Consider the following 98552-nt stretch of genomic DNA (forward strand, 5'->3'; position numbering starts at 1 on the left):
TCCCTCCCTATTCTTGAACCGCCATGAAAACTTCTGGCGCACCAAGCAAGGGGCACTGCGGCTGATTGACTGGACCAATACCGCCTTAATCGGTGCCAACGGTGAGGCAGAGTTTCTCATGAGCACTGGCATCGACATCACCGACCGCAAGCTGGCAGAGCTGGCCCTCAAAGAAAGCGAAGAGCGCTACCGGGATCTCTTTGAAAATGCCACTGACCTCATCCAAAGCGTGGATGCCGAAGGGCGCTTTTTGTATGTCAACCGCGCCTGGAAAGAAACCCTGGGCTACGACGAAACTCAAATCCAGCAAATGAGGGTTTTCGACATCATCCACCCCGACTATCGGCAACACTGCCAGATGCTTTTTCAAAGGCTCATGGCAGGAGAGCTATTGGAAAACGTCGAGGCGGCCTTTGTAACTGCTAACGGGGAAACGGTCTGGGTGGAGGGCAATGTCAACTGCCGCTTTGAAGATGGGGTGATGGTCGCCACGCGGGGCATCTTCCGCAACATCACCGAGCGCAAAAAAGCTGCCGAAGAGCTGGAGCGCCAGAGCCGGCGGGCTCAACTCCTGGCCGATCTTAGCTTAAAGATCCGCCAATCTTTGGATATTGCCGAGATCCTGGAAACGGCAGTGACGGAGATCCAAGCCCTGCTCAAGGCAGATCGCGTTTTGGTCTATCACTTCCAGCCGGATGGATCCGGGATCATCTCCAACGAGAAAACTCAGCCGGGGATCCCCTCCTTGATGGGAGAGGTGATCGAGGATCCCTGTTTTCAGGAAAAGTACGCCCAGCTCTACAGCCAGGGCCGGGTTTGCGCCGTCAGCAACGTGGAGACCGAAGGGCTGGAGCCCTGTTACCTGGAGCTGCTGCGAAAAATGCAGGTCAAGGCCAACCTGGTGGTGCCCCTATTGATGGAGCAGCGGCTGTGGGGGCTGTTGCTGGCTCACCAGTGCTCGGCACCCCGCCAGTGGCAGCCGTTTGAGATTGAGCTGCTATCGCAACTGGCTAACCAAATTGGCATTGCCCTCACCCAGGCAGCCCTTTTGGAACGAGAGAGAAAGCGCAGCCTCGAGCTAGAACAAGCCCGCAAAGCGGCAGAGCAAGCTGCCCAGGCCAAAAGCAGCTTCTTGGCCACCATGAGCCACGAGATCCGTACCCCCATGAACGCGGTGTTGGGGATGACGGGCCTGCTGCTGGAGACCCCCCTCAATGCAGAACAGCGGGACTTTGTAGAGACCATCCGCGTCAGCGGCGATGCGCTGCTGACTCTCATCAACGACATCCTGGACTTCTCCAAATTGGAGGCCGGGGAAATGGAGCTGGAGATCCTGGATTTTGATCTCCGCTCGTGTCTAGAAGAGGTGGCGGATCTGTTTGCTTCCACTGCCCACGCCAAGGGCCTGGAGCTGGCAGTGCTCATGCCACCGGAAGTGCCGCGCTATCTGCGGGGGGATGCGTCGCGCCTGCGGCAAATCCTCAACAATTTGGTAAGCAATGCCATTAAGTTTACCCATCAAGGGGAGGTGGTCATCCAGGCCGAGCTGATGCAGGAAACAACCACCCACGTCCAGCTCCGGCTTTCGGTAAGGGATACAGGGATCGGGATCCCCAAGGAGGCCCAAGCCAAGCTGTTTCAGCCCTTTACCCAAGTGGATGCCTCCACCACCCGCAAGTACGGGGGCACAGGACTTGGCCTGGCCATTTGCAAGCAACTGACAGAGCTGATGGGGGGCAAGATCTTCCTAGAGAGCGAGGAGGGCCGCGGCAGCACCTTCAGCGTCGAGCTCACCCTGGAAAGACAACCCTACGGCCAACAGATCTCCCAGAACCCTACCCGCATCCCTGTCGATCTGCAGGGCAAGCGGCTGTTGGTGGTGGACGACAATGCCACCAATCGCAAGATCCTGCGCTGCCAGGCCACGGCTTGGGGAATGGTGGTGGAAGAGGCCGAAAATGCCCATCAGGCTATGGACAAACTGCGCCAAGCCGTTCGGGAAGGCAGACCCTTCCCCCTGGCCGTCTTGGACATGCAGATGCCGGAGGTGGATGGGGAGACCTTGGGCCGTTGGATCAAAGCCGATCCGGAACTGTCCCAGACGCAACTGGTGATGATGACTTCACTGGGACTGGGGGAGCACTCCCGCCGCGCTGCCGAGATTGGCTTTGCCGCCTACTTGGTTAAGCCGGTAAAACAAAGCCGCCTGCAGGAAGCGTTGGTCATGGCGCTGGGCAAATCCTCTGGCCTGGCCACTTCGCTGCTATCCATGAGCACTGCCGCTTCCCAAAGTGCGCCCTCACCCAGCCGTCCCCAGCAATCCCTGCGCATCCTGCTAGCAGAAGACAACCCCGTCAACCAGAAGGTGGCCCTGCGCCAGCTCCAGAGCTTGGGCTACTTGGCGGATGCGGTGGCCAACGGCCAAGAAGTATTGGATCTGCTGGAGCAAGTCAAGTACGACCTCATTTTCATGGATTGCCAAATGCCAGTAATGGACGGCTACGAGGCCACCCGCCGTCTGCGCCAGCGGGAGCAGGGATCTGGCCACCACACCGTGGTGATTGCCATCACGGCCAACGCTATGCACGAGGATCGGGAGCGCTGCCTGCAAGCAGGGATGGACGACTATCTCAGTAAGCCGGTGCTAAAGGAGGATTTGGAGAGAGTGATCAACTACTGGAGCCGCCAGATCGCCTCCTCCGCACTAGGAGCAGCCAATGGGCCTACCTCCGAGGTGGCTTCGCCCGCTCCGCCTTCTCCTAAGGGTGCCAGCGGCAACTCTGATCCCACGCTGCCCTATCCCATCGACTCGGCTTGCTTGGAGCGGGTTACGGGCGGCGACAGCCAGTTTCAGCGGGAGCTGCTGCAGGTGTTCGTCCAGGATTGCCAGAACCAGTTGCCGCGGCTGCGCCAAGCCGTTGCAGCGGGTAATGCTGAAGACTTGAGGAAAATTGCCCACCGCCTCAAGGGAGCCAGCGCCAACGTGGGGGCCCATGCCTTTTCTCAAGCAGCCCGCGAGCTCGAGCACCTGGGGGTGCAACTGGCCCAGCAGGGATCCCTGGACAGTGCTGCACCAGAATGGGCCAGGGCTTCCCAGGGCCTAGAGGAGCTGGAGCGCATCCTAGCCGACATTTGCCAGTACTTGCAGAATTTGTAGGGGGTAGAGCCTTAGCAAAGCAAAAGCTCGGCTGCCAGCCGAGCAGAAAGGGTCTGTGCCAGGGCTTGGGATTACATCAGGCCGATTTGAGAGAGGATCCCTTGGCCCGTGAGCAGCTCGGTCAAAACGCCGATTACAAAGCCCAGCATCGCCAGACGGCCATTCCATTTTTCGGCAAAGGGCGTAAAGCCAAACTTAGCTTCTTGGTTTTCCATGGCTGCAACTCCATCAGTAGGTGACATTCCCAATGTGGCTCAGATATTAAAAAGTGTCAAGTTTTGTGTCGAGAGCTAACAAGCCGCAGGCAGTGGATCCCTAGCTGCTTTTGACGGCAGTCCAGACAGCGTCAACCAGACGTAGCTGCTCCTGCGACAGCACTTTGAGGTACTTTAGCCTGGCAAAGGTCGTCTCATCGGGGTATATGGCTGGGTTTTGGCGATCCCGGGGGTTGATCCTGGGTAGGGCAGCAGCGTTGGGGGTAGCAAAGCGGTTGTAGTTGCTCAGTTGAGCGCCAATTTCTGGCTCCAGAATGAAGTTGATGAAGCGGTTGGCCAGCTCCGGGTTAGGAGCTTTGGCAGGGATGGCCATCACGTCAAGCCAAATGTGGGCGCCCTCGCGGGGGACAAAGTAGCCAATGTTGGGATTTTCTTCGGCAGCTTGCAGGGCATCGCCGCTGTAGACAACCGCCACATTGGCTGTTCCGGAGACCAGTTGATTTTTGCCGCCCACCCCGCCAATGAGACCGGCGCTGCGGCGTTTGGCTTGAATCAACAGCTCCTGAATCTGCTGCAGCTCTGCGGGAACGGTAGTACTGGGGTCAAAGCCCAGGTAGAAGGCGGCAGCCGCAAGCATAGAGCGCATCTCGTCGATCATCACAAAGGGGCCGTACTGCTGCTTAGGATCAAAGATCAGCCCCCAGGAACGCTCAAAGTTTTCCGGCAGGCGGTCTTTGCGGTAGCCAATGCCGGTGGTGCCCCACTGGTAGGGAACGGTGTAGGTGTTTTCTGGGTCAAAGGGCAAGCCGACAAACTTCTCGTCCAGGTTGCGGAGATTGGGAATGAGGTTTTTGTTGAGAGGCTGCAGCAGGCCCAGCTCCACCATGTTGGGCACAACGTAGTCGGTGGGCACGACAATGTCGTACTGGCTGACGCCGCCCCCCCGCAGCTTGGCAATCATGTCCTCGTTGGACTCGTACACACTCACCACTACGCGGCTGTTAGTGGCTTTCTCAAAGGCCGTGAGAATGGCTGGGTCAATGTATTCCGACCAGATGTAGAGTTGGAGGGTTGGTTTTCGGGCAGCAGTTCCTAAGCGCCAAAAGAAAAGCAGGGCCAGTAGACAGCAGAGCAAAGCAACGGCCGTGGCAATTCTCTTTTTCATGGGCATTTTCAAACCTAGTGGAGCTGGACGTCGCCCTTACACTTAGCCATGGATCTGGAGCGATCCTGTCCAGCCAATCGCGGTTCAAATCCCTGCTCTAGCCTACCACCTGGACTTCCCCGTTGCTGCTCTCCCCAGCCAAGAAGAGCAACTGATATAGCCGCTGCTGCTCGGCAGGGTTGCAGTAACGCTGTTGCTGCGCGGGCCAATCTTGGAGAGCCAGCTTCTGTTGTTCCTGCAGCCAGTTCTGCAAGCTTGAGTCGACAGGTAGCTGGGCCTGGAGAACTTGCAAGTCATTAAAGCGGCCCAACTGTTCCTGCAGACGCTTGAGGGCCTTCACCCAGCTTTGGAGGGTCTCTCCGTAGAAAGGTGCAAAAAACTCTAGCTGGTAGCGCAGGCGTTTGGTGGCTTTGCGCAGGTCATGCAGTTGTTCAGCCTGAGCTTCGGTTTCGGGGAAGGCCGGGATCCGCCAGCCCGGCTGCAGGAACCACGCCGCCACTAGCGGCGCCAAAAGATGGGGCAAGCTCTCCTGCACAGGAAGCTGGGCCGCAGGCCGGTAGCGAGGAGAAACCAGCCACTCTTCGCAAGCAGCCTGGAACTTCAGGAAGTCCTCCTCTGCCAGAATGCGGCGGGAGTGTTTCTCGGCTTGAGCTTGGCGCCGCTGCAGCTTTTCCTTCAGCTCCTCTAGCTCCGCCTGCTGGTCTGCCGGGATCCCTTGCCAACAGGGTTCGTGGAGGATTTCTAGCAACACGTCCAGATCCCGCTGCTGGCCTAGCGTCTTGATCAACTTTCGCAAACGTTTGGGCCTGAGCGGCTTGGGCAGGCGCAGGGATCCCTGAAACACTTCCGCCCAGGTGCCGATGCGGCGCAAGCTCACCCGGATCTGATGAAGGGATTCTGCCGCCTCCGGGTGGTGCTTGAGCACTCTCCCCACATGCTTCTGCAGCCGCTGCCATTGCTGGCTCAGCAGTTGGTGGGCCAAAGCAGCTAGCGGGGGCAAGCTTGAAGACGAGAGCAAGAGTGACTCCGAGGACTCCGTCTTGCCGAGGCTCTCAGTTTTCGATTCAGCAGCAATGATGTCCACCGCAAGTCTCCTCTACCCACGACAACACCTCCAAAGAGCGGCAAAACCCCCTTGCCCTAGGCAGGCTAGCTTGAGCCGCCCCCTGCTCCCCCCTTTTTAACCAAATCTTAACCTTTCGTCTAGGGCCTTGGGACTGCTGTCAGCAGGCGAGGCTTGACCACCGACCAGATGCGGGCAGCCACCTCCAAGGGGGATCCCTCGGCGTCAATGCGGACAATCCGCTGCGGCTCGGCGGCAGCCAGCGTCTGGAAGCCCTGGTGGACGCGGCGGTGAAACTCCAGGCGCTCCTGTTCGAGCCTGTCGGCAAGCCCGGTTCGCGCCAGCGGGCCGGAGGCCTTTCTCGCTAGCCCCACCTCTGGCGGGAGATCCAGCCATAGGGTGAGATGCGGCTGCAGACCGCCAGTGGCCAAGTGGTTAAGCTGGCGAACCTGCTGCAAATCCAGCCCCCGTCCGTAGCCCTGGTAGGCCAGGGTGGAATCGGTGAAGCGGTCGCAAACCACCACCTGGCCGGCTGCCAAAGCGGGAAGGATACACTTTTGCACATGCTCAGCCCGGTCTGCCGCGTACAGAAACAACTCAGCCAGCGGCGTCAGGGGATCCCCATGCAACAAGATCTCCCGCAGCGCCCGGCCCAGCGCCGTCCCTCCCGGCTCGCGGGTACACAGACAGGGATAGCCCGCCTGGCGAAGCTGCAGCGCAAGCAGGGCTTGCTGGGTAGTTTTACCTACCCCCTCCCCACCTTCTAGAGTGATGAACACTTCCCCATCCCTGGCCGAAGGACTAGCGCAGCTCAAGCTGTGGCTGCAAGTCAAAGGAGTGGCCTGGCACCATCACGTACACATCGGGGATGTTGGTGGGCTGCAGGTTTTGCAGGGCCAGCCCTTCGAGGTTGGAACGCAAGGCGTTGTTGATAGTGGTTTCCAGTTGGGACAAAACCTGCGCCTCGTCGCCTTGGGCAGCCAAGCCGGGAAACTGGCTGTAGAGGGCGCGGGCCAAGCTGCTGGCCAAGGGAAGCTGGATGAGGGTGAGGTTGGATCCCCCCAGTTGGGGGCCTAGAGTGTTCGCCCGTCCGCGGATGCCCAAGGCCTGCAGGGCATTGGCCGTTTGGCTGACGGGAATGGTGCAGGTATCCACTTTGTAGATGGGCACCGAGGCCACGGTGAGGGCAGAGACACTGGTGAGTTGGACCACGGTAAAGGAGGCGGTGCCGTTGTAGGCAAAGCAAAAATCCCGAAAAGCCGCCGGCACATTGGCAGCGCGAATGGGGCGCTCATCGTCAAAGCCGCCCGACTCGGCAAAGATGTTGCGGATGGCAAACCCTCCGAAAAAAGCCAGCAGGGCCACCACCAGCAAAGCCGTCAGATCCGAGGAGGAGATCCCCCCTGAAGATCTGCCGCTGCGGCCTCCCCCTCCATATCCTCCTCTTCCCCCGTAGCTGGAGGTGGAGCCATCGTCACCCCTGTAGGAGCCGGCATAGGCGGAAGAGCGGGCGGATCCCTCAAAGCCCCGGTTGCTAGAGACAAGGCGCCGGGGAACCAAGGCTTGTCCAGCAGGGCCGGGCCGAGAGGACGCCGTCCCCCTAATGCGATCAGCAGCCCGCGAAGATCCAGCAGCAGCTTCTCGGCCTGGGGTGGCCCTCTCTTTAGCCTCCTCCGCTGGCAGCGCGCGCCTGGCAAGAGGAGCGGCGGACGCCTTCCCGTCGTTCTGGGCCTCTTCATCCTCCAGCCAGTCTTCCGCACTTTCCTCAGAGGGGCCAGGACCTTCCTCCGGCAGGGGAGGTGGGGAACGCCGGCCTTGGGACTCCGAGCTGCTGGGAGCGGAGGCATTCCCCTGGCCGCTAGCAGCCGTTGCGTCTGGAAAACGGTCTGGATCGCGCTCCTCAGAGAAGGTCATTCTTCAGGCTCCCAACGCAAGACTGGCACTCCCATCTTCCTAGACCGAGTTGGACTTGCAGCTCTTTCTCCAAGCTAGCCTAGACGGCGCTCCAGGATAAGCAACTGCTCCTTGAGAGCCCTCAAGGCCTGGCCGCGGTGGCTGACGGCTTCTTTTTGCGTTGGGCTCATCTCAGCAAAAGTCAGCCCCACCTCTGGCACCCAGAAGAGCGGGTCGTAGCCAAACCCCCCCTCTCCCCGGGGCTGGGTCAAGATTTCCCCGTGGCAGAGACCCTCTACCAATGCCTGCACCTGGCCCTGGGGATCCACTACAGCGATGGCGCAGTGGAAGGTAGCTTGGCGGTTGGAGATCCCTTCCATCTCCCGCAGCAGTCGCTGAATGCGGGCGGCATCGTCAGGGGCATAGCGGGCCGAATGAACCCCAGGGGCACCCCCCAGGGCTGCCACCGCCAGGCCAGAGTCATCGGCAATGGCCCACTCCCCCAGAGCCGTTGCTACGGCCTTGGCTTTGAGAAGGGCATTTTCGACAAACGTGCTGCCGCTTTCCTCCACTTCTATCGCTGCCGGCAGGGGACGCAACTCCCACCGGGGAGCATGGGCCTGGAAAAAGGCGTGGAACTCCCGCCATTTACCGGGGTTGCTGCTGGCCAGAACTAGGGAACGGGGCATGGGGAGTGAAACTCATCTGGCTCCGCTATCTTAGCCGAGCGCTTGGCTGCAATCTGCAGGGCTACCCTCTCTGGCCGTTAAGCCCGCGCTCTCTGCTTCTCAGTGGATCTCCAAAAGCATGTTGTGCAAGGCTGTGTTGATGACGAGGGTAGATCCCCACCGTTCTACCTTTCCCCCATCCCAGTGCATGTGGCCGCAGATGTAGTAGCGCGGCTGGAGCAGATCCAAAAGGGGACGCAGAGTGGGCATGCGGCGGTGGTACCACTTGCCCCCTTCGTCCAACAAGCCCCGCGGCGGCGCGTGGCTAAGCAGCAGGTCAATGCGATGCGGCAGTTGGCTGTAAAGGGCAAGTAGCTCTTGCAGGTGACTGCGGGTAAGCGTCCAGCTCCAGCCGCAGGGAGGCGTCCAGGGCACTGCCAGCACCTGCAGCCCTAGCCACTCAAAGCAACAGGACTGGGTAATGGCCTGTCCCCAATTGCCGGCCAGGGCCTCCAACACTGTGGCGGCTGGGTCGTGGTTGCCGGGCAGAAAGAGCCAGGGCTTGCCTAGCCCATCCACTGCCGCCAGAAAAGACTGCAGCTGGGCTACCTCGGCTGGGGCTGCCGGATGAAAGCCTTGGGTGGCGTTGCGGGAGGGCTTGCCGGCCTTGGAGCAGAAATCGCCGCAGTTGATGTAGCCATCCACCTGCGGCAGATAGGCCAGGGCCTGCCGGATCAGCCGGTCGTTGCCGTGGTAGTCAGAGCCAAGCAGCAGTTTAAGCCCCATAGCGCAGCAGCGGCGTTGGGGATCCCTGAAGCAGAGCGGCCACTTGCTCCCAGGAGCTGCGGTACCAGGCCCGTTGGGCCTCCAGCTCTTCTTCCAGGGATCCCGTTGGACCAAACTCAGGGCAAGCATGCCCCAACGAACGCAGGCCCGCCACCAGGAGCGCTGGCGACAGCCACCACTGCTGGCCTAGGCGCAACAGATCCACCTGCGGATAGGTTTGCAGGTAGTGGCGCAGTTGCCGTTGTAGGGTGGCCGCGGAGGGTAGGGGCACGGTCTGCTGATGCACGGCAATGAGCGGCGCTTCGCCAGAAAGGCAGTGGAGCAGCCACTTGAGGTGCTCCAAAGAGGGGGGCCAGCTCCACAGCCACAATTGGTCGTAGCGGCGGCCCGCCTGGGGGCGGTCGTAGTCAAGAGTCAGCGGAGAGCGCCGCTCAGGTGCCAGAACCAAGGTGGGACGGCGAAAGCCGTAGAAGAGGATGGTTCCCTGCGCCTGGGGCAGGAGGTCAGAAAAGCGATCCACAACCTGCCACCGCAGCGGTCGGATGAGAGGCGGAGCAGGGCGGTAGAGAAGAAGGGGGGAGAGATCCCTTCTCTGTTGGGAGGGGGAGGATTTTCCGGGACTAGCCGCTTGGGCAGGCCGGATCCCGAGAATTTCCAGCTCTAGTTGGGTCTCGTCTTCCCACCGCTTGGCTTTGAGGGTGTAGGCAACATCAATCCGCTCGGGCAGGGGATAGGCTGCGGCCCCTCGCCAGACAGTGGCCCAGAGGGGACGGCGGCGGGCCCTGGCTCCCAGGGGAGAGCGGCAGGACTCAGGGGGATCCTGCAGCAGCAGCTTCAAGTGACTGGGGGCATTCTCGGCTGAGGAAACACCGCACCCAGGGCCAGGTCGGGGGCCAAATCGCTGCTGCTGCAGCACCTGCAGGTTGCGGCTACAGAAGACCGGCTCCGGGTTGCCGATACCGCAGGGCTGGAGGCGCTGCAACTCTCGATAGAGATCAAGGGTGAGGTCAGCTAACGCCACCTCCAGGTCAATCTGCACCAGGGGCCGGATTTGTTCTGGCTGCAGGCGCTGTTGGGCCAATTGCCGCAGCCGCTTTTCCAAAAGGGGCCAGTTCTCTGCTTTTAGGCTAAAGCCGCCGGCGGCTGGGTGGCCGCCATGCTTAGTAAACAGATCTTTGCAGAACTCCAGGGCCTGGAACACGTCGAACTCCGGGATCCCCTGCCGCGCCGAGCCAGTAATCTCCCCCTGGCGCGACTGGCTGCCGATAAATACTGGACAGCCAAAGCGCTCCGCCAGCCGCGCGGCCACCAGGCCAATGACCCCTTTGTGCCAGCGCTGCTGGGGGGTTCCCAAAAGGATTAACACCCGCTCCTGCGGCAGATCCCACCCTCGCTGGGCAATCTGCTCCAAAGCCTCGGCCTCGATGCGGCTGCACATCTCCTGCCGCACCTGGTTGAGGCGTTCACAGCGGCGGGCAAGTTTCTCCGCCTGCTGGGGATCGTCGGTGGTCAGCAGTTGAATCCCCATTGCCGGTCGGCCAATTCGCCCAATGGCGTTGATGCGGGGCCCCAAGCCAAACCCTACCCACTCTGGCCGCAGCTCCTCCGGGGATCCCGTCATTCCCATCACCGCCAAGAGGGCGCGGATCCCGGCCACCTGGGAAGTGGGCAAAAGGGCTAGCCCCTGCTGCACCCAGAGGCGGTTTACCCCTGTCAGAGGGGCCAAATCGGCAATGGTGCCCACTGTACACAGCTCCAGCGCCACTCGCCCTAGCCGTTCATCGCCGCGGCGCTCCGCCAAGGCCTGGGCCAGTAGGTAGGCCACCCCCACCCCGGCCATTCCCCGGTAGGGAGACGACTCTGGGAGCTGCTTGGGGTTGAGGATGGCGTCGGCAGGGGGCAATTGGGAGGGCAGATCGTGGTGATCGGTCACGATCACCGCCAGCCCCAGCTCTTTGGCTAAACGGATGGGCTCGTGGGCAGCGATGCCGTTGTCTACGGTGAGGATAAGGCGCACCCCTTCGCGGTGCAGCTCCTGCACCATGCGGCTGTTAAGGCCATAGCCCTCCGTAAGGCGGCTGGGAATGCGGTAAACCACCGGCGTGCCCCGCAGCGCCCGCAGCAGCAGGGCTGTGCTGGTCATGCCGTCGGCATCGTAGTCGCCGCAGATGGCGATGGGCTCCTGCTGGCGCAGGGCTTTCTCCAACAGCTCTACCGCCAGGGGCAGGTCGGCGAAGTCCCGGCTGGGCGGCGGCAAGCAGGAGGGATCCGGCTGCAGGTAGTGGCGAACCTCGGCAGGGCTGCGGAGGCCGCGGTTGAGCAGGATCTGAGCCAGCAGAGGCGAAATCCCCACCGCCTCCGCCAACTGGCGCGCCCTTGGCTGGTCCTCAGGCTGGAGTAGCCAGCGCTGCTCGAGGATTGCCGCCATCGCCAGAGTTAGATAGCCAAATGGCAGTGCTACAGTGAGCCTAGAGATCCTTTTTGAGCTTACTTCAAAACGCTCCTCCGCTGGCTGGCTGCCGATGTACTCTCTCCTACTTACCTACAGCCTCAACCCCCTGAGGGGACTGAAGCTGCTGGTCCGAGCCTCTGAGCAGGCGTCCCTGGGGAGTTTGGCGCGTCAGCTCTGGAGATCCCGGCAAGGGGGGCCGCGTCTTCAGATTGCGCTAGGCCGCCTGGTGCCCGAGCAAACCAAGCCCCTTTCCCCCTGGGAGGTGCTGCTGCGCTCGCAGTTTTTCATCGCCCTCGAAGCTGCTTGGCCAGATTCCTCTCTGCCAGCTCTTCCCTCTGGCCAGGGATCCGCCATTCAGCTTGCCCGCTACACGGAAGGCTCCCAACCCTACAAGACTGAGATCATTCGCTTTTCCCTGGGAGGATCCCCTGCCCCTGCTGTCCCGCGTCGCTACAGCTACCGTCGCCGTCGCTTCTAGGGAGTGCAGGCAGCAAGCGTTGCCAAATCCTCCTCACTATACTGGAGGTAGACCTCATTGCGCTTCTCCTGTGAACGCTGGGCTGCGCCACTGCCGCCAAAGGAGAGACCGACAGTGGGCTAGGTGGGGGGGAGAGACTAGTCTCTTGCCTAGCAGGGCTTGGCCAAGGCTGACAATGGCGGCTTGGTGGGGCAGCTCCCTGGTGGCTAGTCTCCTTGCCCTGCCGCCTGCCTTTGCCCTAATCCGTTACCAAGTCCATGTCCTGGCTGAGCGACCAGAAGCCTTAGCTCAGGTGCGCAGGCAGGTGCCGGATGCCTATTTTGTGCAGGGGGATGGCCAGGTCTTCATTCTGGCGGGAACGTTTGTCAACCGCAGCCACGCCCAACGCCGCCAGGCCGAGTTGGAACAGCTAGGGCTGCCCGTGCGGGTGGTGAGCCGCCAAGACAGGGATCCACCCCTGCCGCCAGCCTTTCTTGCCCCGCCAACGGCTCCCCCTTTCGACCCGCAGCGGCCTTTTGCCACCCAAGTGCCCAACCCCAGCAGAGATCCACGGCTGGAGGAGCGGGTACGCCGCTTCTTTCCCCAGGCTATAGAGGTGCGTTACCGCGGCCAGCCTGCCCTACAGACGGGGACTTTCTCTCGCCTATCACTGGCGCAGGAACAGGCCCGTTGGCTGACTGCTCAGGGCTTGCCGGCAGTGGTCGTGTCGCTGGCAGAAGAGAATGCCGCTTCACCACCTGAGGAGCCTGCCCAAGGGGAACGCTATTGGGTGTTGGTGGCCGATCCCAGCGGCGAGAAATTGGCTGCTTTGGAGCACCTGCTGCCGGGATCCCTGCCCCTAATCTACGACAGCCGGCGGGTTGTGCGCACCGGCGGCTTTGCCGATCTGGCAACGGCCAGCGAGCAAGTGCGTTACCTAGCTAGCCACGGCTACGAGGCAGGGATCTTTCCCGCTGACCTGCGCCGCTCCCAACCTATCCTAGTTCGGGATTCTCCTCCATCCTTGCCTGCGGCTAGCTCGGCCGGGTTTTGGGTGGTGGTTCAGGCTGGCGAAGAGGCGCTGCCCAAGGTGCGGCAGTTTGCGCCCGATGCCTTTGTGCGCGGCTCAGTGATTCAGGTGGGCACCTACCGGCAGCGGGCCAATGCCGAACGAGCGCGGCGCAGCCTAGCCGAGGCGGGGTTTGATGCCCGCATTTTGCCGGTGAAGTAAATGCTCCCCCTTCAGGCCTGCCGTGCCGTGAGAGGGAGACAGGGGTGGAGTCCTAGCGAGCCTGCTTGGCCTGTTGCAGCGTCTGCTCAAACACTTCCAAAGGCTGAGCCCCCGAGAAGGCAATGCCGTTCAAGATGAAATGGGGGGTACCGCTGATGCCCAGTTGAGAGGCCAGATCCATGTCTCGCTGTACAGCCCGCTCTGCCGCCCGGCTGCGCCGATCCCGATTGAACTTCTCCACGTTCAAGCCCAGCTTTTGGGCTGTAGCTACGTAAAACTCCTCCCCTAGCTGGGACTGGTTGGCAAACAGCTCGTCGTGGAACTCCCAAAACTTGCCCTGGCGGTGAGCAGCCCAAGCGGCGCGCGCTGCCGCCATCGCCTCAGGGTGAATGCTGGTCAAGGGCAGGTGCTTGTACACCAAGGTTACCTCGTCCCCATGTCTAGCCATGAACTCCTTCAGAGTCTGATGGGCACGGGCACAGAAGGGACACTGAAAGTCGGAAAACTCCACCAAAACTAGCCGCAAGGACTCGGAGCCGGTTCTGGGGGAATCGCCAATGACAGCGCGGGGGTTCTGCCGCAACTGCCGGCCAAACTCTTCTGCTAGCTTCTGCTGTTGCCGCTGCTGCTCTTCATACTGCCGCTGCTGGTACTCCTGCACGGCCTCCAGGATCACCTGCGGATTCTTGCGGATGATCTCCAGCACCTGCTTCTCCAGGTCTGCCGGAGCTGCAAAGACAACAGGTGCCGTGCCGCTCATTCCCAGCCAAACTAGGAGCATGCCGAGCAGGCCGAGCTTGGCCAGCCCTTGTCCCCACCTGCCAAAAGCCCTCGCCAGACTTCCCATCCCAACTCCCCCTCGAGTACAAGCTTTTATTAGGCTAAGCCCAGGCAGCAGCCCTGTCTACCACCCCTTTGGGGGGTTAGGAGTGGGTGGCTTGCAAAAGCTGCTCCTTGATCCGCTGCAACTGGCTGGCCCAGCGGGGATCCGGCTCAACAGCCTCTTTTGCCTCAGGGCCCGCCTTGACACGCTGGCGCTGCTTCTTGCCTGAAGTAGACTTCTCCCCTGCCGTTTTGGAACCTTTGGCCGGTTCCCGGGCGGAGTCCTTGGCGGGGGAAGGGGAGACTGCTGCTTTGGCTTCGGCACCTTCCCGTTTCTCGCGCGGCTGGGCAAGTTCAATGCGCAAGTTGACGTCGCCAAAGCTGTGGCCGTTGAATTTCTCGATATACTGCTGCGCCTGTTCCTCAGTGCTTACCGTAACAAAACCAAAGCCGCGGCACTTGCCGGTCTTCCGATCCCGAATGACCTTGGTGGAAATGACCTCACCTGCAGATCTGAAGAGCTTCTCCAGGGCCTCGCGATCTACCTCTGCCGGCAGATTTCCAACGTACAGACGAACGGGCATAAAACCGTGAAGCTCCTTAGCGAGAGGACAGAAGTCCAGCCTGCACAGGGCCAATCCAGAAGCGCCGCATAAGGCCACCTTTTAAAAATTTACCTCAACTTTTAGCCAAAAAAGTTAAGACAACCCAGCTGGTCAAGGGGATCCCTTCTAGGCTAAGCCGGTAACGTTTAAGCGATCCCGATGCAGGAAGGGACGGGCCTGAGGGCCGGTATAGTCAGCTACAAGATGGCCTCGCCCCCGCAGTTGGTAGCGGTAGGTTACTAGGCCTTCCAAGCCTACCGGGCCCCGGGGTGGCAGCTTTTGGGTGCTAATGCCCACTTCTGCCCCAAAGCCGTAGCGAAAGCCATCGGCAAAGCGGGTGGAGGCGTTGTGAAAGACCCCTGCTGCGTCCACTTCGTCGAGAAAGCGCTGGGCAGCGACGGCATCTTCGGTCACGATGGCCTCGGTGTGCCGGGATCCGTACCGTTGAATGTGGGCAATGGCCTCGTCGAGGGAATCCACCATTTTAATGGCTAGAATCAAGTCGGCGTACTCAGTGCTCCAGTCAGCTTCAGTGGCCGGGATCAGATCGGGCACCAGCTCGCGGCAGCGGGGATCCCCGCGCAACTCTACCCCTTTCTCGCGCAGCGCTTGCACGGCCAGAGGCAAAAACCGGGGAGCAATCTCTGCATGGACTAATAGGGTCTCGATGGCGTTGCAGGCGGCAGGGTACTGGGTTTTGCTATCTAGGGTTAGCCTCACCGCCATGTCCACATCAGCAGCCCGATCCACGTACAGGTGGCACAGCCCATCCGCATGGCCCAGAACCGGGATGCGGGTATTCTCCATAATGTAGCGGACAAAGCTGCTGGAGCCGCGGGGAATGATTAGGTCCACCAGACCTTCCAGTTGCAGCAGCTCTTTAATCTCCTCGCGACGGGTGAGCAACTGCAAAGATCCCCTAGGAAAGTCGGGAACTTGCCGCAGCCCCGCCTGCAGCGCGGCCATCAACGCTTGGCAGGAGCAGAGCGCCTCCGATCCGCCTTTGAGCAGGACGCTGTTGCCCGTCTTTACCGCTAGGGCGGCAATTTGCACCAGGGCGTCGGGCCGCGACTCAAAGATGACGCCTAGCACTCCCAGGGGATAGGTGCGCCGCTCCAGCACCAGCCCCTCGTCCAGCTCGCGGATGAGGAGGGATCGCCCTACCGGGTCGGGCAGCCGCCTCACCTGCTGGACTCCAGCTACCATCTCCGCCAACTTGTGGGCATCCAACTTTAGGCGGGCATAGGCCGCAGCCGACAACTCCCCCCTTTTAACCTGCTCCGCTGCCCGCTCCAGATCTTCCCGATTGGCCGCTAGGATGGCCTCTTGCTGTTCCAGTAAAGCTGTGGCCATGGCCTCGAGAGCCGCATCCCGAACCTCAGTGGGCAAGGTGGCTGTGCGCTGGGCGGCAGCTCGAGCCGTCTGCACCTGAACTAGCAGGGAGGAGTTGGCAGTTCTTGCAGGAGCTCCAGGAGACATGGGCAGAGAGGCAACAAAACCCAACCCAAGAGACTACAAAAAGTTGCAATCTAATGGGATCCTGGGAGCAGCCTTGCCAGAATCCCTATGCTAGCTTGGGCAAAACTGGGCAGCACTCTCAGCAGCCTATCAGAATTTGGACGCTGCTAGCTGCCCCTAGAGGAGCCTAGTCTGGCAAAACCCAGCCCATCTTCAACCAGTACCGTGTTTTCCAGGAGAGCCGATGAGAAAACGTGGGTTTGTGGTGAGTGCAACGGCTGCCGTGGTTACAGCCGTGTCGTTGGTTGGCGTGCAGCTATCCATGCCAGGTTGGGCGGGGTTTCGCCGGGATCCCAAAGAAGTGGTGGACGAAGTTTGGCAGATCGTCAATCGGGAGTACGTCGATCCTTCCTTTAACTCCGTCGACTGGGAAGCGGTGCGCCGCGAGCTGCTCAGCAGAGAATATGCCACCCGCGAGGAGGCCTACAAGGCCATTCGCGAGGCCCTTAAGAAGCTCAACGATCCCTACACCCGCTTCTTGGATCCGGAGCAGTTTGCCAGCATGCAGATCGACACCTCGGGGGAGCTGACCGGCGTGGGGATCACGCTGGGTGTGGATCAGGAGACCAATGAGCTGGTTGTGATCTCGCCAATTGAGGGATCCCCTGCCGATCGCGCTGGGATCAAGTCCAAGGACGTTATCGTGCGTATCGACGACCGATCCACCGAGGGCATGGACACCAATACTGCCGTCAGCCTCATTCGCGGTGAGCCAGGCACCCGGGTGCGGCTAACCATTCGCCGCGAGGGAGAAGGGCTGAAGGTGTTTGACTTGGTGCGGGAGAGAATTGAGCTAGCTACAGTACGCCACGAGGCTCGCAAAGAAAATGGCCTGCTCATTGGCTATATCCGCATCACCCAATTTTCCGGCAACGCCGCCGAAAAGGTGCGCCAGGCCATTCGCGACCTGGAAAAACAAGGGGTGGCTGGCTACGTGCTGGATCTACGGGCCAATCCTGGGGGGCTGCTCCACGCCAGTGCCGAAATTGCGCGCCTGTGGATCAATCGGGGGAGCATTGTCTCGACGGTGAATCGGCAAGGGGAGCAGGATCGCCTTGTGGCCAACAACAGCGCCCTCACCGACAAGCCTTTGGCCGTCTTGGTGGATGGGGGTTCTGCCAGCGCCAGCGAGATCCTCTCCGGCGCCTTGCAAGATAACCGGCGCGCTGTGATTGTTGGCACGCCAACCTTTGGCAAGGGCCTGGTGCAGTCGGTGCATCCCCTCTCCGACGGGTCGGGGTTGGCAGTCACCATTGCCCGCTACCGCACTCCCAAGGGCACCGAGATTGACCAAAAGGGTATCACCCCCGACATTGTGGTGGAGCTGTCGGAGGCAGATCTGAAGCGCCTCAGCAAGAACCGCGAACTGGTAGCCACTGCCGCTGATCCGCAGTATGCGGCTGCCATTCGCGCCCTCCAGGCCCAAATTGCGGCCCGCCGGCAACAGGCTTCCAGCGTCGTTCGTTCCTCTTCTCGGTAGGCGGTGCTAACCCTAGGTGGGAAAGGCTTTATCGTCGGCAGGCAGGGTAGGCGAGGATGGCAGGATCCATGAATTTGAACTTGGCCGGACGGGATCTGCTCAAACTCAGCGACCTGAGCCCGGCGGAGCTGGCGGCCTTGCTGGCCCAAGCGGCGGAGCTGAAGCGGGATCCCTACCGGGCAGACCTGCGGGGTCGAGTGCTGGGACTGCTATTTCAGAAGGCTTCCACCCGTACCCGGGTTAGCTTTACCGTTGCCATGGCCCAGTGCGGGGGCAGCACCCTGGACTTGGTGCCATCGGCAATGCAAATAAGCCGCGGCGAGCCCCTGTCGGATACAGCCCGCGTCCTCTCCCGCTACCTGGACGCCATTGCCATTCGCACCTACGACCAGCGGGAGCTGGAGCTCTTTGCCGAGTATGCCGAGATCCCCGTGATCAACGCCCTCACGGATCAGTTTCACCCCTGCCAAGTTTTGGCCGATCTGCTCACCATTCAGGAGAACTTCGGGCAACTGGCAGGCCTGACCTTGGCCTATTGTGGCGACGGCAACAATGTTGCCCATTCCCTCCTGCTGGGCTGTGCTCTAAGCGGGATCCACATCCGCGTTGCCACACCCCCTGGCTACGAGCCGGATGCGGCAGTGGTGGCAGAAGCGCAAGCCTTGGCCCAGGGATCGCAGGTGCTGGTTGTGCGGGATCCCTACGAAGCCGTTGCGGGAGCCCAGGTGGTCTATACCGACGTCTGGGCCAGCATGGGCCAAGAGGATCAGACGGCAGCCCGCAAAGCCCACTTCCTGCCCTACCAGGTCAATGCCGAGCTCATGAAACACGCAGATCCGGAGGCGATTGTGCTCCACTGCCTGCCCGCCCACCGGGAGGAGGAGATTACTGCCGAGGTTTTGGAGGGATCCCAGTCCCGCGTTTGGGATCAGGCGGAAAATCGCCTTCACGTGCAAAAGGCGCTGCTAATCCAACTGCTGGGAGCAGGGTGAGGATCCTCACCTCCGGCTCGAAGAGAGGGTCAGCGGTTGTTGGGGCGGCGGGCAGCAATCGCCAGGCTGACGTTGGGCAGCCGCTGCAGAGCATCCATGACCTCCACCACCTTGCCGTGGGAGAGGGCCAAGTCAGCGTTGATGACCACTAAGCGCCGCCCTTCAGCCGGCTTCTCGGCCAGAATACGTTCCACCGCGGGGATCAGGGCACCAAGATTGGCAATTTTCTGCCGGTTGACAGCAATTTGGCCTTCGGCCGTGATGCTCACGGTAACGTCTGGCTGACGGCGGGCTTCGGCTGTGGAGGCCTCTGGCAAGTTGACATCGAGCGCCTCTGAGCGGGTAAGCACTAGGCTGGCGATGACGAAAAACACCAAGATCGAGAAGATGACATCGATTAAGGGCACGATGTTGATCTCGGCGGGCCTGAAGTTCTCCTCTGGGATGCGCATAGGCTAGGAGGGCTCAAGCGGGGAGTAGGGAGGAAGAGTGGAGCTGGGGCCGGGCTTGGCGTAGGAATACTGGGGAAGCTGCTGGGCTTGCATCTCTAGCCGCTGCCGATGCAGCAACTCCAGCTCGCCGCCGTACTCCTGGATCTTGGAGAGTTGCCGCAGGTACAGAGAGCGAAAGACATTGGAGATCAGCAAGGTGGGAATAGCCACGATCAACCCGAAAGCCGTCGAGTAGAGGGCTTCGGCGATGCCTTGTCCCACCCCCTGCGTATTGGTGCCGCCAATATCCCCCAGTTGGATGGAGCTGAGGATTTGGATGATGCCGGTAACCGTGCCCAAGAGGCCCAGGAAGGGAGCAACGGTAATCACCGTGTCAAAGAGAGTGCTGAAGCGCTTTAATAGCGGCACCTCTGCAGCCAGGGCTGTCTCAAGGGCCAGTTTAAAATCCTCAGGGCTGGCTTCGTTGAGCTCCAGGGCAGCCAAAAAGATGCGCGCAATGGGCAGGTCGGCATTTTGCTCCAGCAGGTACTGGGCGGCCCTGGGGTTGCGGCGGTACTGGCTGAGGGCTTGCCGCACCACCTCCTCCTGCCGATGGGTAACCTTCCACCAGAACAAGGCCCGCTCGAGGCAACAAGCCACCGAGAGAACTGAGAAGGCCAACAGGGGGATGGAGTAGTACCAACCCTGGATCAGAAGCTGCAGGACTCTCGCCATAGGATCCGGATGACCCCCTCCCAGCAGCACCTCACGCTCATCCTGTCATAGCACTTTCCCGCCGGAGCTGGGATCCCCTTTTGCTCACTTGGGGTTGCTTTCTTTCCCAGGGCAAGCTGCTGATTTTCCAGCAAGGGCGCTATCCTATGGCGTGGAATCCAGAGGCTGCCGGCGTATCTAGCGACAACCTATGCCTACTCAGCCCTTCCCCCCTTTGGCCCTCCTCAGTGTCTCTGATAAAACTGGCCTTGTCCCCCTGGCTAAGGCACTTGTCCAGGAGCACGGCTTTCAACTCCTCAGCAGCGGCGGTACGGCCAAGGTGCTCTCTGAAGCTGGGATCCCGGTTACCCCCATCTCGGCCCACACCGGTGCGCGGGAGATTCTGGGGGGACGGGTGAAAACGCTGCACCCCCGCATCTACGGCGGCATTTTGGCTCGCCTGGAGCGCCGCGAAGACCGGGCAGACTTGGAGGCGCTGGGGATCCCGCCCATCCAACTGGTGGTGGTCAACTTCTACCCTTTCGAGCAGACGGTGGCTCAACCCGGAGTGGCTCTGGAGGAGGCTTTGGAGCAGATTGACATCGGCGGGCCGACGTTAGTGCGGGCAGCGGCCAAAAATTATCCCTATGTTACGGTGCTCACGGATCCCAGCCAGTACCCTCAGTATTTGCAACTGCTCTCTAGCTCCTCCAGCGAGGCGGAACGGCTGGCCTTTCGCTTCCAGTGTGCCCGCCGCGCCTTTGAGCGGGTCTTAGCTTACGACCGCGCCATCGTCAACTACCTGGCCCGCTCAGAGCTGTCCCAACCCTCTCAACCTCCAGCTTCTGCAGGCGCTGCTGAACAGGTTTTTCACCTGCAAGGGATCCCGTGGCAACGCCTGCGCTACGGGGAAAACCCCCACCAGGCTGCCACCTGGTATGTGGTGGATGCGGCTGCCCCTGGCTGGCATCGAGCCAAGCAGTTACAGGGGAAAGAGCTAAGCTACAACAACCTGCTGGATCTGGAAGCGGCCCGCGCCCTGGCGGCAGAACTGAGCATAGGACTTGCCAACGGCTCTAAGCCAGCGGTAGCGGTGGTTGTCAAGCACAACAACCCCTGTGGGGTAGCCGTTCGCCCAACCCTAGCTGCCGCTCTGGAGGCTGCTTTGGCTGCCGATCCCGTTTCCGCCTTCGGGGGCATCGTTGCCCTCAACCAAACCTTGGATGCGGAGACCGCCCGGCGGCTGGCGGAGCCTTTTTTGGAGTGCGTGGTCGTCCCGGGCTGCACGCCTGAGGCAGCTGAGCAGCTGGCGGCCAAAAAGAACTTGCGGCTTTTGGTTCTGCCGGACTTTGAGGTGGGGCCAGCCCAAACCGTTCGTACCTTGGCCGGCGGCTTTCTGGTGCAAGAGGCCGACCGGCTGCAGGGATCCGTTCGCCAACCCTCCTGGCAGGTGGTGACCGAGCGCCAGCCTACCCCCGAGGAGTGGGCGGATCTGGAGTTTGCCTGGATAGTCTGCAAACACGTGAAATCCAACGCCATCGTCGTTGCTCGCCAGGGGCAAACCCTCGGCATTGGAGCAGGCCAGATGAACCGGGTGGGGGCCGTCGAGCTTGCCCTTCGCCAGGCCGGTCCACGGGCCGCGGGAGCGGTTTTGGCCAGCGACGGCTTTTTCCCCTTTGCCGACAGTGTCGAGGCGGCAGCCCGCGCTGGGATCCGCGCCATTATTCAGCCGGGAGGCAGCATCCGCGATGCCGACTCCATTGCCGCCGCCAATGCTGCGGGTATCGCCATGGTCTGCACTGGCATTCGTCACTTTTGGCACTGAGGGCAGGAGCTTAGGGCAGACCCCAGGCTCTGGCCCGCTCTGCCAGCCAGCCCTCGGCACGCAGGTTTTCTAGCTCGCGGCGCACCCGCAGCCGCAATTCAGCGTGCTCCAGCCCTTTGGGCATGGCAATCCCCAGCCCCACCGCCCCCAGGGGGGATCCCAAGAACTGAAACTGGGGGTGCTCCGCCAGCCACCCGGCCAGCACCGACCGGTCTGCTGTCCAGGCCTGCACCGATCCTTTCAAGAGCAACTCCGCCCCTTCCTGATAGGAATCCACCGGCACCAACTCGACCCCTGGAAGGTAGCGATTGAGGTGAGGAATAGCGGCAGATCCGCGCAGGACGGCAACGCGAGCGCCGCGTAGCTCCGACCAGCTTGTCCAGTTCTGGGAGCGGGCCACCACCAAGCTGGGGCCATCCTGATAGTAGGCAGAGGTAAACTCCACCTGGCGGGCCCGATCCGGCGTGATGCCAATCTGGGCAATGGCCAGGTCCACCTCCCCCGCGGCCACTGCCTGCAGCCGCTCCACGTTGGCCACCGGCACCAGCTCCACCGCCTCTCTTGACCCCAGGAGCCGGGATCCCAGCTCGCGGGCTAGCTCAATCTCAAACCCCTGCAGCTTGCCCTCGGGATCGCGAAAGCCCAGCGGCCTCAAGTTGTCTTTGACTGCAACTCGCAACTGTCCCGAACGGACAATCTCCGGCCAAGGGCGGGCGGCGGCAGGGCTCCCCATCCCCGAGCAAGCTAGAGCCAGGCTGGCCGCTAAGCAAGACTTTTGGATCGCCAAGGCCAACGGAGACCAGGATCCCATTCCCCCTAGGAAGCGCGGGACTGGCGGGCTGCTTCCACCACCCGGGTAAAGGCCTCGGGATCCAGGAAAGCCAGGCGGGCCAGCATTTTGCGGTTGAGCTGGATATTGGCTTTTTTGAGGCCGTCGATGAACTCGCTGTAGCGCAGGCCCTGGGCGCGGGTGGCCGCATTGATGCGGGCAATCCAGAGGCGGCGGAAATCCCGCTTCTTGCGGCGGCGATCCCGGTAGGCGCTGCGCAGGGCTTTCATCACCTGCTGGTTAGCCGTGCGGAACAGCTTGGAGCCAGCTCCGCGGAAGCCTTTGGCCAGCTTGAGGATCTTCTTGCGACGCTTGCGAGCAACGTTGCCGCGTTTAACTCTCATAGCAGTAACCCAATACCGGCAAGTACACCTTGCAATTGACAAGCCCAAAGACTTTTGGCTGGGCCGCAACCGGTGGGGACCTAGTGGGCGTTGGGCAGCATCAGGCGCACGTTGGCCAGATCCTGTTTGCTCACCAGGGCCACGCCAGCCAACTTGCGTTTGCGGTTGCTGGTTTTGTGCTCGAGCAAGTGGTTGTGCCCCGCCCGGCGGCGCATAAACTTGCCGTTGCCGGTGAGGCGAAAGCGTTTTGCAGCGGCTTTGCGAGTTTTGATTTTGGGCATGGGAGTGAGCTGGAGCAAAGTCACAGCCTTCCAGCATAGGGTAGAAAGGCCTGGGGGGGCAAGTTTTCTCCGCGACTAAGTGGCGAGGGCGCTCAAAAACCGTTCTCTTGGGGCTCCAACAGCAGCACTTGCCAGCGCAGCAACTGCTGTAGCTGCGACCAGCTTAGGGGAGAGGCTAGGCTCTCTTGAATGGCTTGGACGGTGCGGATCCCGTCTACCTGCTGCAGGAAGGCAAAGGCCTCCTCGCTTAGGGAAATGGCCTCGTAGGCGTAGTTGAAAATGCTCCGCCCCGGCCACAGGCCCAGGCAGGGACTGAGGTGGGCCACAGCCGAGGCCACAGCTTCTGGACTGGTCCATTCCCAGCGGGGGAGGGGGGGCCTGCCAAGAAACAGCTCGTAGTGGGCCACCACCGGGTCCAGCAGCTCAATCAAGCGGTAGCGCTCCAGCTCCGGCAGTTGAGCCGCCTGGGCCAGGAGGGCCTCGTCCTGCCCCAACACCCGTTCCAGCCGCCAGAACTCGGGGTTGGAAAAGCGCAGAAACTGCAGCCCTGAAGCCCGAATGAGCTCAAACAGGGTCTCAATGTTGTAGTCCACCTCCTGCGGGTGCAGGTACATGTCAGCAAAGCATTCGTCGTCCACGTTCTCGAGGGCCCAGCGGGCCTGTTCCTGCTGCTGGATGCGGTTGCTTGCTGGCAGGATCTCGAAAAGGCGGCGACCTACCTGGAGGCCCTTTTGCAGTTGCTCGGGGGAGGCGAGAGGTTGGTGTTCGGAGCCGGTGACCAAGAGGCGAATGGCCTTCTGCATCAGGCGAATCTCATGGCGGCCCAGCTCGCCGTAGACAAACAAATGCAGGATCCCGCCAGGAGCTAGTTTGCTCGCCAAAGCCTGCAGCCCCGCCACCGGGTCCGGCAAGTGGTGGAGCATGCCCACGCAGTTGATGAAGTCGAACTGCCCTGGCAGCCGGTCGATGTCGTAAACGTTGAGCTGGCAAAACTGCACTGGCGGCGCCTGGGAAGCCCGACAGCGAGCCTTGGCAATTTCAAGGGCGCGGCTACTTAGGTCAAAAGCCCAAATTTCGGCGTCGGGATTCTGGTGGGCGATATACTCCGTCCCTACTCCGGAGCCGCAGCCGGCATCCAAGATGCGCACCTTGCGCCGGCCCGGATGGGATCCCGTGCAAAAGGCATAGGCCTGGGGCCAACTCCAGCGCCAGTTCCACCCCGGCGGGGGAACAGTGCCGATGGGCTGCGGTGGGAAAGGGTAGAGCTCGTAGAGCTGCCGCACTTGCTGGAGGATCTCTTCTGCACTGCGGGAGGAGGGCTGCATAGGCGCTGTCGGGTTAAGCTGGACCTCAAGACTCCAGAGACGATATCCCCCTGCAGTTTAAATGGTTGTCCGCTCCTCTCACCTTTTGCAAACCGGCCTGACTTTCGATTGGATCAAGCTGACGGCTGAGCTGAAAAAGGTTTTGGATCCCAAGCGGGTGATTAGCAAGCCGGAGGAGCTGCTGGTCTACGAATGCGACGGGCTGACCAGCTACCGGCAAAGGCCGGCTCTGGTGGTATTGCCGCGCACAACAGAAGAGGTGGCCCAGGTGGTAAAGCTGTGCAGCCGCTACGGGGTGCCCTTTGTGGCGCGGGGATCCGGCACTGGGCTATCGGGGGGAGCGCTGCCTGTGGAAAACAGCGTCGTCATCGCTACCACCCTGATGAAGCAAATCCTGGAAATCGACTTGGAGAACCGCTGCATGGTGGTGCAGCCGGGGGTGATTAACGCCTGGATTACCCAGGCAGTGGCTGCCCAAGGCTATTTCTATGCCCCGGATCCCTCTAGCCAGTCAGTTTGCTCCATCGGCGGCAATGTGGCGGAAAACTCCGGCGGCGTCCACTGCCTCAAATACGGTGTAACAGCCAATCACATTCTCGGCCTGACGGTGGTGCTGCCGGATGGGGAGGTGGTGCGCTGGGGGGGCAAGATCCCGGAGATGCCCGGCTACGACTGGGTGGGCCTGTTTGTCGGCTCCGAGGGCACCCTGGGGATTGCTACCGAGATTACCCTGCGCTTGCTCAAGGCGCCGGCCCAGGTGCAGGTTTTGCTGGCGGATTTTAACAGTGTCGAGGCAGCAGGAGCTGCCGTTTCCGACATCATCGCCGCCGGGATCATCCCTGCTGGCCTGGAGATCATGGACAACTTCAGCATCAACGCCGTTGAGGATGTGGTGCAGTCGGGCTGCTACCCACGGGATGCGGCGGCCATCTTGCTGGTGGAGGTGGACGGCCTGGAGCTGGAGGTGGAGGAAGCCAGCCAGCAGGTAAAGGCCCTGTGCCTAAAAAACGGGGCGCGCCAGGTGCAAGTTGCCTCCAGCCCAGAAGAGCGGGCGCGTCTGTGGAAGGGGCGCAAGGCAGCCTTTGCCGCCATGGGCAAGCTCAGCCCCAACTACTACGTCCAAGATGGGGTGATCCCCCGCAGCCAGCTAGCCTATGTCCTGAAGGAAATCGAGCGCCTCAGCCGCGAGTACGGCTACCCGGTGGCCAACGTGTTTCATGCCGGCGACGGCAATCTGCACCCCTTAATCCTCTACGACGAGTCGGTGCCGGGATCCCTAGAGCAGGTGGAAAAATTGGGGGGCGAGATCCTCAAGCTCTGCGTGCGTCTAGGGGGCAGCATTTCTGGCGAGCACGGCATCGGTGCCGACAAGCGCTGCTACATGCTGGAGATGTTTACGCCCACAGACTTGGAGAGCATGCAGTGGGTGCGGCAGGTGTTCGACCCGCAGCGCCTCGCTAACCCTGACAAGATCTTTCCCACTCCCCGCACCTGCGGCGAGGCAGCCCACGCCCACCGGCAACCGGAATGGCAAGGGATCCCCGTTTTCTAGCTAACCTGTCGCTGCTGCTGCAGCTCGGCAAAGGCCTGGGCAAAGTCTTCCTGGCGGATGACCAGAGCCTTGGGATCCACCTCCTCAGAGGTGGCCCGGTGGCGGCGGATGGCAGCGATGGCGGCGCGGTTGCTCAATAGAGCAAGATCGGCCCCACTCCAGCCTTCCGTGCGCTCGGCCCACACCTCCAGATCCACATCTGGCCCTAGGGGCCGCCTGCGGTTGTGCACGGCCAGGATTTCCCGCCGTGCGGCGCGGTCCGGCAGTTCCACGCTTAGGTGCAGCTCCAGCCGGCCAGCGCGGGTGAGGGCGGGATCCAAACTGGCTTTGCGATTGGTGGCAGCCACCACCAAGACTCCCTGGCTGGGGCGGATCCCATCCAGTTCGGCCAGCAGTTGGCCCAGGACGCGGTCGCTGACGCCGCTATCTCCGGAGTAACTGCCCCGCGCCGGCGCCAGGGTGTCGATCTCGTCGATGAAAATCACGCAAGGAGCGCACTGGCGGGCACGGGCAAAGAGTTCCCGCACCGCCTGCTCGGAGGATCCCACCCACTTGCTCAAGAGCTCTGGGCCGGAGACGGCAATGAAGTTGGCCTTGGCCTGGGAGGCAATGGCCTTGGCCAAGAGGGTTTTACCCGTGCCGGGCGGCCCGCTGAGGAGGATCCCTTTGGGCGCATGGGCCTGGGCCTGCTCGTAGAGCTCTGGGTGCAGCAGGGATCCCTCAATGGCCTCCTGCAGCACCTGCTTGGCCTGCTCCAGGCCGCCAATTTGATCCCAGCTCACCTGGGGCGACTCGACTTCCACTGAGCGCAACACCGCCGGCTTCACCTGTTGCAGAGCTTCCTGAAAGTCCGCTGCCGTTACTTTCAGGGATTCTGGGATAGGGGATTCCAGATCCGGCACCTGGCGCCGTAAGGCCGCATAGGCCGCCGCCTGGCACAGGCCGCGCAGATCTGCCCCCACAAAGCCCAGCGTTTGCTCTGCCAGGCTATCTAAATCCACATCCTCTGCTAGGGGCATGCTGCGAGTGTGAATGGCGAGAATTTCCCGCCGCCCCTCCCGATCCGGCACCTTGAAGACGATCTCGCGGTCAAAGCGCCCCGGTCGCCGCAGGGCCGGATCCAGGGCTTCGGGTCGGTTGGTAGCCGCTAGCACAACAATGCCTTTTTGGGCCACAAACCCGTCCATTAGCCCCAGCAGCTGGGCCACCAGGCGTTTCTCCACCTCCCCCTCAACGGTGCTGCGGTTGGGCACAAGGGCGTCAATTTCGTCGATAAACACCAGGCAAGGGGCAGACTTAGCCGCTCTCTCAAACAGCTGCCGCAGGCGTGCCTCCGCCTCGCCGTAGTACTTGCCCATTAGCTCCGGGCCAACCACGGCAATGTAGTTCACCCCCAGACTCTCGGCCAGGGCGCGGGCCGTCAGGGTCTTGCCAGTGCCAGGGGGGCCAACCAACAACACCCCCCGCGGCGGCTCTAGCCCCAACTTGGCCAGTAGCTCGGGCCGCTTGAGGGGGATCTCCACCAGCTCCCGCAAGGCTTGGAGTTGCTCCTTGAGTCCCCCCACGTCCTTGAGGCGCAGCCCCGACCTCGACTCTGGGCGCTCAGCGGAGATTGGCCCACTAGCCTCGGGGGCTTCCTGGAAGCAGGTTGCAGCCATCCCCTGGAGCTTGCTGCTCCAGCCGGGATCCCCTGTCTGGAAGTGGCGGGGGATAGAACCAGAGCGAGGGATGGAGGTCGATAGAGGCCGGGTCTGGAGGCGGACCTCAGTTCGCAGTTCTCCACTTTGTTTTTTCTCCTCCAGCTTTTGGGCCAGCTCGATCAGCTGCTCTATGCCCTGGATAAAGTTGCTGAGATCCACCATAGCCGGGCTTTCCCCACCAGTTGACCTGCCAATGGAATCCTCCCCAGCCTTCCAGCCAACTCCCAAGAGGGGGAAGCTGGCGCCTAAGCCGCCGCTGGGCTGGGAGAGAGGCTGGGCGGGAGTTTGCGCACCTCAGAGCAGAAGGAAGCCATGCTAAAGCCGCCGAAGCGCTTGACAAGGCTGGTCCGCAGGCGCAGGTTGGGGCTGGCAAACCAAATGCGCTCCTCCGACTCAGTCATCTCGTACTCGGTGTAGAGGGTGAGGGCGCCATCGGCTCCCATCACGTAGGTGCCGGCCACCGGCACTTTCTCGGCATAGCCTTGATCCCGCAACAGTTGCCCGCGCATGGGGTTGTCAGGATCGGGAATTGGGACCAGCACCACCTCGCCCTTGTACTCTTCGTTGTCCCAGTCCTGCTCCCCATTCCACTGGACTCGCGCCGCCCCCACGGCTCGCCGTGGATCTACCTTGAACAGTTCGCAAACCCGAATGACTTCCGGATCGGTTGCTGCCAGGGTAACAATTTGCAGCTGCGACCTTCCCCCTTCAGAGCGGCGAAAGGCCAGGTGATGGCTGGTGCGCTGACACATCCACTCGCCAGCGCTGAGGGCAAAAAACTCCATTACGGTCATCATGGCCGACGCGGATCCTCATCGATAGCAACCGGGATTTGCCGATTCTAGCTTGGGCTGTAGCTAGCGGTTTGTTCTTGCCGAGTTTGCTGTTGCCGCCAGAACTGCTCTGCAAAGGCCACGGTCGGATGGAGGGGAGCTCGCGGCTTACTGCGCAGGACCATCCCCGCCTCTTCGGGGGTGCGGTCGCCCTTGCGCTGGTTGCAGCGCTCGCAGGCAGTCACCACATTGTCCCAGGTGTGGGAACCACCGCGGGAAAGAGGGATAACGTGGTCTAGGGTCAGGTTATGGGTGCTGCCACAGTACTGGCAGGTGTAGTGATCCCGCCGCAGAACCTCGCGCCGAGTAACAGGAGGCACCCGCCAGGGCCGCTCTTTGCCCTTGATGGTGAGGCGAATGTGCTCAGGCACCTCGATGACCCGGCTGGGGGAGCGCACCTGCCACACCCGCACATCCATCATCCTCAGCGGCTCTGCTTTGCCTGTTAGCAGCAGGACAATCGCCCGCTTAATATTGACCCGGCTGATGGGCAAATAGTTTTGGGAGAAGACGACAATCGACTGTTCTAGAACGTTGGTGGCAGCAGTCATGGCCTGGCTTTTCCATCTGCCGCCATTGTCTTGGGAAATTGGGCCAATGGCAAGTTGGTTCCCTAGAGACCTGGACAGATGGGCTACTATCCGGGTGATGGTTGGAGCCCGTGCCTCCCATGACCCACCCCCTGTATGTTGCCCTGGTTTGGCACCAACACCAGCCCCTCTACAAAAGTCCGCTGGCAGGCAAATATCGCTTGCCCTGGGTGCGCCTGCACGGGATCAAAGACTACTTGGACTTGGTTTTGCTGCTGGAGCGCTATCCCCGCTTGCACCAAACGGTTAACCTAGTGCCTTCCCTGATTGTGCAAATTGAAGACTACGTGGCCGGCTCGGCCTTCGATCCCTACTTGGAACTGACCCTCTCCCCCGTTGAAAAGCTTACCCTGGAGCAGCGGCGCTTTATTGTCGAGCGCTTCTTCGACAGCCACTACCCCACCATGATTGAGCCCTACCCCCGCTATCGCCAACTCTACGAACAGCGGGAATCCCAAGGGATCAACTGGTGCCTACAGTACTGGACACCGCAAGACTTCAGCGACCTCCTGGCCTGGCACAATCTGTCCTGGTTTGATCCCCTCTTCCACGAAGATCCCGAGATCGAGGGCTGGATCAAGATGGGATCTGGCTTTACCCTTTCGGATCGGCAGCGGATCTACGCCAAGCAGCAGCAGATCCTGGCCGCCATCCTGCCCCAGCACGCCAAGTTGCAAAGTAGCGGCCAACTGGAGCTGACCACCAGCCCCTACACTCATCCCATCTTGCCTCTATTGGTGAGCGAGCGCTCGGCGCGGGTGGCTCGGCCTGGCCTGCCCCTGCCCCGCTACCCCTTCCACTGGGAGCAGGATGTCCACAGCCAGCTGGAGCGGGCCAAGCAGATCTACCGGGAGCGCTTTGGCCGCGAGCCGCGGGGGTTGTGGCCTTCCGAACAGGCGGTCAGCCCCGCTATCGTGCCTATCGTGCGCAAGCAGGGCTTTGAGTGGATCATCTCTGACGAGGGAGTGCTGGGCTGGAGCCTGGGCCAGCCCTTTCACCGCGACGGGCAGGGCCATGTCCTCGAGCCGGAAAAGCTCTACCGCCCCTACCGTCTGGAGAGCGAGGCAGGGGATCTGGCCATTGTCTTTCGGGATCACCGCCTTTCCGATCTTATTGGCTTTAGCTACAGCGCCATGCCTGCCGACGCTGCCGCCAAGGATCTCATTGGACACTTGGAGAACATCCGCAACCGCCTGCCTCCCGAACAGCCTTGGCTGGTCACCATTGCTCTGGATGGGGAAAATTGCTGGGAGTACTACCCCCAAGATGGCCGGCCCTTCTTGGAAAACCTCTACGCCCGCCTCAGCCAGCACCCCGCGCTGCGCCTAGTGACGGTCTCGGAGTTTTTGGAGCAGTTTCCCCCCACCGAGTTTCTGCCCGCAGAACAACTGCACAGCGGCTCCTGGATTGAGGCCGACTTGACCACCTGGATCGGGGATCCCGTCAAAAACCGCGCCTGGGAGCTCTTAGCCCAGGCCCGTCAGGTGATTCAAGATCACCCCCGCGCCAACCCCCAAGCCTGGGAAGCTCTGTGGGCCGCCGAGGGATCCGATTGGTTCTGGTGGTTTGGGGCAGGGCACTCTTCCGCCCACGACGCCGTTTTCGACCAGCTGTTTCGGGAACACCTGCAGGCAATCTACATCGCCCTGGGGGAGGCGGTGCCGGCGGTGCTGCAGTTTCCCCTCGAGGATCACGACGGCCTAGGGGATCGGCTGCCGCAGGGGTTTATCCATCCCGCCATCAACGGCCGTCCCAGCGAACGGGAGTGGAGCCAGGCTGGACGGGTGGAGATTAGCGCCGCCAGGGGTACCATGCACCGCAACAGCGCCGTCCGCCGCCTCTGGTATGGCTTCGATCACTTCCACCTCTATCTGCGGCTGGATTTTAACTCGGTGGTGCAGCGGCCCAAGCAATTGCTGGTGCTCTGGTTTTATCCCAACTGCATTACCCTTAACAGCCCCATCCCTCTGCAGGGACTACCCGCAGAAGCCCCTCTCAACTACCTCTACCGCCACCTGTTGAGGCTGTCGCTGCCGCCCCCTAGTCAACGCCCGGCGGAGGTAGAGGCTCAACTTCTCCAAGCAGGGGAGTACCACACCTGGCACTCCCTCAGCCATCAGGTCAAGGCCGTGGTAGATACCTCCCTGGAGGTGGCCATTCCCTGGAGCAATTTGGGCGCCCAGCCAGGGCAGGAGCTGCAGTTTGCCATTGTGGCTGCTGACGGCGAAACCTTTCTGGAAGGGATCCCCCCCAAGGCCACCATTGCCCTGCGTAGACCCTAGCAAGTATCCCGCCTATGCAGCGCGACCTCTATCCTCCCATCGAGCCCTACGACCAGGGCTTTCTGCCCGTCTCTTCCCTGCACACCCTCTACTACGAGCAGTGCGGCAACCCAGAGGGCAAGCCAGTGGTGTTTCTGCACGGGGGCCCAGGGGGCGGGATCGAGCCTCTCTACCGCCGGTACTTTGACCCCCGCCGCTGGCGAGTGGTGCTGTTTGATCAACGCGGCTGCGGCCGGAGCCGCCCCTACGCCGAGCTGCGGGAGAACACCACCTGGGATTTGGTAGCCGATATTGAGAAGCTGCGCCAGCACTTGGGCATTGAGCGCTGGTTTGTCTTCGGAGGGAGCTGGGGCAGCGCCCTCGCCTTGGCCTATGGCCAGACCCACCCCAACTCCTGCCTGGGCTTTATCCTGCGCGGTATTTTCCTGCTGCGCTCCTTCGAAATTCGCTGGTTTTACCAGGAGGGGGCCAGCTACCTTTTCCCCGATGCCTGGCAACACTACCTCGAGCCCATTCCCCCAGAGGAACGGGGTGACCTGCTGGCAGCCTACTACCGCCGCCTTAACGACCCCAATCCGCAGGTGCGCCTGAAGGCAGCCCGTGCCTGGGCCATCTGGGAGGCCAGCACCAGCAAGCTTATCCCTAGCCCTGAACTCATCGAGCGCTTTGGCCAGGAGAGCTTTGCTGAGGCCCTCGCCCGCCTCGAGTGCCATTACTTCATCCACCGCGGTTTTTTGGAGACAGAGGATCAACTCCTCAAGGGGGTAGAGCGCCTGCGCCACCTGCCAGCCGTCATCGTCCAGGGGCGCTACGACGTCGTCTGCCCTCCTCTTTCCGCCTGGGAGTTACATCAGGCCTGGCCGGAGGCAGAGTTTCACCTGATCCCCGACGCTGGCCATTCCATTACCGAGCCTGGGATCCGCACCGCCCTCCTGGCGGCCACCGATCGCTTTGCCCAGCTCTAAGAACGGCTGCAAAGAGGGCCTGCCGTTGCCTAGCAGCAAGCCTCAGCCTGACTCAAACTGAAGGGCTTCAGGATCTACGTAGTAGCAGCGGGCATTGTCCGCACAAATGAGCGCCCAGCCGTTGCAGTTAGCCTCGACTAGGATGTACTCCGATTGCGGGATAAAATGACCCTGGTGGTTGCGCGTCTCCTCCTTGATCCAGACCGTCTGATAGTTCATCCCAGCGTCCCTCCAACTCCTCCTCAAAAAGACTTAAGAACAGGACTTAACCTTGCTGCAAGCAGTGGCAAAGCTAGGCAAAAACTAGAGGCAACAAACTCAACCCCTTCTCGAGGTTCAGTAACCGAGCGCTCGGGTTTAGGTCAGCTAGGCAATACCTTTAACTGGGTAAGAGAAGTCTAGCACTGCCTCTATGAGAAGAGCGTTAAGAGTTACAGACTAAGGCAAAAAGCTCTGGATTTTCGTAAACTCTTGTTGCAAAATTGGCTCGAGCCCGCTTAGGCTTCTTCAAATGACCCGTGGTGAATCCTGCAACCCATTGAGGCGGCGATTCCCTCCCTCCGTCAAGTTGGATTTGACGCCAGCAATCTGCTACCAGCGTGCCCCTGTTTTTTTCAGTTCCAGCGCCGCCAAGGTCAAGTCTACCCCGGGTTTTAGCTCAGCGCGGAGCTACGGGCACAGAGCTGCTCTTGCCTGCTCGCTCATCTGCTGAAGTGCACCGAGGTCGGGGAGAGGGATCCCTTCCCCTTCAGCAAGCCATAGCCAGTACTCGATGTTGCCGGCAGGGCCAGTGATAGGCGACCACGTATAGCCCTGCACCCGCCAACCGCGACTCACTGCCGCCTGCATCACCGTCTGGAGCACGCGAGCGTGGATAGCCGGATCCCACACTACCCCCCTTTTGCCCACCTGGCCTCGGCCCGCCTCAAACTGCGGCTTGACTAGCAGCAAGGCTTCCCGCGGCGAGCGCAACAGCTTCCACAGAGGATCCAACACCTTAGTCAGGGAAATAAAGGAGAGATCCACCACTGCCAGATCCGGCCAGTTGGGAGTGGGCACCTCGGTTCCGTAGAGATCGGCTGGCTGAAGATAGCGCAAGTTGGTTCGTTCCTTAAGGATTACCCGCGGGTCAGTTCGCAAAGACCAGGCCAATTGGCCATAGCCCACATCCACCCCATAGACCCGCTGCGCCCCTCGTCGCAGGAGGCAATCGGTGAAGCCCCCAGTGGAGATGCCAGCATCCAAACAGATGCGACCCTGGACTTGAATGGGAAAAGCTTGCAGTGCCCCCTGAAGCTTTTCTCCTCCTCGCGAGACAAAAGCAGACTTGGCCTGGATGTGGACTACAGGATCTCCGCTTACCCACGTCCCGGCTTTTTCCGCCCGTACTCCGTTGAGGAAGACTTCTCCCGCCAAGATAGCCCGCTGCGCCTGCTGGCGCGAAGAAAAATACCCTCGCTCCACCAGCCAGGTATCCAGGCGGACTCGATCGGCCATGCCCTAGCCACTGGCCTTCCACTCCATCAAGATAGACGACCGGGATCCCTTCTGTCAGCCGCGACTTAGCCAAAGCGCCCGCTCACATACTCTTCCGTCTCGCGGTTGGCGGGAGAGTTGAAGATCTTCTCGGTGCGGTCAAACTCTACCATTCGTCCGTAGCGGATCCCTCTCTCGTCAAGTTCAGTGTTGAAGAAGGCAGTGAAGTCGGACACGCGAGCTGCCTGCTGCATGTTGTGGGTGACGATGATGATCGTGTAGCGACGGCCCAATTCCTTAAGCAGCTCCTCAATGCGCAGCGTAGAAATCGGATCCAGCGAGGAGCAAGGCTCGTCCATTAGAATTACCTCCGGCTGAATGGCCAGGGTGCGGGCAATGCAGAGGCGCTGCTGTTGTCCGCCGGAGAGGGAAAGGGCGCTCATCCTCAACTTATCTTTCACCTCATCCCAGAGAACGGCCTGGCGCAGTGCCCGCTCCACGAGCTCGTCCAGATCCCCCTGGTAGCCATTAATCCGGGGCCCAAAGGCAATGTTGTCGTAGATGGATTTGGGGAAGGGGTTGGGCTTCTGAAACACTAGGCCAACCCGCCGCCGCACCTCAGAGGGATCCACATCCGGGTCGTAGATGTTTTTCCCGTGGAAGATAACGGAGCCTTCTACCCTTGCCCCTGGGATTAAGTCATTCATGCGGTTGAAGCAGCGCAAAATGGTGCTCTTGCCGCAACCTGAGGGTCCAATAAAGGCTGTGATGTGATTTTTCGGGATCCTCAGGGAAACCTGCTTAACCGCCAGGTGGGAGCCGTAGTAGACGCTCAGATCCCGCGTCTCTAGTTCAACCTCCAACCGGGTGGATTGCTCAGGAGAGCCCGACTTGTCAGAGAGTGGAGAGCGCATAGGCGTGTTGAAAAGAAGATAACGTTGCTGCAAGGCTTAGATAGTGATGGCTTCTTGGCGACGACTCACAAGGAGCCGGAAACTGACAGTGGTAATCAGGACCAAAATCACCAGAACCAAAGCCCCTCCCCAGGCAAGCTTCTGCTGGTTTTCAAAGGGGACAAGGGCAAAGTTGTAGATCAACACAGCCAGCGAGGCCACTGGCTTCAACAAACCGCTGGGCCAGAGAAAGCTAAACAAAGCCGTGAAGATCAGGGGCGCCGTCTCACCTGCAGCGCGGGCAATGGCCAACGTCACCCCCGTCAGGATCACCGGCAGAGCCGCTGGCAACACCACGCGAAACACCGTCTGCACTCGCGAAGCCCCCAACGCATAGGCAGCAGCCCGCGTATCGGCCGGCACCAGGCGCAGCGCCTCTTCACAGGACAAAATGATGATAGGCAGGGTCAGCACCGATAGAGCCATCCCGCCGGCAAGGGCCGAGAAAGTTTTGGTGGAAAGCACCAGCACCCCATAGGCAAACACCCCGGCAATGATGGAGGGAACCCCCGTCAACACCTTGATAATGAAGCGCAGAAAGGAGGCCGCGGGGCTGTTTTTGCCAAACTCCGAGAGATAGATGGCTGCGAATAGACCAATGGGGAATGTGATGGAGATAGCAATCGACACCACAATAATCGTCCCCAGCACCGCATTGCCAAATCCGCCCACCTGATCGCCTGGAGGAGGGGGAAGCTGGGTCAGCGTCTGCCAGTTCAGGCGCTCGATGCCCCTGGTGAAAACGTAGTAGAGGATGAGAGCCAGCACAAAAATGGCGAAGATGCTGGAGATAGCTGTCAGCGCTGTCATTCCTACATCCAAGAAGATGCGCTGCCAGGGCTTCGCTCTGCGCTTAAACCAATTGCCTTGCTCTACCGCCTGCACTTGCGCCGTCATGTTCCTCTACTCCCACGAAGCTGTTAGCGCAAACTTGACACGGCGTATCATCAGCTCCGCCGCAATGTTAACCACCAGAGTGATGGCTAACAGAATCAAGGCCAAATACATAAGTGCTGCAACCTGCTCGGGGCCCGCTTCCGCAAACTCGTTGGCCAATAGGGCTGGGATGCTGCTGGCAGGAGCCAGAAGCGAGATGCTAATGCCGCGGGCATTCCCAATCAGCATCGCTACTGCCATCGTCTCCCCTAGGGCGCGTCCCAAACCCAAAACCACCGCTCCCAGGAGGCCGCCAATTGCTGCCGGCAGCACGACACCAAAGATGGCTTCCCAGCGAGTGGCTCCCATCGCATAGGCAGCCGCCCGCAACTCTGGCGGAACGGACACCAGCACTTCCCTGGCGATGGCAGTAATGATGGGGATGATCATGATCCCCAAGACAACCCCCGATGTCAGCATCCCAGGCCCTACTGGTGGTGTGCTGAAAATGGGCAGCCAGTTGAAGTGCTGGAACAAAAACATCTGTATAGGGCGGAAGAAGGGGATGAAGATAAACAACCCCCAAATGCCGTAGACCACACTGGGAATGGCTGCCAGCAGCTCCACCACGATGATCAAGGCTGTGCGCAAAGGCTTGGGCAAAAAGTCCTCGCTCAAAAAGATGGAGATGCCAAAGCTTAAGGGAACGCCCACGATCAGAGCAATCAGAGAAGTTACCAGCGTGCCGTAGATCTGGGGCCAAGCACTGTAAATGTCCACAACAGGATCCCAGGTGGTGCCCCAGAAAAAGCCCAGCCCGAACTTCCGAATGGCAGGTAGCGCCTGAATCCCAATCTCCAGGGCAATCCACAACAGTAGGAAAGCCGAGAAAAAGACGGCGATCCGCGTTGCCCAAATAAATAGCCAGTCGCGCCGGCGCTGGAAGACGGGCCGGGGCCGAAATAGAGAACTGCTCTCCGAAAAGGTAGTGGTCATCTGCTGGGTAGGGGGTACAAACCTCTACGGAGTGATTTTTTCCAGGGCAGCCAGAGCTTTCTTCCGCGTTTCCTCCGGCAAAGGCACATAGCCCAGCGGCTCCGCAAAGGATTGCCCTTCGGTGAGGCCGTAGCGAAGAAACTCTTTGACAGCCTTGGAGGTTTCAGCGTTGGGGTAGACTTGGTAAGCCAAGATCCACGTGTAGCCCACAATGGGGTAGGAGTCTTCCCCTTCGGGATCTGGGTCAACCCCCAGCAGCCGCTCGTCGAGCTTGATTCTCGCCAGCGCTGCCTGCTCCGTCTCAACTTTGGGGACGACGAACTTGCCTGCCCGGTTTTCCAGGCGAGCGAAATTTAGGTTGTTGAGCTTAGCAAAGCCGTACTCCACATAGCCGATTGAGCCAGGAATCTGCTTGATTTGTTCAGAAACGCCTTCGTTACCGCGAGCTCCCACGCCAGTTGGCCAGTTCACGGAAGTGCCACGGCCCACTTTTTGCCGCCATTCGGGGCTAATGGCGCTGAGGTGGGTGGTAAAGATGTCGGTGGTGCCACTGCCATCAGAGCGGTGCACAACAGTAATCGGCAGATCTGGGAGAGTCACGCCTGGGTTAAGGCCAGCCAGCAGCGGATCGTTCCATTTCTTGATCTTGCCCAGGAAGATATTGGCCAGCGCCAGGCGAGAGAGGCGAAGTTCAGGACCTACGCCGGGGACGTTATAGGCTGCCACCAACGCCCCGCCCACCATAGGCACGGCCACCATGCCCTTGGGAGGGTTGGCTTCACCCTCAATCTTGCTAATCTCCTCAGGACGCGGCACGCTATCAGTGGCGCCGAAGTCGACAGTGCGGGCCACAAATTGCTGACGGCCAGCGCCGCTCCCCACCGATTGGTAGTTGACTTGGATGTTGGGGTTTTTCTTGCCAAATTCTTGGGCCCACGTTTGGTAGAGGGGGGCCGGGAAGGTAGCTCCAGCGCCGTTGATGGTTATCGTCTTCTGCTGGGCAAACACTCGCTGCCAGCCGGCCTGACTTGCCGCAAAACCAGCAGCAACTGCCGACAAGGACTTAAGGAAAGAACGACGACCCAAGGAATGCGACATCAACATACAGAGATCTCTCCACTGAAGAGCGTGTCCTAGCCCAGGTCAAAAAGCTGCAACTGTGAAACCTAAATCCAAGAGTTCAGTCCACCGGGCCGAAGAGAGCACAGGATCTCGTTGAGACCCCAGCCCTTGCAACTCAGTCGCTAATCGGTCGCTAAGTGTAACGTAAGGTCAACCCTTTTTTGGTTAACAAGAGGTTAAATTCAGGTTATTTTTAGGTTATTTCTAGGCCCAGCAGCCGAGGTCGCGACTGTCGGGCTTAATCAGGGTAGAGACCCCAGGGGGAGGCTGGGGCTGGGCTGACATTGGTCGGGGGAATGGCTAGAATAGAAGGCTGTCAAGAGAGTGGGTGCCTTCCTCCTATGGCAAAAGATGTGCAGGTGATGCTGCGCCAGGCGGTTCCTGGGCTCGGCAAGCCGGGAGAGGTGGTGAGTGTCAGGCCGGGCTATGCCCGCAACTACCTTTTCCCGCGGCAGATGGCGGTGCGGCTTACGCCTGGACTTCTCAAGGAGCAGCAGATGCGGCGGGAGCAGGAAGCAGCCCGCAAGCTGGCTGAGAAGCAACAGGCGGAAAACTACAAGAAGGCTTTGGAGACGATTGGCCGTTTTGTCATCCGCAAGAAGGTGGGCGAAAAAGACCTGCTCTTTGGACAGGTAACTGCCAGCGATATTGCCGAGGTGGTGCTGGCTACCAGTGGCCTCGATATCGACCGCCGCAATGTCCTACTCGATGAGGAGATCAAGAAAACTGGGGTTTACCTGGTGCAGGTGAAGTTACACCCCGAGGTTACCGCTACGCTGCGCATTCAGGTCACGCCTGAGTAGAAAAGAGGTTCTGGTTCAGACGGCTATGCCCACTTGGCCCGCTGCGCTAGGGTGTGCAGCCTAGCAGTCGGAGAGCGGGGGAGAGCTTGGTTTTTCTACCCTGGCTGGTGGTGATTAGCGATTACGACCTGACCGGTGGGGATCGGCTTCCGCCTCAGAACATAGAAGCTGAGGAGGAGATCTTGGGCGGCATCCTCCTTGACCCTGAGGCGATGGCGCGGGTGGCGGAGCTCTTGCGGCCTGAGATGTTCTACCTCTCCGCCCACCAGGAGATCTACCGGGCTGCTCTGCAGTTGTACAGCCAGGGCCAGCCCACTGACCTGACCACTGTTTCTGCCTGGTTGGCAGATCACCAGCTCTTGGAGCGGGTGGGAGGAACGGCGGCAATTCGCCGCCTAGTGGAGCAGACGGTTAGCAGTGTCAACATTGACCAGTATGCCCGTCTGGTGGTGGACAAATACATGCGCCGCCGGCTGATTCAAGTCAGCAACACCTTGGCGCGTCTGGCCTACGACACTAGCCAGCCTCTCCCTCAGCTCCTGGATCGAGCCGAGCAAGAGGTGTTCAGCCTCACCCAGGAACGGGTGCAGCGCAGCCTTGTTCCAGCCTCGGAAGTTTTGGTAAACATCTTTTCAGAGTTGGAGGAGAGGTTCCAGAGCGGGGCTCAGATCCCTGGGATCCCGACCAAATTCATTGACCTCGACAACCTGACCCAGGGCTTGCAGCGGTCGGATTTGGTCATCCTAGCCGGCCGTCCCTCGATGGGAAAGACCAGCCTGGCTCTTAACATTGCCCAAAATGTGGCTGCCTACGTCAAGCAACCGGTGGCCATCTTCAGCCTGGAGATGTCGCGGGAGCAACTGGTGCAGCGGCTCTTGGCCAGCGAGGCGCGCATTGATAGTAGCCGTCTGCGATCCGGGCGCATCAGCGAGAATGAGTGGCAACGCCTGGGGCAGGCGATTGGCTTTTTGTCGCAACTGCCTTTGTTTATCGACGACACGCCCAACTGCACGGTTACAGAAATTCGCTCTAAGGCGCGGCGTCTGCAGGTGGAGCAAGGAGGGACGTTGGGGTTGGTGTTGATCGACTACTTGCAGCTAATCCAGGGATCTGAGTCCGACAACCGGGTGCAGGAATTGTCGCGCATTACCCGCGGCCTCAAGGCGCTAGCCAAAGAGCTGATGGTGCCGGTGCTGGTGCTATCTCAGCTCAGCCGGGCAGTGGAGTCGCGCTCAGACAAGCGTCCGCAACTGGCAGATTTGCGGGAGTCGGGTTGTCTAGCCGGCGATACCCGCGTGAGGGACGTGGATCGCGGCAAGATCTGGCGGCTGGAGCAATTGGCAGCCCTGCCGCCTTCAGCAGAACTGCCGCGCCTGCTTAGCCTCAATGGGCGCGGGCGGCTGGTGCCCCAACAGCCAGTGAGGGTATTTTGCAGTGGGCGGCAGCCCACATGTCTTCTAAAAACCCGCCTCAACTTTTCCATTCGTGCCACTGGCAACCACCCTTTCCTAACTCGGGACGGCTGGAAAACCCTCGACGAGCTGCAACTGGAGGAGGAGGTGGCGGTGGTGGTGCAGGAGGGGTTGATCTGGGATCCCGTCGTCTTCATTAGCGAGCCGGGGGAGCCGCAACCGGTTTACGACATCGAGATGCCCCGCCACCACAACTTTGTGGCCAACGGCCTGCTGGTGCACAACAGCATCGAGCAGGATGCCGACGTGGTGATGATGATCTACCGGCCCGAGTACTACGATCCCAACACCAGCGAGCGCGGAATTGCGGAGGTAATTGTTGCCAAACACCGCAACGGCCCCACGGGCACGGTGCGCCTTTTGTTTGAAAGCCAGTACACCCAGTTTCGCAACTTGGCGGATCCCTATCGGTGAGCGAAAGCGGCAGCAGAAGTAGATCGGGACTCCTTTCAAGGACAGGTCCGGGGTGCGAGGTGTTAGCCTGAGATTGCCCCCCTAGGGCAGGTCGCTGTTGCTGGCTACCTCCCTCTGCCTAAAGCCATATGTTCAAAAGCCTGTTGATCGCCACCGATTGCCGCGATGGACTGCAGCGTTTTGGCAAATGCCTAGAAGAGCTTTACCTGAATGGGATTGAGCGCGTTGCTTTTGTGCATAGCGTTGCTCGGCAGGACGACGACATTGGCCTTCCCGAAGACCTCACCCCCAAAGTGCAGGCGCAACAGGCTCGCTTACAAGAGGTGTTGAGCGCCGTTCCTGCAGGGCTAGAAGTCGAAGTCTTGGTGCAGGCGGGCAAGGCGGTGGATCTGATTTTAAGAGGGATCCAAACCTGCAGCTCCGACTTGCTAATCACAGGCATGGGGATCCACAATCTGCTCACCGAAAAACTGTTTGGAAGCACCACCTTGGAGCTGCTGCCGAAGCTGACCATCCCGGTAATGGTGATGCGTCCGCAACTCATCGCCGCCTTTACTCTGGAAGAATTGCGCCTGCGCAGCCGCCACCTATTTCGCTCCCTCCTAGTGCCTTTTGACTTTGAGGAGCCCCGCCGGCAGCTCCTCAGCCGTCTTGGCCAACTGCTGCCAGGAACTTCCCAGTGTCAGGCCATTACGCTGCTCTATGTGGTGGATCCCAGCGCCCGCCGCAACCAGGGATCGCCGGCAGAAGAGCTCAAGCGCAGGGCCGAGGCCGACTTGGCCCGGTTAGTCGAACCGCTGGTCGAGCAGGTAAAACCGGTGCAGTTGCGGGCCTTGGTGCGGGTGGGATCCCCGCTTCAGGAAATCCTAGCCACCGCTGCTGAGGAGGACATGACCGCCATTGCCACCGCCTCCCCACGGGTGGGAACCTTTTGGGAGTGGTCAATCCGTAGCCTCACCGGCGAGATTCTACGGCAAAGTTGGCATCCAGTGTTGTTTTTCCCGCGCGGTTCCTTAGCGTAGTAGAGCTGCCCAACCCCCCTTCTATGCCGCTTGACCAAACCTTGAAGGAACTGTTCCAGGCGGTGGCTCAGGGGAAGCTCTCTCCCGAGCAGGCCCTGCAAGCCTGTCGCTTCCTGCCTTTTGAGGCGGTAGGAGACTTCGCCCGTGTGGATCACCATCGCCTTCTGCGCACCGGCTTTCCCGAAGCCGTGTGGGGGCCGGGCAAAACTCCCGAGCAGATTGCCCAGATTCTGGAGCGGCTGCACCGCCAGGGATCCCTAGCTTTGGCCACCCGCGTCGATCCCTCGGTCTATGCCCAAGTTCGCTGCCGCTTGCCCCAGGCCCAGTATTCTCCTGTAGCGCGCTTGTGCTGGATCCCTCCCCAAAAGGTGCATAGCTATCCCGGCCAGATTAGCGTGATCTCCGCTGGCACTGCCGACGTGCCGGTGGCTGAAGAGGCCGCTCTCACCGCCGAGCTCTCCGGGTTTCAGGTCAACCGCCTCTGGGATGTGGGAGTGGCCGGGATCCACCGCCTGCTGCACCACCGCGCCGCTCTGGAAGCCGATGTGCTCATTGTAGTGGCAGGCATGGAGGGAGCCTTGGCCAGCGTGGTGGCGGGCCTGGCAGACTGTCCGGTAATCGCTGTGCCCACCAGCGTTGGCTACGGGGCCAGCTTCCAGGGCTTGGCTGCCCTACTGACCATGCTCAACTCCTGTGCGGCGGGAGTGGGAGTGGTGAACATCGACAACGGCTTTGGGGCGGCCATTTTGGCAGGCCAGATCCTGCGCTGTGGACAGCGGCTAGCGACGCGATTGCCTTCGCCTGCAACCCCTGGAGATAGGGAAGGTTAAGAAATGTAAAACGATCCTGAGCTGGACAAGCTATACTCGGGCCATAGCTATGCTGGAGCTTTGAATTTCTCCGCTGGGAGGAAGCTGAGGGGTCGAGCCTTTCTCCAGCTACCCTTCTTGGGGCGCTTCCTCAACGACCACAAAAATCTTCCGAAAGGGGGGTTATGGACGTAGGATAGCCGTCTGGGGTTGGCTGCACGGGACGAACGACTCTTTGACCGGAGCACAGGAAGCTCGCTGCTATGTCAATCAAGGCAATAGACACTGCTGTGGCTCTTGTTCAAGGGATAATTCAGTCCTTTAGTTGGGCGGATCTCTTTTTGGTGGTGGCTCTGGTGTTTTTGGAGGCGGCCCTCTCTGCCGATAACGCTGTCGCCTTGGCTGCTTTGGTCAAGCATTTGCCCACCCCCCAGCAGCAGAACCGGGCTTTGCGCTGGGGCATTGTCAGCGCCTATGGCTTTCGTATTGCCATCGTGTTTGCAGCGGTGTGGTTGGTCGAGTACCCGCCCGCGCGATTCTTGGGGGCCTGCTACCTGCTCTGGCTGGCCTGGCAACATTTTCGCGGGGAAGAGGAAGGCCCAGCGCAGGACATCACTCGCCAGGCCAATTTTTGGCAAACGCTGGTCATGGTGGAGCTCACCGACCTTGTGTTTTCCTTCGACAGCATTGCTGCTTCCGTGGCCGTCTCCCGCAAGGCGTGGGTGATCATCCTTGGCGGCATCCTCGGCATTACCCTGATGCGCTACATGGCCTCTTTGTTCTTGCGCTGGCTGGATGAGTTTTCCCGCCTGGAAGATGCTGCCTTTGCCATCATCGCCCTAGTGGGAAGCCTCATGCTGCTGGAGGTGTTCTTCCCCCAGATCGAGATCCCGGACTGGGGAATGGTGGTGGCTGTGTTCCCTGTGTTTGTCTGGGGCTTCTCCCAGCGCCGCAGTCCTTCTCCCCCAGCCGTGGCCCAGCCAGATTCGGCTCTGCCCCGTTTAACAGAGGAGGTCCCTGCCGGCTTAGCCGCTCTTGCTGAAGTGGAGTCTGCCGCCGAGCTACAGCTGGACTAAATCGCCAGCAGGTTGTCCGGGCAGGGGAAGGGCCTTGTAGACTAGCAGTGGAGGCAAGCCACCGGAGGAACGTACCCTGATTCCGCAGTTTTGCCGGAAGTGGTGGACAAAGTGCTGCCAGCAAGCCATTGCCACAAGCAAGGACAACCACCAGAAGCCCCCAGCAGGGGTAGGGGGTGGGCACTCTCCAGCCAAGGTAGACGAGCCGATCCCTCTGGTAGAGCTGCGGCAGGTCTCTAAGCGCTTTGGGGCTACGGTGGTGCTGGATCGGATTGACCTCAAAGTGTACCGGGGCGATGCCCTAGGACTGGTGGGGCCTTCCGGCACTGGCAAGTCGACCCTGTTGCGCATCATCGCGGGCCTAACGGAGCCCGACGCTGGCGAAGTGCTCTGGTGCGGTATTCCTTTGCCAGAGATTCAGGCCGGCCACTGCACTCCTCCTTTGCGGCTGGGCATGGTATTTCAGCAAGCGGCCCTGTTCGACTCCCTAACGGTGGAGGAAAACGTCGGGTTTTTGCTCTACGAGCACTCGCGGCTGCCGCGAGCCCGCATTCGGGAACTGGTGGCGGCCAAGCTGGAGGCGGTGGGGCTGGCGGGTAAGGAGAACAGCCTGCCGGAAGAGCTCTCTGGGGGGATGCGCAAACGGGCTAGCTTTGCCCGCGCCATCATGGAGGATCCGTCGCTGCCCCAAGACGAGCCGCAACTGCTACTTTACGACGAGCCCACAGCGGGCCTGGATCCCATTGCTTCCACCGTAATCGAAGACCTCATCCGGGATCTGCAACAGGTGAAAAAAGCTTGCGAGAGCTACATCGTCGTAACCCACCAGCACAGCACCATCTACCGTGCCACCGACCGCGTTGTGCTCTTGGCCCAGGGGCGAGTGCAGTGGGAGGGATCCGTGCAAGAGATTGAGACGAGCGACAACCCCTTTGTGCGGCAATTCTTCAGCGGTAGTGTAGAAGGGCCAATTCAAGTGGCAGGGCAGGTGTGATGCGTTCGCGAGCCATCCGAGAAGGGGCAGTGGGCCTGTTGATCTTGGCGGGGGCGCTGATCTTTGCCGGGCTGTTTCTGTGGATCTACAACCTGCGCTTTGGCAGCCGCGGCTTTCGGTTTACCGTTACCTATCCCGGCGTGGCCGGCCTGGCGGAGGGCTCTAGCGTGCGGCTGCGGGGGGTAGCTGTGGGCCGGGTGGAGCGCATCGTGCCTCAGGCAGCTCAGGTGGAGGTCCAGGTGGCCATCGACCAGCCCTTGATCATCCCTCGCGATGCTCTGTTTATTACCAAGCAAACAGGGTTGGTGGGGGAGACGGTGGTGGACATCTTGCCTAGGGGGAGTGTCGAGGGGGCAGTGGGATCCCCCCTAGCTGCCGATTGCGACCGCAGCCAAATCATCTGCGATGGCGATGTGGTGGAGGGCACACCGGGGGTGGATTTTGGCCAGTTGCTGATTCCCCTAGAGCGGTTGCTTGCCCGGGTTGACGATGATGAGGTTTTTGGCACCCTTAACGCCACCCTAGAAGGGATCACCCGCGTTGCCGACAGCGTGGCCAACCTCTCGGAAACCCTGGAAGAGCGGGTGGCAGCCCTGCGCACGGAAGATCTGGACTTGTTGGAATTTACCAAGGCGGCTAGAGCAGTGAGCCAAACTGCCGCAAGTCTCCAGGAGGCTGCCGACCAGTTCACAGCCCTGCTTCTAGAAAATCGCGCCTCGCTCCAGGCCGCCCTAGAGAATATCCAGCAGGTGAGCGCCAATCTGGAGGCGATGTCGAGCGCGGTTCGCCCGCTGCTTACCGATCCGCAACTGCAGGAGGAGGTGCGCCAGATCCTAGTAGGGGCACGAGTAACGGCGGAGAACGCGGCCAAGGCCACTGAGGATCTGCGGCAGCTTGCGGCTGCCCTAAGCGACCCGGGCACCCTAGCAACCTTGCGCCAAACCCTGGACTCCGCCCGCATCTCCTTTCAGAACGTGCAAAAGATCACGGCTGACATCGACGAGCTTACCGGGGATCCCCAGTTTCGCCGCGCCCTGCGAGAGCTGGTGTTGGGGCTGAGCAACTTGGTTTCCAGCGCCCCTTCCGACAACGGGATTCAGCCCGCTGCCGTCCAAGTCGCGCCCGTTTCTTTTACCCTCGCCCCTATGGGGCAGCAGCCGGTTCCCCAAGAGGAAGCCAAGATCCCTGCCGAGATCCGCTCCCCTAGCAGCGGCAAAAGCCATTGAAGGGATCCCGAAGCTGGGGTAGGCTTTGCGGGTATAGGACGCCGCGCCGTCGACCAGGGTTGAGGTGTGAGGAATGTGTGGCATTGTCGGCTATGTGGGCTTTCAGTGGGCTGCCCCCATTCTGGTGGAGGGCCTACGCACCTTGGAGTATCGCGGCTATGACTCCGCAGGCATTGCCACCGTGGATCCAGAAGAAGGCTTGAGGATCGTGCGGGCCACCGGCAAGCTGCACAACCTGGTGGTGAAACTCACTACAAACATGCCCACAGCCAGGGTGGGGATTGGGCATACCCGCTGGGCCACTCACGGCGGCATTAGCGAAGAAAATGCCCACCCCCACTGCGACGTCCAGGGGCGCGTCGTGGTTATTCAAAACGGCATTGTGGAGAACTACCTGGAGCTAAAGGAAGAGCTGCTGCGGCGAGGGGTTACCTTTCGCTCCCAAACCGATACCGAAGTCATTGCCCAACTGCTCGGTCTCTACGTCGAGGAGCTGGGATCCTTTGAGGTGGCCTTTGGCAAAGTGATGGAACGGCTGCGGGGGGGAAATGCCGTGGTGGCTTTGGATCGGGAGGCGCCGGATCGGCTGATTGCCGCCCGCCTGGGCAATGCCGGGGCTGTGGTGATTGGGGAGGGGGAAGGGGAAAATTTTGTGGCCTCGGATCTGCCCGCCATCATCCGCCACACCCGCAGGGTGGTGTTCCTGGAAGATGGAGAGATGGCCATCCTCACCGACTCCAGCGTGCGCTATCAGCGCATTACCGGCGAGGAGCTGCGCAAAACCCCCCTTACAGTGGCCTGGGATCCGGTCTCGGCGGCCAAGGGCGGCTACAAGCACTTCATGCAAAAAGAGATCCACGAGCAGCCGCGCACCATCACCGAGACGCTGCGGGGGCGGGTGGATCTGGAAGCAGGCCGGGTGAACCTGGAGGGGCTGGCCCTGGCAGAAGCGCAACTGGCTCAGGTGGAGCAGATCCACGCTGTGGCCTGCGGCACTGCCTGGCACGCCTGCCTGGTGCTCAAGTACTTCATTGAGAGCCTGGCCCGCACCCCGGTGCAGGTGGACTACGCTTCCGAGTTTCGCTACCGCCAGCCGGTGCTGCGCCCCCACAGCCTGCTTTTGGCTCTTACTCAATCCGGGGAGACGGTGGATACGCTGGCAGCCATGAGCGAGGCCCGTAGCCAAGGGATCCCCACCCTAGCCATCGTCAACGCCATCGGATCCCAGGCCACCCGCCTGGCGGATGCGGGGGTTATCTACATCCACGCCGGGCCGGAGATCGCCGTGGCTTCCACCAAGGTCTTTACCGGCATGTTGGTGGCAGGGTACCTGCTGGCCCTGCAACTGGCCCAGGCCAAAGGGATCCTCAGCCCAGCCCAGATCCGCTCCCACCTGCAAGCTTTGATCGAGCTGCCAGCCAAGATCAGCCTCTTGTTAAAAGACGCCGCCCTCTACGACCACCTGGCGGAACAGTACCACCATGTCACCGACATGCTCTACCTGGGCCGCTGGGTCAATGCCCCCATTGCTCTAGAGGGGGCGCTAAAGATGAAAGAAGTGAGCTACATCCATGCCGAGGGCTACCCAGCAGGGGAGATGAAGCACGGCCCCATTGCTCTCATCGACGAGCGCATGCCAGTGGTGTGCATTGCCACCCGCGATCCTGTCTACGAAAAAATGCTCTCCAACATCGAGCAGGTGCGGGCGCGGGGCGGGCGGGTCATTGCTCTAATTAACCCGGAAGATACCCAGGTGCGGGAGAAAGCCGACCACGTCATCGAGGTGCCCAGCACCACTCCTCTGCTGTCAGCGGTTTTGAACGTCATCCCCTTGCAGTTGTTTGCCTATGCCATGGCCCTCCGCCGGGGAGCCGACGTGGATCAGCCGCGTAACTTGGCCAAGTCGGTTACGGTTGAATGAGCAGCGCTTGGTGAACCTTTCACCTAATCTAGGTTTTGCACAATTCGGGAAAGCTCACTTCTCTCGTCCACACTGATTCGGGTCGGGGATCCGCTGATAATCCGCTCGTAGCCGCGGAAGGAATCGCGAATTTCAATGCCCGAGTTGGAGATGACGTACTCGCGGATGCCCTTATCGTGCCAAGATCCCCGCATCTTAAAGACGTTGAGGGCCCGCGCCATCTCGCCCCGAATCTCCACGTACTGCAGCAGAATAATTGTGTCGGTAATGGTGGAGATGTGGGACTCAGTGATGGAGTGGGATCCCATGAATTGGTCAGTAGTGTTGGTGAAAAAGCCAGTGATCTCCTCCTGCTTGGCTAGGCTAGTTACACCAATAACAAACTGCCGAAAAGCATCTTGGCTTACGCCCCGCGCCAGCGCCGAGAGGGAGTCAATGGCCATGCGGGAAGGTTTGAAGGCCATCATCTCCGCTTTGATCCGCTGCAGATGGTCTTCCAGACCAGCAGACTCGGGGTAGGCGCAGATGATCTTGAGGAGGCCCTGCCGTTCAAACCCCTCTAGGTCGATGCCCCAGGAAGAGGCATTGCGGGCAAGCTGCGCCCGCGACTCTTCATAGGCAAAGAGAAGGCAGCGCTCCCCATTCAGGCAGCCCCGCTCGAGGAACTTGCTCACTAGCGAAGTCTTGCCAGTTCCCGTGGCGCCGGTGGCCAGGATAATTGAGTCCTTGAAGAAGCCACCGCCACACATTTCGTCCAGCTTCTCAATTCCAGAAGAGATGCGCACATTGGAGGAGCGCTGAGTAAGTTGCATCGCCCCCAAGGGGAAGATGCTGATCCCCTCGTTGGTGATGGTAAAGGGATATTCGCCCTTCATGTGGGTGGTGCCGCGCAGCTTCAAGATCTCGATGGTGCGCCGCCGTTTCTCTCCTTCCAGGATGTTGCGCAGGATTACCACGTTGTCGGAGACAAATTCCTCCACCCCGTAGCGAGCAATCGGGCCGTACTCGTCCGTGCGCTCCGTGGTCATGACGGTGGTGACGTTGGCCTGCTTGAGGCGGGCCGTCAAGCGGAAGAGCTCCCGCCGCACCACGCCGGCAGGGTCGTACTGCTGAAAGATGGCGGTCACCGAGTCGATGGCAACCCGCTTGGCCTTGTATTTGCGAATGGCGTACTGGATGCGTTCGATGAGGCCAGACAAATCGAAGTTGCCGCTGACCTCGTAGCCCTCCGGGTCTGGAGAAGCATCCAAGATAAAGAGCTGACCTTTGTCGATGAGGGCCTGCAGATCCCAGCCAAAGCTGGAGGCGTTGCGGATAATGTCGGCAGGGGTTTCCTCAAAGGTAACGAAGATTCCCGGCTCTTGGTACTTGACGATGCCGTTGTAGATAAATTGCAAGGCAAACAGGGTCTTGCCCGTACCCGAGGTGCCGCTGACCAGGGTGGCGCGCCCCAGGGGCAGGCCGCCGTGGCTGATGTCTTCAAAACCTTCGATGCCCGTTTGCTTCTTGGGGATCCCGCGCAGCTCTGGGCTGCCGTTGCGGCGGCTAAGGATCTCCTCGGCAGCATTCTCCCGCAGGTTTTCCGGCCCAGAAGGTTCCAATGGCTGGCTCATCCTACTCTCTCCTCTTAATCCTCTTCGTCCGCTTCTTTGCAGAGTAGATCTAGGCCGATGAGCACCTTCTCGCGGTTGGACAAGTCGCCAATGATCTTCCGTACCGGCGGCGGCAAAACTTTGGTCAGGGTTGGTGTCGCCAAGATCTTATCCTCCTCTGCCAGTTGCGGGCTCTTCAAGACATCGATTACCTTCAGGCTGTAGACGCCGCCGAACTCCTTTTCCAGGATCTCTTGCAAGGTGTTGAGGGCGCGCAGAGAACTGGGCGTATTGCCCGCCACATAGAGCTTGAGGACATAGGCTTTGCGACTGGACATGGCTAGGGATCTCTTGGAGCAGGTTGGGGAAGGGAGCGGCGGTACATTTCACTGAGGTGAGCCATCACGTCGATGAGGGTGAGGCGGTAATCCAGCAGGATCTCTTCGCTGCGACCCTCCAGCTTCAGTTGTTTGGCAAAATCCTCCATCAGGTTCATGTGCAGCTCCAAGAGTTGGGCAGCACTGATGTCGGCAAAAAAGGCAAGCGCCACCAGCTCGTCAATGCGGGCATTGACCGTCTCAGGAGACTGGAAATAGTCCAAGACAATGGCCTGGTAAAGATTGCGCAGCCGCCGCATGAGGGCCTGTTGCTCCTCGGGGGGCAGGTGGCGATAAAACAGGGCTGGATCCCGATGGTAGTACACCCCGGCATAGCCCAGCCGCTCCCGCAGCTTTTCTGCCAGCCGCTGCTGTTGCCGGTAACTGTCCTCGGGGTGGGGGAGGGCTGGGGGCAAGCTGCAGATGGGAGAAACCTGGAGAAAGAAGGCAATGGCCCGACTAACAAGCAGCTCCAAGGTGGAAGGGGAAGTCGGGGTCGGGGGGCAAAGCAGCTCTTGGGGCGAGACAAGGCGAACCAGGGTAGCGTTGTGGTAGAAAAATTGCTCTCGCTTCAGCAAAGCTCTGGCCTCTGGAGAAAGGGGAGGCTCAGCGGGGGGGCTGGCAGCCTTTTCTGGTTGGAGCTCTGCCGCCTCTGCAACCATAGCCACCACGGCTGGCAACAGCAGCCCCTGCTTGCAGAGCTGTTGGCCTAGCGCCTCCAGCGTGGGTAGCCGCTCCAAGGCTACCAAGAGCACCAGGCAGTCTGGATGGCTTTCTTCCTGTTGCAGGGCTTCCAGGAGAGTCTGGGGATCCTGGAAAACCTCAGTGACAAAACGGTCTGGCGGCAGCAAAACCTCTAGCGCCAGCTGCTTTCCTCCAGCCGGCTCCCAGGCGAGCAAAAAGCAAACGTGCAGCGGATAGGCGCTGGTCTCCAACAGGATATAACGATAAGAACTGTCTCTAATCTTAAATCTTCCTAAACGGCCTGGAATCTGCCTCGCGCTCAAGAAGCCTACACTGGGGGTGCCCCATGCTGCCTTTGATTATCGACTGTGACCCTGGCCAAGACGACGCTGTAGCCCTGCTGCTGGCGCTGGCCTCGCCTGAGCTAGAGGTGCTGGGCATTACCACGGTAGCCGGCAACGTCTCTTTGGAGAAGACTAGCCGCAACGCCCGGCAGATCTGCGAGTTGGCCGGCCGCCCGCAGGTGGGAGTTTATGCCGGCTGTCCCCGCCCGCTGTTGCGCCCCTTGGAAACCGCGGAGGAGGTGCACGGCAAAAGCGGGATCGACGGGGCCAATTTGCCGGAGCCGCAGATGCCGCTGGGATCCCAGCACGCGGTGCAGTTTCTCATGGAGACCCTTAGGGGGGCGCAGCAGCCCGTAACCTTGGCGTTGTTGGGCCCGATGACCAACCTGGCGGTGGCCCTAGTGCAGCAGCCCCAGATTGTGGAGCGCATCGGGCGGCTGGTGTTTATGGGAGGATCCGCTTTTGAGGGCAATGTCACGCCGGCTGCCGAGTTCAACATCCTCACTGATCCCCACGCCGCCCAGATTGTCCTCAGTGCCGGGATCCCCGAAGTCGTCATGCTCGGCCTAAATGTTACCGGACAAGTCCTCAGCACCCCAGAGCGGATCGAGCGCATCCGCGCTCTGGGCACTCGCGTTGGGCAAACGGTGGCCGACATGCTTACCTTCTACGGCAAGTTTGATGTCCGGCGCTACGGCCTACCGGGAGGGCCCTTGCACGATCCCTGTGTCATTGCTTACCTCCTGCAGCCGCAGTTGTTTGAGCTCAAACCCTGCTATGTAGAGGTGGATACCGTCAGCCCGCTCAACCTGGGCCGGACGGTGGTGGATCGCTGGGGCCTCAGCGGCCGCCCGGCCAACGTGCAGGTGGCCTTTGGGGTGGATGCAGAAGGGTTCTACCGCCTGCTCACTGAGCGCTTGGGCCGCTATCGCTAGCTAAAGAGGAAAACAATGAGCCAGACCCCCCCAGCTCCCCTTGGCAAACCGGCGTGGCTAAACCTGCCCACGGCTTTTACCCTGCTGCGCCTAGTAGGGATCCCCTTCATCCTGGGAGGACTGAGCCTGAGATCCCCAGAGGGGGAAAGACTGGCCCTCTGGGCGTTTCTAGGGGCAGCGGCAACCGATTGGCTGGATGGCCACCTGGCCCGCCGCTATGGGCTGGTCACCGACCTCGGCAAGGTCTTGGATCCCTTGGTGGATAAGCTGCTGGTGCTGGCGCCGCTGCTGGGCCTAGTGGAGCTGGGGCGGATCCCGGCCTGGGGGGCTTTCCTGTTGGTGGGGCGAGAGCTAGCCATCGCTGGCTGGCGGGCCAACCAAAGTCAGGTTCACAGCGCCAATTTCTGGGGCAAAGCCAAGACGGTGATTCAAATCCTAGCCATCGCCCTGCTAATCCTCAATTGGCCGGGTGGGATCCCCTGTTTTTGGGTGGCGGTGGCCCTTACCCTGATTTCGGGGCTAATCTACTTGCGCAGCAACCATGCCGCCGCAACCTCTTCCCCCGCAAAAGACTCCCTGGCCTGACAACCTTCTCGAGCAGCGCATCCTCGGCCTCGACCCCGGCTTGGGGACGGTGGGCTTTGGCTGCATTCTGGCCAGATCCGATGGTCTCCAGTCTCTGGACTACGGCATCATCAGCACGCCCGGGGAGCAGCCCATCCACGAACGGCTGCAGATTCTCTACGAGGATTTGAGGGAGCTCCTGCGGCAGCTGCAGCCTCAGCAGGTGGCCCTGGAAAAGCTCTTTTTCTACAAGATGAGCAACACCATCCCCATTGCCCAGGCGCGGGGGGTGATTTTGCTCGTCTTGGCCCAGCATCAGCTAGTGCCGGTGGAGTTTACCCCCGCCCAGGTGAAGCAAAGCCTAACAGGCTATGGCCGCGCCGACAAACAGGCCGTACAGGCTGCCGTGGCCCGCGAGCTCAACCTGCCCTGCTTACCCCGTCCCGACGACGCTGCCGATGCCCTAGCCCTTGCCATCACCCTCTGGCACCACCGCTTTGCCTAGGGCTTTTTCGGGATCGCTAAACTAGACTCAGGAGCGCAAAATACAAAAGCCTTATGCCTTCCTCTTCTGTGGATGTTTGCGAGCTGCCCCTATTTCCCTTGCCAGAGGTGGTGTTGTTTCCAGGCCGTCCCCTGCCGCTGCACATTTTTGAGTACCGCTATCGCATGATGCTCAACACCATCCTGGAGACGGATCGGCGCTTTGGGGTGCTGATGTTCGATCCCCAAAAGGGATCCCCTGTCCAAGTGGGCTGCTGTGCAGAGGTGGTGCAGGTGCAAAGGCTGCCGGACGACCGCATGGATATTATGACCGTGGGACGGCAGCGCTTCCGCGTGCTGGACTACGTGCGGGAAAAGCCTTTCCGGATTGGGCTGGTGGAGTGGATTGAGGACGAGCCCCCCCAGGGCGATCTTCAAGACTTGGTCGCTCAGGTTTCTACTCTGCTCCAAGAGGTGGTGCGCCTCTCCAGCAAGCTGATGGAACGGGAGGCGGCACTGCCAGACTCGTTGCCCACCGACCCTGTAGAGCTATCCTACTGGGTTGCTAGCCACTTCCATGGAGCCCCTCGCGATCAGCAGGCGCTATTGGAAATGGTCAGCACTGAAGCTCGGCTGCGGCGGGAAGCCGAGATCCTCGAGTCCGCCTGCAAGCACTTGGCTGCCCGCACTGCCCTCAAGGATCTCTTTTCCAAGAGTTCTTGAAGTTGCCCAAAAAGCAGAGCAGGTCAATGTCAACGGGCTTGCAAGTGCGTTGGTGCCACGATATCCGCCAGATCCCTGCCTCTAGTTGGCACGCTCTGCAAGCGGAGCGCACCTCTCCCTTTTTGGAATACGAGTGGCTATACAGCTTAGAGGCTTCCGGCTGTGCCGGCCGCAACACGGGTTGGCTGCCTTGTCACCTGCTTGTGGAGGCGGGGGGGCAGCTGATTGCGGCGGCTCCCTTGTATTTGAAAAGCCACAGCCAGGGAGAATTTGTCTTCGACCAGGAGTGGGCTGCTGTGGCCGCTCGACTGGGGGAACGCTACTACCCTAAGCTGATTGGCATGGCTCCCTTTACGCCGGCCACCGGCTATCGCCCTCTTGTCCACCCCGACTACTCAGAGGCAGAGGTGTGGCCCTTGATGTTGGCCGCCATCGATCGCTTCTGCCAAGAGAACGATATTTCCGTGTTCAGCCTGCTCTATGTGGATTTGGAGTGGCGATCCCAGCTAGAAGCCGACGGATTCACCCCCCGAATTACCCACAACTACCAGTGGCACAATCCTGGCTACCGCTCTTACGAAGACTTTTTGAGCCAGTTCAACGCCAACCAGCGGCGCAATATCAAGCGAGAGCGGGCCGCCATGGAAAAAAGCGGCATAGAACTCAAGGTCTACACCGGTGAGGAAATCACGCCGCGTCTACTTTCTCTCATGTACGACTTCTACAGCAACACCTGCGCTCAGTTTTGGAACTGGAGCAAATACCTTAACCGCCGCTTTTTTGAATCCCTCTATCCCAACTACCGGCAGCGACTGGTGCTAGTAGCCGGAGAGCGAGATTCAGAAGTGATAGGAATGTCTTTTTGTGTCCGCAAAGGGGATCGCCTCTTTGGGCGCTACTGGGGCTGCCGGGAAGAGGTGAAGTTCTTGCACTTTAACGTGTGCTACTACGAGCCCATTGCCCTAGCCATCCGGGAGGGAATCCGCAACTTCGATCCCGGAGCCGGGGGATCCCATAAGATCCGACGGGGATTCCCAGCCACGCCAGTGTATAGCTACCACCGCTTCTATCGTCCACGGCTAGGGCAGGTTTTGGTGCCCTATTTAAACCGCGTCAATCCCCTCGTGTTGGCCGAGCTGGAGAGAGTCAATCAGAACGAGGTTCCCTTTCGAGAAGACATTCTGCCTTCTTTGTCTACCCTCACTCGAGGCTAAACAACTACCACTGGATAAGCTTTCTCTGAACTGCTGCCATGCACATGGCAACGCGAGCATTGATCTCATCTTCCGACCCAAAGATATCAAGCTTTTCTTTGAGTCTTTGAATACAGTTTTGTACGGTCTTTTTGCTCGTGTGGATGCGGTCAGCAATGGCCTGGTCAGTAAGGGCCTCCTTGCAGAGTAAGTTTAAGACTTCAATTTCCCGCTCCGTCAACTTCGTTAGGCCGCGCAACTCTCGCGGCATGCGCAATTCCCCGTTGAGAGCACTTTTGGCCCCTTCCAGGAAGACGCTGCGCCGCTCCATTTTGTTGACGGCGGCAAATCCGCCCTGGTGCTTGCTGATTAGGCCCACCAGGGGAGTTAGCAGCAGGGGCTCGCTGGAATAAACCATCACGTTCAGGGTGGGGTAGTTCTCGAAAATATGGCGCAACAACTCTAGGCCCGGCTCGGCAGACTGCTCGCCGCTGGTTTGACCGTAGAGCAAGTCGACCACCACCAGGTCTGGCTGCTCCCGCTGCAACCGCCGGATGGCGTCCATCGGATTGGAAACAGCAATGCACTGGGCATCGGCTGCAATCCGCTGTAGCCACTCGCAATTGTTTTGGGCGACCTCGGGATGATCCTCGACCACCAAAAACTTAAGCGGGGCAGTTCGGCTCTCAACCTCAGACATCAATCCTCTCCTCAAATCCACTGTCAGCTGTGAGGGACAGCAAGCACACCCCTGCAGTCTAGGGATCCTACCAGCAAGCTACCCTAGTGTAGCCTCAAGCTGGGTCGGGAAAGACCTATCGAGCTAGGCTAGAGGGTGATGTCAACCGGATTCTAACCGTGGTACCCCTCCAAGATCGCAACCCCACTACCCGCCCGGCCTATGTTACCTATGCCCTGGTCCTCATCAACATCCTGGTTTTTGTGTATGAGCTTACCCTATCCCCGCAAGAACTGGTGGCTTTTTTCCGAGAGTGGGCAGTGGTGCCAGCGGAACTAACGGCCAGCTTCCGAGGCGAGATCACCTCTTCGCTGCGCCCCGAATGGGTAACTCTATTCACCTCACAATTTTTGCATGGGGGCTTTTTGCATCTCGGCGGCAACATGCTCTTTTTGTGGGTCTTCGGCAACAACGTCGAGGATCGCCTGGGCCATGTGCGCTACCTCATTTTTTACCTAACTTGTGGAGCCTTGGCCGCCCTAACCCAATGGTTTTTCGATATGGAGTCCGCCATCCCTTCGCTGGGGGCAAGTGGGGCTATTGCGGGGGTGTTGGGAGCCTACATCCTGCGGTTTCCCCAGGCTGAGATCCTGACTTTGGTGCCCCTGGGCCTTTTTACCACAACCGTCTATGTTCCTGCCTGGGTGTTTTTGGGCTTTTGGTTTGTGCAACAGGCATTTTATGGCATTGCTAGCCTGCAGACTCCTATCAATATTGGCATGGAGGGGGGAGGGATCGCCTACTGGGCCCATGCCGGAGGTTTTGTGTTTGGCCTCATCTTGGGGCCCTTGATGGGGCTGTTTGCTGGCAAAAGCCCCTATGACCGCCAGCAGCAGCACTACCCAGACTTAGATCTGTAGCTCTGACTGTCGGATTCCAAAGGCAACTTGCGAGGAAAAAAGCATGGTCAGTCTACCTGCCAAGTCTTTAACTCTGGAGGAGTTTCTACAGCAGCCGGAAACTGAGCCTCCTAGCGAGTTCATGGAAGGAGAAATTACCCAAAAACCGATGCCACAAGCAAAACATAGCCGTCTCCAACTAAAACTGGGCAGCTTCATCAACGAGCTGTTGGAGCCTCCTCAACTAGGGATGGCCTTTCCAGAGCTACGCTGCACCTTCGCCGGATATGCAATTGTGCCCGACATTTCTGTGATCGTCTGGGAGCGGATCCCTGTGGATGAAGACGGCACTATTCAAAACCTCATACCTTTCTGCCCAGATTGGGTGATCGAGATCCTCTCTCCCGATCAAAACCAAGTGAAGCTGGTCAAAAAAATCTTGATCGGCTTGGCCCACGGCTGCCAAATGGGGTGGATCGTAGCTCCCGAAGAAAGGGTTGTTTTTGTCTACCCTGCCGGGCAACAGCCGACAGTGCATGAGGATCCCCAAGAGGTTATCCCCGTTCCCGCCTTTGCCCAAGGGATCCAACTGAGCATCGAGACATTGTTTGGCTGGCTGCGGGTTTAAGCCGGCAAAAGGCAGCTACCTCCTTCAACGGCTGTTGGAGAGAGCAGGAGCTTGGGCAACTGTCCCACTGGCCTGGGGCAGTTCCTGCCGCAGCAGGGCCACCAAGGCATTCGTGGACTGGTCGTAGAGGCTAGTTACCAGCTTGGGGTAAAGCCCAATGCCGATGACAGGGATGAGCAGACAGGCGATGATGAACACCTCCCGCGGCTCGGCATCCACCAATTCTTCGTGTTCGGTGAGCTCTTTGTTTTCCGGGCCAAAGAAGATCTGGCGCAGCATCGACAGCAGGTAGATGGGAGTCAGGATCACTCCAACGGCGGCTAGGAAAACCACCACCAGCCGGAAGGGAAGGGAGTAGGCATCGCTGGTAGCCATGCCGACAAAGACCATCAGCTCAGCCACAAAGCCGCTCATGCCGGGCAGCGCCAGAGAGGCCAACGAGCAGGCGGTGAACATCGAGAAAATCTTGGGCATCTTTAGGCCGACGCCGCCCATTTCTTCCAGCTCCAGGGTATGAGTTCGGTCGTAGGTGGCCCCCACCAAGAAGAAGAGGCTGGCCCCAATGAGCCCGTGGGAGATCATCTGCAGCATGGCGCCACTCATGCCGATCTCCGTTAGGGATCCGATGCCGATGAGGACGAAGCCCATGTGGCTGATGGAGGAGTAAGCGATCTTCCGCTTCAAGTTGCGCTGGGCAAAGGAAGTGAGGGCAGCAAAGATGATGTTCACCACCCCCAGCACGATCAAGACGGGTGCAAAGTAAAGGTGGGCATCCGGCAGCATGCCCGCGTTCATGCGCATCAGGGCATAGCCCCCCATCTTGAGCAGGATCCCGGCCAGCAACATGTGAACGGGTGCCGTGGCTTCGCCGTGGGCATCGGGCAGCCAGGTGTGCAAGGGGAAAATGGGCAACTTCACCCCATAGGCAATGAGGAAAGCTCCGTAGAGCAGCAACTGGAAGTTCAGTGGATAGCTTTTGCTAGCCAAATCCGTCATGTCAAAGCTGACGGGATCCCCGTAGAAGGCCATAGCCAAGCCCGCCACCAGGATAAACAAGGAGCTGAGGGCGGTGTAGAGAATGAACTTGGTAGCCGCATAGAGGCGGTTAGGTCCCCCCCAGATGGAGAGGAGCAAATACACCGGGATCAGCTCCAGCTCCCACATCAGGAAAAACAGCAGCATGTCCTGCACGGCGAACACCCCAATCTGGCCGCCGTACATAGCCAACATGAGAAAGTAAAACAAGCGCGGCTTAAGGGTAACCGGCCAAGCGGCCAAGATGGCGAGGGTGGTTACAAAGGCCGTGAGCAGGATCAGCGGCATGGAAAGGCCATCAGCCCCAACTGACCAACTCAAGCCCACCTGGGGCACCCAGGTGTAGCGCTCCAGCAGTTGTAAGCCCGTCTGACTGGGGTCGTAGCCCACATAGAATCCAGCCAGCAGGATGAGCAGGTCAGTAACCGCAACAAACAGGGCAAACCAGCGGATCCGCTCCGCCAACTTTTGGGCATAGGCCCGGGTGGTGGGATCCCCCGCCGGCGCCGGGATCACCGGAATGAAGAGGGCGGCCACCACCGGATAGACAATGACCGTGGTCAGCCAGGGAAACTCGTGCAAGCTGGGCAGCGCCATGAAGATAACCTCGTTACGCTAAGTTCGTGCCACACCCTTCCAGGAAGATTGCTGTCGGCTACAGCCAACAGCCCTTCATCAGTATCTCGGCTCAGTAAACCTCCAGGACTATCTTACTCAAGGCTCCTTCCCTCTTCGTCGCCGGGGATGCTCCAACCGGTGCCCCTCCCAAGCCTCACTGCCTGATCCCTGGTTAGCCAACCCTGCACAATTGGGCCTGGACAAGGCCACTGCTGCTGGATAACAATAGGCAGAAACAGTACTTAACAACCAAGCCAAGTCTGCCCCAGGGGTGGCTCCAGGCGAAGCTTTAAGGTATGGCACTGCATGCGGAGTTGCACCGCCACCTAGGCGGTTCGGTTGTTCCTAGGATTTTGTGGCGCTACCTGCATCGCCACGGATCTCCCCTAGCAGAACGCTTTCCCGACTACGCCGAGTTTGAGGAGTTCTACACCCGCCCCCGCAACACCCTGGAAGAGTACCTAGAGCTGCACACCCTGGTGGAGCAGGTGCAAACTCTAGAGAGCTTACCCTATTTCGTCTATCGCCTGATCCGGGGGGCCTATGTCTTTGAAGACCTGGCCTATCTGGAAATTCGCTACACCCCCTACCTACGCACGGATCCTAAGCTGGACGAGGCCGATCGCCTCAAGCAGATGCGGCAGGTCATTGAGATAGTGGGGCAGGCCTGCCAGCAGCGAGAATATCCCATCATCACCACCCAGATCGTGTGTTTGCACTCCCGCCTGCCCAGCCACATCAACCGCGCCATGGTCGAGGCGGCTGCTGAGTCGGAGTATGTCAGTGGCATTGACCTGGCCGGGGGAGATAAGGCCTACGGCGAGCGGATGGACGAGTGGATTGAGCTCTTCAAGTATGCCCTGGCCCGTGGCCTCAAAACTACTGCCCACCTCTATGAGACGCTGGATGGCTGTTATCCAGAGCTGTTGCCCTATGTCTTGCGGATTGGCCATGGCATTCAGATCCCTCTCCACTACCCAGAGCTGCTGCCAGAGCTGGCGCGGCGAGGCCAATGCCTAGAGGTCTGTCCTACCACTTACCTGAAGACGGGTACGCTGCCCAGTTTGGAGCCCCTTAAGCTAGTCTTTGACCGCTGCTTTGAGGCGGGGGTGGATATCGCCATCTGCACCGACAACGCCGGCTTGCACAATGTGCGTCTGCCGTTTGAGTACGAGAACCTACTGACCCACGACATCATCGATTTCGATCAGCTTAAGCGGTGTCAGGAGGCGGCTTTTCGCCACGCTTTTGCCTGGCCTTACAAAGAATACCCAGCTCTGCTGTTGTCGGAGCTCCAGCGGTCGGCATCGGCTTCCTTAGTGGCTTTGTAGAACAGAGTGGGATTGCTGGGTAGCCTGTAAGCCAAGGTTTAACGCCGCCGTTAGGTAAGGGTTTGCCCATGCGGGAACAATCGGATCTCTTGACCCGTAGCCTCATCGCCCTAATCCGAGGTTACCAGGTAGCCATTTCCCCTCTGCTACCGCCCGCCTGCCGCTACTACCCCACTTGCTCCCAATACATGCTGGAAGCGGTGCGGCGCTATGGGGCCATCCGAGGGGGTTGGCTAGGGATCCGCCGTCTCTGCCGCTGCCATCCTTGGCACCCAGGGGGCTACGATCCAGTGCCTGACTTGCCGGGATCTGCAGCCGACGAAAACTGTCGCCCCAGCCGCAACTGAACGCTTCAATCTCGGTAGCAGGCCACCGCCTCGATTTCCACCAAAGCATTGAGGGGCAGACAGGCCACCTGGATACAGGAGCGGGCTGGTGCGGGCTCGGTGGCGAAGAACTCTCGATAAACCTCGTTCATGGCGGCAAAGTCTTTCATATCCGCCAAAAAGACCGTGGTTTTTACCACATTGGCTAGGCACGTTCCCCCCGCTTCCAGCACCGCCTTTAGGTTGAGCAGCGCCTGTCGAGTTTGCGAGGCAACATCTTCTCCCACCAACCTGCCGGTTTTGGGATCCAAGCCCAACTGGCCAGCAGTAAACAGGAAAGGCCCGGAAGCGACAACGCCCTGGCTGTAAGGACCTACAGGGGCAGGAGCAGCCTCGGTTCGCACCTCCCGGGGACCTGCCCCGGCTTGAGGCTCAGAACTGACCGGCTTCCTCTGCTCCATGGGGATTGGCGGAACTCTGCAGCTAACCTACCACAGGTGGATCCCCGGCAATGGCAAGATCTACTCGTCGGCCAAAAGAAGCAGCTATGCCCTTAATTAAGTTGCAAACGCCGCTGCAGCCTGAACCTGCCGCTGTGGAGGAGCTGCTCAAGTCGCTCTCTGCCGCTCTGGCCAAACAGGTGAGCAAGCCGGAAGCCTACGTGATGACCGCCTTTGAAGGAGGGATCCCGATGACCTTTGGCGGCAGTGCGGATCCCTGCTGCTACGTGGAAATCAAAAGCGTGGGTCAATTTTCCGCCGAGCAAACCCGGGCCATGAGTGAGTTTTTTTGCAGCGCCATCGAGGCAGCTTTGGGGATCCCGAAGAAGAGGATTTTCATCGAGTTCACTGAGGCCAAGGGCTACCTCTGGGGATGGAATGGCACAACCTTTGGATGAAATGCCGCCCAAGAAAACTGAAACGAGGGACGGCTGCCGTTGGCAAGAACCTAACCAACAAGCTGGCAGAGGGTTTTTTGTCTTTCTCGATCCTGGTCCTCTAGCTCTTGGATGGCCTGTTGGTACACCTGGGCAGGGGTGGATCCCTGGCTGACCTGCTGCAGCCAGCGCTGGGCCTCGTTGCCCCGTTGGAGCAGAGTTTGCAGGGGAGCCAAGAAGCAGCCCAGGCCCTGGGGTTGGCCAATGCGCCAGGCTTCGGTCAGCAGCTCTTCAATCCACTCCTGGGCTGAGCGTTCGCGGCCGGTGCGCCAATCGATCAGCCGAGCTTGCAGGGACTCGCGGGCGGCAGCTTGCTCGTTAGCCTCGCAAAGGCTCTCCAGCTCCGCTGGGGTAAAGGGCCCCTGCAAGGGATCCAGAACCTCCGGCTGGGATAGCAATTGCCAGAGGCGGGCCTCCACCAAGGCAGCAATGGCCAGGACCATCACTGGGTCCGCCACCAGGTCGCAGATGCGCAGCTCCACCCGGTTGAGATGGTAGGGCCGCTCTGGACCATTAGGCCGCACAGAAGCCCAGAGGTGGCGTACATTCTGCATCGTGCCCAGGGCCAGTTGCTCCTGCATCCAGGCGATGTAATGGGCGTGATCCCGGAAGAAGGGCACCTGAGCTGGCGTTTTGGGAAACACCTGCCAACGGCTGGAATGATAGCCCGTTACCTGGCCGTCCAGGAAAGGGGAAGAAGCGCTCAGGGCCAAGTAAAGAGGGGCTTCCGCCCGCAGCAGACGACAGGCGAGGAAAATGGCCTCGCTATCCGGCAGGCCAACATTGATGTGGATGCTGGCAGTTACCACCCGCGTGCCGTAGGTGCGCTCGATGTAGTCGTGGTAGGGGTTGCCCGGATCCGAGCGCTCAAAGTGGTCGCTGCCGCCCAAAGCCAGGGTGCTCCCCGGCAAGAGGGTGTAAGGGCCCAGGCGGCGCAAAAACTGCCGCAGTTGCAGGCGGGGCCGAAGAAGGGCACAGAGCAGATCTTCGTAGCGGCGAAGGGGCGGGGTGATGTACTCCACGTTGCGCCGATCCGGTTCTCGCATGAACCCCGGCAAGGCCCGGCAGATGCGATCCGACAGCCCCACCACTTCCCCGGCGGCGGTGCCGGTGTACATTTCTACCTCAAAGCCCTTGGTCAACAGCACAGGCCAGCCTCCAGCCGCAGCCTCCTCTGCCCATTTTCCCAGGGTTTTGCAGGTACTACAATGTCGGCAAGGCTTGAAGGCAAGAGCAAGGCCAGATGCGGGATCCCATCTATATCCTGGGGGCAGGGCCGGCGGGCATGGCGGCTGCCTACCGCTTGACCCAGCTGGGCTTCCCCGTGGTGGTAGTGGAACGAGAAGAGGGAGTCGGGGGCTTGGCCAAAAGCATTCGCTACCAGGGGTTCATTCTCGACTATGGCCCGCACCGGTTTTTTACCAAGATCCCAGCGGTGCTGGAGTTGTGGAACCAGGTTTTGGGATCCGAACAAGTAACTGTCCGGCGGCTTACCCGCATCTACTACCGCAAGCAATATTTTCAGTACCCCATTCAAGCTTGGGAAGTCCTGCGCAAAGTGGGGTGGTGGGAAAGCCTGCCCATTGTCCTTTCCTATCTTTGGGCACAACTCATTCCGCGGCCAGCTCCCCGCAACTTTGCCGATTGGGTCAAGGGCAAATTTGGCACCCAGCTCTATAGCCACAGGCTCTGGCAGGTGAACTTCGACAATGATTACCAAGAATAGATTGAAGCAACTCAGTCAGCTGTTGCAGCCAGGTTGGCAACATCTTGCCCCTTTCTTATGGCAAATCTTGCTGCCCAGTTTGGCCCTGACGGTGCTGCAGATCTTCATGATCTCGCTCTGGAGTAAGGAAAGCGATTATGTTTCCATCTTCAAGGGCCTAACTCAGTGGGATAGCCATTGGTATCTAGGCATCGTGCGGCAGGGTTATCAGTTTTTGGGCTTCGACAAGATTGCCTACGAGCAGAGCAACGTGGCCTTCTTCCCCGGCTATCCCCTCGCTGTTGCTACTATCAGCCGCTTGTTGAGAATCGAACCCGAGGTAGGGCTTTACCTCGCCGCTCAGCTCTTTTGCTGGCTGATGTGGATTTACCTTTTCCTGTTTTACCGCCGCTGGCAAATTCCCCTGGTCTGGCAAATCTTGGCAAGTTTGCTCATCCTGGCCTATCCCACTAGCTTTTATCTGTGTGTGGGCTACAGCGAATCTTTGTTTGTAGCCAGCTTGTTGGGTTTTCTCTACTGGTCAATTCACTGGGAGCGTCCTCTGCTGATGCTGCTAGCCGGGGTTCACGGCTTGGTGATGAGTGCCACTCGCATTGTTGGCTTGCCCGTAGCCTTGATTCCGCTTCTCAATCTCTGGTCAGGATCCCGACGTTGGCTTTGGAACCTGGCTACAGTGAGCCTAGCTTTGCTGGGGGGCCTAGGCTTTTTTCTCTACTGTCAGCTTTTCTTTGGAAGCTGGGAGCTCTACATGAAAATGCAGCCTTACTTTGGTTCCAGCTTTGTTAATTACCTAGCCATTGTTCAAGCGCACACCTACACTCCCCTTTTTTCTATTGACCACTGGCAATCCCTGTTTTCCCCTTCTAGGGCTTTGGGAGACCAGATATGGGCAATTTCTCTCAGTCAACTGTTTGTTCCCCTCACCCTGGGATCCCTACTGGTGACTGGTTTGATAGATGGGATCAGCGCTACAGCTGGTAAAAGTCAGTGCTGGCAGGAGAGGCTGGGGTTTCATTTGGCCGCTTGGTCGATGTTTTATATTGCCCTAGCAGGGGGGAGTGCGGTGGGCCAGCGAAGCATGAGCCGCTACTGCTTGCCGGTTCACCTCGTGCAGGTATTGGCGTTGGTGCATTGGGCTAAGTACACCGATTTTAGCTTCATCCCCGAACGGATCCGGCCCTATCTTGGCAATACCCTAAAGCTGGGGTATGTGCTTTTGGCTTTCATCTTTTTCGCCCTCAACCAAATCCTCACTTGGCGCTATGCCCACCATCTCTGGGTAGCTTGAATCAACGTGGCTAGGGATTAAGATGTGAGGGATCCCGACTTCTCACCAACTGAGAGCTGTGGCGTTTTCTTCTCTCCGCAAGTGGCCTCGGCGGAAATCGTCCCTGCGGGTGGCTCAGCCCATCGAGCCCACCAAGGTCTACCCCTGCCCGTGTTACCAGCAAGGCCAGCTGCGCCTGATCACCCTAACTGAGGCCTTCGGGTGCAGCCGTTGCCAGCATATCTTCGCCATTACCCCCGACCGCCTGCACATTGAGCAGTTGGCTGTTTCCTATCCCTACCGCAAGATCTGGTTCTGGAACGGCCAGCAATGGGTGCTGCGGCGGGAAAATACCCTCCAGGGATCCATGCTCTTGGGCTTGACCCTCAGCTTGGGGGTTATTTTGGCCGTGGGGTTTTTCGGCGCGGTGCTCTTCCCCAGCCAAACCCAGTTGCTCAGTGGGTTCCTGATTCTTTGCCTGTTGTTAACGCTGTTGATGGTGACGGCAATCCTGCTGCTGCGGCGGCCTTGAGAGGCTTGGGATCGTGGCCAGCCCCTGCGCCTCCGGGATCCCCAGTTTCAGCCCTTTGTTAGTAGTAGTCAGGAGCAGGTCTGTTGCCGGTCGGCTAGGCAAGAGGGAAGGGAGTGTTCCATCCAGGTCTTGCCCGCTCGAGACCCCGCAGCCAATCCTCAAGAGGACTTGCTGCTGTTGCTGCTGCGGCAAACCCGCTACGTGGCCGCCCCGGCTGGGTGGAGTTCCTGTTGCAGGCTAGCAAAGTGCCGATCCTAGCTACCCACCTGGGCTACACAGCTCCCTGACCTTTGGCGAAGTCGGCTTTGCTGGATCCTTTGGCTCGCTATGGCCCAGAAGGGATCTCTACCCTTGGGCTGCCAATCCACGCCGACTGGGCCGCTAGCCACCTGCCAGCTCTGGTCGAGGCTTCCCATGTCCAGGCCGCCGCTCCTATCCTGGAGGAGTTTCCGCAGCTCCAGCCGCTGGGGGAAAGGCGTCGCCATCTGCGCCTCCAGCTGTGGCGGATTTGACAGAGGCCATCGCCTCACAGCTACCATCAGTCGGAAACAGCCAATCGGCGGCCCAGCGCTTTCTGGAGGAAGTGGATGCGGCTCTCATTCTGGAAGCCCTGAGCCCGGTGAAAGGAGTGACCCAGGGCGACCTGTAGTCCCGCCAACCCCCTTCTCCAAAGCTGGCCGGACCAGGCGAGACTGAAGATAGGGATCCACTCCCAGGTTGTCATCCTACAGAGCCCAAGCGACTAGGGGGGAACTCCTTTGGGGATTGATCTACGCAGCTACGTGTTCTTGGATCGGCTCCAGCCCCAGTACGCCGCCTACTTGGGCACGGTGGCCCAGGGCTTCTTGCCCCTGCCAGGGGACACTTCCCTCTGGGTCGAAATCTCCCCCGGCATCGAGATCAACCGCGTCATGGACATTGCCCTCAAAGCCACCTCGGTAAGGCCAGGGTTGCAGGTGGTGGAGCGCCTCTACGGCCTTTTGGAGGTTCACTCCAGTAACCAGGGGGATACCCGCACGGCTGGGCAAGCCATCCTAGCGGCTTTGGGGGTAAGCGAAAAGGAGCGCCTAAGGCCGCGCATCATCTCCAGCCAAATTATCCGCAACATCGATCCCCACCAGACTCAGCTGATCAACCGTTTCCGCCGCGGCCAAATGCTCCTAGCGGGCCAAACCCTCTACATCCTGGAGGTGCAGCCGGCAGGCTATGCCCCCCTGGCCGCCAACGAGGCAGAAAAATCGGCCCGGATCAACATCCTCGAGGTAATGCCCTTTGGCAGCTTTGGCCGCGTGTACTTGGGCGGAGAAGAGCAGGACATTCTGGCCGCCTGTCGAGCCGCTGAGGAAAGCCTGGCGGCAATTTCTGGGCGGGATCCCTTGCTGTTGCCTGAGGAGGTATAGAATGACAGGACTGCATTCCAAGCCTTCACCCGAAGCCAGTGCACCTCTGTCACCCAGTCGGGATCCCACCCTGGAGCGGGCAAGGTTGCTTGCCGAAGTGGCCGCTCCCTACCGCAGCTTGCGCCGCTTTATCTACCTGGCGGTGGGATTCTCGGCCACAGTTGGTGCGTTGGTGTTTTTCTTTCAGGCCTTGGCAGGGCGGGATCTAGAGACCACCTTGCCCAGCTTGGCCCTGCAGTTAGGGATCCTGGCTGGCGCCATCGGCCTAGAGAGGCTAGAAAACCGCTCCCACCAGAAGGTGATCAGACAGGCAAAGCAACGCTTAGGCATCCAGCAGCCCCCATCACCTGGAGAGGGCTAGTTGCCCGTCTGCCAGTTCCTTAGTCATCTTCATCCTCATGAGCCCTGGGCAAGTAGCGGCGCTGAACTTGGCGGTCGGGATCCACCTCTGCCCACTTTTGAACAATTTGGACACCTAGAAAGGTGAGAAAAGCCCCCAAAGCCACAAAGGTGAGAGGTGGGATCGCCAGGATCGCCACCGCCACCAGCACGTAGATGGCCACCTTGGGCAGAGAGGGATCCACCCTCCAGCCGCGGCGGTACACCCAGTTGGTGAGCTGCTGATCCCAGCGGCGCAAGCGAGGGACGTTCTCTGTGTAGATCTCGGCCAAAATGGGCCAAAGACGGCGCAGCTGGCCTTGGGCTTGCTGTTTCCAATCCCGCGGCGAGTGTCTCATCGGGAGGATCCCTTGCCCTGTCCTTCCTCAGGTCATCCTAGCCCAACCCCACCAGCAGTCCGCTGGGAAGACGGAGGATGTAAACATTTGCATCGGAGATTGGGGTGGCTGGACAGGGCTACAGTACACTGGGGGCACCTGCGCAGCGGTTTGGCTGCCGCGCTCTTCGGTAAATCTTTTGAACTGCTCGACTGGAGAACACCAATGGCTCACACGGTCAAGATCTACGACACCTGCATCGGCTGTACTCAGTGCGTGCGGGCTTGCCCCACCGATGTGTTGGAAATGGTGCCCTGGAAGGGGAACAACAAAGCCGGCATGATCGCCGCAGCCCCCCGCACCGAAGACTGTGTTGGCTGCAAACGCTGTGAAACCGCTTGCCCCACCGATTTCCTGAGCATCCGCGTCTATCTGGGCCCCGAAACCACCCGCAGCATGGGCCTGGCTTACTAAGCAGGTTGGGTTGCAGTTTTCACTGGAGATTGCCTGCTCGCTCAAGCCCCTCCCACCATAGGAAAACAGCACCTTTGAACCTCAGCCTCTCCTCGACGGGAAAAAAAGTTGGGCGAGCCGTTGCTGTAGCCAGTTGGTTTATTCGGAGAGGAGGGATCCCTCCTCTTCCTTTCTTCAAGGGTCGAGATAGAGTCGGTGTTGGCGAATGTAGTGCTCCACGGCGGGGGGTACCAAGTAGCGGATGGATCCCCCTTTTTGGATCTGCTGGCGCAGGTAGGTGGAAGAAAGGGTTAGGGTAGGGGCTTCCAGGATTTCCGCCTGGATGGGTAGCTTCTCAGCCACCGCCCGCAGCACCTGGGCAGCGTCGCCAGCATCAAGGCGAGGGGCAACAATCCACTGACAGAGGCGGGCCAGCTCCTCTGCCTGGTACCACTGAGGCAGATCCCGCAGGGCATCCACGCCGATAATCCAATACCACTGGGTGTTGGGCTGTTCCTGGATGAGGCAGCGTAGGGTCTCGATAGTGTAAGAAGGGCCGGGACGGCGGATCTCCAAGTCCGAGCAGGCAAAGCGCTCATGGTCAGCAATGGCCAGCTTTACCATGGCCAGGCGATCCTCTTTGCTGGCGCCCCCAGCTAAGGGCTTGTGGGGTGGATCCCCTGCCGGCATCCACAGCACCTGATCCAGGTTGAACTGCCAGAGGGCTTGCTCGGCCATGATCAGATGGCCGTGGTGGACGGGGTTAAAGGTGCCGCCGAGAATGCCAACGCGGCGCTGCTTGGGAGCAGAGGAATTCATGGCTGTTGGCTGAGGTAGCTGATGGCATCGCGCAGCCAATCCTCTGTTTGCCGGGGCTGGGGTGGCAGGGCTTGGAGGGCTGCTTGGATTTCCTGGGGGCTATAGCCAAGGGCCAGCAAGGCCATTTCCACCTCTTCGCGGATAGGGGAAGGCGGCCCCCCCGACCAAGGCTGATTGGCATTCTCCAGGCCTTTTCGCCAGTGGGCCAATTTGCTTTTTAGCTCCAGCGCCAGCCGCTGGGCGGTCTTGTGTCCTACCCCTGGAGCCAGGGAGAGGAGGCGGGCATTTTCAGTTACCACTGCCTGGACCAGCTCCGGTAGGGCAAAGGTGTTGAGCAATGCCAAGCCTAGGGCTGGCCCCACCCCTGGTACTTTAATCAGTTCTGCAAACAGATCCCGCTCCGCTGCCGAGCCAAACCCATACAACACCAGCTCGGTCTCCCGCACGAGCAAATGGGTGAACACCCGCACGGGCTCCCCTATGGGGGGCAGTTGCTTGAGAAAACGTGCCGGCGCCTGGATGCGATAGCCGATCCCTTGCACCTCTAGAGTGAGGCTGCTGCGCTCTCCCAGTTCTACCGCAACAAGATGACCTGTTAAAAATGCGATCATTTGCGTATCCAACCCGTGTTTAATACTCTGACCCGTAGCCTTCGGAGTTGGCCAGGCAAATCGACTAGGATGAAGAGAAGCTTGCGAGCAACCCTTATGGCTTCAACATCGGCACTGGCCACTCCTATCTCGGCCCGCTGGATTTGGCGAGGGCAGCCTGTCCATTATGTTGAACAGGGCGAGCAGGGCCAGCCTCTGCTGTTGGTGCACGGCTTTGGAGCCTCCACTGACCACTGGCGCAAGAACATTCCCGAATTGGCGCAACACTACCAGGTCTATGCCATTGATTTGCTTGGCTTTGGCCGTTCCGCCAAGCCCAAGTGGAACTACGACGCTGAGCTCTGGAAAGACCAACTGCGGGACTTCTGTCAACAGGTGATCCGACAGCCAGTGGTGGCCATTGGCAACTCCCTGGGCGGCTATGTGGTGCTTAGCCTGGCAGCGGAGCATCCCGAATGGGTGCGGGGTGTGGTGCTGCTCAATGGAGCCGGCGGCTTTTCCACTGCCAAGGGATCCCGGCAGTGGCTGGGCAAGCTGGTGGGTTGGAGTCTGCGTCAGCCCTTGGTGTCTTACCTGTTGTTTCAGTACTTGCGCCAGCCCCAGGTGATCCGGGCCAAGCTCAAGCAGGTCTACTACAATCAGGCGGCAGTGACAGACCAGCTGGTGGAAGACATTCACCGGCCTACGCGGGAGCCGGGGGCGGCCGATGTGTTTGTGGCTCTGATGCGCGGCGGACAAAAAGGACGCTACGTGGACGAGCTGCTGCGCAGCCTAGCGCGACCCCTGCTGCTCATCTGGGGCGAGCGGGATCCCTGGATGCGGGTTCGCGAGCGCTCGCAGCTCTATCGCACTTACTACCCCACGGCAGTGGAATACTTCTTGGAAGCTGGCCACTGCCCCCACGACGAGTGTCCCGCCGAGGTTAATGCCATTATCCATCGCTGGATCGAGGAGAGGATCCCTTTCCCCTCCCCGCTAGTGCCGCCATCCATGAGGATCTAGCCGAGGTTGTCCAACGGCTGTGGCGGCAAAGCTCCTTCCAGGCCAATGGTATACTTCAGCCACTTCCCAGGTATCGCTGGCGCCGCGGGATCACGGGATCTAGGGTGAGGTCTTCACCATAGCAGCCGCAGTATTGGCAGCGGTGCCCATCGCGATGGAGGACATTGGGCTGCGTCAGGGGAATCCAATAGTGGCGAAGACGGATGACCGTAGGCAGAAGAACGTTGCCGTGGACTACTTTACCGTTGTGCCCGATTTGCTCAGCCTTGCCCTTGAGCAGCGCGATAGCCCGGCGCAACTGGTGATGTTGAGCGGCTCGTAGGAGGCATTGGCTACCAAAACCTTGCCCGTGCTGGGGATCCCCACCCGCTCCAAAAGGCGCCAGCTCCTAATTGAACCCAGCTTTACTGGACTGCGGCCACTTCCACTTGGTCAGCCGGCCCCAGGCTGACGCGAAACTGCCTAGCCCCCCTTGGCAAGGGATCCGGCGCTACCTCAGGCACGTCGGCAAAGGGGGTTATGGCGCGGCGCTCCCGAGCGGGCGCATTCTTTGGTTCGGCAGCCAAGGGGAATCCCGTCTCATCCACCGTTACCCGGTAGACTAAGCTCTCCTGCAAACCTGGGGGAGACTGCCACCGCTGGGCCAGGGTACTCTCCAGACGCTGCTGGAGATCTCCAGCGGCTTCCGGCGCAGTGAGCTGCTCCTGGGGTGGGGAGGGAGGAGGGGGGGGATCCCTGCGGCTGACCCAGAGGCCAACCCCAGCCACCAGGGCAATCCCGCCCGCCAGCAAGGCAGCAATTGCGGTGGGCTGTCGATACCAAGCCGGCGTCGGCGGCGTTGCCAGTTTGTCCAGTTGGGGCAGATCTTCAGCCGCCTGCGAGAGGTTTTCCAGGAGGTCATACAACTGCGTCATCGACAGATCCACCTGGGCAATGCGATCCTCCCCCTGCCGCACCGTAAGGCGGTGGGAAATAAAATCCAGCGGGCGGATGGCCGCCGTACCACTGAAAGTTCCCTTGGGCGTACCGCTGAGCTGGGATTCAACGTAGCGGTCGATCACCGTGATCAAATTCTTGAGCCAAACGCTGTCTCCCTGCAGAGTTTTGGTAGTCTCTCCCTGGCGGATTTCCAGCTGACACTCAAAGTTGCTCTCAATCGCCTGTAATGGCAACCTAGCAGAGCCATCAACTGGCCGGGAAGGGAGGGGCGCTTCCCCGCGCACGGTGAGGGTCGAGGTGGGCTGGTGATAGGTTTGGCTGAGGGTGAGGCTGGGCATAACTCCAAGGCTGAGGGCTAGGAAGAGGGCAGGGCATCTGATCCTACCTTGCTGCTGGCAGGGAGATCCATCTCAGGGCGATTGAGCAAGGCTTTCCACAGGCGCTCTGCTCCCCGGGGGCTACTGTAGAACAGCAGCTCAATCAGGATGCGCAGAGCCAGTTCGGCAAGGCTATCCTCATCGCGGACATCCCCATCCACCATACGGCTGCGGTAGTGGGAGATAAACTCGCCTAGATAATCGCCCACCAGCGGCTGACGGAAAGGGCTGAGCTCCTGCTTGAGGGCAGCTTCCAGTTGCTCCAGCGTGCTACGGATACGGGCCTGTTGCTGGGCTGCCAGATAGGCAATTACTCTGGCCAGGGCGCGGGCCTCTGCGATCTCGACTTTCTTGGGTTCACCGCTAGTGCGGCGGAGGGGATTGGCGTTGCGCAGGCGCCAGAGGGCCACTCGATCGCCAATGTACTCTTCTAGGTTCAGGGCCTTGGCTGCTGCCAGAACGGCCTCGGAACTCTCCCCGCTCAAGGACTCCAGGCCCAACAACAGCAAATCCAAGTGGGCTTTGATGGCTGCAGTAGCTGTGGTGGGGCCAAGGGCTTGAGGATCTAACTGAATCTGCCTAGGTTCCACTGTCACGCTGTTAATGGGAACTTTTAGCTCGGATAGGACTCTATGATCTCCTCTCCAGGGTAAACTCGCAACCCACCTCTTTGCCTTGGGCAAGAGCTCGGCCGCCAGGTATAGAGCTCTACTCCACCTCCCTTCAGATTGGCGATGTATACTGTAGCAAACCCAGGGAGAGGAGAAGCCCCACTTGAACTGAGCTGCAGCTTCTGTGTAACGCCCTGCCTTTTTGAAGGCCAGGGCAATGCTAGACCTTGTTCCAGATGAGCATGGATGCTTCCCAACACAGCCCTGCCCCCCTAATCCTGATCTTCAAGGATCAGCTGGGCCAGCGCGGCGTTGTGTTGGACAAGATTTACTACTCGGTAGGGCGAGCCGCCAACAGCCACATCCGTCTCTATGACCCCTTTGTTTCCCGCCAGCACGCTGTCATTATCCGCGTTCCTGAAGAAAGCCAGGCTGGATACAGCTACGTGATCTTTGACGGCAGCCCTGGCTCTCGTCAAAGCACCAATGGTTTGTTCGTCAATGGGAAACGGGTTTCCTCTCATCGGCTGCAGCTTTTTGACCAGATCGGGTTTGGGCCGAGGGTAACAGCCATTGTTAGGAGCACCGACCACTTCAGTCCCGATACCTTGGCTATCCTTTTGAAGACGCCGCCCAATGTTCCTGAGCCGGGATCCCAGCAGGACACCGAGAAAGAAGCGCTCAGAGAGAACGAAAGCTTCACTGCCATCCCCTGCCTTGCGGTATCCTGAGACCAGCAGCCTAGTGAGCTTTGGGTTCCCGTGGCTTCCATTCCCCCTGCGCTGAGCAGCTACTGGCAAAATGGCTTTGACCTGGAAGCTCACCTGGGAGCCTTCCTCGGTCTTGAAGCCGCCGAGCTGCAGGAAAAGCTGCGAGCTGGGCAACAACAGTTGGCAGAGCTGGGCCGGCGCGACTTCGGCTGGGATCAGGTAGAGGCCTTTTACCGGGATCGGGTGGGATCTGCCTATCTGCTGGACTTGGCCGCTTGGCACCTAAGCAGCACCGACTACATCGGTGACACCCTGCGCCTGGTGGCGGATCAGGCCCGCGGGCTGGTGCTGGATTTTGGCGGAGGCATTGGCACCCACACCATTGGGGCAGCCCTCTGCCCAGCAGTGGAGCAGGTGATTTTTTGGGATATCAACCCCATCCATCGGCAGTTTGTACAACTGCGGGCGGAAAAATTGGGTCTAAGCGAGCGGATCCACTGTCCAGAAACCTTGCCAGAAGAGATCTTTGATACCATCCTCTGCTTCGATGTGGTGGAACACCTGCCAGATCCAGCAGCTCAGTTGCGCCAGTTTTACGCTTGGCTCAAGCCGGAAGGTAAGTTGTTGATCAACTGGTATTTTTTCAAGGGGTTTAACGACGAGTTTCCTTTCCACCTGGACGACCCCCAGAAAGTTGAGCAATTCTTCCAGGTGCTGCAAAGTCACTTTTTGGAAGTGTTTCATCCCTATCTCATCACTGCCCGCTGCTACCGCAAGTGGAATAAAGGCTGAGACTGGAGAGAACCCAAGTGCTGCGCTACTTGCAGGTGTTGTGGCTGTTTTGGAGCACTTCTGTAGCAGCAGAAATGGAGTACCGGGCCAATTTTTTCTTTGCCAGCCTCAGCAGCTTAGGCGGCCTGGCGTCAGCCTTGTTTGGGCTGTCGCTGTTCTACCAGCAGGGGCACCGCTTGGGGGGCTGGAGTTGGCCGGAGGCGCTCATCGTCCTGGGGGTGTTCACCATCCTCCAGGGGGTGTCGACCAGCCTCTTTAACGTCAACCTCAATCGCATCGTGCAGCAGGTGCAGGAGGGCACCCTGGATTTTGTTTTGCTCAAGCCCATCAGCAGCCAGTTTTGGCTGTCAACGCGGGTGTTCTCTCCCTGGGGCCTGGTGGATATCGGCTTTGGCCTGTTGCTGATTCTCTACGCCGGGATCCAGTTGGAGCTGCCAGCCTGGGCCTATGTCCTGGGGCTAGTGCCCTTTTTGCTGGGGCTGGTCATTCTCTACAGCCTCTGGTTTATGCTGGCGGCCACCAGCATCTGGTTTGTTAAGATCTACAACGTCACCGAGGTGCTGCGGGGCTTGGTAGAGGCTGGGCGATTCCCGCTGGTGGCCTATCCGGTGGCCTATCGGCTGTTTTTTACCTTCGTCGTGCCGGTGGCTTTCTTGACCACAGTGCCGGCGGAAGCTTTGTTGGGGCGAGCCCAATGGCCCTGGCTTGTGGGATCCGCCCTGTTGGCAGGAGGGTTGCTGTGGGGATCCCATCTGTTCTGGCGCTTTGCCTTGCGCTTCTACACCAGCGCTTCTAGTTAAGTCTTGCCTCCTCAACTGCAGCCGACCCCACCGCCTAGGAGAGGCTCAAAGGGAATTAGGTTAAGATGAAAGTCGCGACTGCGCCAAAACCCTTGGAGGCCAGGTCATGGGCGAAGCCAAACGCCGCAAAACCCGCAGCAGCCCAGATCCCGACCAAGAGTTGCTGTTTCCCAGCTTCAAAAGCATTCCTCTCACCAAAGCCCAAGCCCGCACGATCTACAACTGGACAACTCGAGGCACTTGGGCCGGCATTATTCTCCTAGCCATTGTCTGGGTGATAGTGCGATTTGTGGGGCCTGCTTTCGGCTGGTGGCATCTGGCGGGCTAGCCAGCTGGATCCTTTGAGTTTTCCCGGAGTTTCCCTATGCAATCCTACTTGGCAGCCGCCCTTCAGATGACCAGCACGCCTGATCTGGCCGGCAACTTCCAGCAGGCAGAGGAGTGGATTGACTTTGCGGCGCGCCGGGGCTGTGAGCTCGTAACCCTGCCGGAAAACTTTGCCTTCATGGGGCCAGAGGAAGAGAAAGTTCGTCTTGCTCCGGAGATCGCGCAGCGGGCGGAGGAATTCTTGGCCAAGATGGCCCAGCGCTACCAGGTATTTGTGCTGGGTGGGGGATACCCGGTGCCAGATGGAGAGGGCAAGGTGTACAACACGGCCGCCCTCTACAGCCCAGAGGGCAGAGAGCTGGCTCGCTACCGCAAGATCCACCTTTTCGACGTCAACTTGCCCGACGGCAACACCTACCGCGAGTCCAACACGGTGGTGAGCGGCAACGAGGTGGTTGTCTACCAGGAAGAACGGCTAGGCACCCTTGGCCTTTCGGTCTGTTACGACGTGCGCTTTCCCGAGCTGTATCGCTCCCTGGTGGATCGGGGGGCAGAGGTGTTGCTGATCCCTGCCGCCTTTACGGCATACACGGGCCGGGATCACTGGCAGGTTTTACTGCAGTGTCGGGCTATTGAAAACACCTGTTATGTCATCGCCCCTGCCCAGGTGGGCACCCACTACGCGCGGCGGCAGTGCCACGGGCATGCCATGATCGTGGATCCCTGGGGGACGATCTTGGCGGATGCCGGCGGCGAAAAACCAGGGGCGGCCATTGCTGAGATCGACCCAGAGCGGCTGCAGCTTGTCCGACGGCAGATGCCCTCGCTGCAACACCGTCGGCTTGCCTGAGGGATCCCCTATGCCTTGGCCGCCGCTAATTCTCTACAGCAAGCCTGGCTGCCACCTCTGCGAGGGCTTAGCGGAGAAGTTGCAGCAGATCCCTGAAGTCAGGGAGCTGGAAATCCGTGACATTACTTCCAACCCCCTTTGGTGGGAGCAGTACTCCCTCGAGGTTCCCGTGCTGAAGGTGGCTGGGGATCCGGAACAGCCCCTACCGCGCCCTTCTCCGCGGCTAACGGTAGCGCAGTTGCGCAGCTGGCTGGGACAACAGTTGGGTGGTCTCTCAGGAGGCTAGCGCTTCCTTGCGGGCAGTGTAGCCGGCCTGGCGCAGAGCTGCAACGGTGGCCTCGGCATCTTTCACCCAAAATTCGGATCCCAGCCGCACCCAGAGGGTGTGGGGGGGGGCGACGAGGGCAGCCACCACGGGAATGCGATTTTCTTCCTGAGCTTCCGAGCGTTGACCGGCAAGTACCGCTTGCAGACGGCGCCGCTCCTCTACGGTTCCAGCAGAGTCCAGGGGAACTTCCACCGTGACCCAGCTTACTGCTTCAATGGGCTGCAGATCCTCCACAATCAATTGCACCTGCTCATCCCGCTGGTCGACCTTAGCCCAAACCAAGAGCCGTTGATCCACCTGCAGGCAACTGCGCAAACGCTTGTAAGTCTTGGGGAAGAGCACCGCTTCGCAAGTGCTTGTCAGATCTTCTAGTTGCAAAATGGCCATGCGCTCCCCTTTTTTGGTGCTGACGGTTTTGATGGCGGTCACTAGAGCGAGAATGCCGACTGAGGCCTCGGACGAGCAGGTCTTTAAGTCAGCGAGGTTGACAAGAGCTAGCAGCTGTACTTGCTTTTGGAGCCGCCGCAGAGGGTGATCCGAAACATAAAAGCCCAACAGTTCCCGCTCTAGCCTCAGCTTTTCCTGCGGTGGAAAATCTTCAGTTGCAGGCCCTTGGGGCGCTTCCGTAAAGCCCTGACTGCTGCTGCCCAGCAAATCAAACAGGCTGGCTTGGCCAATGGCTTTGGACTTGGCCCGCTCCGCCGCCCAACTGAGGACGGGATCCAGATCCGCTATGAGCTGTTTGCGGTTGCCGGAAATACCGTCGAAAGCGCCTGCACAGATGAGCGACTCTATGGCCCGGCGGTTGACGATGCGCAGATCGACCCGCTGGCAAAAGTCGGCCAAAGAGGTAAAGGGGCCGCCAGCCTGGCGAGTGGCCAGAATGTTTTGCACCGCTCCCTCGCCTACATTCTTCACTGCCCCCAAACCAAACAAAATGCTGGATCCCTGAGGCGTAAAGTCTAGGCCGGAGCGGTTGATGTCAGGCGGCTCAATTTGGATTCCGATTGACAGGCAGTAGGTGATGTAGCGCTGGACTCTATCCTGATCCCCGCTTACAGAAGAAAGCAGCGCTGCCATGTATTCTGTTGGGTAGTTGGCTTTTAGATAGGCGGTCTGGAAAGTAATCAATCCGTAGGCTGTAGAATGGGATTTGTTAAAGCAATACTCGGCAAAAGCAACCATCTGGTCGAAGAGCTCCGTGGCTACTTCTTTAGCCACACCTCGCTCGACTGCTCCTCGAACAAACTGCTCGCGGTGTTTCTCCATTTCCGAGACCTTCTTTTTCCCCATCGCCCGCCGCAGCAGGTCAGCCTGGCCCAGGGTATAGCCGGCCATGTCTTGGGCAATGCGCATGATCTGTTCTTGGTAGAGGATAGCCCCATAGGTATCTTGAAGGATTGGCTTGAGAAGGTCGTGGGCATAGGTTATCGGCTTGCGGCCATGTTTGCGATCGATAAAGTCTGGGATCATGCCCGTATCCAATGGCCCCGGTCGGTAGAGAGCCAAGACCGAGGAAATATCTTCCAGATTTGAGGGCTTGAGCTCTCGCACCACCTGCTTCATCCCGGAAGATTCCAGTTGGAAGATCCCTTCCACCTCCCCTTTTTCCAAAAGTTGGTAAGTCTTTGGATCGTCCAGTGGTAGGTTGTCCAGATCAATCACAACGCCTCTATGTTCTCGAATTAGCTCTACAGTCCGCTGGATCAGGGTTAGGTTGCGCAGCCCCAGAAAGTCCATCTTCAACAAGCCCAAAGACTCGATGTCCTCCATCGAGTACTGGGTAATAATTTGGCCTTCATTGTTGTACTGCAAAGGCACAATCTCATCCAACGGATCCTTGGAGATGACTACGCCAGCGGCATGGACTCCAAAGGTTTTGTTGGTGCCTTCTAGCAACCGAGCTAGGTCAATCCAGCGGCGGGTGGTTGGGTCTTTCTCATATTTTTCCTTGAACTCCGGAGCAGGAGTGTTCTCGCCGATCATCTCCTCTAGTTTTGCCGGCTTGCCCCGGGACACCGGGATCAACTTTGCCATTTTGTCAGCTTCGGCATAGGGGATATCCAGCACCCGAGCAACGTCCTTGAGGATAGCTTTGGAAGTCATGCGGTTAAAGGTAATGATCTGAGCCACTCGCTCCTGTCCATACTTGCGGGTTACGTATTCGATCAGCTCTCCCCGACGCTCGATACAAAAGTCAGTATCGATATCTGGCATTGATTGCCGTTCTGGGTTGAGAAAACGCTCGAAGAGCAACCCGTATTTGACAGGATCGATATTGGTAATCTGTAGGGCGTAGGCCACCAGGGATCCGGCTGCCGAACCACGGCCTGGGCCCACTGGGATCCCGTGCTCACGGGCATAGCGAACATAGTCCCAGACCACCAAGAAATAGCTGGAAAACCCCTTTTGCTGGATGATATCCAGCTCAAAGCGCAGGCGCTCCCGATAGTTTTGGGGGATCTGATCCGGATGGGCGACGCCACAGCGCTTTGCCAAGCCTTGCCAGGCTAGTTCAGCAAGGTAGCTATCGGCAGAATGACCTGGGGGAACTGGGTAGTCAGGCATGCGTATTTCCCCAAACAGGTCATAGTCCTCAATCTTTTCCAGCACTTTGAGGGTATTGGCAATCGCCTCGTCGATGACCTCCTGCTCGAGGTGATCGCGGCAGAGGCGGCGCATTTCCTCTAGGCTTTTTAGGTACTCTGTGCCCGTGTAGCGAAGGCGATTTTTCTCGGTGAGGGATTTGCCTGTCTGGATACAGAGCAGGGCATCGTGGGCCTCCACATCCCAGCAAGAAATAAAGTGGGTATCGTTGGTGAGGATGATTGGGATCCCCAACTCCCGAGCAATGCGAACCAATTGCACATTGACAAAGCGGTCTTCCCGGTAGCCGTGATCCTGGATCTCGATGTAGTAGTCATCTCCAAACTGTTCCTGGTACCAGGCGGCAACCTGACGAGCAATTTCTGGCCGCCCCTGCAAAATGGCCTGGGGAACCTCTCCAGCAAGGCAGCCGCTGGTAACAATCAACCCCTCCTTGTATTGCGCTAAATACTCTTTATTGATGCAGGGTCGAGCGAAGATCCCCTTGCCTTGAACGCCGTGGAGATGGGAAATGGTGGTCAGCTTCACCAAGTTTTTGTAGCCCTGGGTGTTTTTGGCCAAGACCACTTGGTGATACTTGGGGTACTTGCGGCTTTTGTCCCGAATGTTGCCGTTGATAACATACATTTCGTTGCCGATGATTGGCTTAATCCCTTTGCTTTTACACAGTTTCACCAGTTCGATGGCCCCGTACATAACGCCGTGATCCGTCAGGGCCAGCCCTGGGAAACCCATAGCCACTGCTTGCTCAATCAAAAGTGGCAGTCGGCTAGCCCCGTCTAGAAGGCTGTACTCGCTGTGCAAGTGCAAGGGAACAAAGGCCATGGCAACGGTAGGGATAAGGGATCCCTTCAACCTTAACCCAGCGCTCTCCTTTTCCAGTTGCCGGCAGAGGCCGCTACAGTGAAGTCAAGCCCACCTTTTCGCCCTTCGCCTGATATGGAGCCTCCTATTCGCCTCACCCAGTACTCCCATGGTGGCGGCTGCGGCTGCAAGATTGCCCCTGCGCTGCTGCAGCAGATTCTCAAGGAGCTGCCCCTCCTCTGGTCGGATCCAGCCCTGTTGGTGGGAGCTGAAACCAGCGACGACGCCGCCGTTTACCAACTCAACGACGAGCAGGCCCTCATTCTAACCACCGACTTTTTCATGCCCATCGTGGACAATCCGGTGGATTTTGGCCGCATCGCTGCCGCCAATGCCCTTTCCGATGTTTACGCGATGGGGGGCACGCCCATCCTTGCCCTGGCCATCCTGGGCATGCCGGTCAACACCCTGCCCCTGTCGGTCATTCGGGAGATCATGGCCGGGGGGATCCAAGTCTGTCAGGAAGCGGGGATCCCTCTGGCTGGGGGGCACTCCATCGATTCCCCTGAGCCCATCTTCGGCCTGGTGGTGGCAGGGCTGGCCCACCCGCAGCACATCCGTCGCAACGCCACTGCTCAGCCTGGCGACGATCTCATCCTGACCAAGCCGCTGGGGATCGGGGTAATGACCACCGCCCTGAAAAAGGGTCAGCTCAGCACAGCGGGCTATGCAGAAGTTTTACAAGTGATGACCCAGCTCAACCGCATTGGCCCGCAACTGGCCCGGCGAGCCCAGGTTCACGCCCTAACCGATGTAACGGGCTTTGGTCTTTTGGGACACTTGCTAGAGGTCTGCCGTGGCTCGGGGGTGAGCGCTGAGTTGGATCTGGCTGCCATTCCCTTTTTGCCAGAAGCCCTCTCCTTGGCTGAGGCTGGGATCTTCCCAGGCGCAGCCCGTCGCAACTGGCAAAGCTATGAGGGAATAGAGGCCAACTCTCTGCCCGAGTGGCAGCAATTGCTCTTGTCGGATCCGCAAACCAGCGGCGGCTTGTTGGTGGCTGTAGATCCGAGCCACACGGCGGAGCTATTGCAAGAACTGCAGGAGGCCGGCTACCCCTATGCCCGTCGCATTGGCCGCTGCCAGGCCGGCAAAGGGATCGCCATCCGGCTTGTCGGCGAGATCCCAAGATGAAGATTTGGTCAAGCAGGGCTGCAAAAGTTGAAGATCTCATGTAAGGGGAACGAGATATCTTGGAGGGGTATGAACGAGTCCTCTCCCAACAGCCACAGCCTGGTTCCGTGGGTTGATCCAGAGCAGCTAGTCTGCAGCCTCAGCAGTGGCCAACTGCTGATGGTGGATCCCCAGCGACACAACGCCTTGATCATCTGCAAAACGTTTCATGCCGAGTTTGCCGGGCCGGGCGCTGCAGTCGGGGGTCCTTTGGACGTGGAGTCGAGCGGCGTGGTTCCGATTGGGGATGTGGCTCTGTTGCATCCCCGGAGCTACCAAGAGCGGCAGAATGCTTATGCCAAGCGGCTGCACTGGATGCGCTGGCTGCAGCAGATTACCGACAACCCCCTGTCGGCCCAGCGGGCACGAATCTTGCTCTTTAGCCTAGAAGAGTTTTTCTCTGCTGAGGTGGTCAGCCAACTCCCCGATGAGGTTTTGGCGCGGCTGGTAGGGGTGCTGCCCCAGACCATTGCCGCAGCCCGCAGGGAAGTAAGCTACCCCACGGCCAAAGCTGCGAGTCTCCGCGCCTCCTTTCCTCGATAACCTTGCCCCAGCTATTCCTTGGGCGATTGAGTCTGCCTGGGCTGGTTGGCATCACGGCTTGCCGTTGGGATAGAGCCGGTTTAGTCCTTTGCGCGCTTTGGCATGGATGTCCAGGGTGGCATTCATTTTCAGGATTTGCCGGTAAACCTGCTCAGCCCGAGCCATTTCCCCCTCCTGTTCCAGTTTCTCGGCCAGCCTGAGCAAGTTCTGGGCTGAAGGCTCTGCCAGGGATCTCGCTTGGCCTTCCTGCCCCTGCAGGCGCTGCAGTTCTTCCAGGCGCTCTAGCACCATCGGTCGCAGCAGCCAAGAGTCATCCAAATCCAAAACTTCCCGGTAGTAGCGCTGGGCCTCTTTGAAGTTCTTTTGCTCGTCGTAGGCTTCCGCCAGTTGCAGAGCCAGCTCTGCCGTAGGCCGATCCTTAAATTGCCGATGCAGTTGGTTGAGCCGCCGCACGAAGGGAGATCCCTGCTGGGGGTTTTGCAGATCTGGGGCGTGTTGAACTGGCAGGTAGTTGGCGTTTTGGGCCGGTTGTTCTCCGGAAGAGGCAGCCTCTGTGGCTTGCCCTCGCAAAGGTACCCGACGGCTGAGGCTTTTGGGATCCAGGGGTGTGGGCTTGGAGAGCTCAATTGGCTGATCCCCAGAAGAGGTGGACGGACTTGACAGCGGGATCGGCTGCGGCGAGGGAAGGGTCTTGCGAGCCGGCGATTGGGGAGATGGCTGCTTCAGCTCCTCAAGGGTGCGGGGAGACTTTGCTTTGAGAGTCTCTCTGCGCTCTTGGGCCAATTCTCGATAGAGAGCAGCTAACTGAAGGTAGCCTGCCTCCTCGTAGGCAGTGGCCAACCAAAGGGCATTTTCAGGGCTGGGATCGGCCCGATAAGCCCGCCGCAACAACTGCAAAGCAGTGCCATAGTTGCGCTCTCGAATAGCTGCCTGCCCCAAGCTGGCTGACTTGGCCGCCGTGGTATCGCTAGCCATACTTGCTGTGCCTCCCTGGGTGCTGCTGGTAGATTCCTAGCCTAAGCATACCTTTGCCGAGCCAGACGTTAACTGCTAGGAAAGACTTCTCCTATTGGCAAACATTTCTAGCCAATATCGACTGGCTTAAATGTGGGTAAGAAGATCTGGATGTAGGGCGTACCTTCAAGCTAGCCTGGAGTTGGGGCTCTAGAAGCAACAGATTCCGGCGCCAAGATGATTCAAGACTTTCGAGAGCGGTACCCCATGGGCAGCTTGCTCACCGATCTGTTGCGCGTGGAAGAAGGGATCTACATCGTCAAAGCCCAGGTAGTGGTGAACAACACCGTTTTGGGCAGTGGCATGGCCGGCTCAAACACCATCGAAGAAGCTGAAGATGCTGCCTTGAAGCGGGCTCTTCAGCATGCAGGATTTGGTCGCCCTACCTCCTCTTTAAGTTTAGGCCTAGACGCTGCCCCTGCCAGGGCTTCCTATCTGTCCTCTCCCAGTTGGCCAACTCCTAACTTGGGCAATGAACAGTCCCAGTCTTCCTCTACCCCTCCAACCCCTGAAGCAGCAGGGATCTCAGCCCGATCCCAGGCCCTTAAAGAAGCGGAGACGCAAAGCGACGACCTTTCGGATCTCATTGCGCAAACGGACGTGGAAATGCAGCGCATTGGCTGGGGCCGCAAGGAGGGCCAAGAGTTTTTGGAACGTCGCTTCCAGAAAAAATCTCGCCACCAGTTGACTGAAACTGAGCTGCGGGAGTTCTTGCGCTACCTCAAGCAGCAGCCCTCCCGCCTGGGCAGTGAGCCCCGCTTCTAAGTTTTGCCACCAGGGCTGACAGGCTACGGCGCCCCCACAATCACTGTTGTATTCTGCATCGTTTTGACCACCGTCTCCCCCCCTTCCGAGAGCACAACCTGCCGCTCTGGCACCGATACCTTGGCTACCTGGGCAGTTTGGTAGTTTTGCCCAGCCTGCACAACTGCGGGAAGGGTGCCAGGGGCAGAAATGAGGGCAAAGGACTCACGGCCAATTTGGATAACCCCAGAAACCTGCACGCTGCGGGCAAAAGCAGCCGGATCTGGCGTAGGTGTGGGGAGCGGCGTAGCCACGCCTACAGGCACTTCGCCCTCCAGGGGAGGCAGTTCTGGAAGGGGCGGCAGATCTAGGGGTGGTAGAGGGGGCTCGGGAGCGCGCACGTTCTGGGGCACAAAGGGATCCGCCCGTCCCGCCCTACTCAGAGCCCGCTGGGTTTCCTGCTCCCGATCCACAGGTGGGATCAGGATGGAGGCAGGTTGGGTTGGCAAGGGCCGAGGCTGGTCGGGAGCAGTCTGGCCAAAGCCTTCGGGCAGAGCCGCCGTCTGTTGCCGGGCAAGAGCCTGCAGCTGGCTAGCTCCACGGGCCAGGGTAGCATTCATGTCCTGTTCCCAACGGCCTGAGGGGTTGAGCCGCATGATCACGGGGTTGCTGTTGCCGCGAAATTCTACCCAGACTTCCGCTTCCGTGTTGCTGAGCCGGCGGGAGCGGAGGATGCGGGATCCCGGCGGCAAAAGCGGCTGCAGGGCCAGCTCGGCGTCCCGAACTGCCTGGGCGTTGGCCAAAGCGGGAGCCAGAGACATGCCTCCTGCCAACCCCAGCAGGATCCCAAGCAAAAGCAGTGGGCGAACCATAAAAACCCCTGGGAGAGCGTCTCTGGACTAAAATATCCAAAATCCTCGCAATGGGGCTAACCTCGATCTGCCTCTTTGTCAAGCCTCTCCCACTAGAACAGCAATTCCTGACCCAAGGCAGCAAAGTTTGCCATAATTAAAACTTGTAAACATTCTGGCTCTCCCCACTTTGGATCCCGCCAACCCTAGCCAATTACAGGAGATTGCCGAGCGGCTGCGCAGCCCACGACCAGCGGATCGGATGCTGGCCTTGGCGCAGTTGCGGGACGTGCCAGCAGAGCAGGCAGTGCCGCTGATTCTGCAGGTCGTTGACGATGAAAACCTGCAAGTGCGCTCTTTTGCCGTCTTTGCGCTCGGGGTCAAGCAAACTGACGCCTGTCTGCCTAAGTTGGTGGAGATCCTCACCCAGGACCCGGACTACAGCATTCGCGCCAATGCAGCAGGCGCTCTGGGATACCTAGAAGACCCCCGGGCTTTCGAGGCGCTGGTGCGTGCCTTCTACGAAGATGTGGAGTGGCTGGTGCGCTTTAGTGCTGCCGTAGCGTTGGGCAACCTGAAGGATCCCCGAGCTTACGACGTACTGCTGCGGGCGTTGGAGGGGCCGGAAGAGCTGCTCCAGCAGGCGGCCATCGCTGCCTTGGGGGAACTGGGGGATCTGCGGGCGCTGGATCACCTCTTGCGCTTTGCCCAATCGGAAGATTGGCTGGTGCGGCAGCGGCTGGCCCAGGCCTTGGGGAATCTGCCCTCGCCCAAGAGCGTTTCCGCCCTCAACTATCTGGCCAAGGATCCCAACGATAGCGTTGCCGCAACCGCTCTGGATTCCCTGCGACGGCTGCGCCAAAGGGGCTTCCTAGAAGCAGGATCCCCAACAGCGGATTAGAAGCAAGCTAAGCTGAAGATCGGGGTTCAGCTTGCTGGAGGGCTCCTTTGAGGAGGAGGCAAGCTTTTCTGTTCTTATCCCCTGCTCTATGGTGGCTACCAAACCCCATCCTGAGATAGCCGGACTTCCCTCTCGGCCCCGCATCGTGGCGGCTCTGTCTGGGGGGGTAGACAGCTCCACAGTGGCAGCTCTCCTCCACGAACAGGGCTACGCTGTGGAAGGAGTTACTTTGTGGCTGATGCGGGGGAAAGGCCAGTGCTGCACCGACGGCCTGGTGGATGCTGCTGCTGTTTGTGAGCAACTGGGGATCCCGCACCACATTGTGGATAGCCGCGAGTTGTTCCAAGCCCACATTGTCGAGTACCTGCTAGCCGGCTATGCGGACGGGATCACACCCCTGCCCTGCTCCCGCTGCAACAAGCTGGTCAAGTTCGGTCCCCTGCTGGCCTACGCCCAGGAGCAGCTGGGCATCTCGCAGATTGCCACTGGCCACTACGCGCGGGTACGTTTCAACGCCGAGCTAGGGCGCTACCAACTGCTGCGGGCTGTAGATCGCCGAAAGGATCAGTCTTATTTTCTCTACGACCTCAGCCAAGAGCACTTGGCCCACAGCCTCTTCCCGTTGGGCGAGTACACCAAAGCCCAGACCCGCCAGATGGCTAGGCGCTACGGCCTGGCCACCGCCAACAAGCCGGAGAGCCAGGATCTTTGCCTAATTGAAACCTACGGCTCGATGCGCAACTTCCTGGATCAGCACTTGGGGGAAAGGCCAGGGGAAATTGTCGATACTCAGGGGCGGGTCCTGGGGTACCACCAGGGCATTCACCACTACACCATTGGCCAGCGCAAGGGCTTAGGCATTGCTGCCCCTCGTCCGCTCTATGTGGTGCGCATCGATGCAGCCATGAACCGCGTGGTGGTGGGAGAGCGGGAAGAAGCCACCCAAGCAGAAGCCTGGGTGCGGCAGGTCAACTGGGTGTCGATCCCAGCGCCAACCGAGCCCTTGGAGGTAGAAGTGCAGGTGCGCTACCGTACCCCTGCCGTGCCAGCTACCTTGATCCCGGAATCGCCGGAACGCGTGAAGTTGCAATTTGCCGAGCCCCAGTTTGGCGTCACCCCCGGCCAGGCCGCTGTTTGGTACCAGGGGGATCTGCTGCTGGGAGGTGGCATCCTCGAGCGCCCTCTTTCCTAGCTGGAAGTTTGCCAGAACGCAGCGGCAGGACCTCAAGCTGGCGGGATAGGGGCAGCCGCGGCTAGAGTCAATCGGTTGTGGCTATTGAGGCCCATGCGCTTGGCTTTCTACCTGCGCTTGCTGCTGTTGTTGGCGCTGCTGGCCCTGTTTACAGGCCTAATTGTGTGGCTGATTCAGTCCTTTCTCGAGCTCTACTACGCCACCCGCTACCACCCCCTTTTAGGGGGTCTGTTAGTTGGAGTGCTGACGCTGCTGCTAGTGGTGTTTTTGGCCGCCTCGGTCTATTACTTGTTTCTCTTTGGCCGAGCTTCCTCGTCTCCAACCCAGCGCCTTCCTCAGCTAGCCCCCCCGACAACCCCCGCCGAAAAGTGGGAGGCGGCCCGGCGCAACCTGGCCCAACTGGAGGCTCAAGTAGCCCAGATTCAGGATCAGGTGGCCCGAGCAGCGCTGGCAGAACGGTCAGCCCGCTTAGCCCAGCAGTTGGCCCAGCCTCAACTGAAGGTGGTGGTTTTCGGCACAGGCTCGTCGGGCAAAACCTCGCTGGTGAACGCTCTCCTGGGGCGGCCAGTGGGAGCAGTGGGGGCCACCCTGGGGACCACGCAAGCCGTGGCCGTCTACGACTGGAACCTGCCCGGGATCCTCCACCCCGTGAAGATTGTGGACTGTCCAGGCATTTTGGAAATTGGGCCAGCAGGAGCCATGCGGGAAGAAGAGGCCCAGGCTCAGGCCCAGGCTGCCGAGCTGTTACTGGTAGTGGTGGATGGGGACCTACGCCAGTCGGAGCTGGAGCCCCTGCGCCGCCTTCTGGCCTTGGGCAAACGGGCCCTCCTGGTGCTCAACAAAATTGACCTCTACACTCCTGAGGAACAGCAGCTTCTGCTCCAGCGGCTGCGGGAACGGGTTTACCCCCTTATCCAACCGGAAGACGTGCTGCCAGCTGCTGCCAATCCGGCCCCCGTGCGCCTGGGATCCCAAACCTGGCAGCCGCAACCCGAGGTGGCGGCAGTGCGGGATCGGGTGCAGGCGGTGCTCTATGCGGAGGGGAGCTCCCTGGCCTTGGACAATGCCCTCCTGCAATCCCAGCAGTTGGGCGAGGAGGCCAAGCGCATTCTCCAGGCGCAGTTGCGCCGCCAGGCGGAGGAAGTGGTCGATCGCTTTCAGTGGATTGTAACCGGTGTGGTCTTTGCCAACCCCATCCCAGCGCTGGATCTCCTGGCCATTGCCGCCATCAACGCCCAGATGGTGGTGGAGCTGGGATCCCTCTACGGCTGCAAGATGAACCTGCAGCAGGGGCGGGAGCTGGCTTTGTCCTTGGCTAAGACCTTGGCTGGCTTGGGTCTGGTGGAAGGGGCAATCCAACTGACCACCGGGATCCTAGCTACAGTGGCTGAGGTCAGCGTTGTTGGCTTTTGGCTGACAGCACCCATCCAGGCAGCCAGCGCTGGCTATCTCACCCGCATTGCCGGCAAAAGCTTCATCGAGTACTTCCAGCGCAACCAAAGCTGGGGAGAGGGAGGCATGCAGGCGGTGGTCAAGGCCCAGGTGGAGAGCGCCCAAAAATCCGGCTGGCTCAGGGAGTTTGTCCGCCAGGCCTGGGAACGGGTTTTCCGCTTTCGCTAGGAACCGCTCTGAAAGACTTACACAACCCCAGGCAAAAGCAGACTTTCGCTCGGCGTTGAGGCTTTCTTCCTGCTTCCACGACCCGTGGCTAGTGGCAGAGTTTACCTCTACTACCCCGCCAGAGGGATCTCCACAGGCGTGACTTCCCCGCAAGCTGCAGGTAGTTGCTCCTTGCCCCCATAAGGCACACCGGCTAAAGACGGAGCCAACTTTAGCCTAGGCAAAGTGCCTACCAGAAAGGATGTACTCGCAAGCCTACTCGCTCAGCCCATCTACGTAAGGCAGAAGGTTGGTTATGCCACAAAGTGGCCAATTGTCCGGCGAATCAAAGACTAGAGGAGAACCCCGCCCGCAGTACTAGCTCCATCCCTGCTAGGTAATGGCGTAGCATCCGCCAGCGCTTCGCGGCCAGCAGCAGCGGTGGCTTGCAAGCACCACGCAGGCGGCAATACTAGCGTGCCCCTAACCCATAGGCAGGCTCCCCTTGCTGCCAGTTGCCCCTGCTCGTTATCCTAGTAGAGCTGAAAAATTGGGGAAACAGGTGAGCCGTGGCTAAAAAAAGCATGATCGAGCGGGAGAAAAAGCGCCAGCGCTTGGTTGAAAAGTATCGCGAAAAGCGCCAGCAATTGAAGGCAGCGCTGGCTGATCCCAACCTCGACCAGGCCACCCGCATGGAGCTGCATGCCCAACTGCAAAAGCTGCCGCGCTCCAGCTCGCCCACCCGCCTGCGCAACCGCTGCTGGAAAACGGGCCGTCCCCGCGGTTACTTCCGGGATTTTGGCCTCTGCCGCCACAGCCTGAGGGAGATGGCTCACCGCGGCCTGCTACCCGGCGTGGTCAAAGCCAGCTGGTAGCCCAGATGGGCTGGAGGCTGCTGGCAACTGCTCTGGAAAGGCAAGCACCTTCTCTAGGCCCGTGGCCCTGAAGCCCTTCCAGATTTGCGACGACGATCTTACCTCCGACCTGGTCAAAGCCCTGGCCGGAGAAGCCTACCTGGCGGTGGACACAGAGACGATGGGCTTGATCCCGCAGCGGGATCGACTCTGTGTTGTGCAACTTGCCAACGCTGCCGGTGAGGTGGTGCTGCTGCGGTTTAGCCGCGGCGTCAGGCAGGCCCCTCTCCTAGCCAAGCTGCTGACGGATCCCGGCATCGAGAAGATTTTCCACTATGCCCGTTTTGACCTGGCCATGCTGCGCTACCACCTGGGGATCCAAGTCTGGCCGGTCTTCTGCACCAAGATTGCTAGCAAACTGGCTCGCACCTACACCAGCAAGCACAGCCTCAAAGATGTGGTGAGCGAGCTGTGCGGGGTCGAGTTGAACAAGGCAGCCCAGAGCTCCGACTGGGGAGCTGTCCATGCCCTCTCGGCGGAGCAGTTGGAGTACGCAGCCAACGACGTCCGCTACTTGATCCCGGTGCGCCACAAGTTGGCCCAGATGCTGCAGCGAGAGGAGCGCTGGGAACTGGCGCAGCGTTGCTTCCAGCACCTTCCCACCCTTGTCGAGCTGGATCTGCTGGGGTATAGCAACGTCTTCGAGCACCAGTAGTGGCAGCCTCTAAAGCTAGTTGGCCAAGTCGGGGAAAGTAGCCCGCACGGCGGGGTGGATGAGCTTGCCGGAGCGAATGTTAAGCCCTTTGGCCAAAGCTAGATCTTGTTCCAGGGCAGCGGCCAGGCCAAGGTTGGCCAGCTTGAGAATGTAGGGGAGCGTGGCATTGACCAAGGCTTGGGTTGAGGTCCAGGGGACAGCCCCTGGCATGTTGGGAACGCCGTAGTGCAACACGCCGTAGGCTTCGTAAACCGGCTGGGCATGGGTGGTGGCCCTAGTGGTGGCAATGCAGCCTCCCTGATCCACCGCGACGTCCACAATTAGGGATCGGGGCCGCATCTGGGCCACCAGCTCCTCCCTCACCAAAATTGGCGCCCGCCTGCCCGGCACTAACACCGCTCCCACCACGAGATCGGCCTTGCGAACGCACTCCTCGATGGTTTGGGGGGTGCTGTAGAGCAACTCCACTCGCGATCCAAAGATGAGCTCCAGCTCGTTGAGCCGCTGCAGGTTAATGTCCAAAATCTGCACCTGCGCTCCCAGGCCAACGGCCACTTTGGCCGCCTCTGTACCCACGGTTCCTCCGCCCAAAATCACCACTCGTCCCGGTGGCACACCTGGGATCCCGCCCAGCAGTACGCCTCGCCCCCCCTCTTGGCGGGTGAGGTAGTGGGCACCAAATTGCACCGAGAGCCGCCCGGCAATCATGCTCATGGGCATCAAAAGAGGCAGGGAGCCATCGGCCAGCTCCACTGTCTCGTAAGCCAGGCAGGTGGCCCCCGAACGCAGGAGGGCTTGGGTGAGCTCGCGGCTAGCCGCCAAGTGCAAGTAGGTAAATAGGATCAGATCCGGATGGAGCAGCGGATACTCTGCAGGCAGGGGCTCTTTCACCTTCACCACCAACTGCTGCTGGTAGATCTCCTCAGGAGTAGCAGCCAGCCTGGCCCCCGCCTTCTCATAGTCCTCGTCAGTAAAGCCGGCTCCCTGGCCCGCTTGAGTTTCCACCCACACCTGGTGCCCCTGCTCAGTCAAGACCCGCACCGCCGCTGGTGTTAGGCCGACGCGGAATTCCTGCTCTTTAATCTCCCTGGGCACGCCAATGCGCATAGGGATCCCTGGAGGACTGCCTTCGAGTTTGTGCGCGCTCTGTTAAAGTGTAAGCGTGATTTACGGCCCGGATCTATGACCGTTGTCTCCGCTGCTGCTACACCCGCTGCCCCGGAGACGACTCTACTCAACGTCTGGCAAGTCCTAGCCGAGAAGTTTGCTGACCAGCCTGCCCTCAGGGATCCCCATGCCCAGCCGGTCTTTGAGATTTCCTATGGGGAACTGTTCCGCCGCATTCAGACGCTGGCTGCTGGCTTACAGGCTTTGGGCATTCGCCCTGGGGATCGGGTAGCCATTTTTGCCGACAATTCCCCCCGCTGGCTGATGGCGGATCTGGCCACGCTGTTTACAGGAGCAGTCAATGTGCCGCGCAGCGCCGTAGCGGATCCAGCGGAGCTGGGCTACATTTTGCGCCATTCCGGGAGCACCGCTTTGATTGCCCAGGATGTGAAGACGCTGGCACGGGTTCGGTCAGTTGTGGAGGAGCTGGGTCTAGAGCGGCTGCTGCTGCTTTCGGACGAAGAAGAGCCAGGAGTAGTGAATTTTTCTCAGTGGCTGCAAACAGGGCGAGAACACCGCTACGAGCCCCCCAAGTTGGAGCGATCCCAGTTGGCCACCATCATCTACACTTCCGGGACCTCCGGTCAGCCCAAGGGGGTGATGCTCAGCCACGGCAACCTCATGCACCAGGTGGAGAACTTGGGCGCGGTCGTACAGCCCCAACCGGGGAACAAGGTGTTGAGCATTCTGCCCACTTGGCACTCTTATGAGCGGGCTTGCGAGTATTTTCTCCTTAGTCGCGCCTGCACGCTGGTCTATACTAGCCCCCGCTTTATCAAACAAGATTTTCAACAGGAGCAGCCCCACTATTTGGTGGCAGTGCCGCGCATTTGGGAAACCGTTTATGAAGGGATCCAGCGGCAATTCAAAGAGAAAAGCCCCCTCCTGCAGTGGCTAATCCGTGCTCTGATGGCTGTCAGTGAAAGCCATGTGCTCTCTGGACGGATAGCTCGCAACCAGTCAATTTTGCATTACGGAGTCAGCCCCTGGGTGCGCCTACGGGCTCGCTTGCAACATTGGCTGCTCTGGCCCCTGCATCGGCTGGCCGATTGGCTCATCTACCGCAAGGTGCGACAAGCACTAGGCCCCAATTTTCAACATGCTATTAGCGGCGGCGCATCCCTACCTGCCTATCTGGATCTGTTCTATGAAGTTGTTGGGATTTCCATCTTGAATGGCTACGGCCTCACGGAAACCTCGCCAGTGCTATGCGCGCGGCGTCCTGACAACAACGTGCGCGGTACGGCTGGCCCACCGCTGCCAGGGACGGAGTTTCGCATTGTCGATCCGGAAACCCGGCAGCCCTTGCCCCCTGGCCAAAAGGGGTTGATCCTGGCCCGTGGCCCGCAGGTGATGATGGGCTACTACAACAATCCAGAAGCCACCGCTAAAGTTCTCAGCTCTGATGGCTGGTTTGAAACCGGGGATCTAGGCTGGCTCACTCCCGACGGACAACTGGTGATCACCGGCAGGGCCAAGGACGTGATCGTGTTGCTCAACGGCGAAAATGTCGAGCCACAGCCACTGGAAGATGCCTGCCTGCAATCTCCCTACATCAGCCAGATTGTGATCGTCGGGCAAGACCAAAAAAAATTGGCTGCCCTCATCTACCCCAACCTCGACGCCCTCAAGGCCTGGGCTGCTGAACAAGGGATCCCTACTGCCGAGACCGAGCTGCTCGTTCACCCGCAGGTGCGCCGCTTCATCTTGCAAGAAGTACGCCGCCGCATCCAAGAGCGCCCTGGCTATCGGCCCGACGAGCAAGTTGCTGACTTTCGCTTCTTGCCAGAGCCCCTGAGTGTGGAAAATGGCCTCATGACCCAGACGCTGAAAATTAAGCGCAACCCCGTGGCGGAGCGCTACGCTCACCTTATTGAGGAAATGTACCGATCTTTGAAGTAGAGCCAGCCTTCTAGGTTTGGGATCCCCGTTGTTGCTCCAGGTAACGCCGGAATTGCTCCGGCGGGATTGCCCCCCGGTAGGCCCCACAGTAGTAGAGCGTCAGCACTGCCTTGTAGGCCCAGTCGGTCGGCACCACGTCCGGGAAGGGGCTGGGCAGGGTATCGGCTTGGTTGGCGGCGCAGGCTTGCAGGATCTGCTCTGTGGTGAGCTGTTCTGCCAAGTCCGGAGGGAGCTCCCGCAGGTTAGCCTGGGCCAGAACCGCTCCCGGCAGGCCCAAGCTGGCGAGGGTCGCCGCCCAAAAAGCGCGAGTGAAGAGGTGTTGCCAGCTCATGGCTCTCAAAGGGAAGAGTTGACAAGTGCTTTCTCTAGGGTAGTACGAGCCAGAAGAGCGCCTGGATGGGAGTAAACGCCCTCAGATCCCGCTTCTGGCATTAAGATGCAGGAAAGGGAGAGTGGGATCGCAAGCTGCCAATTGTCTCCCTGCATGGCCATGTAGAGCTGAGAGCGCGATAGGTCGCAGCCAATGAGTTTATCGCAAGGGCCGGGTTTTGATGGGGTGGATCCCCCGGATCCGAAGCTGATCGATGCCTGTGTGCATTGTGGGTTTTGCCTGACCACCTGCCCCAGCTATCGCGTCCTCGGCAAGGAGATGGACTCACCTCGGGGCCGCATCTACCAGATGGACGCCCTCAATCAGGGCCAAATCTCTCTCTCAGCGGCAGTGGTTTCCCACTTCGACACTTGTCTGGGCTGTTTGGCCTGTGTAACGGCTTGCCCCTCGGGGGTGCGCTACGACCGGCTGATTGCCGCGACCCGACCTCAGATTGAGCGCAACTACCGCCGCAACCTCTGGGATCGACTGTACCGCCAGTTGATTTTTTTCCTCTTCCCCTATCCGGAGCGGCTGCGACTGCTGCTCTGGCCCCTCTGGCTCTACCAAAAGATGGGGATCGGCGCCTGGGTCCACAAGGGGCTGGAAAAGATCTCCCCGCGGCTAGCGGCCATGGAATCGCTGCTGCCCCCTTTGCAGGTGGAGCACCTTTTGCCCAAGCGCTATCCGGAGCGGATCCCGGCGGTGGGCGAGCGCCGTTTTCGCGTGGGGCTGATTCCTGGCTGTGTGCAGCGCCTGTTTGCCCCCCAGGTAAATGAGGCCAGTATGCGCGTCTTAGCCCACAATGGCTGTGAGGTGGTGATCCCACCTGCCCAGGGCTGTTGCGGAGCCTTGCCCCACCACCAAGGGCAATTGCAGCAGGCGAAAACTCTGGCCCGCCAGATGGTGGATGCTTTTGCTGTCTACGACTTGGATGCCATTCTTATCACTGCCTCTGGCTGCGGGCATACGCTGAAGGAGTACGGCCACATCCTGGGTGAGGATCCCCACTACCAAGAGAAAGCAGCCCAGTTTGCGGCCAAAGTCAAGGACATCCAGGAGTTTCTTGCTCAGGTGGGGTTGACCGCTCCTCTCCATCCGCTGCAGCCGGATCCCTTGGTGCTGGTCTATCAGGATGCCTGTCACATGCTACACGGGCAGCGCCTTAGCCAGGAGCCGCGCCAACTGCTGCGGCAGATCCCGGGCCTGGAGCTGCGGGATCCCGTCGATGCTGCCCTCTGCTGTGGCAGCTCCGGCGTCTACAACCTGTTGCAACCCGAGGTGGCGGACGAGCTGGGATCCCAAAAGGTGGCCAACCTCCTCAACACCGGCGCCCAGGGGATCGTCTCCGCCAACATCGGCTGCCGCTTGCAAATCCAAAAGCACCTGCGCCTGCAAGGCAAGGCTGGGATCCCCATCTACCACCCCATGGAGCTCTTGGACCGGGCTCTCCAACCGCCCACTCCAGAGCTAGCCAAGGCAACTGCCTAGCTAGAGCTTGAGAGCGGCGCGGGGATCGTAGGACTGGATGCGCTGCAGCTTTTCGTAGAGTTCTCGTTCCTCCTCCGAAAGCCGCGTGGGCAAATAGATCTGAACTACCGCGTAGAAGTCGCCCCGCTCCCCGTTGCCCTTGGGAAAGCCCCGCTCTGCCAACCGCAGCTTTCGCCCTGGTTGCGTCCCTGGCGGGATGCGCAGCTTCACCAGCCCGTCTAGCGTGGGCACCTCCACCTGGGCACCTAAAACCGCCTCGCTGGGACTAAGCGGCAGGTCGCAGTAGACGTCAAACCCCTCTAGGCGGTAGAAGGGATGCTCCTTCAACTCGATCTTGAGGTAGAGATCGCCAGCGCCCCCGTTGGGTTTGGGGTGGCCCTGGCCGCGCAGGCGAATTCGCTTGCCCGGCGTGATTCCCGGTGGGATGCTCACCTCAAGCACGCGATCCCCGCCCACCCGCAGGCGGCGCTTTCCCCCCTCAAACGCTTCCGAGATGGAAAGGTGGAGGGTGGCCTCCGCGTCGTAGTTGGCATTGGCCGAAGGACTGCTGCGGTCTTTGCCAGAGCTGCGCACTCGCCCTAGCAGTTGATCGATAAAATCCTGAAAGTCTTCAAACTGGTCGAAATCGACGCCCCCTCCCCCCAAGCCAAAGTCCTCGCCAAAGGAGCTTTCGCCAAAGGGGCTGCTGTAGGTCTCTCGCCGGTAGCGAAAGCCACCCTGCTGGTGGTACTGGCTGAATTGGTCGTACTGCCTGCGCTTGCTGGGATCGGAGAGAACCTCGTAGGCTTCGTTGATGTCTTTAAACTTTTCCTCAGCAGTTTTGTCGTTGGGGTTGACGTCTGGGTGGTATTTCCGCGCCAAGCGACGATAGGCCTGCTTGATCTCCTCAGCAGTGGCTGTCTTGCTAACCCCCAGAATTTTGTAGTAGTCCTTGAAGCTTTGCATGGAGGCATCCGCAGGCAGAGGGCTACCAACCCCGAAGAAGGAAGGAGGCGGGCTAGTGACCCTTGCCCATCCCCTCCCTCCTCCTGTTGAAACTGGCACCAGAAGCCGGATCCCTCCTTCCTAGAGGGATCCCGCAGGGGTTACTTGGCCTCAGTGAAATCGGCGTCAATGACGTCATCGCTGCCGCCGGCAGTCTTCCCTGCGCTAGCAGTGGAGCTAGAGGAAGCGCCAGCTTGCTGATAGAGCTCGCTGCTCATGGCGTAGAGAGCCTCCTGCAGCTCCCGCTCCTTGCTTTGGATGGCGCTGTCGTCATCGCGCTGGATGGCCTCCCGCAGCTCCCGCACCAGGGTTTCGATTTGGCTGCGCTTGCTGGAGGAGATCTTGTCTCCCAGCTCCTTCAACTGCCGCTCGGCCTGGTAGGCCAGAGAGTCGGCCTTGTTGCGGCGCTCGATTTTCTCGCGGCGAGCGCGGTCTTCGGCGGCGTATTTTTCCGCTTCGGCAATCATCCGCTCCACCTCTTTGCTATCGAGCGTGGAGGCGCCGGTGATGGAGATGCTCTGCTCCTTGCCGCTCCCCCTGTCTCTAGCCGTTACCTTGAGGATGCCGTTGGCGTCGATATCAAAGGTCACCTCAATTTGGGGCACACCCCGAGGAGCGGGTGGGATCCCTTCCAGCCTGAAGCGGCCCAGCGATTTGTTGTCGCGAGCCAACTCCCGCTCCCCTTGGACCACGTGGATTTCCACCGAGGTCTGCCCATCTTCCGCTGTGGAGAAGATCTCCGACTTGCGGGTGGGAATGGTGGTGTTGCGCGGGATCAGCTTGGTGGCGATACCGCCCAGGGTTTCCACCCCCAGCGACAGGGGAGTGACATCCAAGAGCAGCACGTCTTTGACCTCGCCCGCCAGCACCGCGGCTTGGATGGCAGCGCCGACAGCCACCACCTCGTCGGGGTTGACGGTTTGGTTGGGCTCCTTGCCCAGCAGTTCCCTCACTAACCGCTGTACCGCCGGAATGCGGGTGGAACCGCCCACCAGCACCACTTCGTTGATGTCAGCCTTGGTGAGCTTAGCATCCCGCAGGGCCTGCTCCACCGGACCTTTGCAGCGCTCTAGCAGGTCGGCGCAGAGGTGCTCAAAGTGGGCGCGCGAGAGCTTCAGCTCCAGGTGCTTCGGACCGTCGGCAGTGGCAGTGATGAAGGGCAGGTTGATGGTGGTCTCCAAGACGCTGGACAGCTCAATCTTGGCTTTCTCAGCAGCTTCTGTTAGCCGCTGCAGGGCCTGTCGGTCTTGCCGCAGGTCGATCCCTTCCATGCGCTTGAACTCTTCGGCCATCCAGTCGACGATCTTCTTGTCGAAGTCGTCGCCGCCCAGTTGCGTGTCGCCGCTAGTGGCTTTCACCTCAAAGACCCCATCTCCTACCTCGAGAATGGAGACGTCGAAGGTACCACCGCCCAGGTCAAAGACAAGGATGGTCTCGTTGGTGCGCTTATCCAAGCCGTAGGCCAAGGAAGCCGCTGTCGGCTCGTTGATGATGCGCAGCACCTCCAAGCCAGCAATGCGGCCTGCATCTTTGGTGGCCTGCCGCTGAGAGTCGTTAAAGTAGGCAGGCACGGTAATAACGGCTTGGGTGACCTGTTGACCCAGGTAGCGGCTGGCATCTTCGACCAGCTTGCGCAGCACCATGGCCGAGATTTCCTCGGGGGCAAATTCCTTGTTCATGCGGGGTGAGTACAACTTGACATTGCCCCGTTCATCCCGCCGCACCTGGTAGGGAACCCTCCTGGCCTCGGCGCCCACCTCGTCGTACTTGCGCCCGATAAACCGCTTGACGGAGTAAAAGGTGTTCTCGGGGTTGAGCACTGCCTGGCGACGGGCCATCTGACCCACCAGGCGCTCCCCATCCTTGGTAAAGGCAACTACCGAGGGTGTGGTGCGGCTCCCCTCGGCATTAGGAATAACCGTGGGGACACCCCCCTCCATTACGGCGACAACCGAGTTGGTTGTGCCCAGATCAATTCCTACAACTTTTCCCATCGGCTCCTTCTTCTCCTCTTTGTGTGTACAGGACTTCGGTTACCGCCGCCAGCCCATCCGCTTGTGGGGTAGCTTGGGCAGCCAACTTGCGAAAATCTGGCAAAGGCTTAGCCATTTCCTGAGCCGATCTTAACCAGGTGGTTGGCAACGCTAGGGCGAGAATGCCGCCCATTTCTGGGGGTTGAAAAGCCGACCTATTACGGATCTCCGTACCTGCGGGGTTGGGGAGTCGAAGCTTCGGGAGTGGGGAGAAAAACTCATCCAGGGCCGCCACCGCAAGAGTTGCAGGCCCAGACCAACTTCACGTCGCCAATCACCCCTTTGCTGAGGAGCAGCCAGGCGTTCGTGCCCTTCCCCGCAGGGTTACAGCGGGGATCCATCGAGGCAAAAAAGAGCATTAGTGAGAAAGACTAAGAAAAACAGCAAAAGAAAGAGAAAGAGAGAGCTTGCTGCTAGAGCCTTTTTCAAGGAGCTCTCAAGCCCAAAGCCTTATCTGGCAAGGCTTAGGCAGTTTCCGGCACAGCGTCCCTGCTTGAGAAAAATCTTGACGCCTTCTGAAATAGAGCAATATATTGTGGATTCTGTGCGGAAATCCTGCGCTGTTCACATCTCGGTATCTGGGGGACTGCTATGCCGACTTTGACTCGTTCTCCCTGGACACTGCGAGACAGCGAAAAGCTCTATCGCATCTGCTACTGGGGGGAGCCCTACTTCCGTATCAACGCCGCTGGTCATGTGGAGGTAACCCCACAGGGCCTACAGCAGCAGGAACCGGGCATTGACCTGTACCACCTGGTGAAGGATCTGGTGGCGCGGGGTTTGCAGTTGCCGTTGTTAATTCGCTTTCCCGAGATTGTGGCCGACCGCATGCGGCAGCTTTGCCAGAGCTTTCAGCAGGCCATTGAGCGCTTTGGCTACCCCAATGTCTATCGGGGGGTTTACCCGGTCAAGGTGAACCAGCAGCGCCACCTGGTGGAAGAGGTGGTGAAGCACGGCCGCGCCTACCATTTTGGCCTGGAAGCGGGATCGAAGCCGGAGCTGTTGATCGCCCTAGCTCTGCTGGACACTCCCGGGGCTTTGCTAATCTGCAATGGCTACAAAGACCGCGACTTTATGGAAACGGCCCTCTTGGCCCAGCGGCTGGGGCGCACACCCATCATCGTCCTGGAGCGGCTGCAGGAGCTGGAGCTGGTGCTGCAGGCTGCCGAGCACCTGGGCATTGATCCCATGCTGGGGGTGCGGGCCAAGCTTTCTACCCAAGGCAGCGGGCGCTGGGGCACCTCGGCCGGGGATCGGGCCAAGTTTGGCCTTACAGCGACGGAGATTTTGCAGGTGGTGGAACGGCTGCGGGAAGTCGGCAAGCTGCACTGTCTGCGCCTATTGCACTACCACATCGGCTCGCAGATCTCGATGGCGAGTGTGCACGGGCGGGCTGTGCGGGAGGCCAGCCAGATCTACATTGAACTCGTCAAGCTGGGAGCGCCGATGGGCTACCTGGATATCGGCGGCGGCTTAGGGGTTGACTACGACGGATCCCAGTCCGCCAGTCATTTCTCCCAGAGCTATAGCGTCGAGGACTACGCCGCCACCGTGGTGCAGACAGTGCTGACCACCCTGCAGCCGCATGGGATCCGGCCACCGGTGCTGGTTACCGAAAGCGGGCGGGCCTTGATGTCCCACCAGTCGGTGTTGGTCTTTGACGTGCAGGATGTCAATGTGGCTAGCCCCTACCCCATGCCTACCCACCTCACCTCCAATGCAGAGGTGATCCAGAAGCTAAACCAGCTCTACTACGAGATCCGGCCCGATACCCTAGTGGCCGATTATCGCCGCTGCCAGGAGCTAAAAGAAGCTGCCCTGCGCCAGTTCATCGAGGGATCCCTCAGCTTGCAGGAGCGGGCCGAGGTGGAGCGGCTGTTTTGGAACTGCTCCGACAAGATCTGCACCTTGGCCTACGAGCAGTACCAGGCAGGACAGCCCGTGGCTGTAGATCTCCTGGAGCTGGACGAGATGCTGGCCAGCATCTACTACGGCAATTTCTCCCTGTTCCAGTCCCTGCCGGATAGCTGGGCCATCGGCCAGGTCTTTCCCATCATGCCCATCCACCGTCTGGACGAGGAGCCGCGCCAATGGGCTACCTTGGCGGATCTAACCTGCGACAGCGACGGCAAGATCAACCGCTTCTTTGGCGAAGACGGCCAAATCACCTCGGTCTTGCCGCTGCATGATCCCGACGGGCAGCCCTACCTGCTGGGGGTGTTCTTGGGGGGTGCCTACCAGGAGATCCTGGGGGATCTGCACAACCTCTTTGGCGACACCAACGCGGTGCATGTCCGCACCCGTCCTGGCGGCTATCACGTCTCCCAAGTGATCAAGGGAGACACGATTGCTGAGGTGCTGAGCTGGGTGCAATACACCAGCGAAGACCTGGTGGAAGCCCTGCACCACGCCACTGAAGCCGCGCTACAAAGGGGGCAGATCACTCTAGAGCAGGCTAGGGCGCTGCAGCAGCACTTTGAAGACAACCTGCGGGCCTACACTTACCTGCACCGCTAGCTGCCCCTCTGCCATCCCGGCTTTAGCTCGTGGGGGTGGTGGGGGTAGCTGAGCCCTGCGCTGTACTCAGTGCCGGGAGTAGGTCACGGAA

Annotated in this window: 98 protein-coding genes and 1 pseudogene; 53 read left to right on the forward strand and 46 right to left on the reverse strand. The window is 59.9% G+C overall.

Translation table 11 applies throughout. The features are described from left to right. Positions 1 to 3157, forward strand: a 3157-nt coding sequence (locus NW807_RS03730) for a response regulator (RefSeq protein WP_414425320.1), incomplete at its 5' end; no start/stop codon positions are given. Between the two features lie 71 nt (positions 3158 to 3228). Here NW807_RS03730 and NW807_RS03735 read toward each other — a convergent pair. From NW807_RS03735 to recJ, 8 genes are all read right to left on the reverse strand, one after another. After that, positions 3229 to 3372 (reverse strand): high light inducible protein, encoded by a 144-nt coding sequence (locus tag NW807_RS03735; protein WP_414346668.1) that lies wholly within the window; start codon positions 3370 to 3372, stop codon positions 3229 to 3231. Positions 3373 to 3472: 100 nt separating this feature from the next. Further along, a complete protein-coding gene (locus NW807_RS03740) occupies positions 3473 to 4543 on the reverse strand; it encodes a spermidine/putrescine ABC transporter substrate-binding protein (RefSeq protein WP_414404773.1) in 1071 nt (356 codons plus the stop codon). A 91-nt stretch (positions 4544 to 4634) separates the two neighbouring features. Next, positions 4635 to 5621 (reverse strand): CHAD domain-containing protein, encoded by a 987-nt coding sequence (locus NW807_RS03745; RefSeq protein ID WP_414425321.1) that lies wholly within the window; start codon positions 5619 to 5621, stop codon positions 4635 to 4637. Positions 5622 to 5740: 119 nt separating this feature from the next. Continuing rightward, positions 5741 to 6379: a dTMP kinase gene (gene tmk, locus NW807_RS03750; RefSeq protein ID WP_414394355.1), complete on the reverse strand. Its 639-nt coding sequence runs from the start codon at positions 6377 to 6379 to the stop codon at positions 5741 to 5743. 22 nt (positions 6380 to 6401) lie between these two features. Further along, a complete protein-coding gene (locus NW807_RS03755; RefSeq protein WP_414425322.1) occupies positions 6402 to 7514 on the reverse strand; it encodes a hypothetical protein in 1113 nt (370 codons plus the stop codon). A 74-nt stretch (positions 7515 to 7588) separates the two neighbouring features. Continuing rightward, positions 7589 to 8182, reverse strand: coding sequence for an RdgB/HAM1 family non-canonical purine NTP pyrophosphatase (rdgB, locus tag NW807_RS03760; protein ID WP_414394358.1), 594 nt, complete (start codon positions 8180 to 8182; stop codon positions 7589 to 7591). 99 nt (positions 8183 to 8281) lie between these two features. Then, positions 8282 to 8947 (reverse strand): metallophosphoesterase family protein, encoded by a 666-nt coding sequence (locus NW807_RS03765; protein ID WP_414394360.1) that lies wholly within the window; start codon positions 8945 to 8947, stop codon positions 8282 to 8284. Then, entirely contained in the window at positions 8937 to 11375 is a 2439-nt protein-coding gene (gene recJ, locus NW807_RS03770; protein ID WP_414425323.1) for a single-stranded-DNA-specific exonuclease RecJ, read from the reverse strand. Before recJ ends, NW807_RS03765 begins: the two co-directional genes overlap by 11 nt. Before the next feature lie 94 nt (positions 11376 to 11469). On the opposite strand from recJ, the gene NW807_RS03775 reads away from it, so the two are divergent. Then, positions 11470 to 11877, forward strand: coding sequence for a hypothetical protein (locus NW807_RS03775; RefSeq protein WP_414395143.1), 408 nt, complete (start codon positions 11470 to 11472; stop codon positions 11875 to 11877). Positions 11878 to 12079: 202 nt separating this feature from the next. After that, the gene (locus NW807_RS03780) at positions 12080 to 13087 is read left to right on the forward strand and encodes an SPOR domain-containing protein (RefSeq protein WP_414420428.1); all 1008 of its coding nucleotides are present in this window, start codon (positions 12080 to 12082) and stop codon (positions 13085 to 13087) included. Between the two features lie 52 nt (positions 13088 to 13139). Here the strand turns inward: NW807_RS03780 and NW807_RS03785 are convergent, their stop codons facing one another. The 3 genes from NW807_RS03785 to NW807_RS03795 all read right to left on the reverse strand — a co-directional run bounded on the left by NW807_RS03785 (position 13140) and on the right by NW807_RS03795 (position 15993). Continuing rightward, a complete protein-coding gene (locus NW807_RS03785) occupies positions 13140 to 13934 on the reverse strand; it encodes a DsbA family protein (protein WP_414404765.1) in 795 nt (264 codons plus the stop codon). A gap of 76 nt (positions 13935 to 14010) precedes the next feature. Next, on the reverse strand, positions 14011 to 14493 hold the full coding sequence (locus tag NW807_RS03790) for an RNA recognition motif domain-containing protein (protein WP_414395138.1): 483 nt from the start codon (positions 14491 to 14493) through the stop codon (positions 14011 to 14013). Positions 14494 to 14640: 147 nt separating this feature from the next. Further along, positions 14641 to 15993 carry a glutamate-5-semialdehyde dehydrogenase gene (locus tag NW807_RS03795; protein ID WP_414425324.1) on the reverse strand — a complete coding sequence of 451 codons (1353 nt, stop codon included), beginning with the start codon at positions 15991 to 15993 and terminating at the stop codon, positions 14641 to 14643. A gap of 223 nt (positions 15994 to 16216) precedes the next feature. On the opposite strand from NW807_RS03795, the gene ctpC reads away from it, so the two are divergent. Both ctpC and argF read left to right on the forward strand, forming a co-directional pair. After that, the gene (gene ctpC, locus NW807_RS03800; protein ID WP_414404762.1) at positions 16217 to 17512 is read left to right on the forward strand and encodes a carboxyl-terminal processing protease CtpC; all 1296 of its coding nucleotides are present in this window, start codon (positions 16217 to 16219) and stop codon (positions 17510 to 17512) included. Positions 17513 to 17586: 74 nt separating this feature from the next. Further along, on the forward strand, positions 17587 to 18504 hold the full coding sequence (argF, locus tag NW807_RS03805) for an ornithine carbamoyltransferase (protein WP_414425410.1): 918 nt from the start codon (positions 17587 to 17589) through the stop codon (positions 18502 to 18504). Positions 18505 to 18533: 29 nt separating this feature from the next. On the opposite strand, the gene NW807_RS03810 is transcribed toward argF, so the two are convergent. Together NW807_RS03810 and NW807_RS03815 are read right to left on the reverse strand one after the other, a co-directional pair. Continuing rightward, the gene (locus tag NW807_RS03810) at positions 18534 to 18956 is read right to left on the reverse strand and encodes an ExbD/TolR family protein (protein ID WP_414404761.1); all 423 of its coding nucleotides are present in this window, start codon (positions 18954 to 18956) and stop codon (positions 18534 to 18536) included. 3 nt (positions 18957 to 18959) lie between these two features. Then, positions 18960 to 19646 (reverse strand): MotA/TolQ/ExbB proton channel family protein, encoded by a 687-nt coding sequence (locus tag NW807_RS03815; protein ID WP_414425411.1) that lies wholly within the window; start codon positions 19644 to 19646, stop codon positions 18960 to 18962. A 214-nt stretch (positions 19647 to 19860) separates the two neighbouring features. On the opposite strand from NW807_RS03815, the gene purH reads away from it, so the two are divergent. Then, positions 19861 to 21474 carry a bifunctional phosphoribosylaminoimidazolecarboxamide formyltransferase/IMP cyclohydrolase gene (gene purH, locus NW807_RS03820; RefSeq protein ID WP_414425325.1) on the forward strand — a complete coding sequence of 538 codons (1614 nt, stop codon included), beginning with the start codon at positions 19861 to 19863 and terminating at the stop codon, positions 21472 to 21474. Positions 21475 to 21484: 10 nt separating this feature from the next. Here the strand turns inward: purH and NW807_RS03825 are convergent, their stop codons facing one another. The 4 genes from NW807_RS03825 to NW807_RS03840 form a co-directional block, all read right to left on the reverse strand. Continuing rightward, a complete protein-coding gene (locus NW807_RS03825) occupies positions 21485 to 22207 on the reverse strand; it encodes a transporter substrate-binding domain-containing protein (protein ID WP_414425326.1) in 723 nt (240 codons plus the stop codon). A gap of 83 nt (positions 22208 to 22290) precedes the next feature. Then, entirely contained in the window at positions 22291 to 22647 is a 357-nt protein-coding gene (rplT, locus tag NW807_RS03830; RefSeq protein ID WP_414395127.1) for a 50S ribosomal protein L20, read from the reverse strand. Between the two features lie 80 nt (positions 22648 to 22727). Then, positions 22728 to 22928 (reverse strand): 50S ribosomal protein L35, encoded by a 201-nt coding sequence (gene rpmI / locus NW807_RS03835; protein WP_414395125.1) that lies wholly within the window; start codon positions 22926 to 22928, stop codon positions 22728 to 22730. A 92-nt stretch (positions 22929 to 23020) separates the two neighbouring features. Further along, entirely contained in the window at positions 23021 to 24253 is a 1233-nt protein-coding gene (locus NW807_RS03840; protein ID WP_414412224.1) for a class I SAM-dependent methyltransferase, read from the reverse strand. A gap of 61 nt (positions 24254 to 24314) precedes the next feature. Between NW807_RS03840 and glcD the strand changes: the two genes are divergently transcribed. Beyond that, on the forward strand, positions 24315 to 25805 hold the full coding sequence (gene glcD / locus NW807_RS03845; RefSeq protein WP_414425327.1) for a glycolate oxidase subunit GlcD: 1491 nt from the start codon (positions 24315 to 24317) through the stop codon (positions 25803 to 25805). Here glcD and NW807_RS03850 read toward each other — a convergent pair. The 3 genes from NW807_RS03850 to NW807_RS03860 all read right to left on the reverse strand — a co-directional run bounded on the left by NW807_RS03850 (position 25802) and on the right by NW807_RS03860 (position 28889). Further along, a complete protein-coding gene (locus NW807_RS03850) occupies positions 25802 to 27667 on the reverse strand; it encodes an AAA family ATPase (RefSeq protein ID WP_414425328.1) in 1866 nt (621 codons plus the stop codon). The genes glcD and NW807_RS03850 overlap by 4 nt on opposite strands. Positions 27668 to 27750: 83 nt before the next feature. Then, positions 27751 to 28299, reverse strand: coding sequence for a phycobiliprotein lyase (locus NW807_RS03855; RefSeq protein ID WP_414404948.1), 549 nt, complete (start codon positions 28297 to 28299; stop codon positions 27751 to 27753). Between the two features lie 47 nt (positions 28300 to 28346). After that, a complete protein-coding gene (locus NW807_RS03860; protein WP_414404754.1) occupies positions 28347 to 28889 on the reverse strand; it encodes an HNH endonuclease in 543 nt (180 codons plus the stop codon). Positions 28890 to 29008: 119 nt separating this feature from the next. Here NW807_RS03860 and NW807_RS03865 point away from each other — a divergent pair, with 119 nt between their 5' ends. Both NW807_RS03865 and pip read left to right on the forward strand, forming a co-directional pair. After that, positions 29009 to 31210, forward strand: coding sequence for a glycoside hydrolase (locus tag NW807_RS03865; RefSeq protein ID WP_414395116.1), 2202 nt, complete (start codon positions 29009 to 29011; stop codon positions 31208 to 31210). A 14-nt stretch (positions 31211 to 31224) separates the two neighbouring features. After that, positions 31225 to 32175, forward strand: a complete 951-nt coding sequence (gene pip, locus NW807_RS03870) for a prolyl aminopeptidase (RefSeq protein ID WP_414425329.1) — start codon at positions 31225 to 31227, stop codon at positions 32173 to 32175. Positions 32176 to 32217: 42 nt separating this feature from the next. Here the strand turns inward: pip and NW807_RS03875 are convergent, their stop codons facing one another. The 6 genes from NW807_RS03875 to pstS form a co-directional block, all read right to left on the reverse strand. Continuing rightward, a complete protein-coding gene (locus NW807_RS03875; protein WP_414425330.1) occupies positions 32218 to 32394 on the reverse strand; it encodes a hypothetical protein in 177 nt (58 codons plus the stop codon). Between the two features lie 450 nt (positions 32395 to 32844). Continuing rightward, positions 32845 to 33672, reverse strand: a complete 828-nt coding sequence (locus tag NW807_RS03880) for a TlyA family RNA methyltransferase (protein ID WP_414425331.1) — start codon at positions 33670 to 33672, stop codon at positions 32845 to 32847. A 65-nt stretch (positions 33673 to 33737) separates the two neighbouring features. Continuing rightward, the gene (gene pstB / locus NW807_RS03885; RefSeq protein WP_414404749.1) at positions 33738 to 34565 is read right to left on the reverse strand and encodes a phosphate ABC transporter ATP-binding protein PstB; all 828 of its coding nucleotides are present in this window, start codon (positions 34563 to 34565) and stop codon (positions 33738 to 33740) included. 36 nt (positions 34566 to 34601) lie between these two features. Further along, positions 34602 to 35501 (reverse strand): phosphate ABC transporter permease PstA, encoded by a 900-nt coding sequence (pstA, locus tag NW807_RS03890; RefSeq protein WP_414425332.1) that lies wholly within the window; start codon positions 35499 to 35501, stop codon positions 34602 to 34604. Between the two features lie 6 nt (positions 35502 to 35507). Further along, the gene (gene pstC / locus NW807_RS03895) at positions 35508 to 36476 is read right to left on the reverse strand and encodes a phosphate ABC transporter permease subunit PstC (protein ID WP_414425333.1); all 969 of its coding nucleotides are present in this window, start codon (positions 36474 to 36476) and stop codon (positions 35508 to 35510) included. Between the two features lie 24 nt (positions 36477 to 36500). Next, a complete protein-coding gene (pstS, locus tag NW807_RS03900) occupies positions 36501 to 37580 on the reverse strand; it encodes a phosphate ABC transporter substrate-binding protein PstS (RefSeq protein ID WP_414425334.1) in 1080 nt (359 codons plus the stop codon). Positions 37581 to 37939: 359 nt separating this feature from the next. On the opposite strand from pstS, the gene rplI reads away from it, so the two are divergent. The 8 genes from rplI (at position 37940) to glmS (ending at position 47335) form a co-directional block, all read left to right on the forward strand. Then, entirely contained in the window at positions 37940 to 38401 is a 462-nt protein-coding gene (gene rplI / locus NW807_RS03905; protein WP_011430393.1) for a 50S ribosomal protein L9, read from the forward strand. A 128-nt stretch (positions 38402 to 38529) separates the two neighbouring features. Continuing rightward, positions 38530 to 40287, forward strand: a complete 1758-nt coding sequence (gene dnaB / locus NW807_RS03910; RefSeq protein WP_414425412.1) for a replicative DNA helicase — start codon at positions 38530 to 38532, stop codon at positions 40285 to 40287. Positions 40288 to 40415: 128 nt separating this feature from the next. Then, on the forward strand, positions 40416 to 41309 hold the full coding sequence (locus tag NW807_RS03915; RefSeq protein ID WP_414404744.1) for a universal stress protein: 894 nt from the start codon (positions 40416 to 40418) through the stop codon (positions 41307 to 41309). Between the two features lie 23 nt (positions 41310 to 41332). Beyond that, a complete protein-coding gene (larB, locus tag NW807_RS03920; RefSeq protein ID WP_414395101.1) occupies positions 41333 to 42139 on the forward strand; it encodes a nickel pincer cofactor biosynthesis protein LarB in 807 nt (268 codons plus the stop codon). Positions 42140 to 42381: 242 nt separating this feature from the next. After that, positions 42382 to 43194, forward strand: coding sequence for a TerC family protein (locus NW807_RS03925; protein ID WP_414425335.1), 813 nt, complete (start codon positions 42382 to 42384; stop codon positions 43192 to 43194). A 256-nt stretch (positions 43195 to 43450) separates the two neighbouring features. Continuing rightward, positions 43451 to 44188, forward strand: coding sequence for an ABC transporter ATP-binding protein (locus NW807_RS03930; protein WP_414425336.1), 738 nt, complete (start codon positions 43451 to 43453; stop codon positions 44186 to 44188). Next, positions 44188 to 45414 (forward strand): MlaD family protein, encoded by a 1227-nt coding sequence (locus NW807_RS03935; protein ID WP_414425413.1) that lies wholly within the window; start codon positions 44188 to 44190, stop codon positions 45412 to 45414. Before NW807_RS03930 ends, NW807_RS03935 begins: the two co-directional genes overlap by 1 nt. Before the next feature lie 73 nt (positions 45415 to 45487). Then, a complete protein-coding gene (gene glmS, locus NW807_RS03940) occupies positions 45488 to 47335 on the forward strand; it encodes a glutamine--fructose-6-phosphate transaminase (isomerizing) (protein ID WP_414425337.1) in 1848 nt (615 codons plus the stop codon). 23 nt (positions 47336 to 47358) lie between these two features. Here glmS and kaiC read toward each other — a convergent pair whose 3' ends face one another. The 3 genes from kaiC to NW807_RS03955 are packed head-to-tail and all read right to left on the reverse strand — an operon-like array spanning position 47359 to position 50155. Continuing rightward, a complete protein-coding gene (kaiC, locus tag NW807_RS03945; RefSeq protein WP_414425338.1) occupies positions 47359 to 48948 on the reverse strand; it encodes a circadian clock protein KaiC in 1590 nt (529 codons plus the stop codon). Between the two features lie 14 nt (positions 48949 to 48962). Next, on the reverse strand, positions 48963 to 49265 hold the full coding sequence (kaiB, locus tag NW807_RS03950) for a circadian clock protein KaiB (RefSeq protein ID WP_414395092.1): 303 nt from the start codon (positions 49263 to 49265) through the stop codon (positions 48963 to 48965). Between the two features lie 2 nt (positions 49266 to 49267). Further along, positions 49268 to 50155: a circadian clock protein KaiA gene (locus NW807_RS03955; protein WP_414395091.1), complete on the reverse strand. Its 888-nt coding sequence runs from the start codon at positions 50153 to 50155 to the stop codon at positions 49268 to 49270. Between the two features lie 179 nt (positions 50156 to 50334). On the opposite strand from NW807_RS03955, the gene NW807_RS03960 reads away from it, so the two are divergent. Genes NW807_RS03960 through NW807_RS03980 form a run of 5 tightly spaced genes read left to right on the forward strand, consistent with a single transcriptional unit; the run spans position 50335 to position 54251 of the window. Next, the gene (locus NW807_RS03960; RefSeq protein WP_414395089.1) at positions 50335 to 51267 is read left to right on the forward strand and encodes a nucleoside hydrolase; all 933 of its coding nucleotides are present in this window, start codon (positions 50335 to 50337) and stop codon (positions 51265 to 51267) included. Between the two features lie 15 nt (positions 51268 to 51282). Beyond that, positions 51283 to 51852, forward strand: a complete 570-nt coding sequence (pgsA, locus tag NW807_RS03965; protein ID WP_414404737.1) for a CDP-diacylglycerol--glycerol-3-phosphate 3-phosphatidyltransferase — start codon at positions 51283 to 51285, stop codon at positions 51850 to 51852. Next, positions 51809 to 52336 carry a crossover junction endodeoxyribonuclease RuvC gene (gene ruvC, locus NW807_RS03970; RefSeq protein ID WP_414425339.1) on the forward strand — a complete coding sequence of 176 codons (528 nt, stop codon included), beginning with the start codon at positions 51809 to 51811 and terminating at the stop codon, positions 52334 to 52336. Before pgsA ends, ruvC begins: the two co-directional genes overlap by 44 nt. Before the next feature lie 53 nt (positions 52337 to 52389). After that, complete coding sequence (locus NW807_RS03975; protein ID WP_414395084.1) at positions 52390 to 53037, forward strand: LON peptidase substrate-binding domain-containing protein; 648 nt, start codon at positions 52390 to 52392, stop codon at positions 53035 to 53037. A gap of 26 nt (positions 53038 to 53063) precedes the next feature. Then, positions 53064 to 54251, forward strand: coding sequence for a GNAT family N-acetyltransferase (locus NW807_RS03980; protein WP_414404735.1), 1188 nt, complete (start codon positions 53064 to 53066; stop codon positions 54249 to 54251). A gap of 4 nt (positions 54252 to 54255) precedes the next feature. Here NW807_RS03980 and NW807_RS03985 read toward each other — a convergent pair whose 3' ends face one another. Then, positions 54256 to 54930, reverse strand: coding sequence for a response regulator transcription factor (locus tag NW807_RS03985; RefSeq protein ID WP_414410934.1), 675 nt, complete (start codon positions 54928 to 54930; stop codon positions 54256 to 54258). A gap of 158 nt (positions 54931 to 55088) precedes the next feature. Here NW807_RS03985 and NW807_RS03990 point away from each other — a divergent pair, with 158 nt between their 5' ends. Both NW807_RS03990 and NW807_RS03995 read left to right on the forward strand, forming a co-directional pair. Continuing rightward, complete coding sequence (locus NW807_RS03990) at positions 55089 to 55829, forward strand: rhomboid family intramembrane serine protease (protein ID WP_414404733.1); 741 nt, start codon at positions 55089 to 55091, stop codon at positions 55827 to 55829. 43 nt (positions 55830 to 55872) lie between these two features. Beyond that, complete coding sequence (locus NW807_RS03995) at positions 55873 to 56436, forward strand: Uma2 family endonuclease (protein ID WP_414404732.1); 564 nt, start codon at positions 55873 to 55875, stop codon at positions 56434 to 56436. 24 nt (positions 56437 to 56460) lie between these two features. Here the strand turns inward: NW807_RS03995 and NW807_RS04000 are convergent, their stop codons facing one another. Further along, positions 56461 to 58053, reverse strand: coding sequence for an NAD(P)H-quinone oxidoreductase subunit 4 (locus NW807_RS04000; protein WP_414395156.1), 1593 nt, complete (start codon positions 58051 to 58053; stop codon positions 56461 to 56463). A 332-nt stretch (positions 58054 to 58385) separates the two neighbouring features. Here NW807_RS04000 and NW807_RS04005 point away from each other — a divergent pair, with 332 nt between their 5' ends. Together NW807_RS04005 and yidD are read left to right on the forward strand one after the other, a co-directional pair. Continuing rightward, positions 58386 to 59420, forward strand: coding sequence for an adenosine deaminase (locus NW807_RS04005; RefSeq protein WP_414395074.1), 1035 nt, complete (start codon positions 58386 to 58388; stop codon positions 59418 to 59420). Between the two features lie 68 nt (positions 59421 to 59488). Further along, positions 59489 to 59767, forward strand: a complete 279-nt coding sequence (gene yidD, locus NW807_RS04010) for a membrane protein insertion efficiency factor YidD (protein ID WP_414404731.1) — start codon at positions 59489 to 59491, stop codon at positions 59765 to 59767. A gap of 5 nt (positions 59768 to 59772) precedes the next feature. On the opposite strand, the gene NW807_RS04015 is transcribed toward yidD, so the two are convergent. After that, positions 59773 to 60150 carry a RidA family protein gene (locus tag NW807_RS04015; RefSeq protein ID WP_414404730.1) on the reverse strand — a complete coding sequence of 126 codons (378 nt, stop codon included), beginning with the start codon at positions 60148 to 60150 and terminating at the stop codon, positions 59773 to 59775. Positions 60151 to 60293: 143 nt separating this feature from the next. On the opposite strand from NW807_RS04015, the gene NW807_RS04020 reads away from it, so the two are divergent. Next, a complete protein-coding gene (locus NW807_RS04020) occupies positions 60294 to 60644 on the forward strand; it encodes a phenylpyruvate tautomerase MIF-related protein (protein ID WP_414422567.1) in 351 nt (116 codons plus the stop codon). Positions 60645 to 60694: 50 nt separating this feature from the next. Here NW807_RS04020 and gshA read toward each other — a convergent pair whose 3' ends face one another. After that, a complete protein-coding gene (gshA, locus tag NW807_RS04025) occupies positions 60695 to 61831 on the reverse strand; it encodes a glutamate--cysteine ligase (RefSeq protein ID WP_414404728.1) in 1137 nt (378 codons plus the stop codon). Between the two features lie 95 nt (positions 61832 to 61926). Here gshA and NW807_RS04030 point away from each other — a divergent pair, with 95 nt between their 5' ends. The 7 genes from NW807_RS04030 (at position 61927) to NW807_RS04060 (ending at position 65969) form a co-directional block, all read left to right on the forward strand. After that, on the forward strand, positions 61927 to 62409 hold the full coding sequence (locus NW807_RS04030; RefSeq protein WP_414425340.1) for an NAD(P)-binding protein: 483 nt from the start codon (positions 61927 to 61929) through the stop codon (positions 62407 to 62409). A 67-nt stretch (positions 62410 to 62476) separates the two neighbouring features. Beyond that, positions 62477 to 63697, forward strand: coding sequence for a hypothetical protein (locus NW807_RS04035; RefSeq protein ID WP_414425341.1), 1221 nt, complete (start codon positions 62477 to 62479; stop codon positions 63695 to 63697). 58 nt (positions 63698 to 63755) lie between these two features. Beyond that, positions 63756 to 64208 carry a hypothetical protein gene (locus NW807_RS04040; protein WP_414425342.1) on the forward strand — a complete coding sequence of 151 codons (453 nt, stop codon included), beginning with the start codon at positions 63756 to 63758 and terminating at the stop codon, positions 64206 to 64208. Between the two features lie 305 nt (positions 64209 to 64513). Further along, a complete protein-coding gene (locus tag NW807_RS04045; protein WP_414425343.1) occupies positions 64514 to 64720 on the forward strand; it encodes a hypothetical protein in 207 nt (68 codons plus the stop codon). Beyond that, entirely contained in the window at positions 64717 to 64857 is a 141-nt protein-coding gene (locus NW807_RS04050) for a hypothetical protein (RefSeq protein WP_414425344.1), read from the forward strand. The genes NW807_RS04045 and NW807_RS04050 overlap by 4 nt, the downstream gene beginning before the upstream one ends. Positions 64858 to 64966: 109 nt before the next feature. Next, on the forward strand, positions 64967 to 65608 hold the full coding sequence (locus NW807_RS04055; RefSeq protein WP_414395057.1) for a hypothetical protein: 642 nt from the start codon (positions 64967 to 64969) through the stop codon (positions 65606 to 65608). Between the two features lies 1 nt (position 65609). Next, entirely contained in the window at positions 65610 to 65969 is a 360-nt protein-coding gene (locus NW807_RS04060) for a DUF3493 domain-containing protein (protein ID WP_414425345.1), read from the forward strand. Positions 65970 to 65988: 19 nt separating this feature from the next. Here NW807_RS04060 and NW807_RS04065 read toward each other — a convergent pair whose 3' ends face one another. Beyond that, the gene (locus tag NW807_RS04065; RefSeq protein WP_414425346.1) at positions 65989 to 66345 is read right to left on the reverse strand and encodes a hypothetical protein; all 357 of its coding nucleotides are present in this window, start codon (positions 66343 to 66345) and stop codon (positions 65989 to 65991) included. Positions 66346 to 66549: 204 nt separating this feature from the next. Here NW807_RS04065 and psaC point away from each other — a divergent pair, with 204 nt between their 5' ends. Further along, positions 66550 to 66798 (forward strand): photosystem I iron-sulfur center protein PsaC, encoded by a 249-nt coding sequence (psaC, locus tag NW807_RS04070; protein ID WP_011429399.1) that lies wholly within the window; start codon positions 66550 to 66552, stop codon positions 66796 to 66798. Between the two features lie 174 nt (positions 66799 to 66972). On the opposite strand, the gene nadD is transcribed toward psaC, so the two are convergent. After that, positions 66973 to 67596, reverse strand: coding sequence for a nicotinate-nucleotide adenylyltransferase (gene nadD / locus NW807_RS04075; protein ID WP_414395050.1), 624 nt, complete (start codon positions 67594 to 67596; stop codon positions 66973 to 66975). After that, the gene (gene ruvA / locus NW807_RS04080; RefSeq protein WP_414404721.1) at positions 67593 to 68207 is read right to left on the reverse strand and encodes a Holliday junction branch migration protein RuvA; all 615 of its coding nucleotides are present in this window, start codon (positions 68205 to 68207) and stop codon (positions 67593 to 67595) included. The genes nadD and ruvA overlap by 4 nt, the downstream gene beginning before the upstream one ends. Before the next feature lie 96 nt (positions 68208 to 68303). Between ruvA and NW807_RS04085 the strand changes: the two genes are divergently transcribed. Further along, positions 68304 to 69209, forward strand: a complete 906-nt coding sequence (locus NW807_RS04085; protein ID WP_414425347.1) for an alpha/beta fold hydrolase — start codon at positions 68304 to 68306, stop codon at positions 69207 to 69209. An 82-nt stretch (positions 69210 to 69291) separates the two neighbouring features. Here NW807_RS04085 and NW807_RS04090 read toward each other — a convergent pair. From NW807_RS04090 to NW807_RS04100, 3 genes and pseudogenes are all read right to left on the reverse strand, one after another. Beyond that, a pseudogene (locus NW807_RS04090) lies at positions 69292 to 69569 on the reverse strand (HNH endonuclease); the annotation flags it as partial. A 44-nt stretch (positions 69570 to 69613) separates the two neighbouring features. Beyond that, positions 69614 to 70486, reverse strand: coding sequence for a DUF4335 domain-containing protein (locus NW807_RS04095; RefSeq protein WP_414425348.1), 873 nt, complete (start codon positions 70484 to 70486; stop codon positions 69614 to 69616). 17 nt (positions 70487 to 70503) lie between these two features. Further along, positions 70504 to 71121, reverse strand: a complete 618-nt coding sequence (locus NW807_RS04100) for a DUF3038 domain-containing protein (protein ID WP_414404717.1) — start codon at positions 71119 to 71121, stop codon at positions 70504 to 70506. 251 nt (positions 71122 to 71372) lie between these two features. Here NW807_RS04100 and NW807_RS04105 point away from each other — a divergent pair, with 251 nt between their 5' ends. The 6 genes from NW807_RS04105 to NW807_RS04130 all read left to right on the forward strand — a co-directional run bounded on the left by NW807_RS04105 (position 71373) and on the right by NW807_RS04130 (position 74901). Further along, entirely contained in the window at positions 71373 to 71867 is a 495-nt protein-coding gene (locus tag NW807_RS04105) for an FHA domain-containing protein (RefSeq protein ID WP_414425349.1), read from the forward strand. A gap of 30 nt (positions 71868 to 71897) precedes the next feature. Beyond that, entirely contained in the window at positions 71898 to 72638 is a 741-nt protein-coding gene (locus NW807_RS04110; protein ID WP_414425350.1) for a class I SAM-dependent methyltransferase, read from the forward strand. 17 nt (positions 72639 to 72655) lie between these two features. After that, a complete protein-coding gene (locus NW807_RS04115; RefSeq protein ID WP_414425351.1) occupies positions 72656 to 73438 on the forward strand; it encodes an ABC transporter permease in 783 nt (260 codons plus the stop codon). A gap of 106 nt (positions 73439 to 73544) precedes the next feature. Continuing rightward, positions 73545 to 73766: a DUF2839 domain-containing protein gene (locus tag NW807_RS04120; RefSeq protein ID WP_414395038.1), complete on the forward strand. Its 222-nt coding sequence runs from the start codon at positions 73545 to 73547 to the stop codon at positions 73764 to 73766. Between the two features lie 36 nt (positions 73767 to 73802). Beyond that, entirely contained in the window at positions 73803 to 74615 is an 813-nt protein-coding gene (locus NW807_RS04125) for a carbon-nitrogen hydrolase family protein (RefSeq protein ID WP_414404713.1), read from the forward strand. A gap of 10 nt (positions 74616 to 74625) precedes the next feature. Then, on the forward strand, positions 74626 to 74901 hold the full coding sequence (locus NW807_RS04130; RefSeq protein ID WP_414395036.1) for a glutaredoxin family protein: 276 nt from the start codon (positions 74626 to 74628) through the stop codon (positions 74899 to 74901). On the opposite strand, the gene NW807_RS04135 is transcribed toward NW807_RS04130, so the two are convergent. Next, positions 74890 to 78375, reverse strand: coding sequence for a DNA polymerase III subunit alpha (locus tag NW807_RS04135; RefSeq protein WP_414425414.1), 3486 nt, complete (start codon positions 78373 to 78375; stop codon positions 74890 to 74892). The two genes, NW807_RS04130 and NW807_RS04135, sit on opposite strands and share 12 nt — an antisense overlap. Before the next feature lie 114 nt (positions 78376 to 78489). On the opposite strand from NW807_RS04135, the gene selD reads away from it, so the two are divergent. Next, on the forward strand, positions 78490 to 79545 hold the full coding sequence (gene selD, locus NW807_RS04140; RefSeq protein WP_414425352.1) for a selenide, water dikinase SelD: 1056 nt from the start codon (positions 78490 to 78492) through the stop codon (positions 79543 to 79545). A 69-nt stretch (positions 79546 to 79614) separates the two neighbouring features. Beyond that, entirely contained in the window at positions 79615 to 80127 is a 513-nt protein-coding gene (locus tag NW807_RS04145; protein ID WP_414425353.1) for a hypothetical protein, read from the forward strand. Positions 80128 to 80178: 51 nt separating this feature from the next. On the opposite strand, the gene NW807_RS04150 is transcribed toward NW807_RS04145, so the two are convergent. After that, entirely contained in the window at positions 80179 to 81102 is a 924-nt protein-coding gene (locus NW807_RS04150) for a hypothetical protein (protein ID WP_414425354.1), read from the reverse strand. A 216-nt stretch (positions 81103 to 81318) separates the two neighbouring features. Between NW807_RS04150 and NW807_RS04155 the strand changes: the two genes are divergently transcribed. Beyond that, positions 81319 to 81906, forward strand: coding sequence for a hypothetical protein (locus tag NW807_RS04155; protein WP_414395030.1), 588 nt, complete (start codon positions 81319 to 81321; stop codon positions 81904 to 81906). Positions 81907 to 81929: 23 nt separating this feature from the next. Here NW807_RS04155 and NW807_RS04160 read toward each other — a convergent pair whose 3' ends face one another. After that, positions 81930 to 82757: a hypothetical protein gene (locus NW807_RS04160; RefSeq protein WP_414425355.1), complete on the reverse strand. Its 828-nt coding sequence runs from the start codon at positions 82755 to 82757 to the stop codon at positions 81930 to 81932. 169 nt (positions 82758 to 82926) lie between these two features. On the opposite strand from NW807_RS04160, the gene NW807_RS04165 reads away from it, so the two are divergent. The 5 genes from NW807_RS04165 (at position 82927) to NW807_RS04185 (ending at position 87997) form a co-directional block, all read left to right on the forward strand. Then, entirely contained in the window at positions 82927 to 83637 is a 711-nt protein-coding gene (locus tag NW807_RS04165; protein WP_414412363.1) for a HEAT repeat domain-containing protein, read from the forward strand. Positions 83638 to 83725: 88 nt separating this feature from the next. Then, positions 83726 to 84829, forward strand: coding sequence for a tRNA 2-thiouridine(34) synthase MnmA (gene mnmA / locus NW807_RS04170; protein ID WP_414425356.1), 1104 nt, complete (start codon positions 83726 to 83728; stop codon positions 84827 to 84829). A 93-nt stretch (positions 84830 to 84922) separates the two neighbouring features. Beyond that, complete coding sequence (locus NW807_RS04175) at positions 84923 to 86449, forward strand: DUF697 domain-containing protein (RefSeq protein ID WP_414404705.1); 1527 nt, start codon at positions 84923 to 84925, stop codon at positions 86447 to 86449. Positions 86450 to 86997: 548 nt separating this feature from the next. Next, positions 86998 to 87303, forward strand: coding sequence for a 30S ribosomal protein S14 (rpsN, locus tag NW807_RS04180; protein ID WP_414361099.1), 306 nt, complete (start codon positions 86998 to 87000; stop codon positions 87301 to 87303). Positions 87304 to 87364: 61 nt separating this feature from the next. Beyond that, entirely contained in the window at positions 87365 to 87997 is a 633-nt protein-coding gene (locus NW807_RS04185) for a ribonuclease D (RefSeq protein ID WP_414395020.1), read from the forward strand. 15 nt (positions 87998 to 88012) lie between these two features. On the opposite strand, the gene ald is transcribed toward NW807_RS04185, so the two are convergent. Further along, positions 88013 to 89104 (reverse strand): alanine dehydrogenase, encoded by a 1092-nt coding sequence (gene ald, locus NW807_RS04190; protein WP_414425357.1) that lies wholly within the window; start codon positions 89102 to 89104, stop codon positions 88013 to 88015. A gap of 75 nt (positions 89105 to 89179) precedes the next feature. Between ald and NW807_RS04195 the strand changes: the two genes are divergently transcribed. Then, entirely contained in the window at positions 89180 to 91066 is a 1887-nt protein-coding gene (locus NW807_RS04195) for an AMP-dependent synthetase/ligase (RefSeq protein WP_414425358.1), read from the forward strand. 10 nt (positions 91067 to 91076) lie between these two features. Here NW807_RS04195 and NW807_RS04200 read toward each other — a convergent pair whose 3' ends face one another. After that, complete coding sequence (locus NW807_RS04200) at positions 91077 to 91397, reverse strand: hypothetical protein (protein WP_414425359.1); 321 nt, start codon at positions 91395 to 91397, stop codon at positions 91077 to 91079. A gap of 192 nt (positions 91398 to 91589) precedes the next feature. Here NW807_RS04200 and NW807_RS04205 point away from each other — a divergent pair, with 192 nt between their 5' ends. Next, on the forward strand, positions 91590 to 92927 hold the full coding sequence (locus NW807_RS04205) for a (Fe-S)-binding protein (RefSeq protein ID WP_414425360.1): 1338 nt from the start codon (positions 91590 to 91592) through the stop codon (positions 92925 to 92927). Here NW807_RS04205 and NW807_RS04210 read toward each other — a convergent pair whose 3' ends face one another. Then, on the reverse strand, positions 92928 to 93872 hold the full coding sequence (locus tag NW807_RS04210; RefSeq protein ID WP_414395011.1) for a DnaJ C-terminal domain-containing protein: 945 nt from the start codon (positions 93870 to 93872) through the stop codon (positions 92928 to 92930). 140 nt (positions 93873 to 94012) lie between these two features. Next, positions 94013 to 95905, reverse strand: coding sequence for a molecular chaperone DnaK (dnaK, locus tag NW807_RS04215; RefSeq protein WP_414405227.1), 1893 nt, complete (start codon positions 95903 to 95905; stop codon positions 94013 to 94015). Between the two features lie 630 nt (positions 95906 to 96535). Here dnaK and speA point away from each other — a divergent pair. Continuing rightward, on the forward strand, positions 96536 to 98461 hold the full coding sequence (speA, locus tag NW807_RS04220; RefSeq protein WP_414405228.1) for a biosynthetic arginine decarboxylase: 1926 nt from the start codon (positions 96536 to 96538) through the stop codon (positions 98459 to 98461). The last annotated feature ends 91 nt before the right edge of the window (positions 98462 to 98552 follow it).

The sequence above is a fragment of the Synechococcus sp. R70.1 genome (assembly GCF_047461675.1).
Lineage (GTDB): Bacteria > Cyanobacteriota > Cyanobacteriia > Thermostichales > Thermostichaceae > Thermostichus.

Coding starts and splice junctions, on each gene's coding strand:
- pstB (WP_414404749.1), bottom strand. CDS start 34,565: ATGCGCTCTCCACTCTCTGACAAGTCGGGCTCTCCTGAGCAATCCACC.
- NW807_RS03960 (WP_414395089.1), top strand. CDS start 50,335: ATGCTGCCTTTGATTATCGACTGTGACCCTGGCCAAGACGACGCTGTA.
- NW807_RS04065 (WP_414425346.1), bottom strand. CDS start 66,345: ATGAGACACTCGCCGCGGGATTGGAAACAGCAAGCCCAAGGCCAGCTG.
- NW807_RS03915 (WP_414404744.1), top strand. CDS start 40,416: ATGTTCAAAAGCCTGTTGATCGCCACCGATTGCCGCGATGGACTGCAG.
- NW807_RS04060 (WP_414425345.1), top strand. CDS start 65,610: ATGACAGGACTGCATTCCAAGCCTTCACCCGAAGCCAGTGCACCTCTG.
- NW807_RS03995 (WP_414404732.1), top strand. CDS start 55,873: ATGGTCAGTCTACCTGCCAAGTCTTTAACTCTGGAGGAGTTTCTACAG.
- NW807_RS04125 (WP_414404713.1), top strand. CDS start 73,803: ATGCAATCCTACTTGGCAGCCGCCCTTCAGATGACCAGCACGCCTGAT.
- NW807_RS03925 (WP_414425335.1), top strand. CDS start 42,382: ATGTCAATCAAGGCAATAGACACTGCTGTGGCTCTTGTTCAAGGGATA.
- NW807_RS04020 (WP_414422567.1), top strand. CDS start 60,294: ATGCCCTTAATTAAGTTGCAAACGCCGCTGCAGCCTGAACCTGCCGCT.
- NW807_RS04205 (WP_414425360.1), top strand. CDS start 91,590: ATGAGTTTATCGCAAGGGCCGGGTTTTGATGGGGTGGATCCCCCGGAT.
- NW807_RS04155 (WP_414395030.1), top strand. CDS start 81,319: ATGATTCAAGACTTTCGAGAGCGGTACCCCATGGGCAGCTTGCTCACC.
- ruvA (WP_414404721.1), bottom strand. CDS start 68,207: ATGATCGCATTTTTAACAGGTCATCTTGTTGCGGTAGAACTGGGAGAG.
- NW807_RS03980 (WP_414404735.1), top strand. CDS start 53,064: ATGTCAACGGGCTTGCAAGTGCGTTGGTGCCACGATATCCGCCAGATC.
- NW807_RS04150 (WP_414425354.1), bottom strand. CDS start 81,102: ATGGCTAGCGATACCACGGCGGCCAAGTCAGCCAGCTTGGGGCAGGCA.
- NW807_RS04120 (WP_414395038.1), top strand. CDS start 73,545: ATGGGCGAAGCCAAACGCCGCAAAACCCGCAGCAGCCCAGATCCCGAC.
- NW807_RS03975 (WP_414395084.1), top strand. CDS start 52,390: ATGCCTTCCTCTTCTGTGGATGTTTGCGAGCTGCCCCTATTTCCCTTG.
- NW807_RS04175 (WP_414404705.1), top strand. CDS start 84,923: ATGCGCTTGGCTTTCTACCTGCGCTTGCTGCTGTTGTTGGCGCTGCTG.
- pstA (WP_414425332.1), bottom strand. CDS start 35,501: ATGACGGCGCAAGTGCAGGCGGTAGAGCAAGGCAATTGGTTTAAGCGC.
- NW807_RS03985 (WP_414410934.1), bottom strand. CDS start 54,930: ATGTCTGAGGTTGAGAGCCGAACTGCCCCGCTTAAGTTTTTGGTGGTC.
- ctpC (WP_414404762.1), top strand. CDS start 16,217: ATGAGAAAACGTGGGTTTGTGGTGAGTGCAACGGCTGCCGTGGTTACA.
- NW807_RS03795 (WP_414425324.1), bottom strand. CDS start 15,993: ATGTCTCCTGGAGCTCCTGCAAGAACTGCCAACTCCTCCCTGCTAGTT.
- NW807_RS04005 (WP_414395074.1), top strand. CDS start 58,386: ATGGCACTGCATGCGGAGTTGCACCGCCACCTAGGCGGTTCGGTTGTT.
- NW807_RS03860 (WP_414404754.1), bottom strand. CDS start 28,889: ATGACTGCTGCCACCAACGTTCTAGAACAGTCGATTGTCGTCTTCTCC.
- NW807_RS04105 (WP_414425349.1), top strand. CDS start 71,373: ATGAGCATGGATGCTTCCCAACACAGCCCTGCCCCCCTAATCCTGATC.
- NW807_RS03765 (WP_414394360.1), bottom strand. CDS start 8,947: ATGGGGCTTAAACTGCTGCTTGGCTCTGACTACCACGGCAACGACCGG.
- NW807_RS04135 (WP_414425414.1), bottom strand. CDS start 78,375: ATGGCCTTTGTTCCCTTGCACTTGCACAGCGAGTACAGCCTTCTAGAC.
- rdgB (WP_414394358.1), bottom strand. CDS start 8,182: ATGCCCCGTTCCCTAGTTCTGGCCAGCAGCAACCCCGGTAAATGGCGG.
- NW807_RS04095 (WP_414425348.1), bottom strand. CDS start 70,486: ATGCCCAGCCTCACCCTCAGCCAAACCTATCACCAGCCCACCTCGACC.
- NW807_RS03840 (WP_414412224.1), bottom strand. CDS start 24,253: ATGCAGCCCTCCTCCCGCAGTGCAGAAGAGATCCTCCAGCAAGTGCGG.
- NW807_RS03865 (WP_414395116.1), top strand. CDS start 29,009: ATGACCCACCCCCTGTATGTTGCCCTGGTTTGGCACCAACACCAGCCC.
- NW807_RS04030 (WP_414425340.1), top strand. CDS start 61,927: ATGCGGGATCCCATCTATATCCTGGGGGCAGGGCCGGCGGGCATGGCG.
- pgsA (WP_414404737.1), top strand. CDS start 51,283: ATGAGCCAGACCCCCCCAGCTCCCCTTGGCAAACCGGCGTGGCTAAAC.
- NW807_RS04200 (WP_414425359.1), bottom strand. CDS start 91,397: ATGAGCTGGCAACACCTCTTCACTCGCGCTTTTTGGGCGGCGACCCTC.
- glcD (WP_414425327.1), top strand. CDS start 24,315: ATGGTTGTCCGCTCCTCTCACCTTTTGCAAACCGGCCTGACTTTCGAT.
- ald (WP_414425357.1), bottom strand. CDS start 89,104: ATGCGCATTGGCGTGCCCAGGGAGATTAAAGAGCAGGAATTCCGCGTC.
- mnmA (WP_414425356.1), top strand. CDS start 83,726: ATGGTGGCTACCAAACCCCATCCTGAGATAGCCGGACTTCCCTCTCGG.
- NW807_RS03850 (WP_414425328.1), bottom strand. CDS start 27,667: ATGGTGGATCTCAGCAACTTTATCCAGGGCATAGAGCAGCTGATCGAG.
- kaiC (WP_414425338.1), bottom strand. CDS start 48,948: ATGAGCCAGCCATTGGAACCTTCTGGGCCGGAAAACCTGCGGGAGAAT.
- rpmI (WP_414395125.1), bottom strand. CDS start 22,928: ATGCCCAAAATCAAAACTCGCAAAGCCGCTGCAAAACGCTTTCGCCTC.
- kaiB (WP_414395092.1), bottom strand. CDS start 49,265: ATGTCCAGTCGCAAAGCCTATGTCCTCAAGCTCTATGTGGCGGGCAAT.
- rplT (WP_414395127.1), bottom strand. CDS start 22,647: ATGAGAGTTAAACGCGGCAACGTTGCTCGCAAGCGTCGCAAGAAGATC.
- NW807_RS04160 (WP_414425355.1), bottom strand. CDS start 82,757: ATGGTTCGCCCACTGCTTTTGCTTGGGATCCTGCTGGGGTTGGCAGGA.
- ruvC (WP_414425339.1), top strand. CDS start 51,809: ATGCCGCCGCAACCTCTTCCCCCGCAAAAGACTCCCTGGCCTGACAAC.
- pstS (WP_414425334.1), bottom strand. CDS start 37,580: ATGTTGATGTCGCATTCCTTGGGTCGTCGTTCTTTCCTTAAGTCCTTG.
- speA (WP_414405228.1), top strand. CDS start 96,536: ATGCCGACTTTGACTCGTTCTCCCTGGACACTGCGAGACAGCGAAAAG.
- NW807_RS03755 (WP_414425322.1), bottom strand. CDS start 7,514: ATGACCTTCTCTGAGGAGCGCGATCCAGACCGTTTTCCAGACGCAACG.
- NW807_RS04195 (WP_414425358.1), top strand. CDS start 89,180: ATGACCGTTGTCTCCGCTGCTGCTACACCCGCTGCCCCGGAGACGACT.
- NW807_RS04130 (WP_414395036.1), top strand. CDS start 74,626: ATGCCTTGGCCGCCGCTAATTCTCTACAGCAAGCCTGGCTGCCACCTC.
- NW807_RS03790 (WP_414395138.1), bottom strand. CDS start 14,493: ATGCCCGTTCGTCTGTACGTTGGAAATCTGCCGGCAGAGGTAGATCGC.
- glmS (WP_414425337.1), top strand. CDS start 45,488: ATGTGTGGCATTGTCGGCTATGTGGGCTTTCAGTGGGCTGCCCCCATT.
- larB (WP_414395101.1), top strand. CDS start 41,333: ATGCCGCTTGACCAAACCTTGAAGGAACTGTTCCAGGCGGTGGCTCAG.
- NW807_RS03810 (WP_414404761.1), bottom strand. CDS start 18,956: ATGCGCATCCCAGAGGAGAACTTCAGGCCCGCCGAGATCAACATCGTG.
- NW807_RS03735 (WP_414346668.1), bottom strand. CDS start 3,372: ATGGAAAACCAAGAAGCTAAGTTTGGCTTTACGCCCTTTGCCGAAAAA.
- NW807_RS03880 (WP_414425331.1), bottom strand. CDS start 33,672: ATGGCCGATCGAGTCCGCCTGGATACCTGGCTGGTGGAGCGAGGGTAT.
- NW807_RS03785 (WP_414404765.1), bottom strand. CDS start 13,934: ATGGGAAGTCTGGCGAGGGCTTTTGGCAGGTGGGGACAAGGGCTGGCC.
- pip (WP_414425329.1), top strand. CDS start 31,225: ATGCAGCGCGACCTCTATCCTCCCATCGAGCCCTACGACCAGGGCTTT.
- NW807_RS03855 (WP_414404948.1), bottom strand. CDS start 28,299: ATGACCGTAATGGAGTTTTTTGCCCTCAGCGCTGGCGAGTGGATGTGT.
- NW807_RS04210 (WP_414395011.1), bottom strand. CDS start 93,872: ATGCAAAGCTTCAAGGACTACTACAAAATTCTGGGGGTTAGCAAGACA.
- NW807_RS03825 (WP_414425326.1), bottom strand. CDS start 22,207: ATGGGGAGCCCTGCCGCCGCCCGCCCTTGGCCGGAGATTGTCCGTTCG.
- NW807_RS03935 (WP_414425413.1), top strand. CDS start 44,188: ATGCGTTCGCGAGCCATCCGAGAAGGGGCAGTGGGCCTGTTGATCTTG.
- psaC (WP_011429399.1), top strand. CDS start 66,550: ATGGCTCACACGGTCAAGATCTACGACACCTGCATCGGCTGTACTCAG.
- selD (WP_414425352.1), top strand. CDS start 78,490: ATGGAGCCTCCTATTCGCCTCACCCAGTACTCCCATGGTGGCGGCTGC.
- NW807_RS03740 (WP_414404773.1), bottom strand. CDS start 4,543: ATGCCCATGAAAAAGAGAATTGCCACGGCCGTTGCTTTGCTCTGCTGT.
- dnaK (WP_414405227.1), bottom strand. CDS start 95,905: ATGGGAAAAGTTGTAGGAATTGATCTGGGCACAACCAACTCGGTTGTC.
- NW807_RS04085 (WP_414425347.1), top strand. CDS start 68,304: ATGGCTTCAACATCGGCACTGGCCACTCCTATCTCGGCCCGCTGGATT.
- nadD (WP_414395050.1), bottom strand. CDS start 67,596: ATGAATTCCTCTGCTCCCAAGCAGCGCCGCGTTGGCATTCTCGGCGGC.
- rplI (WP_011430393.1), top strand. CDS start 37,940: ATGGCAAAAGATGTGCAGGTGATGCTGCGCCAGGCGGTTCCTGGGCTC.
- NW807_RS04145 (WP_414425353.1), top strand. CDS start 79,615: ATGAACGAGTCCTCTCCCAACAGCCACAGCCTGGTTCCGTGGGTTGAT.
- yidD (WP_414404731.1), top strand. CDS start 59,489: ATGCGGGAACAATCGGATCTCTTGACCCGTAGCCTCATCGCCCTAATC.
- NW807_RS03775 (WP_414395143.1), top strand. CDS start 11,470: ATGTACTCTCTCCTACTTACCTACAGCCTCAACCCCCTGAGGGGACTG.
- NW807_RS03875 (WP_414425330.1), bottom strand. CDS start 32,394: ATGAACTATCAGACGGTCTGGATCAAGGAGGAGACGCGCAACCACCAG.
- pstC (WP_414425333.1), bottom strand. CDS start 36,476: ATGACCACTACCTTTTCGGAGAGCAGTTCTCTATTTCGGCCCCGGCCC.
- recJ (WP_414425323.1), bottom strand. CDS start 11,375: ATGGCGGCAATCCTCGAGCAGCGCTGGCTACTCCAGCCTGAGGACCAG.
- purH (WP_414425325.1), top strand. CDS start 19,861: ATGCCTACTCAGCCCTTCCCCCCTTTGGCCCTCCTCAGTGTCTCTGAT.